Raw genomic sequence first — 115343 nt, 5'->3', positions numbered from 1 at the left:
AGCACGCTGCCGGACAGGCCATCGGCCGCGTCCACGCCTTCCAGGCTCACCTCGGGCTTGGGCGCCACGCGCTTGTAGACCAGCACCACCAGCGGGGTCAGCGCCATCGACAGCACGACCACGGCGGTGAAGTTGGCATTGATGTCCATGTTGATGACGCCGGCACTGGCGGCGGCGGAGAACAGCACGAAGGCGAATTCACCGCCCTGCGCCATCAGCACGCCACGGTCCATCGCCTGTGCGTGGTCGCTGCCCATCACGCGGGCCACGACGTAGATGCACAGCGCCTTGGCCGCCATCAGCGCCAGCACCAGACCGACGATCATCTGCCAGTTGCCGGCCACCACGCCCAGGTCCAGCGCCATGCCCACGCTGAGGAAGAACAGGCCGAGCAGGATGCCGCGGAACGGTTCGATGTCCGCTTCGATCTGGTGACGGAACGTGGATTCGCTCAGCAGCACGCCGGCCAGGAACGCGCCCATCGCCATCGACAGGCCAGACAGCTGCATCAGCAGCGCCGCACCCAGCACCACCAGCAGCGCGGCAGCGGTCATCACTTCGCGTGCTTTCGATTCGGCAAGCAGGCGGAACAGCGGATTGAGCAGGAAGCGGCCGACCAGCACCAGGCCGACAATGGCGCCCACGCCGATGGCCACCGACAGCCAGCGCGAGCCTTCGCCATCGGCGCTGCCGGCGCTCGGCGCCATCCAGGCCACCAGGGCCAGCAGCGGCACGATCAAGAGGTCTTCAAACAGCAGGATGGAGACGATCTTCTGCCCCGACGGCAGCGCGATGTCACCGCGCTCGGCCAGCAGCTGCATCACCACCGCGGTGGAGGTGAGCACGAAGCCAGTGGCGCCGATGAAAGCGACCTGCCACGGCAGGCCGAACAGTTTGGCGATGCTGGTGAGCACCAGTGCACAGGTGGCGATCTGCAGCGTACCCAGCCCAAAGATCTCTTTGCGCAGGCTCCACAGATGCGAGGGCCGCATTTCCAGGCCGATGACGAACAGGAACATCACCACGCCCAGTTCGGCCGTATGCAGGATGGCCTGTGGGTCGGAGAACCAGCCCAGCCCGAACGGTCCGATCGCCAGGCCCGCGGCGAAGTAGCCAAGTACCGAACCCAGGCCAAGCCTGCGGAACAGGGGCACCATCACCACTGCCGCGCCCAACAGGGCGACGACCTTGACCAGCTCGCTGGTCGCTGCTTCTACCGCCATGCGGTGTTTCCCCGAAAACCGAAATCGGCCTCAACGATAGAGCATGTTTTCTGACGGCAATAGCATCGACGTTGCGTTTACTTGTGCCGAAAATGGAACGATGACGGGATTGATACCCGTCAGCGTTCCGAAATCACCGAAGTTCGTCCACGCAGGGCGTGGATTGATCGGGGCTCGCCATGCCCGGCGCTGATGCCACTGCCACATGTTCAGCCCAAACTTGGATCGATGACGGGTAGCAACTCCAGGTCTGCGAGCGCCATTTCCACCTGGTTGGTCTGCTTCACGGCTGCGGCGTTTCCCAGGTCCAAGATCTGCGTGGAGAGGATGAGGGAGCCTTTGCCCTTCGCCTCCACGCGCGCAGCCTCCGGTACGTCTTCAAGCGTCAGCGGCCGATTGACGTAGCCCATCCATCCAAGGAACTCGCGATGCGGGAAGACGGCTCGATCCACGCTGTAAAGCAACAGCTGCCCGTCAATGAGCTGCTGGACGTTGGTTTGGACAAACGTCACGCGCTCGTCACCAGCAAGTGCGTTCAACAGTGCCCACGCCACACGGGCGGGCTGCGCGTAGACCTTTTCCACACGATGCAGCTGAAGGCGCCACTGCCCTTGATCGGGGAAATAGGTCAGCGCCACTGCACCGCGCTGCTTCCAGTCTTTGTCGTTGCCGGCGTTAGTCAGCAATGCGCCGCTGCTGCCAGACGACGACTGGTTGGGAAACTCTTCAGCCAACGCTTGCTCGTCTGCTAGCAGCCGCGCAAGAAAGGCCTGGCGATCCGCCAGTGGTACGTAAGCGTCTTTCGGCCCACGGGGGTTAGCCCACCACTGCGCAAACAGCGGGTCTACCTGGGACAATCGCGCCGTGACCCCTTTCAAGTCGTGCCAGACCTGTTCGGCAGTCCGGGGGGAGGAAGGCAGGCGGCATGCAAACGTGAGGTTCATGGAAAACGGCCAACGATGTAGGGGGTGAAGTGGGCAACAGTTGCGGGGATGCCAGCTTGGACTGCCACTCCATAAGCCACATTGTCCATGAAGTGCCACTCCAGTTTGCCCTGAGGCTTGGCTACTGAAACCACACCGGCTTGTTTGGTGTAGGTTTTGAACCAACCGGCCACCACTACAGGCGTGAACGGCTTTGCCGGCATCCCGTCTTCGTCAAAGAACGAACCGAAGTTCGCTTTGGTCTCCACCACCGTGCAGCGGCCGCGCCAGAACCCGTCAAACGCAATGCCTCCGAACAGCCATTCCAAGGTGACATATTTCCCACCGGTGCCGAAGAAATCTTTTACCGCCGATAGGTCGATGTTGACGATGGTGTTGCTATTGTCCCCGTAGCGCACGTAGCCGAACCGTTCTGGTGCCGCGAACATGTTGACAACCTGCAACTGGTAGTCGTAGTTGATTCGGTTTGTTTTCGCGATGTAGCGTGGCGTGGCCCCCTGCCCCACCATGCCATCGCCCAGCTTGCATTGGTTGCACTCGCTGGCTTGCGGCGTCTGCGAGCAATCGGCTTCGCGTGTATTCGTGTTGGGCAGATCTTTTGTCGCGCGTCGGGCAGCCTCTGCCGCGGCGGCGGCGGCTGCCGCACGTTCCGCCAGTTTTCCCAGCCCCCACCGTATCGGAATGGCTGCCATCAGTTGCCTCCCTTTGGCCAACGGCCCGTGGCGGCCAGCGCACTTAAGATATCTGCGGCTTTGAGGTTGGGGTTTTGGGCGTGGCGCATGGTCAGATCGATGTCCGCATTGCGGTGGAGCTCTCCCCCACTTCCCACGTCGGTTTTGGTCCACTGCACCAGCAGGGGCACGGAGGTGATGCCCAATTCATAGCTTGCGTATAAATAGCTGCGCTCGGTCGCTTCACGCAGCCGCTGCTCGCTTAAGCCTTGCACCCGCTCTGGCATGTCGCGTCGAATCTCTGCGGCCAGTTTGGGAACGAAGGCCAGCGGTTCGGGCAGGCGCAGCAAAGCTTCCTGGCGTTTGTCCAGCTCCAACATCACCGGAACTCCTCAATCATTGCGGGCTCCAATGCCCATGGCTGGCCGTTGATTTGCAGCGCCCACCGCGTCACCGGGCCCATCAACGCCCGCCGCTGCTCCAGCCGCAGCACGCTCTGGATACGCCAGAACACCCGGCCGTCCCAGAACCTGAACAGTGCAAGGCCCCCATCGGACAAGCGGATGTCCAAACACGTTTCCAGGTGCTCAAACAACGATTCAAACCCCACATCAGCGGTCAGCCAAGCCACGGCCCCCATTTCCATGTCCAAGGTTTGGAGCCACGCCTGGAGTCCCGAGTTGCCGTCCAACGCGACCAGCCACGGCCCGGCGTGGGCATGGTTGCGCTCTGGTTGCCGCGCGAACAAGGAACGCACCGTACTGGGGCAGCCCTGCGTATGCCACATCAACACCTGCTTGGCATCGGACCGCACGGCTGTGTCAATCAAGGCATAGTGCATCGTCAAAGCCCCAGAAATGCCGCGCCTGATTGGGCGGCGGCCAACAGACACTCCTCGCACACCGGCTCTCTGTCGGCGAGCGCCTGGAGGGGCGCAGCCACGATCGGCGAGATTGCCGGAGACGAGCCGGCTGCTTTGGGTGCTCGGCCCCCGCCTGTGTCTACGAACACATGGGACTGCTTCCCGGCAATCAGCGTGCAGGCACACGATAACCGATCCCCGTGACGCGCCACCGCGCGGCCTTCGAATACCAGAGTGTCGTCGCCGCTCATGATGGTGGCCACGCAATTGTGCTTGGAACAAGTGGCTTTGTCGCCCACTCGGGCAATAGCTTTGCCATCAATGTCGGTATCCGGTGACCCGGAGACCACTCTACCGCCCCCGGTGGTGGCATCACCCACCACAATCAACGTCCTTGCCACCGCGCAACCCTTCCTGGATCGGTGAAGGCCCGGGCTTAGCAAGGCCTCGGCTTAGGTGCATCCTTACGCCGCTTTTCTGTGTTCATGATAGGACCTCCGTTTTTCACCAAACATAGTGTGCAAGGGCCTGTTCAGGCTTCAACGACACGATCAGTTTGTGGCGGCCTGCCTCCTGAATTACCGGCAGCGACTCATCGGTCATGGCTGCAAAGCTTCAGAGGTCCGGCTCGTGGCCGCCTGGGTCGGACCAGTGGAACACCAGGCGCGCCACGAGCAAAAGGTTGCCATCGTCTGGCGTGGACTGGATGAACTCACTCTTCCCGTTCTCCCGCCCACGGTCTAGTAGAACTTCTTGACGACCATCAACCCACGGGCTCGCACGAACTACTGCTTCCCACACCCTTCGAGTCTGTCTCGCCGCGCGTTGCGGGTAATCGACTGCACCTACCCCAAGCGCACGATCAGTAGACCCACGCCATGCGTGAATGGGCAGCCCCAACCGGGATCACCCACCCCGACAAAACGCGGCGTAATCGATGTACCCCGGGAACGGCACACCCGGCGCACACACCGGGCAGGCCGGATCAGGCCCGATGCCGGTTTCGCGGAAGCGCATGCCCAGCGCATCGAAGCGCAGCAGCCGCCCCACCAGCGGCTCACCGATGCCCAGCAGCAGCTTCAGCACTTCGGTGGCCTGCAACACCCCGGCCAGGCCGGGCAGCACGCCCAGCACGCCGGCCTCGGCACAGTTCGGCGCGAACTCGGGCGGTGGCGGTTCGGGGAACAGGCAGCGGTAACAGGGCGCCACGCCACGCTGGCGGCCGGCGTCAAACACGCTTACCTGCCCGTCGAAGCGCTCGATGGCGGCATAGACCAGCGGCGTGGCGTGCTTGATGCAGGCATCGTTGAGCAGGTAGCGCAGCGGGAAGTTGTCCGAGCCATCCAGCACCACGTCCACGCCTTCCAGCAGGCGATCGACATTCTCCGAGGTCACTCGTTCGGGCACGGCCTCGATCTTGATGGAGGGGTTCAACGCCAGCAGCCGTTCGCGGGCCGAATCGACCTTCAACTGGCCGACGCTGGCTTCGGTATGCACGATCTGCCGGTGAAGGTTGCTGCGCTCCACCCGGTCATGGTCGGCAACACGCAGGTGCCCTACCCCGGCGGCAGCCAGATAGAACCCGGCCGGTGCGCCGAGGCCACCCGCGCCCAGCACCAGCACACGCGACTGCTGCAGGCGGCGCTGGCCAGCCTCGCCCACCTGCGGCAGCAGCAGGTGGCGCGAATAGCGATCAAAGAAATCGCGGTCGGCGGCAGCGAGCATCGGCTGCACCAGCGGCAGCGCCTGCTCGCGCCAGGCCACGGTGCCACCGGCCACCGAGGCGACGTTGGCATACCCGGCCAGCCGCAGTGCCTGCGCGGCATCGGCGGAGCGTTTGCCGCTCTGGCAGATCAGCAATGTTTCTTGGCCCTGTGCCGGCAGATGCGCGGCCGGGTCGGCCAGCAGATCGCCCTGGGCCACGCCCCGCGCGCCCTCGGCCATGCCACCGGCACGCTCGTGCGCCTGGCGCACATCGATCAGAACCGCACCGTGGGCCACACGGTCCCGCGCCTGCTGCGGGGAAAGCTCGGGAATGCTCATGGGCCCATTGTAGGGCGCACCCGCCGGGCATTGCCCGGCGCGGTAACGGCGCGCGGCGACAACGCGCGCGCGGTAGAGTCGACCGTTGGTCGACTGCAATTCGCGTAATGCCAGAATGCCGCGCTGCGCGCGGTAGTCGACTGACAGTCGACTCTACCCCGCCGGTCCATCCAGTCGGTTCCACCCCGTCGGTTCCACCCCGCCAGCCCGTCGCGGCACGCAAACGAAAAGGCGGCCCTGCGGCCGCCTTTCGTGGATTACTTGCCCTTGACGTGCTTCATCAAGCGCCGCTTGGCCTTGACCTGCCGCTCGGTGAGGACGTTCTTCTTGCCCTCGTACGGGTTGGTACCTTCGCGGAAGATGAAGCTCACCGGGGTGCCGATCAGCTTGAAGCGCTTGCGGAAGAAGTTTTCCAGGTAGCGCTTGTACGATTCCTGCAGTTCCTTCAGACGCGTGCCGTGCACGATGAAGGTCGGCGGGTTGGCGCCGGCCGGGTGCACGTAACGCAGCTTGGATACGTGGCCGCGAATGGTCGGCGGCGGGTTGGTCTCGTACGCCACTTCCAGCGCCTTGTTCACTTCGCTGGTGGTGAAGGTCTTGTTCGCCGATTCGTGCGCGCGGTGCACCGCACGGAACAGCTCGCGCAGGCCCGAACCATGCTTGGCGGAAATACGCACCGACTCGGCCCACGGCACGAAGCCCAGCTTCAGCGACAGCAGGGTTTCGGCCTGCTCGCGCTGGTACTCGGTCAGGCCATCCCACTTGTTGATGGCGATGACCAGCGCACGGCCGGCATCCAGTACCGCGCCCAGCACGGTGGCGTCCTGGTCGGTCACGCCTTCGGTGGCGTCCAGCATCAGCACGGCCACCTGGCACTGCTCGATGGATTGCATGGTCTTGACCACCGAGAACTTCTCGACGACTTCGTCCACGCGCGAGCGGCGGCGCAGGCCGGCGGTGTCGATGAGGCGGTATTCGCGGCCGTCACGTTCCAGGTCCACGGCGATGGAATCGCGGGTGGTGCCCGGCACGTCCGAGGCGATCATGCGCTCTTCGCCGAGGATGCGGTTGACCAGCGTCGACTTGCCCACGTTGGGGCGGCCGACGAAGGCGATGCGGATGCGGTTCGGATCGTTGTCCAGTTCTTCGCCACTGCCTTCTTCCGGCAGGCGCTGGATCACTTCGTCCAGCAGGTCGTCCAGACCCTGGCGATGGGCGGCCGACACGGTCAGCATTTCGCCGAAACCGTAACGGGCGAACTCCGAGCGGACGCTGTCCTCGTCGGTGCCGTCGATCTTGTTGATCAGCAGCAGCGTCGGGCGCGACAGCTTGCGCAGCCAGGCCAGGATCTCGTCGTCCATGGCCGAGGTGCCTTCGCGGGCATCGACAACGAACAGGATCAGATCGGCTTCGGCCGCTGCGGCGCGGGCCTGGCGCGTGGTGGCGCCTGCCAGGCCTTCTTCTTCCTCGGCAATACCGCCGGTGTCCACGACGAGGAAGTGATTGTCCTCGTCCAGACGGCAGACACCGTAGTTGCGGTCGCGGGTGACGCCGGGCTGGTCATGGACCAGGGCGTCACGCGTGCGGGTCAAAGCATTGAAGATGGTCGACTTGCCGACATTCGGCCGTCCAACCAGGGCGACCAAAGGCAGCATCGCGATTACTCCGTATTAATTTGCCAACCGGAATGCGGTCAGCTTGCCATCAACATTCTGCACCAGCAGCACCCCGTCGACGACGACTGGCTGGGCAAGCAGGGCGTCACCGCCGCTCTTGGCCCGCGCCGCCATCGCGCCGTCGGAGGCCTGCAGCCAATGCAGGTATCCCTTGTAGTCACCAACCACCACGTAATCACCCTGCAGCGCAGGGCCGGTCAGCGAACGACGCGCCAGGCCCGACTGCGACCACATGGCGGTGCCGCTGGCCTTGTCCAGGCCGAACACGCCGCCCTTGGGGTCGGTCACGAACACATTGCCCGAAGACACCGCCACGCCACCGGCACCGCCGTGGTCACGCGCCCACAGCGGGCGACCGGTCGGGCCTTCGATGGCCATGGTCTGGTTCTTGAAGCTGCTCACGTACAGCGTGTTGCCTTCCAGCACCGGGGCGCCGTCGACGTCGGCCATGCGTTCCAGCTCGGTACGGCCTTCCGGGCTGCCCACGGTCTGGTCCCACAGGGTGCGGCCGTCCTGCATGGCCAGGGCGGCGACAGCGCCGTCATCCTTGCCGATGAACAGCACGCCCGGACCGGTGACCACCGGCGCGTTGCCACGCACGGTCAGCGCCGGCAGCTCGCTGGGGTTGAACCACTTCTGGGTGCCGTTGGAGGCTTCAAACGCGGTGACGCGGCCATCATTGCTGCGCACGAACACCAGGCCCTGGGCAACGGCCGGGGCCGCGATCACTTCGCCCGGCACGCGGGCGCGCCACTTCTCGCTGCCATCGTTGATGTCCAGCGCGATGACCTGGCCATCGAGAGTGCCGATGACCACCAGGTTCTCGCCGACACCCGGGCCGCCGGACAGGCGCAGCTTGGCCTTCTTCTTTTCCTTCTGCGGTTCCCAGGTCCAGACCTTCTTGCCGGTCTGCAGGTCGATGGCGTGCACGCCACCGGTGATGGCCGCAGCGAACACGTGGCCGTTGGCCACGGCCGGGCCCTGGCGCACGCCGATGCGGCGCTCGCCCTTGCCCAGGTTGACCGACCAGGCCTTGTTGACCTTCACGGTCGGCTCGAACTTGACCAGTTCAGCCGGCTCCTGTGCCTTCTTGGCGGCGGCATCCTTACCGGCGAACCAGCCCTTCATGGTGCTGCAGCCGGTCAGTGCCATGCCCAGCAGCAGGACGGAGGCGACGCGCGTAATCATGACCTTCTGACTCATCAAACCGACTCCGCAGGGGCGGCGACGGTGCCGCCAGCGTCCATAACCTTGGTTTCCAGCACACGCCGCTGCGGTGCTGCCACATCCAGCGTCTTAAGCGCCTTCTCGTACTGTTCCCGGGCCGCATCACGCTTGCCCTGCGCCAGCAGCGCATCGCCCTGGATTTCCAGGCTGCTGCTGTCGGTGGCGCTGGCGAGCAGCTTGATCGCCTCCTCGCTCTTGCCGGTTGCCACCAGCAGGCGGGCCACGCGCTGGTCGACCACGCGCTGCAGGTCACCTTCGACCTTCACGCCGCGGAGGGTGGCCAGGGCGTCTTCATTCTTGCCGGCATCGACCTGGGCCTTGGCCAGCTGCAGGGCCGCCAGGTCGCCATAGACGCTGGACGGGCCAGCCTCCAGCGCCTTGACCGCCTTGGCCGCGTCGTCCAGCTTGTTGTCCTGCAGGCCAACCAGCGCCTTCTGGTACTCGACATTGGCCGAGGCCAGCTTGCCGCCCTGGTTGGTCTGGTACCACTGCCAACCGGCAATGGCGCCGATGGCGATCGCTACGCCACCGAGGATGCTGGCGCCATTCTTCCGCAGCCAGCTGCGGACACGTTCACTTTGTTCGTGCTCGTCGAGCAGATCGTCGATCGCCATGCGTACTCTCGCCCCGCCCATAGGGAGGGACCATTGGGATTATCGAAGGTGGTGAAACCGCGTCTCAGTGTGAAACCGGGACAACGGAGCCTTCAGAGGATACCTGAAAGCGGGCCACGTTGGCTCGCTGGTAGGGCGTCAGATCGACGATAGCGCCGTTCTGCTGAACCTGGACCTCCGAGGCATTGCCCAGGGTCACGCGGCTGACCTGGCCCGGGGTGAAGCTGCGGGTCTGGCCGGCCTTGATGAGCGCCTTTTCGACCGAGCCGCCATCCGGGCCGGCAATATCGACCCAGCTGTCGCCGTTGAACTGCATCTCCAGCGTGGCGCTGGCCGGAGCAGCCGGGGCCGGGCGCGGCACCGGGGCCAGCGAGGCCACGTACGGGGTGGCAGCCGGCTTGGCGGCAGCTGCCGCCGGTTCGGCACGCGCCGCCGGTTCGCTGCCCATCGTGGACGGGGCCACCGGCACCGCCGCGGGGATGGCGTCCAGCGACGCCGTGTTGGGCGTGGCCGGGGTGTTGTCGAAGTGGCCGCGGGTGGCGAACCACACCGGCACCGCCAGCACCGCCGTGATGCCGACATACAGCATGCGCCGGCCGAGATTCTCGGCGATGCGGCGGGCACGCGGGGTATGGGTATGGCTGACCAGGGTGGGCGGAACCACCGCACCGACCTGGGCCTGTTCCAGCAGCTGGCTGATATCCACGTTCAGCAGGCGCGCATAGCTGCGCAGCTGGCCGCGGACGAATACCGGGGCGCCGAGCTTCTGCCACTGTTCTTCTTCGAGCGACTTGACCACCTGGACCGGCATGCGCAGGCGCTGGCCGACGGTTTCAAGGGTCAGTCCGGCCGCCTCGCGGGCCTGGCGCAGGCGAGCGCCGCAGCCGGCCGCAGTATCGAGAGCGCTCACAGTCTGGTCATCAATCACAATGCATCAACCCTGGAGATTAGGAGCCCGCGTCCTGCGGAAATTCCTGTCGAATCCGCTGCAAATAACGATCGGATGCCGCCTGATCGCCCAGTCGCGCCTCGATTTCAGAGGCAAGTTGTAACACGGAACGCGTGGCCGGTGCAGCCGCAATCCTACGTTCGGCGAAGGCGCGCGCCTCGAAAAACCGGCCACGGCGGACGTTGAGCTGGGCCATCGCTTCGAGGGCAACCGGGTTGGCCGGCACCATCACCAGCGCGGCACGCAGGTCGCGCTCGGCGCGCTCCACCTGGCCGGCATCCAGCGCGCAGCTGCCGGCATTGGCCAGGGTGCCGCCCTGGGTGCCATTGCCCGGCGCCTGCAGCGCCCGGTCGAACCACACCAGCGATTCGGCGGCCTGCCCGTGCTGGCACAGCCAGGCGCCGTAATTGTTGAGCACGTCAGCCCGCTGCGGCGCCAGCTCGGCCGCGCGGCGGAAGCCCGTACCGGCCTGCTGCGTGCGGCCCCGACGGTCGTCGATACCGGCCATCAGCATGATGCCGTCCACGCCCTTGGGCTGCAGCTTCATGGCCTGGCGCACCTTGCGCTCGGCCTCGTCCAGGTTGCCCGTCTGCATGTCACGGGCGGCCAGCGCGAGCTGGTCCTGGTAGCGGAACTCTTCGCGTACACCCGGCGCATCGCGTACATGGCGTTCCGGGGCGATATCACCACCGCGGGTGTATTCCTCGGGAAGCTGGGACTTGACCGTCTTGCTGCAGCCACTGGCCGAAACGGCCAGCACCCCTGCAATCAGGACTGGCCAGAGACGGTCACGCGGCCGCATCGCTCCCCTTCCCTGCCTGCAACGTTTTGTTGAACTCGGCCTGGCGGCGGGTGCGGTCCATCACCTGGCCCTTGAGCTGGCCACAGGCCGCATCGATGTCATCGCCACGGGTGCGGCGGACCATCGTCAACACATTGCTGTCGAGCAGGATCTTCTGGAAGGCACGGATGTGCGCTTCTTCCGAACGCTCGTAGCGGGTGCCCGGGAACGGGTTGAACGGAATCAGGTTGACCTTGCCCGAATCCTTGGCCTGCACCGCGTTGTCGAACTGGCGCATCAGGCGGGCCAGCTCACGGGCATGCTCGGGCTTGTCGTTGATGCCCTTCATCAGGGTGTACTCGAAGGTGACCGACTCGCGGCGCTTGTTGGCGCGCAGGTAACGGGCACACGAGGCCATCAGTTCGGCGATCGGGTACTTCTTGTTCAGCGGGACCAGGGTCTCGCGCAGCGCATCGTTCGGCGCGTGCAGCGACACCGCCAGCGACACGTCGCTTTCGGTGGACAGGCGGTCGATCTGCGGCACCAGGCCGGAGGTCGACAGGGTCACGCGCTTGTTGGCCAGGCCGTAGCCCAGGTCGTCGCGCATCACGCTCATGGCGCGCACGACGTTGTCGAAATTCATCAGCGGCTCGCCCATGCCCATCATCACCACGTTGGTGAGGCGGCGCATCTGGTGCGGCACGTTGCCCAGGTGGCGTGCGGCAACCCACACCTGGCCGATGATCTCGGCGGTGGTCAGGTTGCGGTTGAAGCCCTGGGTGGCGGTGGAGCAGAACGTGCAGTTCAGGCCGCAACCGACCTGCGAGGACACGCACAGCGTGCCGCGGGTCTTGTCGGGGATGTACACGGTCTCGATGGCGTTCTTGCCATCCACGCCCATCGCCAGCAGCCACTTGTGGGTGCCGTCGGCGGAGGGCTTGTCGAACACGATGTTCGGAACCAGCACCTCGGCATGGGCCTGCAGCTTGGCGCGCAGGACCTTGCCGAGGTCGGTCATTTCATCGAAATCGGTGACGTAGCGATGGTGGATCCACTTCATCACCTGGTGGGCACGGAACTTCTTTTCGCCAAGAACCTCGACGAAAAACTTCTCCAGGCCCGCGCGATCGAGGTCGAGCAGGTTCTGCTTGCCAGCCGTGGGTGCCGACTTGGGCAGCGGCTGGATGGCGGGGGACTGTACGACCTCGTTCACGGCATTACTCTCAGCGCGAGACGACTTCGGTGGCGGCGAAGAAGTAGGCGATTTCAATCGCGGCATTCTCGACCGAGTCCGAGCCGTGGGCGGCATTGGCATCGATGGATTCGGCGAAGTCGGCGCGGATGGTGCCCGCAGCGGCTTCCTTCGGGTTGGTGGCGCCCAGCAGGTCGCGGTGGGCCAGGACGGCGTTCTCGCCTTCCAGGGCCTGGATCATCACCGGGCCGGAGATCATGAACTCGACCAGCGCGTTGAAGAACGGACGCTCGCGGTGCACGGCGTAGAAGCCTTCGGCTTCACGACGCGACAGCTGCTTGTACTTGGCGGCCACGACCTTCAGGCCGGCCTTTTCGAAGCGGGCGTAGATTTCGCCGATGACGTTCTTGGCAACGGCGTCCGGCTTGATGATCGAAAGGGTGCGCTCCAGCGCCATGGGATGTCTCCAATGGAATCGGGCCGCTGATGGCCCGAAGGGTAACATGAAAAAAACCCGCGTCGGGACGCGGGCTTAGCCTGATAAACGTAGGCGAATTGTAAGAGATCCCGCGTCGGGATGGTAGTGCCGGCCGCTGGCCGGCAGGCAAGGAACCCGGACCGCCGGGGTCAGATCCCCGCGGGGGCTTTGACCCCATGATCCGCCCGCCCGGCGAGGGGTCGGAGCCCCTGCGGGGATCCGACCCCGGTGCACGGGTGAATGCCCCGTAACCGCTCCGCCGGTTTTGCTGCACTGCAAAATGCCATACGCCCCCGTCTGGTCCTAGTATCAAACAATCGTTTGATTAAGGTCCGCCACCCCATGGCCAAGCCCGCCCACTTCTCGACCAAGGACCGGATCCTCGGCGCCGCCGAGGAGCTGTTCGCCCTGCATGGCTTCGCCGGCACCTCGCTGCGCCAGGTCACCAGCCAGGCCGACGTCAACATCGCGGCGGTCAACTACCACTTCGGCTCCAAGGAAAACCTGGTCAACGAGGTCTTCCGCCGCCGCATGGACGAGATGACCCGCGTGCGCCTGGCCCAGCTGGAACGCGCCCGCAGCGAGCACCACGGGCAGCTGCGCCCGGTGCTGGCCGCCTTCGTCGAACCCGCCTTGGCCATGGCCCAGGACCGGCAGAGTGGCGGTGCCTTCGTGCGGGTGATCGCCCGTGCCTACGCCGAGAAGAACGACAACCTGCGCAAGTTCCTGTCCGACCACTACGGCCACGTGCTGCGCGCGTTCGGCAAGGCCATCGCCGAATGCGTGCCCGGCCTGAGCAAGGAAGAGCTGTACTGGCGGCTGGATTTCCTGGCCGGTTCGCTGACCTACGCGATGGCCGATTTCGGCCTGATCAAGCGACCCGCAGGTGTCACCGAAGCAGCGCATCGTGCCCATGCCGCCCATGAACTGATCCATTTCGCCGAAGCCGGGTTCCGCGCCGCCGCACGCGACAGCGCCCTGCCCGCTTCCCCGTGATTCCACCGGGTGTGACCCACCCCGTAACTGCTGACCAACAAAGGCCCTACACCATGTCCAATTCCCTGCTAGTCCGCCGCGCCGCCGTGCTGGGTGCCGGCGTCATGGGTGCCCAGATCGCAGCCCACCTCACCAACGCTGGCGTCGACACCGTGCTGTTCGACCTGCCCGCCAAGGAAGGCCCGGCCGACGGCATCGTGCTGAAGGCGATCGCCAACCTGGGCAAGCTGAGCCCGGCACCGCTGGCCAGCAAGTCGCTGGCTGAAGCCATCACCCCGGGTAACTACGACTCCAGCCTGGAGCAGCTGAAGGACTGCGACCTGATCATCGAGGCCATCGCCGAGCGCATGGACTGGAAGCAGGACCTGTACAAGAAGATCGCCCCGTTCGTGGCCGACCACGCGGTGCTGGCGTCCAACACCTCCGGCCTGGGCATCAACAAGCTGGCCGACGTGCTGCCCGAACAGCTGCGCCACCGTTTCTGCGGTGTGCACTTCTTCAACCCGCCGCGCTACATGCACCTGGCCGAGCTGATTCCGGCCACCACCACCGACAAGGCGGTGCTGGAAGGCCTGGAAGCCTTCCTGGTGACCACCCTGGGCAAGGGCGTGGTGTACGCCAAGGACACCCCGAACTTCATCGGCAACCGCATCGGCGTGTTCTCGATCCTGTCCACCATCCACCACACCCAGCAGTTCGGCCTGGGCTTTGATGAAGTGGACGGCCTGACCGGCCCGCTGGTCGGCCGCCCGAAGTCGGCCACCTACCGCACCTCCGACGTGGTCGGCCTGGACACCATGGCCCACGTCATCAAGACCATGGGCGACACCCTGCCCAACGACCCGTGGCATGCGTTCTTCAAGTCGCCGAAGTGGCTTGAGGCGCTGATCGCCAAGGGTGCACTGGGCCAGAAGACCGGCGCTGGCATCTTCCGCAAGGTCGGCAAGGACATCCTGGTTGTCGACCTGGAAAAGCAGGACTACCGCCCGGCCGACCGCACCGCCGCACCGGAAGTGGTCGAGATCCTGAAGATCAGGAACCCGGCCGAGAAGTTCGCCAAGCTTCGTGAGAGCCAGCACCCGCAGGCGCAGTTCCTGTGGGCGACCTTCCGCGATCTGTTCCATTACAGCGCCTACCACCTGGCCGACATCGCCGAAACCGCGCGCGACGTCGACCTGGCCATCCGCTGGGGCTACGGCTGGTCGCTGGGCCCGTTCGAGACCTGGCAGGCCGCTGGCTGGAAGCAGGTGGCGCAGTGGATTGCCGATGACATCGTGGCCGGCAAGAGCATGAGCAGCGCCCCGCTGCCGGATTGGGTGTTCGATGGCCGCGACGGCGTGCACGCCGCCGAAGGCAGCTACAGCCCGTCGCGCAACGCCAAGCTGCCGCGCTCGTCGCTGCCGGTGTACCAGCGCCAGCGCTTCCCCGATCCGCTGCTGGGCGAGCAGTTCGCCCCGGGCGAGACCGTGTTCGAGAACGACGGCCTGCGCATGTGGCATGACGGCGATGGCATCGCCGTGGTCAGCTTCAAGACCAAGATGAACACCGTGTCCGACCAGGTGCTGGATGGCCTGCAGGAGTGCGTCAGCCGCGCCGAGAAGGACTTCCAGGGTCTGGTGATCTGGCAGCAGAAGGAACCCTTCTCCGCCGGTGCCGATCTGGCCGGTGCCCTCGGCCTGCTGCAGGACGGCAAGGTGGACCAGTTCGAGGAAATGGTCGCCAACTTCCAGCGCACCAGCCAGCGCATCAAGTACTCGCTGGTGCCGGTGGTGGCTGCCGTGCGCGGCCTGGCACTGGGTGGCGGCTGCGAATTCCAGATGCACAGCGCCAAGACCGTGGCGTTCCTGGAAAGCTACATCGGCCTGGTTGAAGCCGGCGTCGGCCTGCTGCCGGCCGGTGGCGGCCTGAAGGAACTGGCCGTGCGCGCCTCGCAGGCCGCTGGCCCGGGCGGTGACGTGTTCGCCGAACTGAAGAAGACCTTCGAGACCGTGGCGATGGCCAAGGTGTCCAACTCGGCGGTCAACGCCAAGGAACTGGGCCTGCTGCGCAGCACGGACAAGGTGGTGTTCAACAGCTACGAGGCGCTGTACATCGCCAAGGCCGAAGCACGTGCGCTGGCCGAAGCCGGTTACCGCCCGCCGCTGCCGGCGCGCCGTATCCAGGTGGCCGGTGACGTGGGCATCGCCACCTTCAAGATGATGCTGGTCAACATGCTGGAAGGCCGTTTCATCAGCCCGTACGACTACGAGATCGCCGAGCGCATCGCCACCGTGCTGTGCGGCGGCAAGGTCGACCGCGGCACCCTGGTGGACGAAGAGTGGCTGCTGACCCTGGAGCGCAAGCATTTCGTTGAACTGGCCCAGCAGGAAAAGACCCAGGCCCGCATCGCGCACATGCTGAAGACCGGCAAGCCGCTGCGTAACTGATTGATGGCGGGTGCCGGCTGCGGCCGGCACCACCTGCTGTGGCAGTCGAGCATGGCTCGACTCTACAAAACCCATTCGAGAGATCACTGCAATGACCAAGCAAATCCAGGACGCCTACATCGTCGCCGCCACCCGTACCCCGGTTGGCAAGGCGCCCAAGGGCATGTTCCGCAATACCCGCCCCGACGACATGCTTGCGCACGTGCTGCGCAGCGTCGTCGCCCAGGCGCCGGGCGTGGACGTCAACCGCATCGATGACGCGATCATCGGCTGCGCCATGCCGGAAGCCGAGCAGGGCATGAACGTGGCGCGCATCGGCGTGCTGCTGGCTGGCCTGCCCAACACCATCGCTGCGCAGACCGTGAACCGCTTCTGCTCCTCCGGCCTGCAGGCCGTGGCGCAGGCCGCTGATGCGATCCGCCTGGGCAACGCCGACCTGATGCTGGCCGGCGGCACCGAATCGATGTCGATGGTGCCGATGATGGGCAACAAGATCGCGATGGCGCCGAGCGTGTTCGACAACGACCACGTGGCCATTGCCTACGGCATGGGCATCACCGCCGAGAAGGTGGCTGAAGAGTGGAAGGTCTCGCGCGAAGAGCAGGACGCGTTTGCCCTGGCCTCGCACCAGAAGGCCATGGCGGCCATCCAGAACGGCGAGTTCAAGGATGAAATCAGCCCCTACGAGATCGTCTCGCACCTGCCGGACCTGGCCGACGGCCAGCGCATCATCACCCGCAACAAGGTTGCCGATACCGACGAAGGCCCGCGCCCGGACTCCTCGGCCGAAGGCCTGGCCAAGCTGCGCCCGGTGTTCCGCAACGGCCAGTTCGGCGGCACCGTCACCGCTGGCAACTCGTCGCAGATGAGCGACGGCGCCGGCGCGGTGCTGCTGGCGTCGGAGCAGGCGATCAAGGACTACGGCCTGACCCCGCTGGCACGTTTCGTCAGCTTCTCGGTGGCGGGCGTGCGTCCGGAAGTGATGGGCATCGGCCCGATCGCCGCGATCCCGAAGGCACTGAAGCAGGCCGGCCTGACCCAGGACCAGCTGGACTGGATCGAGCTCAACGAAGCGTTCGCCGCGCAGTCGCTGGCGGTGATCCGCGATTGCGGCCTGGACCCGAGCAAGGTCAACCCGCTGGGCGGCGCCATTGCCCTGGGCCACCCGCTGGGTGCGACCGGCGCGATCCGTACCGCGACCCTGCTGCACGGCCTGCGTCGCCGCCAGCAGAAGTACGGCATGGTGACGATGTGCATCGGCACCGGCATGGGCGCGGCGGGTATCTTCGAGGCACTGTAAGGTTCAAAGCGTTGCCGGCGGATGTGCTGGCTTGCTGTGGGGCCCGGGCGGGTGAGACTGCCCGGGACACGCCGTAAACCCGTCCTTGGGGGCTCGATGGCGCCATCCATGGCGCCAACGGTCCCGGTCAGCCTCACCCACCCGTGCCATCCGGCATTCCGCGCGGCGGAGGGGTGAGCAAGAGCAAGAGCTGGGGTCAGAGCCCTTTGCTGCGCAAAGGGATCTGACCCCAACAAGCAACCCCAAAAGAAAAAGGCAGCCATTGGCTGCCTTTTTTTGCTTTTGCTCTTGCCCTTGATTCCGCCCTTCCCGTCCGCGCCGCACGGAAACTGTCGAGAGGCGGAGGCGGGCCGATGCAGGACCGCAGGCGCCATGGGCCCGAGGCATGCCTCGGGCGGGTTGGGCAGGACGCCCAACCCCGGTCTTGCCGTGTGCGCAGGACAGCGCACACGAGCAAGGCGCCTACGAGCCCCCATGGACGGGTTTACGGCGTGTCCTGCAAAGGCCCACCCATCCCGCCCATCACGTATCAAACGAAGCGCTGCACGGAGCGCTCGAAAAACTCACTCTTCCGCCAGCATCTCCGTCAGCTTCGCGCGCGCCGGCTTGGCCAGCTTCTTGTTTTCCAGCGCGAAACGGATGGTCGCTTCGACCAGGCCCAGATGGGTGCCGCAGTCGAAACGGGTGCCCTCGAAGCGGTACGCATCCACTTCTTCGGTCGCCAGCAGCGATGCAATCGCATCGGTCAGCTGGATCTCGCCGCCGGCACCGGTGCCGGTGGATTCCAGCAGCTCGAAGATCTTCGGGCTCAGCACGTAACGGCCGACCACCGCCAGATCGCTCGGCGCGTCCTCCGGCTTGGGCTTTTCCACGATCTGCGAAATGCGGCCCTTGCGGCCATCGAAGGCTTCGGTCGCGACAATGCCGTAGCTGGCCGTGTTCTCGTGCGGCACATCTTCCACCGCGATGACGCTGGCGCCGCTGGCCTCGTTGAGGTCGGCCATCTGCTTCAGCGCGCCGTCGCCACGGTTCCAGATCAGATCGTCCGGCAGCAGCACCGCAAACGGCTCGTCACCGATTACCGACTTCGCGCACAGCACGGCATGGCCCAGGCCCAGCGCTTCGGCCTGGGTGACGAAGATCGCGCGCACGCCTTCCGGCAGCACGTGGCGGATCATCTCCAGCTGTTCGTGCTTGCCCGCACGTTCCAGCTTCTGTTCCAGCTCGTAGGCCTTGTCGAAGTAATCGGCAACGGCGTGCTTGTAGCGGTTGGTGATGAACACCAGGGTGTCACAACCGGCCTCGATGGCCTCGTCAACAGCGTACTGGATAAGCGGACGATCGATGATCGGCAGCATTTCCTTCGGAACCGTCTTGGTTGCCGGCAAAAAGCGCGTCCCGAGCCCTGCCACTGGAAAAACCGCCTTACGAATTCGCTTGCTCATTTAATACCTGTTGGCCTCGCGTGCCGGAAAGGGAACCACTTTAGCGGAGGAGATGTAAGCGTCCTGTTCAATCGGAGAGAACTCCGGCATCGTCGCGAACAGGACCTCCCGGATGGTATCAGTGTCGTATTCGGCAATCGCGTCACGCAGTCTCGGCACGTTGCCCAGCACGACGTCGCGCGAGAACGTGCGCACGCCGGCTTCCAGCACCTTCGGGTGCGAGGTCGGCCGGTAGTCCTCGTCCGAATAGAACAGAGTCTCGTGCAGCTTCTCGCCCGGGCGCAGGCCGGTGTAGATGATCGGAATGTCCTTGTACGGCTGCTTGCCGGCCAGGCGGATCATCTGTTCGGCCAACACGCGGATCGGCACCGGCTCGCCCATGTCCAGGGTGTAGATGGCACCGTGCGATGCCGACGCCGCGGCCTGCAGGATCAGCTGGCAGGCTTCCGGAATGGTCATGAAGTAGCGCGTCACTTCCGGGTCGGTCACCGTGATCGGGCCGCCGCGCAGGATCTGATCGCGGAACAGCGGCACCACGCTGCCGGCCGAATCGAGCACGTTGCCGAAGCGCACGGTAACGAAACGGGTGTGCGTCGATTTCTGGTCCAGGCTCTGACAGATCATCTCGGCATAGCGCTTGCTGGCGCCCAGCGCGTTGACGGGGTCCACGGCTTTGTCGGTGGAGATGAACACGAAATGCTCGACGCGCGCTTCCATGCACGCACGCGCCACGTTCTCGGTGGCCAGGATGTTGTTGCGCACCGCTTCGCGCAGCTGGCGCTCCAGCACGGGAACATGCTTGTAGGCGGCGGCGTGGAAGGCGGTATCGACCGGATGCAGCGACAGCGCGTGGCGCATCACGGCGGGGTCACCGCAATCGCCCAGCACGGCCTCGATCTGCACGTCGGGGAAGCTGCGGCGCAGCTCGGCCTCGATGGTCAGCAGCAGCAGCTCGCTCATTTCCAGCAGCACGATGCGGCCGGCACCATGGCGCGCGCACTGGCGGCACAGCTCCGAACCGATCGAGCCGCCAGCACCGGTGACCATGACCGTGCGGCCACCCAGCCAACCCCGGATCAGGTTCCAGTCGGGCATGATCGGCTTGCGCCCCAGCAGGTCCTCGATGGCCACTTCCTTCAGCTGGCCCGGCAGCGACTGGCCCTGCAGGATGTCACTCAGCTTGGGCACGGTGCGGAACGGCACCCCAGTGCTTTCGCAGATGGCCACCACGCGCTGCATGCCCACCGCATCCAGCGAGGGAATGGCGATGACCAGCAGCTTGGCCGCCGTTTCGCGGGCGACGGCCGGGGCGTCATCCAGGGTGCCCAGGATCGGCAGGCTCTGCAGCTTGGCGCCGCGCAGGTGCGGGGCGTCGTCCAGCAGGCCCACCGGCTCGAAGTTGCCGGAACGGCGCAGGTCGCGCACCAGGGTCTCGGCCGCCTGGCCTGCGCCCAGGATGAGCACGCGCCGCGCGGTCGAATCGGACTGCAGCGCCTGGTAGTCCTTCCATGCCCGGTACAGCAGGCGCGGCGCGCCCAGCAGCGCCGACAGCGCGAACGGATAGATGACCAGCACCGACAGCGGAACACCGTTGAAGCGCTTCCAGGCCAGCACCAGGACGATGGAGACCAGGCCGATGAAGCTGGCCTTGAAGATGTTCAGCAGGTCGCTGACGCTGGCAAACCGCCACAGGCCACGGTACAGGCCGACCCGCCAGAACACGACGCCCTGCAGCGCCAGCACCAGGGTGGTGTCGACGTTCCACAGGGGCAGCGACGGGGCATCGGGCAGGATGGAGTAACGGCCGGCATGAAGCAGCTGCCAACAGGCCCAGACCATGAACAGGTCATGGCAGACGATGGCCGTGCGAGGCAACAGGCCAAGGATTCTGTCCCGCCAGGGTGAAGACATATGTCGCGTAATTCCTTATCGGTGGCGCAATCCATTGCGCAGGAGGAGCCAAAGCAGGGACAGCGCGGAGATCCACGCCACCGCTACGACAGCCTCCCACCTCGGCTGCAATCTGGTGCAAACAAAGAACACTGTAATGCTGAACAGGCCTACAACAAAGTACATCCCTGTCACCCGGGCGTGGCTGGCTCCTGCCTGCACTGCGCGCTGGTAGACATGCTGGGTGTGGGGTTCCATCCAGCGCTGTCCTGAAAGGATGCGCGCCAACAGCGTGAAGCCCGCGTCCACAAGGAACGGGGAAATGGGCACCAGCAGCATCACCCAGCTGATTTCCGTGCGCAGCGCGGCCACGGCCAGGACCACCGACACCGCGTAGCCGAGCGCGCCACTACCGACATCGCCCATGAAAATGCGCGCCTTCGGGAAATTGAACGGCAGGAAACCCACGCAGGCCAGGCCCAGGGCGATTGCGACCAGGGAATACGGCCATGGCAGCACGGCGGCAAAGCCCAGCGCGGCGATCACCGCCTGGCTGCTGGCGATGCCGTTGATGCCATCCATGAAGTTCCAGATGTTGATGAGCGATGCGGTGAACACCAGCACCAGCAGGGCCAGCAGCCAGCTGCCGCCGTGCACCTTGACCAGTGCGGCGAGCAGGCCCGCGGCGATGAAGTGCACCAGCAGGCGGCGCAGGGCCGGCAGCGGCCGGTGGTCATCCCACCAGCCGATGCCCGCCACCAGCACCAGGCCCACGCTGGCCACCAGCAGGCTGGGGGTGGCCGCCGGCCAGGCCCACATGGCCACGCCGGCCGCCACCAGCAGGCTGATGACGATGGCGATGCCGCCTCCGCGGGGGGTCGCTACGCTGTGACTGCGGCGTTCACCGGGCTGGTCGAGCAGCTGCCGGTGCACGGCATAACCGCGTGCCGCCCAGGTCAGCGCCGCGCTGAGCAGCGCCAGCCCCAGCAGCGCGCCCATCACCCACCAGGCCATGGCTCAGAGCACCGCGTAGTTCAGCAGCGGCTTGACCGTTCCCCATTCCTTGCAGCTCGGGCACTGCCAGTGGTGGGTACGCGCACCGAAACCGCAGCGCGTGCAGCGGTAGGCGGGGTTGCGCACCAGCAGCTGGTCGGTGATGTGCTTGAGGTCGTGCAGGGTGGCGGTGGAATCGGCGCCTTCGGCCAGGGTCAGGTCGATCAGGGCGGATTCGCCGCGCACCGACGGGCGATCCTTCAGCTGGCGGCCGAGGTAGGCACGCGCCGGGGCCACGCCCTCCTGCTCTTCCATCAGGCGGGTGAGCGCCAGCACCGGGGCGATGCCGCGGTAGTGTTCGGTCATTTCCGACAGGAAGGCGCGCGCGCCGCCGAGGTCACCCACCTTGCGGTAGTTCTCCATCAGCGCCGGCAGCAGTTCGGGCAGGTATTCGGGATCGTTGCGAGCAGCGCGCTCGAAGGCACGCACGGCGGCCTCGGCGTTGCCCGCGTCGGTTTCCAGGCGGCCTTCGATGATGCCCGCACGTACCGACATGGCGTCGGCCTGGTAGGCACGGGCAATGGCCGCCCTCGCCTCTTCCAGCTTGCCGGCGCCACGGAAGCGCTCGGCCAGCTCGCACTCGAACTGCCCGATCAGCTTGCCCATCGGCTCGCCGGTGACATCCTCGAAGCGGGTGGCATTGTCGATGGCCTTTTCCCAGTCGCGCTCGGCCTGGTAGATGCCGATCAGGTGCTTCAGCGCCTGCGGTGCGCGCTGGTCCAGCTGCGCCAGCTCGGTGAACACGGTTTCGGCGCGGTCCAGCAGGCCGGACTTCATGTAGTCCTCACCCAGGGCCAGCAGCGCCTGCACGCGCTGCGCGTCGCTCAGGTCGTTGCGGTTGACCAGCCCCTGGTGCAGGCGGATCGCACGGTCGACTTCACCGCGACGACGGAACAGGTGGCCCAGCGCGACCTGGGTTTCGAAGGTTTCCTTGTCCAGCTCGGCGATGTGCAGGAACAGCTCGATGGCCTTGTCCGGCTGCTCGTTGAGCAGGTAGTTCAGGCCGCGGAAATAGGTGCTGGACAGGTGGCTGACCTGGTTGTCGCCATGGCGTTGCCCGCCGCGCCGCCCGATGACCCAGCCGGACAGCGCCGCCAGGGGAACGAACAGGAAGAACCAGAACCACTCGGTGACGAAATCCATCTTCGATCAGCGTCCATCAAAAGATTGGGAGGGGGAAACCGGCGCCACGGGCGTGGCAACCGACTTGTTGGCGCGGCGCAGCTGGGCGTAGAGCGGAATGACCACGCTCACCAGCACCAGGCCGGCACCGACGATGACGCCGATCAGCAGCGACGCGATGATCGCCACGCCGATCGAGGTCTTGAGTTGGGTGAACAGCAGGTTGATGGTCATCTCGTCCATGTTCATGGCACCGATGATCAACCCGAGAAGCAGAACCGCCAGCAGGACCAGCAGACGAAAAACCTTCATGCGACAGCTCCAGTGGCAGGAGGTCGTAGCTTATCCGACTCGCCGCGGTATTCGCACGCGGTGACGCGACGGGACACTCAGGCCGGATCGGCGTCCAGCGGCAGCACGCTGCTGACCCGCTCGCGCAGTTCCTTGCCCGGCTTGAAGTGGGGGACGTGCTTGCCCGGCAGGGCAACCGATTCGCCCGTCTTCGGGTTGCGGCCCAGACGCGGCGGACGGTAGTGCAGCGAGAAGCTGCCAAAGCCACGGATTTCGATGCGATCCCCAGCAGAGAGGGAACCGCCCATCATTTCCAGCAACGACTTCACCGCCAGATCGACATCATCGGCCTTCAGGTGCGCCTGGCGGCGCGCGAGGATTTCGATCAGTTCGGATTTGGTCATTGCCGGCTCACATCAGGGATCACTCACCCTGAAACGGCCCGGGCTATGAAGCCCGGGCCGTCCAGGAAACAACAGACAGCGTAAGACCGATTACTCGGACTTGTTACCGTTCAGCTGTGCACGCAGCAGCGCGCCCAGCTGGGTGGTGCCGCTGGAAGCCGAAGAGGACTGGTATTCCTCCAGCACTTCGCGCATTTCAGCGTCGTCCTTGGCCTTGATCGACAGCTGCAGGGTACGGCCCTTGCGGTCCATGCCCACGAACTTGGCTTCGACCTTGTCGCCGACCTTCAGGTGCTGGGTGGCGTCGTCAACGCGCTCGTTGGCGATGTCGCGCGCCGAGACGTAACCTTCGATGCCGTCAGCCAGCTCGATGATCGCGCCCTTGGCGTCGACTTCCTTCACCACGCCTTCAACCTTGGAGCCCTTCGGATTGGCAGCCATGTACTGGCCGAACGGATCCTGCTCCAGCTGCTTGACGCCCAGGGAGATGCGCTCGCGCTCCGGATCGACGGCCAGGACCACTGCGTCCAGGGTGTCGCCCTTCTTGAAGTTGCGAACGATGTCTTCGCCGGTGGTGGCCCAGCTGATGTCGGACAGGTGAACCAGGCCGTCGATGCCGCCGTCCAGGCCGATGAAGATGCCGAAGTCGGTGATCGACTTGATCTGGCCCGACACCTTGTCACCCTTCTTGTGGGTGGCAGCGAAGGTTTCCCACGGATTGGCGGCAACCTGCTTCATGCCCAGCGAGATGCGGCGACGCTCTTCGTCGACGTCCAGCACCATCACTTCGACTTCGTCACCAACCTGCACAACCTTGGACGGGTTGACGTTCTTGTTGGTCCAATCCATTTCGGAGACGTGCACCAGGCCTTCGACGCCCGGCTCGATCTCAACGAACGCGCCGTAATCGGTGACGTTGGAGACCTTGCCGAAGACGCGGCTGTTGGCCGGGTAACGACGGCCGATGTTGTCCCACGGATCCTCGCCCAGCTGCTTCAGGCCCAGCGAAACGCGGTTGCGCTCGCGGTCGAACTTCAGCACGCGCACGTCCAGCTCGTCGCCGACGTTCACGACTTCGGACGGATGGCGCACGCGCTTCCATGCCATGTCGGTGATGTGCAGCAGGCCGTCGATGCCGCCCAGGTCCACGAACGCGCCGTAGTCGGTCAGGTTCTTGACGACACCCTTCAGGATCGCGCCTTCCTGCAGCTTGTCCATCAGCTGCTCGCGCTCTTCCGAGTGCTCGCTTTCGACGACAGCGCGGCGCGAAACCACGACGTTGTTACGCTTGCGGTCCAGCTTGATGAGCTTGAACTCGAGTTCCTTGCCTTCCAGGTAGGCCGGATCGCGCACCGGGCGCACATCGACCAGGGAACCCGGCAGGAAGGCGCGGACATCCTTGATGTCCACGGTGAAACCGCCCTTGACCTTGCCGCTGATGCGGCCGGTGATGGTTTCGTTCTTTTCCAACGCTTCTTCCAGCTCGTCCCACACCATCGCGCGCTTGGCCTTCTCGCGCGACAGGACGGTTTCGCCGAAGCCGTTCTCGATGGAGTCGAGGGCGACCTTGACGATGTCGCCTTCGGCGACGTCGATTTCGCCAGCGTCGTTACGGAACTGTTCGATCGGAACGATGCCTTCGGACTTCAGGCCGGCGTTGATCACCACGACGTCGCCGCGGACTTCAACAACGGTACCGCTGACGATGGCGCCCGGCTTCAGCTTGGCCAGGTTGGCCTGGCTGGCTTCAAACAGTTCGGCAAATGATTCGGTCATTAGATTTACTCTGTTGGACACATGGGTCGGTGGCGTCCCTTCAGGGATTGGCGACCGCCCGCCTGTTGGTCGACCCCGGAAAAGCAGGTCGTGTGTAGTAGGAAAACCGCCACGCATCATTGCGCGACGGAGCTGGTACAGCACTGCTGTGCACGACCACCGCCGATGCTGCTGGCAGTGCTCCCGCGCGAACGGATCAGGCAGCCGGAACCGGAAGCAGATCCATCACTCGGGCAACGACATCATCGATGCCGATGCCTGTGGTGTCGATGAGGACGGCATCGTCTGCCGGCTTCAGGGGCGCCACGGTACGCTGGGCATCACGGGCGTCGCGGGCCATGATCTCGCGCAAGAGGTCATCAAAGTTAACAGAAACCCCCTTGTCTTTCAACTGCTTATGCCGGCGCTCGGCGCGCTCCTCGGCACTGGCGGTCAGGAAGACCTTGTAGGGGGCATCCTTGAAGATCACCGTGCCCATGTCGCGGCCGTCGGCGACCAGGCCGGGCAGTTCCCTGAATGCGCGCTGGCGCTCCTTCAGGGCGGCACGGACCTCCGGGATGGCGGCAATGGCCGAGGCCAGTGCACCGGTCGTCTCCAGGCGCAGCTCGTCGGTGGCATCGGTACCGTTGACCATCACCCGCATCGACTCACCCTGTTCAACAAACTGAACGTGGGTATCGAAGGTGCAGCGCACCAGTGCCGAGGCGTCGGAGGTGTCGATGTCGGCCCAGCTCGCAGCCACGCCCACCGCCCGGTACAGGGCGCCCGAATCCAGGTAATGCCAGCCCAGGCGGCGCGCGATGATGCGGCTGATGGTACCCTTGCCGGCCCCCGAAGGGCCGTCGATGGTCAGGACGGGAGCGAGTGGATTCATGGGGGTCCTAGCGCGTGTGAAGGGGCCATTCTAGCCCCTGCCCGAGGCCCCGCGCGGAGACTTTCGTGCAACCACTTGAAACAACGACAAAAAGCCCGGTAGAATGGCGGGCTTGAACGAGCGTCAACGCCGATTGTCTTTCGCATATCGCGGCCACGCTCCACCCGAACAACTACTGTTTACGCCGAGGTATGCCATGAAAGTCCTGTCCTCCCTGAAGTCGGCGAAGGCCCGTCACCGCGACTGCAAGGTCGTCCGTCGTCGTGGCAAGATCTTCGTCATCTGCAAGTCGAACCCGCGTTTCAAGGCGCGTCAGCGCTAAGCCTCACGGCCCTTGGGCCGCGGCGGGTCCCACGCGGGACCGACCCGATGCAAAAAACCGCCTTCGGGCGGTTTTTTGTTGCATGCAGCTTTTTTTTGCTGCCGTTTTTGCTGTAATCGCCGTTCTTGACCACTGGGGAGTAGATCGAGATGAAGCGTTACCTGAGCACCCTGGCCGTCCTGGCCACCCTGGCCGCCGCCGCCCCGGCGCTGGCCGATACCCTGCTGGTCGACCGCGCCCGCGAAAAGCCGGCCGGCGCCCTGCCCGTCCGTGGCCAGAGCATGCAGCAGGTGCAGTCGCAGTTCGGTGCGCCGAGCGAACAGCTGCAGCCGCGTGGCGGGCAGAAGCGCCAGTGGCCGACCATCAACCGCTGGGTCTACCCGCAGTTCACCGTCTACTTCGAGAAGCAGAAAGTGATCGACGTGGTGGCCAACAAGGCGGACCCGAACGAGATCGGCCCGAAGCCGCCGATCCGTTGAACCCCCTACCCGCCGCTGGCGGGCCTGTGTAGCGAGACCATGAACCAGACCCTTCGTTTTCCTGCCGAATGGGAAGCCCAGAGCGGCGTCCTGATTGCCTGGCCCACCGCCGATACCGACTGGGCCGACCGCCTGGGCCAGGTCGAGGAGACCTACATCGCCCTGGTCGCTGCCATCACCCGCTTCCAGCCGGTGCTGATCTGCGTGGCCGACGACGACGTGGAGACCTATGCCGAAATGCGGCTGCGCTCCAACCGCATCGACATGGACCGGGTCCGCTTCACCACGGCGGCCTATGACGATACCTGGCTGCGCGACTCCGGTCCGATCACCCTGCGCCGCGCCGACGGCAGCTTCCAGCTGCTGGACTTCCGCTTCACCGGCTGGGGCGGCAAGTTCGACGCCACCCTGGACGACCAGCTGGTGGGCGTGCTGGACCAGGCCGGCGTGTTCAACAACGCGCCGGTACGCAGCATCCCCTTCGCGCTGGAAGGCGGCGGCATCGAGACCGACGGGGAAGGCACCCTGCTGACCACCTGGAAATGCCTGCACGAGCGCCACCCGGACCGCGACCGCGCCAGCCTGAGCGCCGACCTGGCCGACTGGCTGCAGCAGGACCGCGTGCTGTGGCTGGACCATGGTTACCTGGAAGGCGACGATACCGACGCCCACATCGACACCCTGGCGCGCTTTGCTTCGCCTGACAGCATTGTCTACCAGGCCTGCGATGACGAAAGCGATTCGCACTATGCCGAGCTGCAGGCGATGGGCAGCGAACTGGCCGCGCTGCGCACGAAGGACGGCCAGCCGTACCGCCTGTTCCCGCTGCCGTGGGCGCAGCCGGTGATCGACGAAGGCCGCCGCCTGGCCGCGTCGTACGCCAACTACCTGATCGTCAACGGCGCGGTGCTGATGCCGGCCTACGGCGACCCGGCCGACGACCTGGCCCGCGACGTGCTGGCCCAGGCCCACCCGGGCCGCGAGATCGTGCAGGTACCCTGCCGCTCGCTGATCTGGCAGAACGGCAGCCTGCACTGCATCACCATGCAGCTGCCGGAAGGCCTGCTGAAGGCCTGATGGCATGGCGCCGGGCCCCGCCCGGCGCTCCTTGTGTAGAGTCGAGCTTGCTCGACTGGCTTTTGCCGTGATCCGCGCGAAGAGCCCGTCGAGCACGCTCGACGCTACGGCTTCCGCGTGCCCGTTGGCCGTTCGCGAATCGGCTGGAGCGGGCCCATTCAGCGCGCGACACGCCGCAGCTCGCCATCCGCGCTAACATGCAGGTTTTCCCCCGCAGGAACGCCCCGCATGAACTCGCGCAGCCCCCTTACCGTTGCCCTGATCCAGGAGCGCAACCACGGTGATGCCGCCGCCAACCTGGCGGTGATCGAAGCACGCGTGGCCGAGGCGGCTGCGCAGGGCGCGAAACTGGTGCTGCTGCAGGAACTGCACAACGGTCCGTACTTCTGCCAGCACGAATCGGTGGATGAGTTCGATCTGGCCGAGCCGATTCCCGGCCCGAGCACCGAGCGCCTGGGCGCGCTGGCAAAGAAGCACGGCGTGGTGCTGGTGGGTTCGCTGTTCGAGCGCCGCGCCGCCGGCCTGTACCACAACACCGCCGTGGTCTTCGAGAAGGACGGCACCCTGCTGGGCAAGTACCGCAAGATGCACATCCCGGACGATCCGGGCTTCTACGAAAAGTTCTACTTCACCCCGGGCGATATCGGCTTCACCCCGATCGACACGTCGGTGGGCCGCCTTGGCGTGCTGGTGTGCTGGGACCAGTGGTACCCGGAAGCGGCTCGCCTGATGGCACTGGCCGGTGCCGAGCTGCTGCTCTACCCCACCGCCATCGGCTGGGACCCGGACGACGTGCAGGACGAGAAGACCCGCCAGCGCGACGCCTGGGTGCTTAGCCACCGCGGCCACGCCGTGGCCAACGGCCTGCCGGTGCTGAGCTGCAACCGCGTGGGCCATGAAGCCTCGCCGCTGGGCGCGTCGGGCATCCAGTTCTGGGGCAACAGCCACGTGCTGGGCCCGCAGGGCGAATTCCTGGCCGAGGCCGGCACCGATGCCACCGTGCTGGTGTGCGACGTGGACCTGCAGCGCAGCGAACACGTGCGCCGCATCTGGCCGTTCCTGCGCGACCGTCGCATCGATGCGTACTGTGACCTGCTCAAGCGCTACATCGACTGAGCCGGAGACCTGCCATGGCCGTCCTCATCCGTGATGCCGGCCCGGCCGACATCGCTGCGATCACCGCGATCTACGCGGTGGAAGTGACCGATTTCGTCAACACCTACGAGTACGACGTTCCCGACCAGGACGAGATGCTGCGCCGCATGCGCGACATCATCGACCGTGGCTTCCCCTACCTGGTCGCCGAGATCGACGGCCAGGTGGCCGGCTATGCCTACGCCAACACCTACCGCACGCGGGTGGCCTACCAGTGGACCGTGGAAAATTCGGTCTACGTGGATGCTGCGTACCAGGGCAAGGGCGTGGGTACCGGACTGCTGCAGGCCCTGATCGACGCCTGCGTGGCACGCGGCTACCGGCAGATGGTGGCGGTGATCGGCGAGCCGACCAATACCGCGTCGATCAAGCTGCACGAACGCTTCGGCTTCCACCTGGTGGGCGTGTTCCAGGGCCTTGGCCGCAAGCACGGCCGCTGGCTGGACACCGTGCAGATGCAGCGCGCGCTCGGCGATGGCGCTGACACCGCACCTTCCAATGAATGAATCCATGACTGACACCCTTCCCGAAACCGGCGACGATCTGTTCGCCGGGCAGCCGGTGCGCGTTGTTGAACGCGACGGCGTGCGTTACACCCTGCTGGGCACCGCCCACGTTTCCCACGCCAGCGTCGAGGCCGTGGAAAAAGCCATCGACAGCGGCCGCTTCGATGCGGTGGCCGTGGAACTGGACCCGCAGCGCCTGCAGGCGCTGAGCGACCCGGACACGCTGGCCAAGCTGGACCTGGTGGAAGTGATCCGCAAGGGCCGCGTGGCGCTGTTCGCCGCCAACCTGGCCCTGTCGGCCTACCAGCGCCGCCTGGCCGAACAGCTGGGCATCGAGCCCGGCGCCGAGCTGAAGCGCGCGGTGGACCTGGCGCGCGAGCGCGGCCTGCCGGTGCAGCTGATCGACCGCGAAGTCGGCCTGACCTTCCGCCGCGCCTCGCAGCGGCTGGGCTTCTTCGGCAAACTGAAACTGGTGGCCGGCCTCGGCGCGGGCCTGTTCTCTTCCGAGGAAGTGGGCGAGAACGAGATCGAGAAGCTCAAGCAGGGCGACATGCTGGAATCGAGCTTTGGTGAGTTCGCCAGCGAAAGCCCTGCGCTGTACGAAACCATCATCGGCGAGCGTGACCGCTACATGGCCACGCGCCTGCGCGAGGAGCACAACCCGCAGCTGCGCGAAGTGCTGGCAGTGGTCGGCGCCGGCCACCTGGCCGGCCTAGCGCGCTACCTGGAAACCGACAACGACGCACCGGCAGCGCTGCGGGCCGAGCTGGAAGCGGTGCCGAAGAAGCGCAACATTCCGTGGTTCACCCTGGCCATCCTGGCCATCGTGGTGACCGGCATTGGCGTGGGCTTCTACCGCGGCGGGCTGGGCGTGGGCACCGAACTGCTGGCGACCTGGGCGATGTACACCGGCGGCCTGGCCGGCCTGGGCTGCCTGCTGGCCGGCAGCCACCCGCTGAGCATCCTGACCGCGATCGTGGTGGCACCGTTCAAGCCGTTCCGCCTGAGCATTCCCACCGGTGCGTTCTCGGCGCTGGTGGAAGCGCGCCTGCGCAAGCCGGCCTACGAGGATTTCCTGAAGCTGCGCGACGACGCGCAGAGCCTGAAGGGCTGGTACCGCAACCGGGTCACCCGGGTGGTGCTGACCTTCATGCTGACCAACCTGGGCAGCATGCTGGGCCTGTGGCTGACCGCCGGCCGGGTGTGGGGCAAGGTCGCGGGTTGATTGCAGCGACACGCCGGGCATGGCCCGGCGCTACCGGATTACACACACCGTAGCGCCCGAGCCCATGCTCGGGCGGCGCCGCAACGCGGCGAACGGCAGCCGAGCGTGGGCTCGGGGCTTCATGTTCATGCCAACGGTGGTTGAAAAAAACGGGGGAGACCGCCCCACTACGACCGGTCTCCCCCCACCACAAACACGATGTGTTGCGTGTTACAGCCGGGCAGCGCCCGGCTCTACCGTTTGGCAGCGGCAGGCGAACGGCAGCCGAGCATGGCTCGGCTCTACAGTGCCCCTCCCCCCCACTACAAACACGATGTGTTGCGTGTTACAGCCGGGCAGCGCCCGGCTCTACCATTTGGCAGCGGCAGGCGAACGGCAGCCGAGCATGGCTCGGCTCTACAGTGCCCCTCCCCCCCACCACAAACACGATGTGTTGCGTGTTACAGCCGGGCAGCGCCCGGCTCTACCGTTTGGCAGCGGCAGGCGAACGGCAGCCGAGCATGGCTCGGCTCTACAGTGTCCCTCCCCCACCACAAACACGATGTTGCGAGTTATAGCCGGGCAGCGCCCGGCTCTGCCAGTTCCAGGCCGCGTGCGCGCCGGATCAGGCGCGTGGCGGCGCTGCGCAGGTCATCCAGCACGGCGTAGATGGTCGGCAGGAACAGCAGGCTGACCACGGTGGAGAACGCCAGGCCGCCGGCAATCGCGCGTGCCATGGGTGCGTACTCGGGGCCATCGCCGAACATCTGCGTGCTGGTCAGCGAGATCGGCACCATGGCCAGGATCGCGGTGCCCATCGTCATCATGATCGGCCGCAGGCGCTCGCGTGAGCCTTCCACCAGCGCCTGGGTGCGGCCCATGCCGCCGCGCCGCAGGTTGTTGATGTGCTCGATCATCACGATGCCGTTGTTCACCACCACGCCCATCAGCACCAGGATACCGATGAAGGACATGATGCCGAACGAGGTGCCGGTGATCCAGAACAGCCAGAACACGCCGAAGATGGAGAACAGCACGCCGCTCATGATCGCTGCCGGGAACAGCAGCGACTCGAACACGGCCGCCATCACGACGTAGATCATCACCAGCGCGATGAGCAGGTTGAACACCATCTGCTGCATGGCCTCGTTGTCGTTGCCGTAGTCGCCGCCATCGAAGGTGAAGCCGTAGCCGGCCGGGAAGTTCATCGGCTTGAGCACGGCTTCCATCGCCTTGCGGCCATCCGGCGCGGTGACCTTCTCGGCCAGGTTCGCCTTGATGGTCAAGGTGGTCTGGCGGTTGGTGCGGCCGATCTGGGTGGCCGAGGAACCGACGTCCACGCTGACCAGGCTCAGCAGCGGCACGCTGCGGCCATCGCCGGTACGCACGCTGTAGCTGGCCAGGTCTTCCGGGCTGCTCTGTTCGGCGCCGGCAAAGCGCACCCACACCGGCACTTCGTTGTCGCCGCGGCGGAACTCGCGCATCGGTGCACCGCGCAGGGCCAGGCCGACAAAGCTGGCCACCTGTTCGGCATTGAAGCCGAACGCCGCCGCGCGCTCGCGGTCGACATGCACCTTCAGCTCACCGCCCTTCTCGCCATTGTCGATGCGCACGTCGCGCAGCTCGGTACGCTGGGCGAGCAGCGGCAGCACTTCCTCGCCGATCTCCTGCAGCATGCTGCTGGAATCACCCACCAACTGGACCTGCACGCCCTGGTTGCCGCTGCCGCCGTCACCGCCCTGGTTGCCGACGAAGTAATCGGTACGCGCCGACTTCGGCAGGCCCTTGCGGATCTCCTCCTGCAGCGCCTTGATGTCCTTGGCATGCTTCTCATCGATGGTCACGATGGTCGAACTGCCTTCCTGTTCGCTGTACCAGGAATAGACCTGCTGCACGTGCAGGCGTTCGCGGTTCTCCTCGACCCAGGCTTCGACGCGGGCCACTTCATCGGACATCTGCCGGTAGGTGTAGGCCCCCTTCCACATGTAGCCGATGAAGATGTCCTTGCCACCACCACCACCGAACATGTCCACCTTGGTCAGCTTCATCGGCACCAGGCTGACCAGCACCACCAGCACGATGCCCAGCAGGCTCCAGCCGCGGTGGCGCAGCGACCAGTCCAGCAGGCTGGCATAGCGGCGCTGCAGGCGGGCGATGACACCGGTCTGCGAATGCAGCAGCTTGGGCGTGGCCATGCGTGCAGACAGCATGGGGATCAGGCTGACCGCCACCAGCCACGAGGCCAGCAGCGAGACCGAGATGGTGATCGCGATCTGCGCCATGAAGATGCTGATGTTGTTGGTTTCACCGAACAGGTTGGGCACGAACACGATGCAGTGACACAGGGTGCCGGCACTGAGCGCGATGGCCACGTTGCGGGTGCCGATGATCGAGGCCAGCCGTGGCTGCCCCGGCATGCGTTCGCGTTCCTGGTAGATGCTTTCCACCACCACCACGGCGTTGTCCACCAGCATGCCCACGGCCAGCAGCAGGCCCATCATGGTCAGGATGTTCAGCGTTACCCCGGCGAAGTACATGAAGCCCAGGGTAATGGTGAAGCAGATCGGAATCGCCAGCGTCACCATCAGGGTGGACGGCCAGTGGCGCAGGAAGAAGAACAGCACGGTGACCGACAGGATCAGGCCGACCGCGCCCGCTTCGGCCAGTTCCAGCAGCGAGGACGTGACCGCCTTGCCCTGGTTGTCGATGACCTTGATCTGCACGTCGCGCATCGAGTCCTGCGCGCGGATCGCCTCGACTTCGGCCAGCGCAGCGCGGGAGACGTCCACCAGGTTGGCGCTGCGCTCCTTGAAGATGTCCAGGCCGATGGCCGGATTGCCGTCGAGGCGACGCCCGTAGTTCATCCGCGCCGGCTTCAGCCGCACCTCGGCGATGTCGCCCAGGCGCAGGCCCTTGGCGTTGATTACCAGGTCACGCATTTCCTGCAGATCGGTGATCTCACCCACCGGCTGCACGCGCACGCGCTGGCCGTTGTCGTTGATCTGCCCGGCCGAGATCGAGAAGTTCAGCGTGCGCAGGCGGTCGCTGAGTTCGTTGATGCTGAGGCCGTGCGCGTTGAGCCGGTCGGGATCGATGGCGATCTCGACTTCGTTCGGTGGCGCGCCGGTGATGTCCACGCGGGCCACACCGGGAATGCGCTCGATGCGCCGCTTGAACTCCCGGTCCAGCATGTCATACGCGGTGGTCAGGTCGGTGGCGCTGGCCAGGCGCACTTTCAGCACCGGCTGGTCGCTGCTGGACCACTTGAACACGTTGTAGCGCTGCAGGTCGTCGGGCAGTTCGCTGCGGATGGCATCGATGCGTTCGCGCGCGTCGGACGCGGCGATGGCGATGTCGCGGTCCCAGTCGCTGAACTCGATGAAGATCGAGGCCGCTTCCGAGGTGGCCTGCGAGCGCATGCGCTTGATGCCGGTCATCGTGGCCAGCGATTCCTCGACGGGGCGGATGATGGTCCGCTCCACTTCTTCCGGGGTCGAGCCGGTGTACGGAATCTGCACGAACAGGAACGGTGCGGAGATGTCCGGCAGCGCTTCCAGCGGCAGCCGGAACGAGGCGATCAGGCCGACCACCACCAGCGAGATGAAGCACATGATGGTGGTGACCGGACGACGGATGGAAAACTCGGCAACGCTCATGCCGGTTCCTCCGCACCCGCAGCATGGCCACCGGCCTTCCCGCCCTCGGCAACGTGCAGGCCTTCACCGGCATGCTTGCGGCCGCGCTCGCGGTAGTAGGCATCACCGCGGCGGTCCATCAGGTCGTACACCACCGGGATGACCAGCAGGGTGAGCAGGGTCGACACCAGCAGGCCACCGATGACGGTGATCGCCATCGGCGCACGCACTTCGGCGCCCTCGCCCATCGCCACCGCCAACGGCAGGAAGCCGAACAGGGTGCACAGCGTGGTCATGATGATCGGCCGCAGGCGCGAACGTGCGCCTTCCACCAGGGCTTCCTGCTTGGCCACACCCGCTTCGCGCAGCTGGTTCACCTTGTCGATGAGGATGATCGCGTTCTTGGTGACCAGGCCGACCAGAAGGATCAGGCCGATGAACACCACCACCGAAATGGGTTTTCCGGTCAGCATCAGCGCGAGGATCGCGCCGACCAGGGCCAGCGGAATGGTGAACAGGATGACGAACGGGTGCAGCAGCGACTCGAACTGCGAGGCCATCACCAGGTACACCAGGAAGATGGCCAGGCCGAAGGCGAAGATGAGCGACGTGGCGGCCTGGGCCAGCTCCTCGCCCTGGCCGCCGATGTGCAGTCCCACGCCTGCGCCCAGCGGCTGTTCGGCCACCATCTGCTGCACTTCGCGCATGGCCGCGCCCAGGTCGATGTCGCGCAGGTTGGCCGAGACCACCGCCACGCGGGTCTGGTCAGCGCGATGGATCTCGCTGGGGCCAGTGGTGGCCACCACGTCGGCCACTGCGTCCAGGGTGACCGGGCGAGTGCTGCCCGGATTGACGATCAGGCGGCGGATGCTGTCCACGCTGGCACGATCGCCTTCCTGGGCACGCACCAGCACGTCGATCTTGCGGTCGCGGAAGCTGTAGCGGGTGGCCACATCGCCACGCACCTTCTTCACCACCACGTCGGCGATCTGGCGGGTGGTCAGGCCCAGTGCACCGGCACGTTCCTGATCGAAGCGGATCTGGATTTCCGGGAAGCCCTCTTCCACCGTCGACTTCACGTCGGCGTAGTGCGCGTTGCCACGCAGCAGTGCGGCAAGGCGCTGGCCCGCCTGCTCCAGGGTGGCCATGTCCTGCCCGCGCAGCTCGATTTCCAGCGGCGTGGAGAAGCTGAACAACGCCGGCCGTGCGAAATCGACCTGCGCACCGGGGTGCTGCGCCATGGTGTCGCGCAGGCGCTCGGTGATGTCCGCTTCGGTGCGTGCATTGCCGCCGCCTTCCATCACCACGGTCAGCTTGCCGATGTTCTCGCCGCTCTCGGTCGGGCTGGCATCCAGCCGCGTGCCGCTGCCACTGACGCCGTACAGCGAGGCCACACCTTCGCCCTCGCCGTGCGCCAGCTGCAGCTCGCGCACCAGGGCATCGGTCTGCTTCAACGGGGTGCCGGCCGGCAGTTTGACCGTCATTTCAAAGCGGTCCTGGGCCAGCTGCGGAATCAGGTCGGCGCCGAGCATGGGCACCAGGGCCATGGTGCCGACGAAGGCCAGCGCGGCCATGCCCAGCACCTTGCCGGGGTGGGCCAGTGCGCTGGGCAGCAGGCGCAGGTAGCCGCGTTCGGCACCGGCATAGGGCTTCATCGCGATATCGCTGGCCTTGCGCATGACCGGCCCGACCACGGCGACCACGCCGCGCCACAGCCGCACCACCAGCCAGGCCAGGGCGAAGAAGCTCCAGCGCACGCTGGCCACGAAACCCCGGCGGCCCAGGGCGACCGGCTTCTGCCAGCGGCTCTGCGGGCGCCACGGTTCGGCGGCGGCTTCTTCCGGGAACGCCAGCGGCGGCCGTCCCTTCAGCGAGCTGAGCATCGGAATGAGGGTCATCGACACCAGCAGCGAGATAGCTATGGCGATGGCCACGGTCAGCGCCTGGTCGCGGAACAGCTGGCCGGCGATGCCATCAACGAACACCAGCGGCAGGAACACGGCGATGGTGGTCAGGGTGGAGGCCACCACGGCCATGCTCACTTCACGGGTACCGACGATGGCGGCCTGCAGGATGCCCAGGCCGCGTTCGCGGGCCTTGGCAATGCTTTCCAGCACCACGATCGAGTCGTCCACCACCAGGCCGGTGGCCAGCGCCAGGCCGCCCAGCGACATCACGTTCAAGCTCAGGCCCAGCTGGCCCATGAAGAAGAACGTGGCGATGATCGAGACCGGCAGCGACAGGCTGATCACAAAGGTGGACCAGCCATCGCGCAGGAACAGGAAGATGATGAGGATGGCCAGCAGGCCACCGATCACCGCGTCCTTCTTGACGTCACTGATGGCGTGTTCGATGAAGCGCGACTGGTCTTCGATGGTGGTCAGTTCGGCATCGCTGGGGAAGGTGGCCTTGATCTGTTCCAGACGCTTGCGCAGGGCTTCGGCGGTGGCCACGGTGTTGGCGTCACCTTCCTTGTAGATGGCCAGCTCCACCGATTCCTTGCCGCCCAGGCGGATGATCGCTTCGCGCTCCTTGTAGCCTTGGCGCACGGTGGCCACGTCCTTCAGGCGCACGGGCACGCCGTTGGCAACCACGCTGGAGCCACCCCCGGACGAGGCACTCTGCGCCGCCGATGCAGCCGCCACCGCCGCCGCCGAACCGGTGGAGGCCGCGATGTTGAACATCTGCTGCAGGGCCGAATCGGCCGCGCTGCCGTTGGACGACTGGGTGGTGACCAGCAGGTTGCGGATCTCTTCCAGATCGGCGAACTGGTTGACGGTGCGCACCAGGAAACGCTGCGAACCCTCCTCCAGGCGGCCGCCGGAGATGTTGATGTTTTCTTCCTTCAACCGCTTGATGACCGTGTCGATGGGCAGGTTGAGCTGGGCCAGCTTCTGCTGGTCGATGTCCACCTGGATCTCGTCTTCCAGGCCACCGCCTACCTTCACCGCAGCCACGCCGGTCACCGGCTCCAGCTTCTTCTTCAGGTCTTCGTCGGCGTAGCGGCGCAGGCCGGTCAGTTCGCGGATCGCGTCTTCATCGCTGACCGGGGTGGCCTTGGTCGACAGCACCAGGCGCATGATCGGCTCGGTGGACGGATTGAAGCGCAGCAGCACCGGGGCCTTGGCCTCCAGCGGCAGGTTCAGCGCTTCCATCTTGTCGCGCACCTCCAGGCTGGCCTGGTCCATGTTGGTGCCCCAGGCGAACTCGAGCACGACATCGCTCTGCCCGGTGCGCGAGACCGACTTCAGCTTGCGCAGGTTCTTGACCACGCCCACGGCTTCTTCCACCGGCTGGGTGATCAGGCTTTCGATTTCGGTCGGTGCCGCGCCGGTGTACTCGGTGCGCACGGTCAGCGTGGGATAGCTCAGGTCGGGCAGCAGGTTGACCTTGAGGTTGTTCAGCGCGATCAGGCCGAACAGCAGCAGCGTGACCGTGCACATGGCGATGGTGACGCGGCGGCGGGTGGCGAATTCCACCAGGCCACCGCGCATGCCGGCAGCGGCGCCGTCGCCGGCCGGCGAGGCACCGTGGTCGTGTCCCGGGCCGCTCATTGCTGGCTCCCGGCCTTGTCTGCGGATTTGCCGGCGGCCACCGTGGCCGGCTTGGCCTTGGGCGCCTTGGGATCGGCGATGACCTGCACCGCGGTGCCATCGCGCAGGGCGACCTTGCCGGCGGTGACGATCTGGTCGCCGGCCACCAGGCCATCACGGATCTCCACCCACGGGCCTTCGGCATAGCCCAGCTTGACCGGTACGCGGGCCACCTTGCCGGCGCGCACGCGGAACACGGCCGGCTCACCGTCGTCCAGCAGCGCCAGGCGCGGCACCACCAGGGCATCGGCGCGCTGGTCATAGTCGATGCGGATGCGGCCGAACATGCCCGGCTGCAACAGGCGCTCAGCACCGTTGAAGGCACTCACCACGCGGAAGGTACCGCTGCCGGAATCGACCACCGGAGCGATGCGGTCCACCGTGCCGGTGAAGCTCTGCCCCGGCAGCGCGTCGGCGGTGAGGGTGACCGGCTGGCCGGCGCGCAGCGTCGCCAGTTCGCGTTCGGGCACGTTGAGGGTGGCTTCCAGGCTGGAGTTGTCGACGATGCGGAAGATGGGCGTGTTGATCTGCACGAAGTTGCCGGTCTTGATCGAACGCGAGGCGATGACGCCGGAAATGGGCGCTACCACCGTGGTGTAGGACAGTTCGAGCGTCGCCAGGCGGTACTGCGCGCGGACGTTTTCCAGGTCGTAGCGCAGCTGGTCGACGCTGGCCGCACTGACCAGCTGCTGGCCGACCAGCTTCTGCGCACGCTGGTAGTCGTTTTCCAGCTTGCGCATCTGCGCTTCGCTCTGGGCGACGGCCAGGCGCGCGCGGTCGGGGTCCACCCGCACCAGCGGCTGGCCGGCGGTCACCCGCTGGCCCTCTTCGACCAGTACGGCCAGCGCCACGCCGGAGGTCTTTGCCACCACCTGCGATTCGGCGCGCGGTTCCAGCGCGGCGGTGCCGGTGTAGCTGGCCGCTACGGCGCGGTGACTGGCCACGGCCACTTCCACCGGCACCGTGTCGACCTTCTTCTCGTCCTTGGACTCAGCCGCCTTGGCTTCGGAATTGGGGCCAGCGGCGCAACCGCCCAGCAGCAGGGAGGTGGAAAGCAGCAGGGCAGCGGCACAGAGTCCAGAGCGGCGGCCGGGCAGGAAGGTTGGGTGCGACATCGTCAGATCCCTGGAGGATGCGTGGGCAGGTGTGGTAGCAAAGTAATTCACCACTTCACGGCCACACCATATCCCAAAGGTCATGGTGCCTTCACGCCCCTGGTCGGCGCGCCCCCATTTCAGCTAGATGAAACGTAGGGCTATACTCGGGTCGTTCCGTACCCCACGCCGGAACGACCAGACCCGAATCCCCGGATAACGACATCATGCGCCCGCAGCCGCTCGCCGCTTGTCTCGCTCTGGCCGTCCTCCTGCCCCTCGGGGCCGCCGCACAGCCCGCTCCTGCTCCTGCAGCACCCGCCCCGGCTCCGGCCCAGGCCACCCCGCCCGCTGCCGCCGCCCCGGCCGGCAATTACGACAATGGCCGGGTGCTTGCCTACACTTGCCAGGGCTGCCACGGCATCACCGGTTACAAGAACGCCTACCCGAGTTACCGGGTACCGAAGATCGGTGGCCAGACCCAGCAGTACCTGACCCAGGCCCTGACGGAGTACCGCCAGGGCAAGCGCCGGCATCCCACGATGCAGGCGCAGTCGATGAGTTTCAGCGAACAGGAGATCGCCGATCTCGCTGTTTACCTGTCCACCGTCAAGTAAGGCCCGCCCATGTCGAAAGCCGCGCACACGATGCGTCACGCCATCGCCCTGTCCGTTGCCCTGCTGCTGGCGGCCTGCTCGCAGTCGCAGGTGGAAAGCAGTGAGAAATCCGCCGGTGACCCCGGCCATGCCAGTGGCGAACACGGCTCATCCTCGTCCGCCGGGCTGCCTGCGGGCCGCGAAGCGGCCGGTGAAGCCCGGGCCAAGGTGAAGGGCAAGGCGACCAACCAGAGCTGCATTGATTGCCATGGCGCCGACGGCAATGCGCCGATCGACCCGACCTACCCCAAGCTGGGCGGCCAGTACGGCGATTATCTGGCCCATGCGCTGCAGGCCTACCGCGCAGGCGACCGCCAGCATGCATTGATGACGCCGCAGGCGAAGGACCTGAGCGATCAGGATATCGCCGACCTTGCGGCCTACTTTGGCAGCCGCCCCAGCCAGCTGCGGGATCTGCACGGGGTCAAGTGACCCCGGCAGTCCGGTGGGTGCGGTGGGTGCGGACCGTTGGTCCGCACGCTTCGGACATCCACGCATGGCGTGGATCTACCCGGCATAGGCATCGGTAGGTGCGGACCGTTGGTCCGCACGAATCCTCAACCTTCCAGCTCTTCCCAGCGGGCGTAGGCGGCATCCAGCTCGGCCTGCACCTTGGCCAGCTGCTGGGTGTGCGCGGTCACTTCGGCGCTGCTGCGGGTGTAGAACGACGGGTCGTTCATCGCCGCCGTCAGCCCTTCCACGTCACCTTCCAGTTTCTCGATGGTCTTGGGCAGCTGCTCCAGCTCGCGTGCTTCCTTGAAGCTCAGCTTGCGCTTGGCGGCGGCAGGCTCGGCGGCCTTCGGTGCCAGGGCTGCGGCAGGCGCCAGCTTTGCGGTCACCGGCACCACCGGGCTGCGGACGCTGGCCGCATAGCGCTGCCAGTCGGTGTAACCACCCACGTACTCGCCGATGACACCGTCGCCTTCCATCACCAGCGTGGACGTCACCACGTTGTCGATGAAATCACGGTCGTGGCTGACCAGCAGCAAGGTGCCGGTGTATTCGCCCAGCAGCTCTTCCAGCAGCTCGAGGGTTTCCACGTCGAGGTCGTTGGTCGGTTCGTCCATCACCAGCAGGTTGGACGGCTGCGCGAACAGCTTGGCCAGCAGCAGGCGGTTGCGCTCGCCGCCGGACAGGCGGGTGATCGGCGCGCGCGCACGCTCGGGGGTGAACATGAAATCCTGCAGGTAGGCATGCACGTGCTTGCGCTTGCCGTTGAACTCGAGGAAATCGCGGCCTTCGGCCACGTTTTCGATCGCGCTCCAGTCTTCGCGCAGCACCGCACGGTACTGGTCGAAATAGGCAATCTGCAGGTTGGTGCCCGCGTTGACTTCGCCCTTGGCCGGCTGCAGTTCGCCCAGCAGCAGCTTCAGCAGGGTGGTCTTGCCGCTGCCGTTGGGGCCGATCAGGCCGATGCGGTCGCCACGCAGGATGGTGGTGGTGAAATCGCGGACCATGGTGCGCTCGCCGAAGGCGAACGAGATGTCCTTGACGTCGATGACCTTCTTGCCGGAGCTGACGCCCTGCGCGGCTTCCATCTTGACGTTGCCGCTGAGGTCGCGGCGCTGCGAGCGCTCGGTGCGCATCGCCTTCAGGCGGCGCACGCGGCCTTCGTCTCGGGTACGGCGTGCCTTGATGCCCTGGCGGATCCACACTTCTTCCTGCGCCAGCAGCTTGTCGAAGCGGGCGTTTTCCTGCGCCTGCGCATTCAGGCGTTCCTCGCGGCGGCGCTCGTAGTTGGCCCAGTCGCCCGGCCAGCTGGTGACCTGGCCGCGGTCGATCTCGACGATGCGTGTAGCCAGCGCGCGCAGGAAGCGGCGGTCATGGGTGACGAACACCACGCTGCCGCTCCAGCCCTTGAGGAAGGCTTCCAGCCAGTCGATGGCTTCAATGTCGAGATGGTTGGTCGGTTCGTCCAGCAGCAGCACATCGGGGCTGGACACCAGCGCACGGGCCAGCAGCACGCGGCGCTTCATGCCGCCGGACAAGCGGCCGAACTCGGCATCGCCATCCAGGTCGAGCTTGGTCAGGGTTTCGCTGACACGCTGGTCCAGGCCCCAGCCATTGGCGGCGTCGATCTTGGCCTGCACGTTGCCCAGCGCTTCACCGTCGAACACCTCGGCATGGCTGAGGTGGTGGAATTCGGCCAGCCATTGGCCCAGTTCGCCCAGGCCATCGGCCACGACGTCGAACACCGAACCGGCGGCACCGTGCGGCACCTCCTGCTCCAGGCGCGTCACGCGGACGCCCTGCTGCACGCGCACTTCGCCGTCATCGGGCTTGTGGTCGCCGGACAGCAGCTTGAGCAGGGTGGATTTGCCGGCGCCGTTGCGGCCGATCAGGGCGATGCGTTCGCCCGGCTCGATCGACAGTTCGGCCTTTTCCAGCAACAACGGGCCGCCGACGCTGAAGTCGACGTTCTGCAGAGTAATCAGAGGCATCCGGCCATTGTACCGGTTGCCGGGCGTCAGCCGGAATCTCGGCGGTAAAGCCGACCGTTGGCAACGTCGGCGGTAGAGTCGACCGCTGGTCGACTGCACCGTTGGTCGACCGCGCCGGTAAAGCCGACCGTTGGCCAACCCCCTCGGTAGAGTCGACCGTTGGTCGACTGCACCGGTAGTCGACTGCACCGGTAGTCGACTGCGCCGTTGGTCGACTGCACCGGTAGTCCACGCTACCCCAGCAGCGCCTGCAAACCCGGCAGCCACTGCTTGCCGGGGTGCCGCACCAGCCACAACGTGCGGTTCAGGGCCGGCAGCGGGGTCTGCAGGATGCGCAGGCGACCCAGCGCCAGCGGCTCCTCCACCGCGTGGCGCGACAGACAGGCGACGCCCAGCCCTGCGACCGCAGCCTGCTTGATGGCCTCGGTGTTGCCCAGCTGCAGGGTCTGCGCAAAGCCGTGCAGGTGCGGCAGCAACACCTGTTCCACCGCTTCACGCGTGCCGGAGCCAGGCTCGCGCAGCAGCCAGCGGGCGCGGCGCAGCTCCTCAAGCGACCAGCGCGCGGGCGCATCGGCGGCAGCAACCATCACCAGCGGGTCCTGCTGCCAGGGGGTCACCTGCAGGCCGCGTTCATGGCACGGCCCTTCGATCAGGCCCGCATCCACATCCAGGCGCTGCACGGCGGCCACCACACCTGCGCTGTTGTCGATGCGCAGGTCGACTTCGGCCCGCGGCGCCTGCCGCAGCAGTTCGGCGATGCGCGGCGGCAGCAGGTAGTTGCCGATGGTGGTGCTGGCAGCCACCACCAGCCGCAGCGGTGCCCCCTGGCGGGCATCGCCGCCAGCGGCCAGTTGCCGTTCCAGATCGGCGGCGTTGACCAGCAGCGCACGTGCAGGCTCCAGCAGCGCGCGGCCATGCCCGTTCAGCACCAGGCGACGGCCGATGCGGTCGAACAGCGGCGTACCGAAGTGGGCTTCCAGCTCCTGCAGGGCGGCGCTGCTGGCGGACTGTGAGAGTGCGACGGCCTGCCCGGCAGCGGTGGTGCTGCCATGGTCGGCGATGGCTACGAAGACCTGCAGCTGGCGCAGCGTCAGGCGCATGAAGTTTACCTGCTTTATAGGTAGATGTGACCGATATTATTCGTTTTACGGGTCAAATGGACGGGCGCAACCTGTGCGCACCCCTTCAACGTCTGACCTGCCATGAACGCCTCCCCCCTGCCCCTGTGGTCCCTGCCCGCCCTGCGCCAGCGCTGGCAACCGCGCCTGCCCGGCCTGGTGCTGGTGGGCGTGGTGGCGGCGGCATCGCTGTACCTGGCCGAGCTGCCCTGGTTGCAGGCGCACGGCCTGAGCGCGCTGACCGTGGCCATCGTGACCGGCATCGTGGTCGGCAATACGGCCTATCCGCGGTTGGCGCCACGCAGCGCGGCCGGTGTCGGCTTTTCCAAGCACTGGCTGCTGCGCGCCGGCATCGTGCTGTATGGCCTGCGCCTGACCTTCCAGGACATCGGCCATGTGGGCGTGGCGGGGGTGCTGATGGACGCACTGGTGGTGGCCAGTACCTTCGGCCTGGCCTGCTGGCTGGGCGTGCGGGTCTTCAGGATGGACCGCGAGGCGGCGATGCTGATCGGCGCCGGCAGCGCGATCTGCGGCGCGGCGGCAGTGATGGCCGCCGAACCGGTGGTGCGCGGGCGGGCCGCCCAGGTGACCGTGGCCGTCTCGACCGTGGTGGTGTTCGGCACGCTGGCGATGTTCCTGTATCCGGCGCTGTATGCGCTGGTGCAGTCGCACGGCTGGTTGGCGATGGACGCACGCCAGTACGGACTGTTCACCGGCGCGACCGTGCACGAAGTAGCGCAGGTGGTCGCCGCTGGCCGTGCGGTGAGCGAAGCGGCCGCCGATACCGCGGTGATCACCAAGATGGTGCGGGTGATGCTGCTGGCCCCGTTCCTGGTGGTGCTGTCGCTGTGGCTGGCGCGCGGCAGGCAGGCGACCACTGAAGGCGACGCGCCGCGCATCGTGGTGCCGTGGTTCGCGTTCGGGTTCGTGGCGGTGGCAGGTTTCAATTCGTTGCATCTGCTGCCGCCGGGCCTGCAGGCCGGGCTGGTGCAGCTGGACACCGTGCTGCTGGCGATGGCGATGGCCGCGCTGGGCCTGACCACGCATGTGTCGGCGCTGCGCCAGGCCGGCCTGAAGCCGCTGTTGCTGGCACTGGTTCTGTTCGCGTGGTTGCTGCTGGGTGGGCTGGCCATCCACCAGGGCGTGCTGGCGCTGCTGGGCTGAGTGCCGGGACACCGCCATCCACGCGTGGCGTGGATCTACTGAATCAACGCGCGGTACACCCGGCAGTAGATCCACGCGATGCGTGGATGCCCCCCGGTAGATCCACGCCATGCGTGGATGACGACTCCGATGGGGTCAGAGCCCATTCCTGCGGAATGGGATCCGACCCCATCCCATCAAGCGGGCCCTGCCGCGCAGACAGGTACAATGTGCCATGACTGACTTTTCGACCCTGCCGCTGAGCCCGGCCCTGCAGCCCGGCCTCGAGGCCCTTGGCTATACCACTCTCACGCCGATCCAGGCGCAGAGCCTGCCGGCCATCCTCGATCGCCGCGATGTGATCGCACAGGCGCCTACCGGCAGCGGCAAGACCGCCGCCTTCGGCCTGGGCCTGCTGCAGGCCATCGACCCGAGCCTGATCCGCGTGCAGGCGCTGGTGCTGTGCCCGACCCGCGAGCTGGCCGACCAGGTGGCCAAGCAGATCCGCAAGCTGGCCACCGGCATCCCCAACCTGAAGCTGCTGCTGCTGGTCGGCGGTGTGCCGCTGGGTCCGCAGCTGGCCTCGCTGGAAGGCCACGATCCGCACGTGGTGGTCGGCACCCCCGGCCGCGTGCAGGAACTGGCCCGCAAGCGCGCCCTGAACCTGGGCGCGGTGCGCACGCTGGTACTGGATGAAGCCGACCGCATGTTGGACATGGGCTTTGAAGAGCCCATCCGCGAGATTGCCGGCCGCACCCACAAGGACCGGCAGAGCCTGCTGTTCTCGGCCACCTTCCCTGACAGCATCCGCCAGATCGCCCGCGATCTGCTGCGCGATGCGGTGGAAGTCACCGTGGAAGGCGCCGACCAGGCCCCGGCCATCCGCCATCTGTTCTGCGAAGTGGAACCGGCGCACCGGCAGAAAGCGCTGGCCGGCCTGCTGCTGAAGTACACGCCGGAATCGGCGGTGGTGTTCTGCAACACCCGGAAGGACGTGGATGAGGTCGCCAATTCGCTGCAGCAGTTCGGCTTCTCGGCGCTGGCCCTGCACGGCGACATGGAGCAGCGTGACCGCGAGGAAGTACTGCTCCGCCTGGCCAACCGCAGCTGCAACGTGCTGGTGGCCAGCGACGTGGCCGCGCGTGGGCTGGACGTGGAAGAGCTGGCGGCGGTGATCAACTACGAGCTGCCGACCGACGTGGAGAGCTACCAGCACCGCGTGGGCCGTACCGGCCGTGCCGGTGCCAGCGGTCTGGCGATCAGCCTGGTGGCCGGCCGCGAGAAGACCCGTGCCGAGGCGATCGAAGCACAGATGGGCCAGCCGCTGGATTGGCAGAAGACCCCGCTGGCGACCTCGCGCCCGGCCGAGCTGCCGCAGGCCGCCATGCGCACGCTGCGCATTGATGGTGGCAAGACCGACAAGCTGCGCCCGGGCGACATCCTCGGCGCGCTGACCGGCGATGCCGGCCTGTCAGGCAAGCACATCGGCAAGATCGCGATCTTCCCTACCCGCTCCTACGTGGCCATCGCCCGCGGGCAGGCGCAGAAGGCCGTGGCGAAGCTGGAAGCCGGCAAGATCAAGGGCCGTCGCTTCCGCGTGCGGATGATGTGATTGCGGGCAACGTGATCTGGTAGCGGCCAACCTTGGTTGGCCTTCCAAGCGGCGCCAACCAAGGTTGGCGACTACCGGATTGCCGTAAACCAAGGTTGGCCATGGCCGGGCGGTACGCCCGGTCAGAACACCAGTTCGGTGTGCAGCGGCAGATCCGCTTCCCAACGGGCGCGACCGCCGAGGCCGTCCAGCTCGACCAGCACGCCGGCACCCACCACTTCAACGCCCAGGCGGCGCACCAGCGACAGCGCAGCACCCAGGGTGCCGCCCGTGGCCAGCACGTCATCGATGATGGCCACGCGGGCACCGGCCTGCAGCGCATCGGCATGCACTTCGATGCAGTCGCTGCGGTATTCCAGCGTGTACTCCTCACGCAGCACCTTGCCCGGCAGCTTGCCCGGCTTGCGTACCGGCACGAAGCCCACCCCCAGTTCCAGCGCCATGGCGGCGCCCAGGATGAAACCGCGCGATTCAATGCCGACGATGGCGTCCAGCTGCTGCCCGCGCCAGCGGTCGGCCATGGCCGTGATCGCGCCGCGGAAGTCTTCGCCGTGGGCGAGCAGCGGCATGATGTCCTTGAACAGGATGCCGGGCTTCGGGAAATCGGCGATATCGCGCAAGCGCGAGGCCCAGGCGGGGACGGCCACGGTGGCGTCGGTCATTGCAGCTACCAGCTTGTATGGCGGCATAGGGTAACCGGTTCGCTCCGGCCCTGCCCGTTCCCGGCACCACCGCGCCGCTGCGTTCCACCCGTGACGGCGTCGCGTCACGCCAATATCGCACAACCGTGCGATAATCGCCCTAACCGGTCATTCACCCAGCCTGCGTCATAAGCAGGCCGACGCCTGCCCGCCTTCGCGGCCCGCAGCCGCCCGGAATACCGTCGGCCCCCGCCACGCCTGGCGCGCGCGGGGCTTCCCCGCCTCCGCGCGGGTTTTTCGCAATGAGGTTCATGCAACGTGGACGAGACGACGAAGGTTCCGGCCCTGTGCCGTGTTCTGGTGGTCCTGCTCGGCATCCTGGTGACCCTGTTCGGCCTGGCTCTGCTGGTCGGCGGTGTTCGCCTGGTACAGCTGGGGGGCAGTTGGTATTTCCTGCTGATGGGCGCGGTGACGGCGGTTGCCGGTGTACTGCTGGTGATGCGCCGGCCGAACGGTGCGCTGTTGTACGGTGCGGCCTTCGTGGCAACGCTGCTGTGGGCACTGGTGGATGCGGGCTGGAATTTCTGGCCGCTGGTTTCGCGCCTGGTGATGCCGGCGGTGCTGGCGCTGCTGGTGGCCCTGGCCTGGCCGGTGCTGCGCCGCAGTCGCGGCCAGCTGGCAGGTCGCGGCGCTTACGGCGTGGCTGCGCTGCTGCTGGTCGGCCTGCTGGGTACCGCGGTGTCGGCGTTCCAGCCGCGCCCGGTGCAGACCGCGCAGGGCACGACGCCGCCGGTGGTGCCGGTGGCCAAGGGCGCTGAACAGCGCGACTGGATGCACTGGGGCAACACGACTGCAGGCACCCGCTTTGCCGCGCTGGACCAGATCACCCCGGCCAACGTCAAGGAACTGCAGGTTGCCTGGACCGCGCACACCGGTGATGTGCCGGAAAGCAACGGCTTCGGTGCCGAGGACCAGAACACGCCGCTGCAGATCGGTGACACCCTGTACCTGTGCACCCCGCACAACCAGGTGATCGCGCTCGATGCCGATTCCGGCAAGCAGCGCTGGGCCTTCGATCCCAAGGCCACCGCGCCGAACTGGCAGCGTTGCCGCGGCCTGGGCTACTTCGATGCAGCCACCGCAGCGCCTGCCGCGACTGCGGCCCCGGCGCCCGCGCCGCTGCCGGCTGCCGCAACGACCAGCACCGCCCCGGCGCTGTGCGAAAAGCGCATCCTGATGACCTCCATCGACGCGCGACTGTTCGCGCTGGATGCCAGCACCGGCGCCCTGTGCCCGGACTTCGGCAGCAACGGCGTGGTCGACCTGAAGGTGGGCATGGGCGAGATCAAGCCCGGCTTCTACACCCTCACCGCCGCGCCGCTGGTGGCGGGCGATCTGATCGTGGTCGGCGGCCGCGTGGCCGACAACATCGAAGTGGGTGAACCGTCCGGCGTGGTGCGTGCGTACAACGTGCGTACCGGTGCACTGGCCTGGGTCTGGGACCTGTCCAAGGAAACCCCGGACGTGCCGCTGGATCCGTCGATCCACTACACGCGCGCCACCCCGAACGTTTGGACCTCGATGGCCTACGACCCGCAGCTGGGCCTGGTCTACCTGCCCACCGGCAACACCACGCCGGACCAGTGGGCCGGCGAGCGCACCCCGCAGGATGACAAGTACAGCTCGGCCGTGGTCGCGCTGGACGTTGCCACCGGCAAGGAGCGCTGGGTCTACCAGACGGTACGTCACGATCTGTGGGACTACGACCTGCCCGCACAGCCGACCCTGACCGATGTGCCCGACGGCAAGGGCGGCACGCTGCCGGCCCTGCTGCAGATCACCAAGGCCGGGCAGATCTTCATGCTCAACCGCCAGACCGGCGTGCCGATCAGCGAAGTACGCGATATCCCCGCGCCGCAGGGCAATGCGCAGGGCGAACGCTATGCCGCCACCCAGCCGCTGTCGGTCGGCCTGCCGCAGATCGGCGCTGAAACGCTGACCGAATCGGACATGTGGGGCGCCACGCCGATCGATCAGATGCTGTGCCGCATCCAGTTCAAGCAGTTCCGCTACGACGGCATGTACACGCCGCCGGGTGAAGACCTGGCGCTGCAGTGGCCCGGCTCGCTGGGCGGCATGAACTGGGGCAGCGCCTCGGTCGACCCCACCACCGGCTACCTGTTCGTCAATGACATGCGCCTGGGCCTGTGGACCAAGCTGATCCCGCGCGCGCAGATGACCAGCGGCGCCGGTGGCGTGGAAATGGGCGCGGCCTCGCAGACCGGTACGCCGTACGGCTCGCTGCGCGACCGCTTCCTGTCCAAGCTGGGCATTCCCTGCCAGAAGCCGCCGTTCGGCACGATGTCGGCCATCAACCTGGCCACCCGCCAGCTGGTCTGGCAGGTCCCGGTGGGCACGGTGAAGGACACCGGCCCGATGGGCATCAAGATGGGCCTGTCGATTCCGATCGGCATGCCGACCCTGGGCGGTTCGCTGGCCACGCAGTCGGGCCTGCTGTTCTTCGCAGGCACGCAGGATTACTACCTGCGCGCCTACGACAGCCGCACCGGCGAAGAAGTGTGGAAGGCCCGCATGCCGGTCGGCAGCCAGGGCACGCCGATGACCTACGTCTCGCCGACCACCGGCCGCCAGTACGTGGTGATCTCTGCTGGTGGCGCACGCCAGTCACCGGACCGTGGCGACTATGTGATCGCCTACGCGCTGCCCGAGCGCAGGTAACCACTGCCACGCGGCGCAGCCACACCGGCTGCGCCGCACGGGTACCGGTTGCTGGTTCGAGCGCTTACCATGCAAGGTCGAACCCGATGAAAGCTGCTGCCATGCCTGCCGTTCCTCCCAGCCGTCGCCCCAAGCGCCCGCCTGCGCCGCCGCAGGATCGCGGCCTGGCCCATGAGCTGATGCAGCAGATCCAGGACAACCAGGGCGATCCGGATTTCATGACCTCGCTTGGTCGCGGCCTGGCCGTGCTGAGCGTGTTTTCGCAGCACCCGCGCGAAGTGACGATGTCGCAGATCAGCACCGACACTGGGATTTCCCGCGCGGCTGTAAGACGTGTGCTGTACACGCTGGAAAAGCTTGGCTATGTAGGCGAACAGGGCCGCGGCTACGTGCTCCTGCCGCGCGTGCTGGGCATGGGGGGCGCCTATGTCGCCTCCTCGTCGATGACCGCGGCTGCGCAGCCGGTGCTGGATGCCCTGCGCGACGACGTGCACGAATCGTGCTCGCTGGGCGTGCTCGATGGCGATGACATCCTGTATGTGGCGCGTGCGGAGACCGTACGCATCATGTCGATCGGCCTGCGCGCGGGCAGCCGCCTGCCGGCCTACTGCACCTCGATGGGGCGCGTACTGCTGGCGGCCTTGCCGCGCGACACGCTGGAAGGTTATCTGGAACGCACGCCGCTGCGACCGCGCACCGAGCGTACCGTCACCCGCATGGAGGATTTCCTCGACCTGCTGGACAAGGTGCGTCGCGATGGAGTGTCACTGGTCGACCAGGAGCTGGAGATCGGCCTGCGCTCGATTGCCGTGCCGGTGCGCTCGCGCAGCGGCGAGGTGGTGGCGGCGTTGAACATCGGCACGCAGGCCGGACGCATCGGCCTGGGCGTGATGCAGACCCAGCTGCTGCCGCGCCTGCGCGAAGCAGCGCAGCGGCTGGGCACGTTGTTGAATTGAGGCATGCGCCGGGGTCGTATCCCTTGGCAACACCAAGGGCTCTGACCCCATTCAACGGCGCAACGCACCTGGTAGTGCCGGCCGCTGGCCGGCATCGCCGTTGTGCACGAGGTTGCCAGCCAGCGGCCGGCACTACCGGAAGGCGGGGTCAGAGCCCTTTCCTGCGGAAAGGGATCCGACCCCGGCTTCAGGCAGCCTGCTCTTCCAGGATCGGCTTGGCCAGTGCGAAGGCGTGGTTCGCCGCCGGCACGCCGCAATAGATGGCCGCCTGCAGCAGTACTTCCTTGATCTCTTCCGGTGTCACACCGTTGTTGCGGGCAGCGCGGATGTGCAGCTTGAATTCCTCGTCGTGGCCCAGCGCCACCATCATCACGATGGTCAACAGCGAGCGGGTGTGCCGTGGCAGGCCCTCGCGCGTCCACACCGTGCCCCACGCCGTGCGGGTGATGAACTCCTGGAATTCGGTGGTGAAATCCGTGCGTGCCTGCAACGAGCGTTCGACATGTGCCTCGCCCAGTACCTGGCGGCGCACGGCAAGGCCGGCTTCGTAGCGTTGCTGTTCGTCCATCGTGGTCTACCTGTAGTGCGGGGTCAGTGCTGCGCCGAAAGATGCGCGGCCAGGGCAGACGTAAACGCCTGCGGCGATTCGAGGTTGCAGATGTGGCGGCCCGGTACGGCGGCGTAGTGGCCGCGGGCCACGCCATCGGCGATGGCCTGCAGCTCGGCCGGCACACAGACCGGGTCGTCATCACCGGCAATGGCCAGCAACGGCACGTCGATGCGGCCCAGTGCATCACGGAAATCGGCCGTGCCCACCGCATTGCAGCAACCGGCATAGCCGGCAACGCTGGTGGCAAGGAAGCGCTGCAGGATGTCCTCCACCTGGCTGGCATGGGCCTGCGCGAATGCTGCGGTGAACCAGCGCTCGCGGGTGCCATCGACCAGCGGCAGCAGGCCGTCATGCTGGACCTGGGCGATACGCGCCTGCCACCCCTCCAGCGTGCCGATCTTCGCCGCCGTGGCGGCCACGGTCAGCGTGCGCAGGCGGTTGCCGGCATGCACGCCGAGCCACTGCCCGGTCAGGCCGCCGATAGACAGCCCGCAGAAGTGGCTGCGCTCGATGCCCAGGTGGTCCCACAGCGCAAGCACGTCGGCACCCAGTTCGGCCACGCTGTACAGCCCCGGCGGCGCACTGGACTGGCCGTGGCCGCGACGGTCGTAGCGCAGGATGCGGTACTGCGAGGCAAGCGCTTCCACCTGCGGCTGCCACATGCCGAGGTCGGTACCCAGCGAATTGCAGAAGGTCAGCCACGGCCCTTCGGCGCGGCCTTCGGTCTGGTAATGCAGGCGATGCTGCGGAAGGTCGAGAAAGGGCATGCGTGCTCCAGCGTTGAACGTAGGGATCAGCCGCGCGCGAGCACGCGGTCGATCCAGGTATCGGCCATGCCACGCCAGCTGTCGGCGGCGAACAGGGCATCCAGTTGCGCGGCGGAAAGCTGCGCGGTGACCTCCGGGGTCTGCCCCAGTATCACGCGCAGGTGCTGCGATTGGGCCAGCGCCTGCTTGGCCGCCTGTTCCACCAGCGCGTGTGCGGCCGCCTTGCCGATGCGTTCGCCCAAGGTAACGGCCACGGCTTCGGCATAAAGCAGGCCGCCATGGCTGTCCAGGTGCTGGCGCATGCGCTCGCGGTCCAGCTGCAGGCCCTGCACCACCGCGCTCACCTGGGCCAGGCTGCCGGCACACAGGCGTACGATCTCCGGCACCGTGTCCCATTCGGCGTGCCATTGCCCCGCCGCGCGTTCGTGCGGCTGCGGCATGGCGCTGAACAGCGTGGAGAGCAGGCCCGGCACGCGGGTGGCTGCAGCGATGGCAGCCACGCAGCCCACCGGGTTGCGCTTGTGCGGCATCGCCGAGGAACCGCCCTTGCCCTCGCCCGCCGGCTCGAAGGCCTCGGCCACCTCGGACTGCATCAGCAGCACGATGTCGGTGGCGATCTTGCCGAGACTGCCGGTGAGCAGCGCGAACACGCTGCCGAACTCGGCGATGCGGTCACGCGCGGTATGCCAGGGCAGCGCCGGCAGCGGCAACTGCAGCTCGGCCGCCAGAGCTTCGGCCACATCCAAGCCGCGCGCCTGCAACGAGGCCAGGGTGCCGGCGGCACCGCCGAACTGCAGCGCAAGGGTGTCTTCTGCCAGGGCAGCCAGACGACGCTGGCTGCGCTGCAGCGCATCGAGCCATCCGGCCGCCTTCAATCCGAACGTCACCGGCACCGCCTGCTGCAGCAGCGTGCGCCCGGGCAGGCCGGTGCCACGCTCGGCCTCTGCCAGCCGCGCCAGTGCAACGCACAGTACCCGCAGCTGCGCCTGCACATGACTGACCGCGGCGCGCAGCTGCAGCACCGCACCGGTATCGATGATGTCCTGGCTGGTGGCGCCCCAGTGCACCCAGCGCGCGGCATCGGCGTCGTTCGCCCTGACCTGCGAGGTGAGCGCCTTGACCAGCGGAATGGCCGGGTTGCCGGCCAGTGCGGTGGCAGCCGACAGCGCCGGCACCGCGTACAGCGCGGCGTTGCAGGCCGCTTCGATCGGGCCAAGCGCAGCGGCGGGGATCACCGCGCACTGCGCCTGTGCGCGCGCCAGGGCGCGTTCGACATCCAGCATCGCCTGCAGGCGTGCTTCATCACTGAACACGGCGTCGACGACGGGGTCGCCGAACAGACCGCCCAGCAGCGTTGGGGAAAGGCTCATCGGTGCAGTCCATCCTGGGTGGCCACAGCTTACCCGCGCCCGCTGCACGCGGGCGTGGAGTGGCCGGAAGGCGCGCGGGGCGCGCCGTGATCAGTACGCGAAGAAGACCGTCTCGTCCGGGCCCTGCATGTGCACGTCCCAGTGATACAGGCCCTTCCCCTGCGCCTGCGCGACCAGGGTGTGGCGGCGTTCGGCCGGCACCAGGGCAAGAATGCCGTCCTCGGGGTTGCTGGCCTCGTCACTGAAATAGATGCGCCCACGGGTGGCCTGCAGCAGGCCACGCATGAACACCAGGACCACCAGATGCGGTGCCTGTGGTTCGCCACGCAGGCCAGGCACGCGGCCCGGCTTCACCGTGGTGAACGCGAAGCGGCCCTGGTCGTCGGTGGGCACGCGGCCCCAGCCGTCGAAGGTCGGATCGTGGTCGTCACGGCGCGGGTCTTCGCTGTGGGCATAGATACCCTGGGCGTCGGCCTGCCAGATTTCCAGCACGGCGTCGGACACCGGCACGCCATTGCCATCGAACACCTGGCCCTGCACTTCCACGCGCTCACCCTGCGCGGTGGCCGGGGCGATTTCGGTGCGGTACAGCGGTTCCAGGCCCAGGCGGTAGTACGGGCCCACGGTCTGCCACGGAGTGGATTGGAAACTCATGGTCTTACTCCCAGACGGTCATCTTGCGACCGCGCAGCACGATGTCGAAGCGGTAGCCGAGCGCGAATTCGTTGGCGGTGTTTTCCCAATCGAACGAGGACACCATGCGCTCGCGCGCCTTGGCGTCGTCCACGCAGTTGTAGATGGGGTCGAACGCCAACAGCGGGTCGTTGGGGAAGTACATCTGCGTGACCAGGCGCTGGCCGATGCCATCGCCGTGCAGCGAGAAGTGGATGTGCGCGGGGCGCCAGGCGTTGTAGTGGTTGCGCCACGGGTACGCGCCCGGCTTGATGGTGGTGAAGCGGTAGCGGCCTTCGCTGTCGGTCAGCACCTGGCCGGTGCCCTTGAAATTCGGGTCCAGCGGCGCGTCATGCTGGTCACCCTTGTGCAGGTAACGACCGGCGGCGTTGCACTGCCATACCTCCACCACGGTGTTGCGCACCGGGCGGCCGTTTTCATCCAGCACGCGGCCGCTGACGATGATGCGCTCGCCCTGCGGCTGGCCGGGGAAACCAGCAGTCAGGTCGGCGGCATGTTCACCCAGGGTGATGCGGTTGATGCTCGGGCCGGTCACTTCCGAGAGCGTCACCGGGATGGCGATCGGGTCGGTGCCCGGGCCACGCAGCGCGGTGGACGCGTACGGCAGATGGATGCGCGGCGGCTGGCTGCCGGGGTACGGCTTGCGGTAACCGCGCAGTTCGGTGGGATCGCTCATGGCGTACTCCTGTTGGCGAGCGGCCCGCAGGCCGCAGCTGTCTTGCAGATCATGGATCCGGGGAAAGGCTTACACGCGTTCGATGGCCAGGGCCACGCCCTGCCCGACGCCGATGCACATCGTGGCCAGGCCACGGCGGCCGCCACCGGCCTCCAGCTGGCGCAGCAGGGTCAGCGCCAGCCGCGCACCGCTCATGCCCAGCGGGTGGCCCAGGGCGATGGCGCCGCCGTTGGGGTTCACGTGTGCAGCATCATCGGCCAGGCCGAGCTGGCGCATGCACGCCAGCCCCTGCGAGGCGAAGGCCTCGTTCAGTTCGATGGCATCGAAATCGGTGATCGACAGCCCCAGTCGTGCCATCAGCTTCTGGCTGGCCGGTACCGGCCCCATGCCCATGATGGCCGGCTCCACACCGGCGCTGGCAAAGCCGAGGATGCGCGCACGCGGGGCAAGGCCCAGCGCCTTCACCTGCGCACCCGAAGCAAGCAGCAGTGCGGCAGCGCCATCATTGATGCCCGACGCATTGCCGGCAGTGACGGTGCCCGGCTGGCGGAACAGCGGCTTCAGCCTGGCCAGCGCCTCGGCAGTGGTATCGCCGCGCGGGTGCTCATCGCGGTCGATGGTCACCGTCTCGCCGCGCTTGCGGCCCGGCACGTCCACCGCCACGATTTCGCCATCGAAGAAGCCACGCGCCTGCGCTGCGGCCGTGCGCTGCTGGCTGCGCAGGGCGAACGCATCCTGGTCCTCGCGGCTGATGGCGTAGCGCTCGGCCACGTTCTCGGCGGTCTGGCCCATCGTCTCCACGCCATGCAGTTCACGAAGGCGCGGGTTGATGAAGCGCCAACCCATCGTGGTGTCTTCCATCTGCTGGTCGCGGACGAACGGCGAGGTTGCCTTGCCCATCACGAACGGCGCGCGCGACATCGATTCGACGCCGCCAGCGATGGCCAGGCCAAGCTCGCCTGCGGCGATGCCGCGGGCCACGGTGCCAATGGCATCCAGGCCCGAGCCGCACAGGCGGTTGATCGTGCTGCCCGGCACCGTTACCGGCAGGCCGGCCAGCAGCAGGCTCATGCGGGCGACGTTGCGGTTGTCTTCGCCGGCCTGGTTGGCGCAGCCCAGGTAGACATCCTCGATCAGCGCCGGGTCCAGCTGCGGGTGCCGCGCCAGCAGTGCTTTCAGCGGGATCGCGCCGAGGTCGTCGGCGCGCACGCCGGACAGTGCACCGCCGTAGCGGCCGATCGGGGTGCGGATGCCATCGACGATGTAGGTTTCGTGCAGGCCCATCTCAGACTCCTTCGGCCAGTGCCAGCGGCAGGCCGGTCAGTTCACGCAGTTGCTCGATATCCATGCCGTCGACCATCTCCAGTACGGTGGCGCCGTCGGCACCGAGGTCGAACACCGCCACATCGGTGTATACGCGCGACACGCAGCGCAGGCCGGTCAGCGGGTAGCTGCATTCGGCCACCAGCTTGCTTTCGCCCTTCTTGGTGAACAGGTCCATCATGACGAAGACCTGCTTGGCACCGATGGCCAGGTCCATCGCACCACCCACGGCAGGAATGGCGTCGGGTGCACCGGTGCTCCAGTTGGCCAGATCGCCGTGCGCGGAAACCTGGAAGGCGCCCAGCACGCAGATGTCGAGGTGCCCGCCACGCATCATCGCGAACGAATCGGCATGGTGGAAATAGCACCCGCCCGTCAGCAGGGTCACCGGCTGCTTGCCGGCATTGATCAGATCAGGATCCTCCTGCCCGGGGGCCGGCGCCGGGCCCATGCCCAGCAGGCCGTTTTCCGACTGCAGGAAGATCTCCTTGTCGGCCGGCAGGAAGTTGGCGACCGTGGTCGGCAGGCCGATGCCCAGATTGACGTAGGCACCTTCGGGAATATCGCGGGCCACGCGCGCGGCCATCTGTTCGCGGCTGAGCTTGTTCATGCCTGTACTCCTTCTGCGGCCACCGGCACCACGCGCTGCACGAAAATGCCGGGGGTCACCACCGCTTCCGGGTCCAGTTCGCCCAGCGCCACCACCTCCCGCACCTGCACGATGGCACAGCGTGCGGCCATCGCCATCAGCGGGCCGAAATTGCGGGCTGTCTTGCGATACACCAGGTTGCCCCAGCGATCACCACGGTCTGCCTTGATCAGCGCGAAGTCGGCATGCAGCGGGTACTCAAGCACGTAGTGGCGGCCGTCGATCTCGCGCGTTTCCTTGCCCTGCGCAAGCTCGGTGCCGTAGCCGGTGGGGGTGAAGATCGCGCCCAGGCCCGAACCCGCCGCATGGATGCGCGCGGCAAGGTTGCCCTGCGGCACCAGTTCCAGTTCGATCTCGCCAGCGCGGTAGGCTGCATCGAAGTGCTGCGAATCGGCCTGCCGCGGGAACGAGCAGACGATGCGGCGCACGCGCTTGTGCTTGATCAGCGCGGCCAGCCCGGTATCGCCGTTGCCAGCGTTGTTGTTGATGATGGTCAGTTCGCGCGCGCCCTGCGCGATGAGCGCATCGATCAGCTCGTCGGGCATGCCGGCGGTGCCAAAGCCGCCGATCATCACGGTGGCGCCATCATGGATATCGGCCACCGCTGCTTCCGCACTGGCCACGGTCTTGTCGATCACTGCATTGCTCCTTGCCCTGCCTGCCGGCGGTCATCGCCGCCACGCTGCAGGGCCACTGCGAAGGGAAAACGCGACCCGGACATGGTCGCCATGGCACCCCTTCCGGTCAATCCGATATCCGGCCATGCGATTCGATAATCGCACATTGAGTGCGGTTGCCTGGCCATGCGTTCAACGCCGGTTCTGGCCCACGCCGACGCGCAGGCCCAGGCACGCCCACGCCGCCAGCAGCAGCGGCAACGCGCACAGCACGTACAGCGAAGACGGCTGCCACCCTCCATCGACCAGCACGCCCACGGTGAGCGGCGAAAGGATCGCGCCGACGCGGCCGATGCCGATGGCCCAGCCCAGGCCGGTGGTGCGCACTTCGGCGGCGAACACCACCGGTGCCGCTGCGTACAGACCGGCCATCGCCGCGAACAACGCTGCGCCGATCACGAAGGCCAGCGGGAAGGCCACACCCAGCTGCGTGTTGAACGCTGCAAAACCCAGCATCGACACCATCGCCAGCAGCAAGGCGCCGGCCGTCAGCTTCGACAGCGACCAGCGCGAGGCCAGCCAGCCGAACAGGCTGCCACCCACGATGCCACCCAGGTTCAACAACACGCCACCGGTAATGCCCTGCTGTGCCGACACACCGGCCGAGACCAGCAGCTTCGGTGTCCAGCTGAGGACGAAGTAGAACGCGAACATGTGCAGGAAGAAGGCCAGCGCGATCAGCAGCGCGACGCGGCGCAGGTCGCCCACGAACAGCGCAGCGTAGCCCTGGCGCTGTCCGTTGCGGACCGGTGCCGGCGGCAGCGCCTGCAGCTCGGGCATGCGCATGCGCGAAAGCAGCGCGTTCAGACGCGGCAGCGCATCGGCCGGGCGACGTGCGACCAGGAAATCCAGCGATTCGGGCAGGCACTTGAGCACCAGCGGAATGCACAGCAGCGACGCCACGGCGCCGATCAGGAACACGCTGTGCCAGGACCAGTGCTCCAGCATCCACGCCGCGAGCAGGCCGCCCGCGGTGGCGCCGATCGGATAGCCGGTCGCCTGCAGTGCGACGGCCGTGCTGCGCCATTTGGCGTTGGCATACTCGGCCGTGATCACGCCGACACCGGCCAGCATGCCGCCGATGCCGATACCGGTATACACGCGCAGTGCGCCCAGCTGCCAGGCGTTGGCCGCCAGCGCCGACAGCGCCATGCCGCTGGTGAGGATCAGCAGGCAGCAGACGATCATCGGCCGCCGCCCCCAGCGATCGGCAAGCGGCGCCAGCAGGAACGAACCCAGCGCCATGCCGACCAGGCCGGCGCTGAGCATCAGGCCCAGCACTTTGCCCGACAGCGCCCAGTCTGCCGACACGTGCGGCGCGGTGAAGGCCATGACCATCACATCGAAACCATCGAGCATGTTCAACAGCACGCAGATGGCGATGGCGGTCCACTGGAAGGGACTCATCCGTTCAAGGACAAGCGGCGGTGCAGCGGCGGAGGCGTGGCTCATGGTGCGGATTCCTGCAACAGCGTGATGCGATGGAACGTCCGGCGGGGAAGGTCTCAGTGACCGGCCTGGCTGGATGCGTGGATGACCTGCAGGACGTCCTGCAGGCGATCGACCTCGACCTGGCCCGGCGCCGACGGCGTGCCGATCATGCCGAAGGTCAGGGCCTGGCCAAAGGTTTCACCGGCCAGGCGGGAGACCACGCCGGTACCGCCCATGGACATGGTCAGCAGCGGCTTGTCGCTCTGCTGGCGCACCTGCCAGGTGGCGTCCAGCAGGGCCAGCACATCGCCGGCATCGCGCGGCATCACTGCGATCTTCAGCACGTCCGCACCCAGCGCCTGCTGCGTCAGCAGTCGGGCGACGATCTCTTCGCGCGGCGGCGTGGCGTGGAAGTCGTGGTTGGACATCACCACCTTCACTCCGGCCTTGTGGGCCTGCGCCACCAGCGCCTGCACCACCTTCGGGTCGCGGAACATCTCGACATCGATCAGCTGGGCGACCCCACCGCGCAGCAGCGTGGCGTACAGCGCACCGTAGTCGGCGTCGCTGATCGGCTTGGCGCCACCTTCAGCCTTGGTGCGGAAGGTGACGATGACCGGCTTGCCACCCAGCGTGGCCTGGATGCGCTTGCCGAGTGCGACCAGTGCCTTGCCGTCGGTGGCGATGTCCAGGTAGTCGATGCGCCATTCGGCGATGTCGGTGGCCTTGCTGGCGGCGATGGCGGCGGCCTGCTGCAGGGCGACCTCGGCCGTGGCCCCGGTGATCGGCACGATGGTGCGGGGGCTGCCCTCGCCGATGCGCAGCTGGCCGACCTGCAGCACCGCCGGCGGCGGTGCGGCCATCGCCAGAAGGGGGGAGGCGCTGAGCGCACCGGCGAGGACAACGGAAGCGAACGGGAATTTCATGGCAGTCACCAGAGCATGAAGGGAACGCGCGGCCATCAGAAGGTCACCTTGGCCTGGACACCGACGGCCCAGGCGTTGTCCGTCCCGCTGTAATTGAACGTGCCCGGGTTGACGATGTACTGCACGTCGGGGCGGATCATCAGCCACGGGTTCACCTGGAAGCTGTAGGACAGCTCGAACAGTTCCTCGGCCTGGCTGAGGTTGTACAGCGGTGAATCGGTGGGTACGCCACCGCTCATCAGCGTGGCCCGGCGTGCGTCGACCAGGCGGTCGTTGATGTCGGCACCCACGTAGCCCAGCGCGATGCTGTCCTGCGCGCGGGAGCCGATGCCCTGGTAGACCCCGCCGAGCGCATACCAGCGCTTGATCTGCGCGGTGTCGGTGTCGGACACCATGTACTGCGCGAAGGCGGTCAGGCCGCGGCTCGGGTCGGCCGATTCCTGGGTGAGCCGCTGCTCGGCCAGCACGTAAGCGCCATGGCGGCCGGTGGTCGGCGAGGTATCCAGGCCCCGCTTGTCCACGCGCGAGGTGTCGTAGTAACCGCCGAACTTGTAGACGCCGGCATAGCGGCTGCCCTTGGCGGGCGTCCAGGTCACTTCCACCGGGAACAACGAGCCGGTGGTGCCCGAAACAAACGGACGGAAGGCGTTGCGTTCGATATTGCCGCCCAGGTTCGGGTTGACCTGGAACCAACCGGTGCGCACGTTCACTGCGGGGCTGATCTGCTGGGCGAACTCACCGCCCCAGCGTGCCATCGGGTAGTTGTACCAACCGCTGTTGCCGGACATCGCCAGCGGGTGTGCGCAGAAGGCCGCATTGACGAAGTGGGTCAGCAGGCTGTGCAGGCCGAACTGGTTGCCCATCGCGTAGTAGCCCAGCTTGTAGTACGACTGGCCCGCGTTGAAGGTCTGGTCGTAGCTCAGTTCGGTCAACCGCGTGTACTGGCCGCCGTACGCTTCCTGGATCGGGAAGCGGTTGCCGACGAAGTCCACCGACGTGCTGCGGCCGCGACGGTCGTTGAGGGTGAAGTGGAACGCACCGCCATCCCAGCCGGCCAGCTTGCCCATGTCCAGATCCATGCCCACGCGCACCTGCTGCGCGTAGCGCGCGCCGGTCTCACCGTAGCCACCATCGACCACGCCCATCGCCTCGCCGACATAGTCACCGCGGAAGGCGATGCCGCGCTCGAACAGATCGGTGCGGGTGCCACCCCAGTCGCCGGTAAGCGTCTTGCCTTCATAACGGTTGCTGGACTGCGCGCTGGCCAGGGCCGGCAGCAATGCACTGGCCAGAAGGCCGAGGGAGATGCTCAGTGAAGCGGGTTTCGCGAAATTCATGATGGCGGTCTCGAGGAGGTGATCAGCGCAGCGACAGCGGCGCGCTCAAGGGGGAGGTGGCGCCCTGCGCCGAGGTGACCGTGGCGGTCAGGCTGTTGGCAGCGGCAGCATCGGCACCGGTACCGAGCGGGAAGGTGAAGCTGCCCTGCCCCTGCGCATCGGTGCGTGCCTCCACGCTGCCCAGCACCAGCTCGGCCTCAGTGCCAGTGGCGGCGCGATTGCCGAACACTTCCACCTGGTAACGGGTATCGGGCACGCCCTGGAAATGGCCGACCAGCTGTCGCTGGGCGCCCTTGCCCTGCACGGCGGTCAGCTGCGGTGCCGCCTGGCCGAGGTTCGGCAGCGGCTGGCAGTCCGCCTGGCCGGCCGCGGTGCAGATGCGTGCGCGCTTGGACGGATCGTTGTCGACGCCACGGCCGCGCGAACCCACGAAGCTGGCGTGCTCCAGGCCCGGTACGCCGAACACGATGGCACCGCGCGGCTGGCCCTTCACGCAGGCGCCGCCGGCTTCACAGCGCTCGATCGGCAGGCCATTGCCGTAGATGCGGTTGGCGGTGAAGCGGTTCGGCGCACTGACCGGCTGCGGGCGCACGCCGATGCCGATGCCATTGCCGGTGATGGTGTTGCCATCGACCACGTTGCCACTGCCGGTGATGCTAAGGCCCAGCGAATTGCCGGTGAACGTGTTGGCCGCGATGTAGTTGCGGTTGCCCCAGTTGATCTGCAGGCCATCGGAGTAATCGACAAAGCGGTTGTGGACCACGCTGTTGTCGTTGCCCCACAGGATTTCGATGCCCTGCGAGGGCTCCGGGTTGGCCCGCGTGGACTGGAAGAGGTTGTCGGCCACCAGGTTCCAGGCCGCACCACGGGTCAGTTCCAGACCATCACCGTTGTCGAGGAATTCGTTGCGCACGATGCGATTGTGCACGGTGGTGGTGGCGGTGGACTGGCCCTTGCCATCGTCGCCGGTGAGCATGATGCCGGCGCCGCCCTTGTTGGCGACGATGCGGTTGTCATGGATCTCGTTGTGGCTGGCACGGTTGACCAGCACGCCGATGCAGAAGTTGCGGATCTCCAGGCCGGCCAACTCCACGCCCTGGGTATCGCGCAGGACCAGGCCCGGCAGCGTCGTGGTGCGTACGTTGGTGCCCGACTGGCCGGGCTCGGCACCCGGGCAGGCATCGGTGCCGGTACCGGTGACGTAGCCCGAACCGTCGATGGCGACGTACTGGCCATCGCGCGCCCAGGGCGTGCCGACGATCTGCACCGGACCCTTGATCTCCGGCAGCGGCGACGCCGGCTTGATGACGTAGGGCGCGGTGCCGACGGCGTCGATCTCGATGCGGTAGCGGCCCGGCGCAGCATTGGCGGTGGTGATGGCCCAGCGCAGCGAGCCGGCGTTGGCATCGTCGGCGTAGCGGTCCACGCGCAGCACCTGCAGGGCCTCGCGCGGCGGTTCGGCCTGGTAGGCCAGTGCCAGCGACGGCAGCACGGCAAGCAGGGACAGGGAAACAACGGACAGACGACGGCGCATGCGATCACTCCGCACAGGTGAAGGGAAATCCTGCGGTCTTCCCCTGCACCTGGCTTCAGCACCGGACCGGCTGCTGCCCTCGCCCCGCCAGGGGTGGATCGCTTGGACTGCTATGAAACTGCGGAAGTGAAATTAGGTTTATCGCACCGCACCATTCAAGTGCGGTAATCGACTACGCGTGCGAATATCGCACTGAATGGGTAATACCATGGTTGTAGGCCGTTCGTTGCAGCCAGCAGATCCACGCCATGCGAGGATGAATCCCATGGGTGGATGAAATCTGTCGGATACCGAAATGAATCGGGGTCAGAGACCGTTGCGCAGCAACGGGATCCGACCCCTTGCCGGCCAGCGGCCGGCACTACCGCAGGTGCAGGGCTGCAAGCCCTGCAAAACACCCCTTACGAACTGCAGGACAGCATCGAGCAGCCCGCGCGGTGGTCCGCCCACGCCGGCCGCTTGCCGGCATAGTGCTCCAGCCCCGGGCGCTCGATGTACGGATCACGCAGCACCTCCTGCAACGCCTGCACACCGCCCATATCGCCCTGCCCGGCACGGTCGATCGCTTCCTGTGCCAGCCAGTTGCGCAGCACGTAGATCGGGTTGGCCGCGGCCATCTTCGCCAACCGTTGCTCCACCGTCAGCGGGTCGGCACGCAGTCGCACGGCGTAGTCCTGCAGCCACTGCTGCAGCGGCGCCTGCACCGCCTGCTGGCGTTCGGGGTCGTAGTACACCGCATCCAGCACGCGCACGTCCGGTGCCGCCGTATCCACGCGCATCAGCGCCCGCCAGGCGAGGGTCATGTCCATGCTTCCGTCCTGCAGCAGCTGCTGCCAGCGCAGGTAGAGCTGCAGGTCGTCATCGTCGGCGGCCGCCAGGCCCAGCTTGGCAGCGGCATCGCGGCGCGTACAGGCAACGAACGTGCTCTGGAATGCCGCCAGCCCCGCCTGCAGCGGCTGCACGTCCGCGAACAGCGGTGACAGTGCCTGCGCAAGCCGGTTGAGATTCCAGTACGCCACCTGCGGCTGCGTGCCGAAACGGTAACGACGGCCCTGCGCATCCGTGGTGTTGGGCGTCCAGTCCGGGTCGTAATCCTCCACCCAGCCGTAGGGACCGTAATCAATGGTCAGGCCAAACACCGACAGGTTGTCGGTATTCATCACCCCGTGCACGAAACCAACGCGCATCCAGTGCGCCATGAGCTCGGCGGTGCGCACCGCGATCTGCGCGAACCAGTCGCCATACAACGCTTCGCCCTCACCCTGCAGCTCAGGGAAGTCGCGGGCGATGCAGGCGTCGGCGAGCTGCTTCAGCAGCGCGGTCTCACCGCGCGACGCCGGCAGCTCGAAGGTGCCGAAGCGGATGAATGAGGGGGCGACGCGGCAGACAATGGCGCCCGGCTCGGCGCGCGGGTGACCGTCGTAGAACATGTCGCGCACGACGTCCTCACCCGTTCCGACCAGCGACAACGCGCGCGTGGTCGGCACGCCGAGATGATGCATCGCTTCGCTGCACAGGAACTCGCGGATGGACGACCGCAGCACAGCGCGGCCATCGGCGCCACGCGAATATGGGGTCGGGCCGGCGCCCTTCAGCTGCAGCTCCCAGTGACGTCCGTCAGCTGCCACCAGCTCACCCAGCGAAATGGCACGGCCATCGCCCAGCTGCCCGGCCCAGTGGCCGAACTGGTGGCCACCGTAGTTGGCTGCCCACGGCTGCATGCCCGCGTACAGCGCGTTGCCACCGAACACCTGCGCGAAGTCCTCGCCGGTCACATCAGCGGCATCGAAGCCGAGCAGCGCGGCAACCTCGGGCGACCAGGCCAGCAGGGTCGGCGCGGCCACCGGGGTCGGCATCACCGATGACCACGCGGCACCACGGACGTCGCGGCGGCGCGGCCCGCTCTCGGGGTCGCCCGGCAGGGCGGTCAGCAATCGGTTGTCGAAACGGGGGGCGGTCGTATCCATGCCTGCAGGATGGGGGCGACGGCGCCGCTCCTCAATCGCCGCGCAGCGCCTGCAGGGCGCCGCCCTGCGCCTCGGCGCGCTGGTAGGCCGGGCGCTGGGCGATGCGCGCGAGGAAGCCACGCAGGGCCGGCTTGTCGTCCAGGCCGCCGCCGCGCGCGGCCGCCGCCTGGATCGGGAAGCTCATCTGGATATCGGCCGCGCTGAAACGATCACCTGCGAACCAGGGGCTTTCGGCCAAGCGCCGTTCCATCCAGTCCAGGTGCAGGCGGCGCTGCGGGCCGATGAAACCGCGCTCAGCCTTGTCGGCGATGCTGCGGGCGATGGGCCGGGCGAAGAAGGGCATGGGCGCGCTGCGGATACGGCCGATCACCAGGGTCAACAGCAACGGCGGCATCGCCGAACCTTCGGCGTAGTGCAGCCAGTAGCGATAGTCGATGCGCTCGGCGGTCTCGGCCGGCAGTGGCGGCGGCGAGAGCTGACGATCGGTGTCGTAGCGGTCGGCCAGGTAGTCGAGGATGGCCCCGGACTCGGCCAGTACCAGATCCCCATCCTGCAGCACCGGCGACTTGCCGAGCGGATGGACCTGGCGCAGTTCGGCGGGTGCCAGCAGCGTCTTTGGATCACGCGGGTAGCGGCGCAGTTGGTAGTCCAGTCCCAGTTCTTCCAGCATCCACAACACGCGCAGTGAACGGGAGTTTTCCAGGTGGTGGACGATGCGCATGGGCGGGCTCCTGAGGGAAGCGCGCATGGTACCGCGAGCCGATGTATGGCTTTTGTAGAGTCGAGCTTGCTCGACTGCTTCTGCGGCAGTCGAGCAAGCTCGACTCTACGGAAGCAAAAAAAAACGCCGGAAGCTTTCGCTTCCGGCGTTCTGGCTACCCAAAGGCAGCAGACGGATTAGACCGCCTGCACCTGGTCAGCCTGCATACCCTTCTGGCCCTGGACGGCGATGAAGGTGACCTTCTGGCCTTCCTGCAGGGTCTTGAAGCCGGTGCCCTGGATCGCACGGAAGTGCACGAACAGGTCCGGGCCGCTTTCCGGGGTGATGAAGCCGAAGCCCTTGGCGTCGTTGAACCACTTGACGGTGCCGGTCTGACGATCAGACATTTGACTAACTCCTGAAACACATGTTGAAAAAATCGCAGCCACCGGGAATCGGGGCCGAGACTGAGTTGCAGGCGTTGGTAAAGCGGATCGATGAGCGGATCGTGAGATCAACTGCACCAGGCCACGATTCACGGTGACCCTAGCAAACACAGTGGGTCGAACGATACGCGTGTTTTCAGGAAAAAGCGATAGCCCCGACATTCAGCGGCATCCCCTGCCCGCCTAGGCGTGACAAGGGCTGGCAGCCGATCGAGGCTAAACCCGAGCCCCCATTCAGGTTTTTCCTACCCTACACTGGGCGGATGACTGAAGCTGAAACCCAAGCTGAACAGGGCCGCCCGCGTATTTGGGTCGATGCCGATGCCTGCCCCGTGGTGATTCGCGACATCCTGTTCCGTGCGGCCGAGCGGGTCGGCCTGGAGCTGACCCTGGTCGCCAACCAGTGGATCCGCACCCCGCCCTCGCGCTGGCTGCGGGCCATCCAGGTGCCGCAGGGCCTGGATGTGGCCGACAGTGCCATCGTCGAACGGGTGGCCGCGGGCGATCTGGTCGTCACCCAGGACATCCCGCTGGCTGCCCTGGTACTGGAAAAGAAGGCCGTCGCGCTCAACCCGCGCGGGCAGCTGTACACCGCCAACAACATGGCCGAGCGGCTGTCGATGCGCAATTTCATGGAAGAACTGCGCGGCGCCGGGGTCCAGACAGGCGGGCCGCCGCCGCTGGGCCCGCGCGACCGGCAGCTGTTCGCCGCCGAGCTGGACCGCTGGCTGGCGCGCATCAGGTCGCGCTGATCAGCGCCCGTCGGTCGGGGCATCCGGCCAGTGCAGTGAACGCTCGCTGCTGAACACCCGTCGTTCCCCGCTCAACGGGTCCTGGAACGCCAGGGCCCGCGCCAGCAACTGCAGGGGCGGCGCCCGCAGCGGCTCGGCCGGCGGCTGCAGCAGTTCGGGATACAGGTCGTCGCCCAGGATCGGAGCCCCCAGAGCGGCCATGTGCACGCGCAACTGGTGCTTGCGCCCGGTTTCCGGCCGCAGGCGGTAGTGCCAGATCGCCCCGTCGGCCGCGATCACCTCCATCCGGGTGCGCGCATTCGGCTCGCCCGGCACCTCCGCCATGCGGAAGAACGGTTCGCCGGCCACGATGCGGCTCTGCCGTTCCATCGGGAACCGCAGGCCCGGCAGGCCCGGCGCCAGCGCTTCATAGGTCTTGTCGATGCGACGCTCGCGGAACAGCCGCTGGTAGGCGTCTCGCGAATCGGGCCGCTGCGAGAACAGCACCAGCCCGGCGGTAAGCCGGTCGAGCCGGTGCAGGGGCACCAGGCCGGTGTTCCCGGTCTGGGCGACCAGGCGCGCCAGCAGGGTCTGGCGGACATAGCCGCCCGCGGGGGTCACCGGCAGGTGGTGCGGCTTGTCGGCCACCAGCAGATGGTCGTCCTGGTACAGGATGCGCTCGCTGAAGGGGATGTGCGGCTCGTCGCTGACCTCGCGGAAATAGACGATTTCCAGCCCGACCTGCCAGGGCTGGTCCGGTGCGAGCGCCCTGCCCTGCGCGTCCTGCACGCGGCCACGGGCGAACCGGTCCTGCCATTGGCCACGGTCGATGCGCGGAAAACGCGCGCACAGCCCATCCAGCAGGCACGCCCAATCGCCGGGGGGCAGCTGCAGGCGGCTGGGCAGGGTCATCGCATCCACTCCGGCGGCGGCAAAGAGAAAAAGAGAACCAGCGTGCCATCGTTGACGCCCGGCAGACACCCCGGCCACGGACACCCTTCCGGCAAACCTCTATCATTGTCCTCTTTAGTGCACGGATTCCCCATGGCCCTCACCGCCACCATCCGCAAGGCCGAGCTGCAGATCAGCGACATGGATCGCGGCTACTACGCGACCCACAACCTGACCCTGGCCCAGCATCCGTCGGAAACCGACGAGCGCCTGATGGTGCGCCTGCTCGCCTTCGCCCTCAACGCGGACGACCGCCTGGAGTTCGGCCGCGGCCTGAGCACCGACGACGAGCCTGACCTGTGGAACCACGATTACACCGGCGACATCCTGCAGTGGATCGACCTGGGCCACCCCGATGAATCGCGCATCCGCAAGGCCTGCAACCGCAGCCGCCAGGTGCAGGTGGTGAACTATGGCGGCAATGCCTCCGAGATCTGGTGGACCAAGCAGGGCAAGGGCCTGGGCCGCTTCGACAACCTGTCGGTGGTCGACCTCGATGGCGCCTTTGTAGAACAGTGGAGCCAGCAGATCCAGCGCGCCATGCGTTTCAGCGTGCTGATCCAGGATGGCGAAGTGCAGCTTCTCAACGATCAGATCCAGCTCGACATCATTCCGAACTGGCGCAAGCGCGCCAAGGCATGAGCACCCTCCGCTGCGACGTACTGGTCATCGGCGCCGGCGCGGCCGGGCTGATGACCGCGATCACCGCCGGCCAGCGCGGCCGCCATGTGCAGGTGATCGACCACGCCAACAAGGTCGGCAAGAAGATCCTGATGTCCGGTGGTGGCCGCTGCAACTTCACCAATACCGGGACGACTCCGGCCAACTTCGTGTCGGCCAACCCGCATTTCTGCAAGTCGGCATTGGCACGCTACACGCCATGGCACTTCATCGAGCTGGTGGAAAAGCACCGCATCGCGTATCACGAAAAGGAACTGGGGCAGCTGTTCTGCGATGTCTCCTCCAAACTGATCGTGAAGATGCTGGTGGACGAATGCCAGGCAGCGGGCGCGCAGATCCGCACGGACTGCAGCGTGCAGCGCATCGAACAGGGCAGCGATGGTTTCCGCGTGCACACCACGCAGGGACTGTTCCACTGTGCCTCGCTGGTGGTTGCGACCGGTGGACTGTCCATTCCCAGCATGGGCGCCACCGGCTTCGGCTATGAAGTGGCCCGCCAGTTCGGCCACCAGGTACTGCCGACCCGTGCCGGCCTGGTGCCGCTGACGCTCAGCGGGACGCACCAGGAACGCCTGGCCGACCTCAGTGGCGTCGCCCTGCCGATCGAGGCACGCTGCAATGGAAGGAGCTTCCAGAATTTCATGCTGCTGACCCACCGCGGCGTCAGCGGACCGGCCATCCTGCAGATCTCCTCGTTCTGGCAGCCCGGCAATGCGCTGGAACTGGACCTGCTGCCGGGCCAGGACGCGACCGAGTGGCTGCGGCAGATGAAGCGCGACCGGCCCGCCGCAGAGCTGCGCACCGTGCTGGCCGAGGTGCTGCCCAAGCGCCTGGCCCAGCGCCTGTGCGAACACTGGTTGCCGGACCGGCCGGTGCGGCAGCTGGACGAACCGGTGCTGCGCCAGGCCGGGCAGCTGCTGAATGCGTTCCCGCTGGTGGCCAGCGGCACCGAGGGCTACCGCACCGCCGAAGTCACCCTGGGCGGCGTGGATACCGCTGAAGTGTCCTCGGCCACGATGGAATCCAAGCGCGCGCCCGGCCTGCACTTCGTCGGCGAAGTGCTGGATGTGACCGGTTGGCTGGGGGGCTACAACTTCCAGTGGGCCTGGGCCAGCGGCCATGCCGCCGGCAGCGTGGTGTGAACCCCATCGCCGTTCCAGCCTCGCAAGGGGTGCGCGCATGGACGGGCCGTCGCGCATCGTGTATCTAGATTTGCAGATTGGGGAGCAGTGCATGCAGAACGCGAACGACATCACCATCCGGCTGCTGATCGTCGATGACAGCGGCGAGAACGCCGAAGCCATCGTCAGCACCCTGCGCAACAGCGGCATTGCCGTGCGCCCCTGGCGCCCGCAGGATTCGGCCGAGCTGTCGCAGGTGCTGGCAAGCCAGGCCATCGACCTGGTACTGGCCTCGCCCTCGCAGGGCATCCCGCTGCCGCTGGTGGCCCAGCACATTGCCGCCAGCGGGAAGGACATCCCGCTGGTGCTGCTGGCCGACCGCATCGACGAGGACGAACTGGTACAGGCCAGCAGCAACGGCGTTCGCGCCCTGGCCCTGCGCCAGCGCAACGAGCACCTGCTGGCGGTGGTACGCGACCAGTGGGTCGATCTGCAGGCGCGCCGCGGCCTGCGCCGCATCGAGGCGCAGATGCGCGAAACCGAGCGCCGCTGCGATGCGCTGATCGCCTCCTCGCGCGACCCCATCGCCTATGTCCACGAAGGCATGCACATCCGTGCCAATGATGCCTACCTGGAAATGTTCGGCTATGAGGACTTCGACGATATCGAAGGCATCTCGCTGCTGGACATGGTGGCTGCCCAGCACGTGGACAGCTTCAAGCAGTTGTTGAAGTCGCTCAGCCGCGGTGAAGCGCCGCCGCCGCAGTACCAGCTGGACGCACGCCACCAGGATGGCAGCGCGTTCCCGGCCACCATGGAATTCACGGCCGCCACCTACGAAGGCGAAGCCTGCCTGCAGGTGGTGTTCCGCCGCCGGCTGGAACTGGACACGGAGCTGGCGCGCGAAGTCGAGGATCTGCGCCAGCGCGACCAGGTCACCGGCCTGCTCAACCGCCCCACGTTCATGCTGCAGGTGGAAGACGCGGTGGCCCAGGCCGGCCGCAGCGAGGGCCAGTTCGGCCTGCTGCTGGTCGAACCGGACCACTACGCGCGCCTGATTCCCGATATCGGACTGGCCTCGGCCGACACCCTCATCGGCGCCATGGCCGCGCTGCTGGCCGAGGTGGTGGGAGAAGACGCACAGATGGCCCGCTTCGGCGAACACAGCTTCGCCCTGCTGCAGGCAGGCGCCTACGCACAGACGGTTGCCTTGGCCGAACGCATCCGCGAAGCGTTCGCTGCGCACGTGTTCACCATCGGCGCGCGCTCGGCCACGGTCACCGTCAGCCTGGGTGGCGTGCAGGTGGGCGAAAAGATCGCCAGCATCGGCCAGGTTCTTGCGCGCGCCAGCGAGTGCGCGCAGGCGGCGGCCGCGTTGGGCAACACCTCCCGCATCTTCGACCCGGCCGCCGTCGACCGCATCGAGGAAGAGCGCGTGCAGCGCTGGGTGGCGCGTATCCGCGAGGCACTGGCGGGCGATGGCTTCCAGCTGCACTACCAGCCGGTGCTGAACCTGCAGGGCGAACCGCTGGAGCTGTACGAAGCGTACCTGCGCCTGGAACACAATGGCGAGCTGCTCAGCCCGACCGCGTTCCTTGGCATCGCCGAGGAACATGGCCTGCTCGGCGACATCAACCGCTGGGTGGTTTCGCAGGCCATCAGCGTGCTGGGCGCACGTTCGCGCATCGGCCATGACACCCAGATCCTGGTCAAGGTCACCCCCGAATCCTTCGACGACCCGAAGATGATCGCCACCCTGCGCCAGCAGCTGCAGGCACAGGGCGTGCCTGGTGAACGGCTGTGGCTGCATGCACCGGAGGCCAAGGTGTTCACCCACCTGCGCGCGGCCCAGCAGTTCCTCGCCGACGTGGCCCCGCTGGGCTGCCGGATCGGCCTGGAGCAGTTTGGTTCCGGGCTGGATTCGTTCCAGCTGCTGGCCCACTTCGAGCCGCAGTTCCTCAAGCTCGATCGCGGCTTCACCAGCGATCTGGGCGCCACGCGCGAGAACATCGACCGCATCAGCCAGATCACCGCAAGGGCACAGGAAGCCGGCATCCGCACCATGGCCGAGTTCGTCAGCGATGCCAACTCGATGACCCTGCTGTTCAGTGCCGGCGTGGACTATGTCCAGGGCGATTTCGTCGGCCCGGCGCTGCCATCGATGAACTTCGATTTCGGCTGAACCCCGCACTGCCAGCCAGCGGCCGGCACTACCGTGGGGCTGGCCTGGTAGTGCCGGCCGCTGGCCGGCAACCCCGCATCCCGGTAGTGCCGGCCGCTGGCCGGCACCACCGCTGGGCTATCAGGTCAGATCGACCAGATTGTCGATCTTCACGTCCGGGTTGACGTCGGCCTCATAGTCCACGCCATCCACTCCGAAACCGAACAGGCGCAGGAAGTCGGCCTTGTAACCAGCCAGGTCGCTGATCTCGTACAGGTTCTCGTTGGTCACCTGCGGCCACAGCTCGAGCACCTTGCCCTGCACCTCCGGGGCCATTTCCTTGTAATCCGCGCGCAGGCGGCCTTCCTCATCCACCAGCGCGACGGTACGCCCCTGGCCATCGACCAGCTCATGGCGCAGGCGGTCCACAGCCACGCCTTCGGCCTTGCCGCCGTAGAGGATGTCGTACAGCACGTCGAGCTGTTCGATGCAGCCTTCGTGGGTGCCCTGCGCCTTCATCACCTTGAACAGCAGCGACAGGTACAGCGGCATGGTCGGGATGGCCGAGCTGGCCTGGGTGACCACGGCCTTCAGCACCGACACGCGTGCGTCGCCGCCGATCTTCGCCAGCGACGCGCGCAGGCCCAGCACCTTGTCGTCGAGATCCTTCTTGGCCGCGCCAATCGAACCGTTCCAGTAGATGGCCTGGGTGATCTCTTCGCCCACGTAGGTGAAGGCGGTGGTGGTGCAGCCATTGGCCAGCACGCCGGCCTCGGACAGCGCATCGATCCACATCTGCCAGTCCTCACCGCCCATCACCGCCACGGTGCCGGCGATCTCTTCGGCCGTGGCCGGCTGCAGGTGCGTCTCGGTCAGCACTTCCTTGTCGGTATCCAGGCCACGCAGCGTGATCGGTTCGCCGATCGGCTTCAGCGTGGAGCTGATGATCTCGCCGGTCTTGGGGTGCTTGCGGCGCGGCGCGGCCAGGCTGTAGACCACTTGGTCGACCTGGCCGAGGTCGGCCTTGATCATCTCGATGGCCCTGGCCTTCACTTCGTCGGAGAAGGCATCGCCGTTGATGCTCTTGGCATACAGGCCCGCTTCGTCGGCGTACTTGTGGAAGGCGGCGGAGTTGTACCAGCCCGCGGTGCCCGGCTTGGTCTCGCTGCCCGGGCGCTCGAAGAAGATGCCCAAGGTGGCGGCACCGCTGCCGAAGGCGGCGGTGATGCGCGCCGCCAGGCCGTAGCCGGTGGAGGCGCCGATGACCAGTACACGCTTGGGGCCGTTCTGGATGGGCGGGCGCGCGCGGATGTAGTCGATCTGCTGCTTGACCGCGGCTTCGCAGCCGGTCGGGTGGGTGGTGACGCAGATGAAGCCGCGGACGCGCGGTTTGATGACCATGGAAACCTCAGGTTGGCAGATGCGGCGCGCGGGGCGCTCAGCAGGAATACGGGCGGGCGCGTACGCGCGCGAACCGCAGGATCGTAGTGCGCGGGGGAAGATTGCACAACCGACGCTGGCGTAGGGTGGGGGTTTCTTTTTGCAGGGCTTGCAGCCCTGCACCTGCTGGAAGCCAGGGCAACGTCAACGTGAAATGCGGGCATTCCGGGGGATGGCGGGGTGGGTCCGGTTGAGGGGGACGCCGTGAACCCGTCCATGGGGGCTTGGTCGCGCCATCCATGGCGCTCACACCCCCTCAACCGGACCCACCCCGCCTTCGACAGTTCTCCGCGATCTGTCGGAACGGCGTTCTGCTCTGGTGGGTGCCGACCGTTGGTCGGCACTGGATCGGATATCGATATCTGACGGATGTGCCGACCAACGGTCGGCACCTACCAACAGCCGCGCGACACAGTAGATCCACGCCATGCGTGGATGAATTCATTCGATATCTGACGGATGTGCCGACCAACGGTCGGCACCTACCAACAGCCGCGCGGAACCGGTCTGGGGCAAAGCCCCCTGAGTCAGGGGGCGGCCGCGAAGCGGCGGGGGTCTGGGAGCTGGTAAGTGGGGCCCACGGTTCGCGCAGCGAAGCGTGGGAGCGACAGCGCGCATGCGATGACGCGCACCAGGGCTGCAAGCCCTGCAAACAAAAAACCCCGCTTGCGCGGGGTTCTCTGTGTGCTGGGTGCAGCGCTCGCTTACGGGCGACGGGCCAAGGCCTCGACGTCCTTTGCCTTGGGCAGCAGATCCTGCTTGCTTACCCGCAGCGCGCCGATGGTCAGCATCGGGACGGCCACCAGGATCGAGGACAGCACCACGATCACCGCACCTATCATGTGCGTTTCGGCCAGGCCTTCCATCGAGCTGCCGCCGTACAGGTACAGCGCCAGCGCCGACAGGAAGAACATCACCGCGGTGATCACCGTACGCGACAGCGTCTGGTTGATCGAACGGTTCAGCACTTCCATCGGCTCGGCACGCAGGCTGCGGAAGTTCTCACGCACGCGGTCGAACACCACGATGATGTCGTTGATCGCAAAGCCCATCACCGACAGCAGGCCGGCCAGTACGTTCAGATCGAACTCGCGGCCCAGCAGGGACACGTAGGCCACCGTCACCAGCAGGTCGAACAGCGCCACGATGCTGGCGGTGACCGCGAACTTCCACTCGAAGCGCACCGCGATGTAGATCAGGAAGCCAGCCAGCATGAAGATGGTGGCGTACAGGCCGTTCTTGGCCAGGTCCTTGCCGATCTGCGGGCCGACGAACTCGTTGCGCAGGATGGTGACCGGGTTGTCGGTGCTGTTGATAGCCTTGACCACCGCTGCGGCGGTGGCCTTGTCCTCGGCAGCGGCATCGCCGGTACCGGGGGCATGCTCGCCGTGCGGCGACAGGCGGATCAGCAGATCGGTGTTGCCACCGTAGCTCTGCACCTGGGCGCCCTCGAAGCCATTGCTCTCCAGCTTCTCGCGGACCTGCTCGACGTCCACCTGGCGGTCGAAGCGGGCTTCGATCAGGGTGCCGCCGGTGAAATCCAGCGCGAAGGTGAAGCCCTTCACACCGATGATGGCCACCGAAGCGATGAACACCGCGATCGTGACTGCCATGGCGACATGGCGCCAACGCATGAAGTCGATCTTGGTGTCGTTCGGGAGGATATGCAGCGGAAACAGTTTCATTGTGCGTGTCGTCCCGTCAGATGGCCACGTTCTGGAGCTTCTTGCGACGGCCGTAGATCAGCGTCGCCAGAGCGCGCGACACGGTGATCGCGGTGAACATGGAAGCGAAAATACCGATGATCATGGTCAGGGCGAAGCCCTTCAGCGGGCCCGTGCCGAAGGCAAACAGTGCCACGCCGACGATCAGGCCGGTCAGGTTGGCGTCGAGGATGGTGCCCGAAGCGCGGTCGTAACCGGTCACGATGGCGGTCTTGCCCGGCACGCCGGCACGCAGCTCTTCGCGGATACGCTCGTTGATCAGCACGTTGGCGTCCACCGACAGGCCGACCGACAACGCCAGGCCGGCGAAGCCCGGCAGGGTCATGGTGGCACCGAACAGCGACATCACCGACACCACGATCAGCAGGTTGAACAGCATGGCGATCGAGGTGATCACACCGAACATGCGGTAGTAGATACTGAAGAACACCAGGGTGAACAGGAACGCGTAGACCACGGCGGTGATACCGTTCTTGACGTTCTCCGCACCCAGGCTCGGGCCGACCACGCGCTCTTCCACGAAGTCCATCGGCGCGGCCAGCGAGCCCGACTTCAGCAGCTTGGCCAGATCCTCGGCTTCGGTCTTCTGCAGACCGGTGGTCTGGAAGTTCTTGCCGAACGCACTGTTGATGTTGGCCACCGAGATCACTTCCTCGTTGACCTTGAAGCCACGCACTTCCTGGCCGTCGACCACGGTCACGGTCGGCACGCGCTCGGTGTACACCACGGCCATCGGCTTGTTCACGTTGGCGCTGGTGAAGTCGAACATGCGCTGGCCGCCGACATTGTTAAGCGTCACGCTGACCGCCGGGGAACCGCTGTTGGCATCGGTCACCGCCTGCGCGCCGACCATCTGGTCGCCGGTGACGATCACACGCTTGTTCAGCAGGATCGGACCGCGGCCATCACGCTGCTGGTAGACCTTGGCTTCCGGCGGAATGCGGCCGGAGGCGATCGCGTCCTGCGCATTGCCTTCCACCACCGCACGGTATTCCAGGGTGGCGGTGGCGCCGATCATGCGCTTGGCTTCGGCGGTGTCCTGCACGCCCGGCAGCTGCACGACCACGCGGTCGGCACCCTGGCGCTGGATGATCGGCTCGGCCACGCCGAGCTGGTTCACGCGGTTGCGCAGGGTGTTGATGTTCTGCTCGATGGCGCCGTTGGCGATCTCCGAAATCTCGGTGTCCGGAATGGTCACCGTGATGCGGCTGCCATTGACGTCATAACCCAGCGTCGGCTGCGACTTGACCAGCGCCGCGCGGGCGGTGGCGGCGGCACCCTCACCGGCCGACGGGCTCAGGTTGGCCACGATGGTGTTGTCGGCACGACGTTCGACCGACTGGTACGCGATGCGCGCGTCACGCAGGGTGCTGCGCACGTCTTCGGTATAGGCGTCCAGGCGCTTGTCCAGCGCGGCCTTCTGGTCGACCTGCAGCACGAAGTGCACGCCGCCCTGCAGATCCAGGCCCAGCACCATCGGGCGACCGCCCAGCTTGGCCAGCCAGTCCGGCACGGTCGAAGCCAGGTTCAGGGCCACCGTGTAGTTCTCACCGACCGTGTCACGCAGCGCATCGCTGGCCGCGGACTGGGCCTTCAGGTCCGGCAGGCGGACGATCAGGCTCTCCCCTTCCTTCTCGGCGCCGATCGGGCTGATGCCGGCCTTCTTCAGGTCAGCCAGCACACGGTCACGCAGCGCGTCGTCGACCGTTCCGCCTCGGTTGGCGGTGATCTGGACGGCCGGGTCCTTCTGGTAGATGTTGGGCAGCGCGTACAGGGTACTGAGCGCCAGTACGATCAGGATGACGACGTACTTCCAGCGTGGAAATTCGAGCATTGCTTGGGTCCCGCGCGGCGCCATCCCCGGCGCCGCGGTTGTGCATCGGAAAGGGAGTGGCTTACTGGGCCGACTTCAGGGTACCGGCCGGCAGCACGTTGCCGACAGCGCCCTTCTGCACGCGGATGCGCACGTTGTCAGCCACTTCGATGGTGATGAAGTTGTCGCCGATGTCGGTGACCACGCCGGCGATGCCGCCGTTGGTCAGCATTTCGTCGCCACGCTTGATCTTCTCCAGCATGGCCTTGTGTTCCTTCTGCCGCTTCATCTGCGGGCGGATCATCAGGAAGTACATGATGGCGATCAGGATGATCGGGAACAGCAGCGTGGTCAGGCCCATGCCCTGCGGTTGGCCGCCGGCGGCCTGGGCGTGGGCGGCGGGAATCAGGAAGGCAAGCAGGTTCATCGTTGGTCCTTTGGTTGGGCGGCGCTCCCGCTCGTAACGGGCGGGGGTGTCGACCGCGGATCTGGGTCAGCCTTGAAGTATGCCACGGCCCCGGACGTTCGTCCTTGGGCCGTTCGGCAGGGGTGCTGCAGGAATTACAGGGGCGGCGCAACCGCCCCGCGTGCCGCGTAGAAAGACTCGCGGAAGGCCAGGAAGGTTCCCGCCTCGATGGCCGCGCGGATGTCGGCCATCAGTTTTTCGTAATAGAAGAGGTTGTGCAGGGTGCCCAGCATGGGCGCCAGCATCTCGTTGCAGCGGTCCAGGTGGCGCAGGTAGGAGCGGGTGTAGCCCCCGGTGCAGGCCACGCAGCCGCAGCCCGGCTCGATCGGGTCCATATCGCGCGCATACTGCGAGTTACGGATGCGTACGGTACCGAACGAGGTGAAATAGTGGCCGTTGCGGGCATTGCGGGTAGGCATCACGCAATCGAACATGTCCACGCCACGGGCGACACCCTCGACCAGGTCCTCCGGCCGACCCACGCCCATCAGGTAGCGGGGGCGGTCGCCCGGCAGCTCCGGGTCCAGGTGGTCGAGCATGGCGTTGCGCTCGTGCTCCGGCTCGCCCACGGCCAGGCCGCCGATGGCATAGCCATCGAAGCCGATGGCCTGCAGGGCCTCGGCCGAACGGCTGCGCAGGTCGGTGTGAACGCCGCCCTGGACGATGCCGAACAGCGCGGCGTCATTGCCCAGCTCGTCATGCGCGTTGCGGCTGCGCTGCGCCCAGCGCAGGCTCAGCTCCATCGAACGACGGGCGACCTCTTCAGTGGCCGGGTACGGGGTGCACTCGTCGAAGATCATCACCACGTCCGAATCGAGCACCTTCTGGATGTTCATGCTCTCCTCCGGGCCCAGGAAGACGCGGGCGCCATCGGTGGGCGAGGCGAAGGTCACACCCTGCTCGGTGATCTTGCGGCGATGGGCCAGCGAGAAGACCTGGAAACCGCCGGAATCGGTGAGGATCGGGCCGTCCCACTGGCAGAAGCCATGCAGGCCGCCATGGTCGGCGATGATGTCCAGGCCCGGCCGCAGGTACAGATGGAAGGTGTTGCCGAGGATGATCTCGGCGCCCAGCGCACGCACCTGGTCCGGCAGGATGCCCTTGACCGAGCCATAGGTCCCCACCGGCATGAAGGCCGGCGTTTCCACCGTGCCACGCGGGAAGGTCAGGCGGCCACGACGGGCACGGCCGTCGCGGGTCTGGAGCTGGAACTGCAATCGGGACATGGAGCGGTCGTTCAGGCAAATAGTCGCCTATTGTCTCCCAAAACCGTCCTTCCTGCTCCGGCGTGCGCACCAACGGTGCGCACCCACCACCCGCAGGCAGAGGTCAGACCGCCTGCGGGAACAGCAGCATCGCGTCGCCGTAGCTGAAGAAGCGGTAGCGCTGCTCGATGGCGTGCTGGTAGGCCTGGAACACGCGATCCTTGCCGGCAAAGGCCGAAATCATCATCAGCAGCGTGCTTTCCGGCAGGTGGAAGTTGGTCACCATCGCGTCCACGCTGCGGATGCGGTAACCGGGGGTGATGAAGATCTGCGTCTCGCCGGCAAACGGCAGCAGCTCGCCATCGCGCATCGCGCTTTCCAGCGCGCGCACCACGGTCGTGCCCACGCCGATCACACGGCCGCCGGCTTCACGGGTACGCCGTACCTGCTGGACCAGCTCGGCACCCACGTTCAGCCACTCGCGGTGCATCACGTGGTCCTTCAGGTCATCGGCGCGCACCGGCTGGAAGGTGCCCGCACCGACGTGCAGGGTGACGTGGCCGAACTCCACGCCCTTGGCCTTCAGCGCCGCCAGCAGCGGTTCGTCGAAGTGCAGGCCGGCCGTCGGCGCGGCCACCGCGCCCACTTCACGGGCGAACACGGTCTGGTAGCGCTCGCGATCGTCCAGGCCCGGCTCGCGCTGGATGTACGGCGGCAGCGGCAGGCGGCCGGCGTGCAGCAGCCACTGCTCCAGCGATTCGGGCACGTGGAACTGCAGTACATAGAACTCGCCATCGCGGCCCAGCACTTCAGCCTCGCCGCCGGCATCCAGGGCGATGCGGCTGCCGGCCTTGGGCGACTTGCTGGCACCCACCTGGGCACGCGCCTGCTGGCCGCCCAGCAGCCGCTCGATCAGGATTTCCACGCGGCCGCCGCTGGCCTTCTGCCCGAACAGGCGCGCCGGGATCACCCGGGTGTCGTTGAACACCATCAAGTCGCCCGGCTGCAGCAGCGATGGCAGGTCGCGCACCTGCACGTCGGTGAAGGCGGCCGGTGCCGGCGGCACCAGCATCAGACGGCTGGCCGAACGCTTGGCCAGGGGGGCCTGGGCAATCAGTTCGGCCGGCAGGTCGTAGTGGAAATCGGACTTCTTCAAGGCAGTGATCGGCAACAGGTCGACATTGGCGCGCATTGTACGTCCAGCGCCTGCGAGCCGGCGCGCTTCGTGGCTAACGTCGGGCATTATGCTGCTATGCAGCAGGTTTCTGCGGGGTTATCGCGCAAAAAAACAAGTGCTAGCATCGGGAAGGAAGTCCGCAGCACGAGTCCGCCCCAAGCGCGCGTGATGACGCGCGTTTTGCTTTTGAAGGCCCGTGCGACCCATCGTTTCAGGAGATCTGCAATGAGCTTCATCGAACGCCTCGCCCCCCTCCGCGCCCAGCCCGGCAGCCGCCTGACCACGGGCCTGGATGACAGCACCCTCACCGCCCTGTCCGCCCGGCACCCGCAGCTGGTCGCCGCCGTGGAGGCCGCCGCCGACGAATTCGCGCGCGTGCAGCAGGAGCTGGGGCCGCTGTTGGCGCAGGACGAGCAGGCGCAGATCGATGCGATGCAGGAAGGTTTCGTCAACTTCTACGCCGACGATGCGGTAACCCCGTACGTGGCGCTGGCCGCGCGCGGCCCGTGGGTGGTCACACTGAAGGGCGCGGTGCTGTACGACGCAGGTGGTTACGGCATGCTCGGCTTCGGACACACGCCCGATGCCGTGCTGGAAGCGATGGCGCGGCCGCAGGTGATGGCCAACATCATGACCCCCAGCCTGTCCCAGCAGCGCTTCATTACCGCCCTGCGCGCGGAGATCGGCCACCGCCGCGGCGGCTGCCCGTTCGCCCGTTTCATGTGCCTGAATTCCGGCTCGGAGGCGGTCGGCCTGGCCGCACGCATCGCCGACGTCAACGCCAAGCTGCAGACCGACCCGGGCGCACGCCATGCCGGCGCCGCCATCAAGCGCGTGGTGGTCAAGGGCAGCTTCCACGGCCGCACCGATCGCCCGGCGCTGTATTCCGATTCCAGCCGCAAGAGCTACCAGCAGCATCTGGCCAGCTACCGCGGAGAGGATTCGGTCATTACCGTCGCCCCGTACGACGAGGCCGGCCTGCGCAGGGTGTTCGACGATGCCGCGCGCAACCAGTGGTTCATCGAAGCGGTGTTCCTGGAGCCGGTGATGGGCGAAGGTGACCCCGGCCGCTCGGTGCCGCCGGCGTTCTATGCCGTCGCCCGCGAACTGACCCGCGCCCACGGCAGCCTGCTGCTGCTGGATTCGATCCAGGCCGGCCTGCGCGCCCATGGCGTGCTGTCGGTGGTGGATTACCCGGGGTTTGAAGGCCTCGACCCGCCGGACATGGAAACGTACTCCAAGGCCCTCAACGCCGCGCAGTACCCGCTGTCGGTGCTGGCAGTGACCGAGCATGCCGCGCAGCTGTACCGGAAGGGCATCTATGGCAACACCATGACCAGCAACCCTCGTGCGCTGGACGTGGCCTGTGCCACCCTGGCCCAGCTCACCCCGGAAGTGCGCGCCAACATCGCCGAACGTGGCGCCGAAGCCGTACGCAAGCTGGAGCAGCTGAAGAGCGAGCTGGGCGGACTGATCACCAAGGTGCAGGGCACCGGCCTGCTGTTCTCCTGCGAGCTGGCGCCGCAATTCAAGTGCTACGGCGCCGGTTCCACCGAGGAATGGCTGCGCCGCCACGGCATCAACGTGATCCACGGCGGTGAGAACTCGCTGCGCTTCACCCCGCACTTCGGCATGGACAGTGAAGAGCTGGACCTGCTGGTCGGCCTGGTCGGTCGTGCCCTGCGCGAAGGCCCGCGCCGCGAGCAGGCCGCAGCCGCATAACGCAACGCCCCCGCCTTGGTAGAGTCGAGCTTGCTCGACCGGGCCGTTGCCGGGACATGGACGAAGAGCAGCCGAGCATGGCTCGGCTCTACAATAGGCCCCCCATGATCCATCTACACCCTGCCCTGCCCCGCACCGTTCCGGCTGCGGCGCGGGGCGTTTTCGTTTCCGCACCAAGAGACAGGAATCCCCATGAAGTCCCTCTGCGTCTACTGTGGCTCCAACGCTGGCAGCAAGCCGGCCTACACCGAACGCGCCATGGCGCTGGGCGACCGCATCGCCCGTGACGGCATGCGGCTGGTGTACGGCGGTGGCAACGTCGGCCTGATGGGCACGGTCGCCAATGCGGTGCTCGCCGCCGGCGGTGAAGTGACCGGCGTCATCCCGCGCCAGCTGGCCGACTGGGAAGTCGCCCACCGTGGCCTGACCGAACTGGAAATCGTCGGTTCGATGCATGAGCGCAAGTCGCGCATGTTCGATCTGTCCGATGGTTTCGTCGCCCTGCCCGGCGGCTTCGGCACCATGGAAGAGATCTTCGAGATGCTCACCTGGCGCCAGCTCGGCATTGGCAACAAGCCCTGCGCGTTCCTGGACGTGGACGGGTTCTATGCCCCGCTGATCGGCATGATCGACCGCATGGTGGAAGAGCGCTTCCTGCATCCGGAACAGCGCCAGGACCTGTGGTACGGCTCGGACATCGACGAAATGCTGGCCTGGATGCAGGCCTATGAGCCGGCCCAGGCCTCCAAGTGGATCGACGAGAAGCGCCGCGCCGCGCTGCGCTGAAGCGGCCCGGATCGAGCGGCATCCGCACGGTGGCTCAGGCCACCGCGCGTGTCCACGGCGCCGGCCGCCCGAGCAGGTAGCCCTGGCCGTAATCGCAGCCAAGCTCGAACAGGCTCTGCCGCTGCGGCTCGGTTTCGATGCCTTCGCCGATGGTTTCAATGCCGAGGGTGCGCGCCAGCGACAGCACCCCCTCCACCAACGCGCGCGTGCTCTGCGCCTCGGGCCCGTGCAGGCCGGCGATGAAGCTCTGGTCGATCTTCAACGTGCTGATCGGGAACCGGTGCAGGTAGGACAGCGCCGAGAAGCCGGTACCGAAATCATCCAGCTGCACCTGGATGCCCCGCTCGCGCAGCCCCTTGAGGATGCGCAACGTGTGCGGGCCATCGTCCAGCAGCGCGACCTCGGTGATCTCCAGGCGCAGCCGCTGCGGATCGGCATCGTTGGCCTCCAGCAGCCCGAACAGGCGCGCACTGAAATCGGCCGAACGGAAGTGCCGCGGTGACACGTTCACCGACACGTAGCCACGCCCACCGTCAGCCAGGCCGGCGATGACCTGCTCGTAGATCAGCCAGTCGACCTGCTCGATCAGGCCGCTCTCTTCGCCCAGTTCAAGGAAGGCACCGGGCAGCAGCAGGCCACGCCGCTCGTGCTGCCAGCGCAGCAGCGCTTCGTGGCCCACCACCTCGCCATCGGACAGGCGCACGATGGGCTGGTAGAACGGCACGAAATCACGGTTGTTGATCGCCCGCCGCAGATCGGCCTCCAGGTCGAGGCTGCGCATGGCCTGCTCGCGCATGTCCTCATCGAAGATCGCGCAGCGGTCATGACCCTGGGCCTTGGCCCGGTACATGGCCGCGTCGGCGTCGCGCAGCAGTTCTTCACCGGTGCGGTAATGCGGATTCCACAAGGCGATGCCCAGGCTGCCGGAAGGGAACAGTTCGCGCCCGGCGATCCACATCGATTCCTGCAGGGCCAGCAACAGGCGCTGGCCGAAATCCAGCGCCTGCGCCAGGCCTTGCGGGCACTGCAGCAGTACAGCGAATTCATCGCCACCCAGCCGCGCCACCACATCGCCATCGGCGGCCATCGACACGATGCGCTTGGCCACTTCCACCAGCATGCGGTCGCCGGCGGCGTGGCCGATGCTGTCGTTGACCAGTTTGAAGCGGTCAAGGTCGAGGAACAGCACCGCAAACACCGGGCCACCTTCGCGGCGGGCCAGGGCCAGCGCATCCTGCAGGCGGTCCAGCAGGTGCAGGCGGTTGGGCAGGCCGGTCAGCGCATCGTGCATGGCCTGGTGGGTGAGCCGCTGTTCGGCGCGCAGGCGCTCGGCAATCTGGCCCAGCAGCTTGTCGTTGACCTCGGCCAGTTCGCGGGTGCGCTCTTCCACGCGCTTCTCCAGCTCGGCGTGGGCCGAACGCAGCCGCTGCTGGTCGCGCTGGCGGGCCAGGCCTGTGCCGATGTTCTGTGCCACGAAGGTCAGCAGGCGCTGGTCGTGCACGCTGAAGGCGATCTGGTCGGTATAGCTCTGCACCACGATCGCGCCGACCACCTCGTCGTCGCGCAGCAGCGGTACGCCCAGCCAGCAATGCGAACGCGCGCCGGATTCCCGCACCTCGCCCGTGGCCAGCAGTGCGTCGATCTGCGCGCGCGACGCCAGCAACGGGCGCCGGTGACGCACAACGTATTCGGTCAGGCCGCGGCTGAAGGCGCGCGGTGCACGTGAGCTGTTGTGCTCATCCACCGAGTAGACGAAATCCAGGCCGTCGCCGCGCGCGTTGACCAGGGCGATGTAGAAATTGCGCGCATCCAGCAACCGGCCCACCACCCCGTGCACCTGGCCATAGAACTGGGCAAGACTGTCAGCCGACATCGCCATCTCGGCGATGTTGTAGAGGGCCGTCTGCAGCTGTTCGCCGCGGCGGCGCTCGGCCACTTCATCCTGCAGGCTGCGGTTGGCGCGCTGCAGTTCCAGCGTACGGCGCTCCACCTGCCGCTCCAGCCGCACCTGTGCCTGGCGCCGGTCCATCGCGGTCTGCACATGCTGGGCCACAAAGCCCAGCAGCGCGCGCTCGGCCTCGCCATACAGCGCGGCCTGCTCGTAACTCTGCACCACGATGGCCCCGCACACGCGCCCGTCGCGCAGCATCGGCACGCCCAGCCAGTCCAGGCTTTCCGGGCCGCGCTCGGGATCGTGCTCTTCCTCCGCATCGGACAGCAGTTCGCGCGACGGCCCACTGAGCGGCTTGCCATGGCGCAGCAGCGCCACCGTCAGGCTGCGCGGCATCTGCCCCGCGTCGTAGCTGACCGAGGGGTCGGCCACGAACTCGTCCACCTGGTCTGCGAAATACAGGAAACGCATCTGGTCGCGCACATCGTCGTACTCGACGATGTAGCAGTTTTCTGCGTACATCAGCGAGCCGAGCACACCGTGCACGTGGCGCAGCATCTCGCCCATCTCGAGGTCGGCACCGGCCAGATCGGCAATCTGGAACAACGCCTGCTGAAGACGTTCAGCCTGCTCCAGGGCACGGATCTGCCCGGCCTGGCGGCCGCGCTGCAGGGCCAGTTCCATGGCCTGGCGCGATACGCCCCACCAGGCCTCCGACGGCGACCCGCCGCGCACCCGCAGCGACAGCTGTGCACCGTCATGCTCCCAGGTGGCGTGCTCCCAGACCGTCTGCTCCCAGTCAAGCTCAACCGCGCCATCGCTGTGCGGCCAGCCGTCCTGGCCACGGCCCAGCTGCGGATCGTTCCAGCCCACCCGGACAACCGCGGTTTCCGGCAGCAGCGCATGCAGCGCGCGCACCAGCGCCGTGCTCAGCACGGCCTCGTGAGGTGACAGCGATGACACACGGTCGGCTTGCGTGGACAAAATGACGTTCTCTTGGCGCCGCTACAGCGTCGCCTCCCCTGAGTAAGCGAGCATAACGCGGCACCGGGGGGGCAATGGAAGCCCGCCAACCCCGTTTCACACAACGGGACGTTGTTCCTGTCGACCGCGTTCCGGTCGACACCCCCGCGTACCGCCGTGAACTGCGCCCTGCCCCGCCCCGCCAGCGTCTATGCGCCACCGCCTGCAGGCCTTACCCTGTGTGCCGTGGAAGCGACCGCCCTGCCAACCGATGAAGCGCTGATGCTGGCCTGGGCCGGTGGCGACCTGCAGGCGTTCGAGAGCCTGTACACGCGCCATCGCAAGCGCCTGTTCGGCTTCCTGCTGCGGCAACTGCGCGACAACGCGCTGGCCGAGGAGATCTTCCAGGACGTCTGGCAGCGGGTGATCAGCGCCCGTGCGGGGTGGCAGCCCGAGGCCGCATTCAGCACGTGGCTGTTCCGCATCGCGCACAACCGCCTGAACGACCACTGGCGCGCTGCCCGCCACCGCCCCGCCGCGCCGGCCGATGCCGATCTGCGCCTGGCCGCGCTGGAGGACGGACAGACCCCGGAAGCGGAACTGTCTGAATTCGAGCAGCGCCGGCGCATCCAGCTGGCGATGGACGACCTGCCGCCCGAGCAGCGCGAAGTGCTGCAGCTGCGGCTGGAACAGGAACTGAGCCTGGAGGAGATCGGCCAGATCACCGGCGTAGGCCGGGAAACGGTGAAATCGCGGCTGCGCTATGCGATGGACAAGCTGCGTGCGGGACTGAAGGCATGAATCGAGACGATCCCCTGTCGCCTGAAGAACGTGCACTGGCCGGCCTGATCGGCCGTCGCCACGACCAGGCACCGCCTGCTGCGCTGGACGCGGCCATCCTCGCGGCTGCGCGTGCGTCCGTCGCCACGCCCGCCGCAGCCACGCCCGCTGCGGCCGACACCGGCACGCCGTCGGCCGCGCGCGCGCGCCGCCCGCAGCGGCGCTGGCCAGCCGTGTTCGGCATCGCCGCATCGATGGTGTTTGCCGTCGGCATTGCCTGGCAGATGCGGCCGGAACCGCCGTCACTGCCCGCCCAGGCAACGCAGCATGCCGCCGCGCCATCCACCGATGAAGCGGCGGCGGCCGATACCCAGGCGCCGCAGCCCATGTCCGCTGCGGCAGACAGTGCACCCCCGCCACCGCCTGCGCCCGTGCCTTCACCGAAGGCCGCACCCGCCGCGCCCACGCAGGCCGCCAGGTCCGCCGTGGCCCACGCGCCGGAGGTACGGGCGGCCCCAGCGGCTGCGGAACCGGCGCCCCCGGTCGAACTGCGCAGCCTGCCCGCAGAACCCGCCGCCGAGGCCGCATTCGCACCCGCACCGCCTGCACCGCCCGCCCCCATCGCGCCCACCCGTGCACCGGTGGCCTCTCCGGCACCGGCTGCGCCTGCGGCTGAGCTGGATGCGATCCAGGGCGCAGCGGCAGCCAGCGACGAGGCCGCCCGCAGCCAACGCCGCGCGCCACCTGCTGCCTTCAAGGCCAACGCTGCCGCGCCCACCAGCGCGCCGGGCGTGATGCTGCGCCGCTCCAACGAGGCCGCACTCAGCGCCGATGCCGTGCATTCGGAAGTGGCGGCCGATGCCAGACTGCCGCGCCGGCAATGGCTGCAGAAAATCCGCGAGCGCCGCGACAGCGGCCAGCGCGATCTGGCCCGTGCCAGCCTCGAACGCTACCTGCAGCTGTACCCCGAATCGCGCCTGCCGAGGGACCTGCGCCCGCTGCTGGACGACTGAGGCAGACCCGCCCCGACCCCGTAGAATGGTGGGAATGCCCGATACCCTCGCCTTGCCCGTCAGCCACACGCTGGACATCAAGCACAGCCGATTCACCGCGCACGCTGCGCCCATCGACAGCGGCCCGGGTGCTCTGGCGTTCCTGCAGCAGGTGGCCGTGGCCGATGCCACCCATAACTGCTGGGCCTACCGGCATGGCCAGGACTACCGCTCCAGCGACGACGGCGAACCGGCCGGCACCGCCGGGCGCCCCATCCTGGCCGCCATCGATGGCCAGGGGTTTGACCGCGTGGTGGTGGTGGTGACCCGCTGGTATGGCGGCATCAAACTGGGCGCCGGTGGCCTGGTGCGCGCCTACGGTGGCACGGCCGCTGAGTGCCTGCGCACCGCGCCGCGCCTGCCACTGGTGGCCATGGCACGCCTGCAGCTGCAGGCCGGCTTCGAGGATCTGGGCGCCCTGCACGCCGCCCTGCCCGGTTTTGCTGCGGAAAAGCGCGATGAACAGTTCGACGCCAACGGTGTGCGCCTGCGGGTGGAATTGCCCGCCGACCAGGTGGATGCATTGAAAATCCGCCTGCGCGACGCCACCCGTGACCGTATCCGCATACAAGATGACGACCAGGATGACTGACAAGGACGATGCGTCCGCTTCCACCCCGCCGCTGCGCCGCCTGGGCAGCCTGCGTACGCTGTGGCCGTTCGTGCGCCGCCACAGCGGGCTGTTCACCGCGTGGCTGTTGGCCCTGGCGGTCTCCTCGGCGGCCACGCTGAGCCTGCCACCGGCGGTCAAGCAGATGATCGACCATGGCTTCAGCAGCGGCGGCCAGATCAACCGTGCATTCGCCCTGCTGATGCTGGTGGCGGTGGTGATGGCGCTGGGCACCGCCGCGCGCTTCTACTTTGTTTCGCTGCTGGGCGAAAAGGTCGTCGCCGATCTGCGCAGCCAGCTGTATGCCCACCTTATCCAGCTCGGCGCCGGCTTCCATGACCGCAGCCGCAGTGGTGAACTGGTTTCGCGCCTGACCGCCGATACCGAACTGCTTCGCAGCGTGGTCGGCTCGACCATGTCGGTGGCCCTGCGCAGCACCGTGACCGTGGTCGGCAGCCTGGCCATGCTGTTCGTCACCAGCCCGCGGCTGGCGGCATGGTCGCTGCTGGGCATTCCGCTGGCGGTGCTGCCCATCATCATCGGTGCGCGCAAACTGCGCACGGTGGCGCGCAACAGCCAGGACCGCATCGCCGATGCCAACAGCTTGGCCAGCGAGACCCTGGGCGCGGTGCGCACCGTGCAGGCGCATGCCCGCGAGCCCTATGAACGCGGCCGCTTCGACCATGCGCTGGGCGATGCCATCCAGGCCGCACGCCGTCGCATCGGCGCGCAGTCGCTGGTGACCGCCAGCGCCATCCTGCTGGTGTTCGGCGCCATCGTCGGCGTGCTCTGGCTGGGGGCGCACGATGTCATCGAGGGCCGCCTGAGCGCCGGTACGTTGGGCCAGTTCGTGCTGTACGCGTTGATCGGTGGCGGCTCGGTGGGCGCGCTGGCCGAAGTCTGGAACGAACTGCAGCGCGCGGCCGGCGGCATGGGCCGCATCGGCGAGCTGCTGCAGGAAGACATCGAGATCCGCGCACCGGCACAGCCGCATGCGCTGCCGCAGCCGCTGCAGGGGCAGATCCAGTTCGAGGACGTGGTGTTCCATTACCCGCAGCGGCCCGACCAGCCGGCGCTGGACCACTTCACCCTGAACGTGCGCCCCGGCGAGACCGTGGCCCTGGTCGGCCCGTCCGGTGCGGGCAAGAGCACGGTGCTGTCGCTGCTGCTGCGGTTCCACGATCCGGCAAGCGGCCGCATCTGCGTGGACGGCCACGACGTGCGCCAGGTCGATCCTGCCGATCTGCGCGCGCAACTCGCGCTGGTGCCGCAGCAGCCGACCCTGTTCGCCGCCAGCGCGCGCGACAACATCCGCTATGGCCGCCTGCAGGCCACCGATGCCGAGGTGGAAGCGGCGGCACTTGCGGCCGAGGCCGACACCTTCCTGCGCGCACTGCCGCAGGGCTACGACAGCGAGCTGGGCGAGCGCGGTGCGCGCCTGTCCGGCGGGCAGCAGCAGCGCGTGGCCATCGCCCGCGCCCTGCTGAAGGATTCGCCCATCCTGCTGCTGGACGAGGCCACCAGTGCCCTGGATGCACAGAGCGAGCACAGCGTGCAGCAGGCCCTGGAGCGGCTGATGGCCGGGCGCACCACGGTGGTGATCGCGCACCGGTTGGCGACCGTACTGAAGGCCGACCGCATCGTGGTGATGGACCAGGGCTGCATCGTCGCCGAAGGCACCCATGCCGAGCTTCTGGCTGAAGGTGGACTGTATGCGGAGCTGGCGCGCCTGCAGTTCGTCGATTGATTGACGGCCGGCTAACACCGGCCGGCCCAAGCTGGCAGCGAAACCGAAGCATCCGCTGAAGGAGGTGGACGATGTCGTTCCGTCAGTTCCCAGCAGTCGACAGCCAGGGCGAAAGCCACATCATCATCGAGTTCAAGCCCGATGCCGCCGCTGGCGGCCAGGACCGGAAGGCCGCGCCCCGCTATGAACTGGATGACGGCCGTCATCTGGTCCGCAACGGCCGCGAGTTCACCACCAGTGGCGGCGAGCTGCGGCTGACGATCTGAGCTACGCCGGGCATGGCCCGGCGCAACCGGATGTCGCGCGATCCCGCTTTGGTAGGTGTCGACCTTGGTCGACACGCCTTTGATCCAGGCGCAGTCGAGCATGGCTCGACTCTACAAAAGCCGGTGCCCCCGCTCTGGTAGGTATCGACCTTGGTCGACACGCTTTTGATCCAGGCGCAGTCGAGCGTGGCTCGACTCTACATAGATGTCGACCTTGGTCGACACGCCTTTGATCCAGGCGCAGTCGAGCATGGCTCGACTCTACAGAAAAGGTGTGGCCAATTTTTCACCAACCATCTTGACAGCCTTGTCCGCCAAGGGCTGCGCGCGGTTATCCACATGTTTGCTCAGAAATCATCCACACCGCCTGTGGATGACTACGCCTGCCCCAGCACCCGGCCAATGCCACTGGCATCGACTTCCACTGCCGCGCGCGCGATGGCGCCCAGATCGCTGTCCGCCACGAAACCGATACGGAAATGCACCTCACCGGTAGGCGTACGCGAGGAGTGGATCGACGCCAGGCTGATGCGGTGCTGCTCGAACACGTTCAACAGCGCGCGCAGCGAACCGGGCCGATCCTCCGGCAGGTGCACCGACAGTGCATTGCGCTCGGTCAGGTCCGCCAGCAGATAGCCAACGCGTTCAAAGGTGTAGTTGCCCGCCGCCAGTGCGGGCGCGCCGAAGGCCTCGTGGTTGGCCGCCAGCACCTGTTCGCGGAACCAGCCGCGTGCCGCGTCGTCACCCTGGCCGACCTGCGCCTGCAGTGCCTGCAGCTGGCCCACCAGGCGGTCGAGCATGGGTGCGACGTAGGGGTTGCCGAACTGGATGTCTTCGTAGATCGCCGGGTTCAACGACAGGATGCGCGAGATGATCGCCGTATCCAGCTCGAACGACGCCGAGCGGTAGGGCATCATCGCCGCCAGGTCCCCCAGCTGCGGCTGGTACTCGCGCAGCACACCGGCCTGGGCCAGATGCGTGGCGTGCACCATCGCCTGCACCAGCGCCATCATCTGGTCGTGGTGCTGCGGCGTCGCCCGCACACATTCGGCCTGCAGCGCGGCGCACAGACGGTCCACCCACGGCTGCCACTGCTGCAGCCGCGCCTCGCAGACCACCATCACCCGACCCTTCAGCGTCGGCGCTTTCGGTGGTGCGGTCATCGGGTGCAGCCCGACCACTTCCGCCTGCGACGCCAGCATCGCCTGTACCGGCGCGTCCTTCACCGACGTCACATCCAGCCACAGGCGCCCCTGTTCACGGCCGGCCGATTGCCGCACATACTCCGCGATCAGCGCCGGGGTATGCCGGATGGGGGCCGAGAACACCAGTACATCGGCCTCAGCCAGCAGTTGCTCGGGCGGGTGCGAGGCAGGATCGGCAGGATCATGGCCGATCACCTGCAGCTGCATGTGTGTCTGGAAGAACCGGGCAAGCCAGCGCCCGTAGGCGCCGGCACTGCCCACGATGCCGACCGTGCGCGGCGTGCGCGTCTGCAGATCGCTCATGCCACGCGTTCGGCGTGGAAGCGCGTGGCGTCTGCCAGCGCGGCAGGCGCGGCAGCAATCACGTCGAACTCCTCGAAGCCGTTGGCGAGGGTGGCTTCCAGTGCGGCATGGGTGCCGGCAATGGCGCGCGAAATGGCCTGCTGCATCGACTCACCCCGCAACAGGAAGGAGACCACCAGCGACATCAACACATCGCCGGTACCGGCCACATCGACGGGCAGCAGCGGCGATGTCCATCGCCAGGTTTCCTCGCGGCCCACGGCCAGGGTCACCAGTTCGCCCGGGTTGCCGCCCACACTGTGCGCGATCACCCACTGTGGGCCGCGTGCGAGAAGCGTGCGCGCCGCTGCGATGGCGTCGGCCTCGGCCAGGGCCGGCAGGCCGGTGAGGCGATTGAGCTCGAATGCATTGGGCGTCACCAGCCAGGCATGCGGCAGCAGGCGTTCGGCGAAGATCGCTTCCAGCCCGGGCTCCACGTAAGGGCCGGTGTGGGTGTCACCGATCACTGGGTCCAGGCAGTAGCGCAGGTGTGGGCAGGCCGGCAGGGTCGCGTCCAGCCAGTCGGCGAAGGCGGCACCATTGGCGGCACTGCCGAAGTAGCCTGAGACCAGCATCTTTGCGCGCTGCGGCAGGCCGCGTTCGTGGGTACCGAGGAGCAGGTCGGCGAACCAGTCGGCGGGAAGCACGCGGCCGCGGGTGGTGTCGTAGAACGGCGCGTTGCTGAGCAGGACGGTGGGGATTTCCGCCACCCGCACGCCGAGCGCGCGCATCGGGGGCACGGCGGCGCTGTTGCCGGCGTGGCCGTAGACGAGCTGCGACTGGACGGAGATGACATCGATCGGCGAGGGCCCGTCGGGACGCTGGCGGCGGCCGTGGAGCAGGTGGTTGTCGGGGGATTCGCTCATGCCCGCATTCTACGCCCAAGGGGGTTTTCAGCAGGGCTTGCAGCCCTGCACCTGCTGCAACCGCAACCGCAACCGCAACGGCAAAAGCCAGAGCGGCATTCCGTGGGATGGCGGGGCGGTGTGGGTGGGCAGGACACGCCGTAAACCCATCCATGGGGGCTCGATGGCGCCATCCATGGCGCCAACGGTCCTGCCCACCCACACCACCCCGCCTCTGACAGATTCCGTGCGCTGATGGTGGGTGCCGACCGTTGGTCGACACATCTGTCAGATGTCATTTTTCCAAATGGGGTCAGAGCCCGTTGCAAAGCAACGGGATCCGACCCCGCCTTCGACAGTTGGCCGGTGGCCAGTAGATCCACGCCATGCGTGGATGAAATCTGTCAGATATCGAATGAATTCATTCGTGTCGACCAAGGTCGACACCCACCAGAGCAGAATGCCGTTCCGACAGATCGCGAAAAACCGTCGAAGGCGGGGTGGGTCCGGTTGAGGGGGCGTGAGCGCCATGGATGGCGCGACCGAGCTTACATGGACGTACTTGCAGCGTCCCCCTCAACCGGACCCACCCCGCCAACCCTCAGCAAACCCGCTTTTGACGTTGACGTTGACGTTGACGTTGACGTCAGCAGGTGCAGGGCTGCAAGCCCTGCAACCCCACCCCCTCAGTGCGCAGGGCGCGAGGGCGGCAGCCAGGCGGCGATGATGCCCAGCAGCGGCAGGAACGCGGTCAGCTGGTACACGTACTCGATGCTCGTCCTGTCGGCCAGCAGACCCAGCACCGCCGCACCCAGCCCACCCATGCCGAAGGCGAAGCCGAAGAACAGCCCCGACACCATGCCGATGCGGTGCGGCATCATCTCCTGCGCATACACCACGATGGCCGAAAACGCCGACGACAGCACGAAGCCGATCAGCACCGCCAGCACCGTCGTCCAGAACAGATCCGCATGCGGCAGCGCCAGCGCGAACGGCGCCACGCCAAGGATCGAGGTCCAGATGATCGGCTTGCGGCCAATGCGATCGCCCAGCGGGCCGCCGAGGAAACCACCGGCCGCCGACGCCACCAGGAACGCGAACAGGTGCAGCTGCGCCTGCGCCACCGGAATGCCGAAGTGGTGGATCAGGTAGAACGTGAAGTAACTGCCGATGCTGGCCATGTAGAAGTACTTGCTGAAGATCAGCACCAGCAGGATCGCCATCACCCGCGCCACGGTGCGGGTCGGGTGACGCGGGGCGACCGTGCCCTGCCCGGCCGGACGCGGCGTGCCTAGATGCAGCGCGTACCAACGGCTGACATACGTCAGCAGGGCGATGCCGATCAGCGCCGCGCCGGCAAACCACGACGCGGCATGCTGGCCGTACGGCACGATCACCGCAGCGGCGATCAGCGGGCCCAACGCGGTACCGAAATTGCCGCCGACCTGGAACACCGACTGGGCGAAACCGTGGCGCCCGCCGGACGCCAGCCGCGCGATGCGCGAGGCTTCCGGATGGAAAATGGCCGAACCGATGCCGACCATGGCCGCCGCCAGCAGTACCATCGCATAGTTCGGCGCGAAGCCGAGCAGCAGCATGCCGCACAGGGTCGACGCCATGCCGATGGGCAGTGAGTACGGTGCTGGCCTGCGGTCGGTGGCCAGGCCCACCAGCGGCTGGAAGATCGACGCGGTCAGCTGGTAGGTCAGCGTGATCAGGCCGATCTGGGTGAAGCTGAGGTTGAAGCCGCCCTTGATGACCGGATAGATGGCCAGGATCAGCGACTGCATCATGTCGTTGACCACATGGGAGGTGGAAATGGCCGCCAGCACCCCGCGGGATGTGCTGCGGGTGGTGGGGGCGGGTGTGGCCAGGCTGGACATGGTGCGCAGTCAGGATGGGGGCGAGCCGTGCATGCTACGGTGCCCTCCCCCTCCCTTCCGCCGCGTTCTGGTCATGCCATATCGCAAAAAGGACACGCCCTGCGCGATCAGGGAGTCCGCGCCCTGGAACGAAGTGCCCGGCCACCGGCCGGTAACCTGCCGGGTGAAGGACTATCCCGCCGGCACCCGGGTATCGCCGCACCGGCACCGCCGCCACCAGCTGGTCTATGCGATGTCCGGCCTGATGGTGGTGCGCTCGGAAGTCGGCCGCTGGGTGGTGCCATCCACCCGCGCCATCTGGATGCCGGCCGGCATGGCCCACGCGGTGGACTGCATCGCCGATGTGCACATGCGCAGCCTGTACATCGATCCGGCGTTCGCCCCGCAGCTGGCTACCGAAGCGTTCGCGGTGCAGGTGGCGCCTTTGCTGCGCGAACTGCTGCATGCCGCCAGCCAGATCGAAGGCGAACACCACGACGACAGCCGCGATGGCCGCGTGGTCCGCCTGCTGCTGGACGAACTGCACCGCATGGACGTGCTGCCGCTGCACCTGCCTACGCCCAACGATCCGCGGCTGCAGCGCATCTGCCAGCACATCCAGAAGCATCCCGGTGACGAAGCCACCCTGCAGGACTGGTCCGAAGCGCTGTCGGTGGACGTGAAAACGATCCAGCGCCATTTCGCCAGCGAACTGGGCATGACCTTCGGCCAGTGGCGGCAGCAGGCGCGGCTGCTGGCCGCGATGGAGCGCCTGGCCGTGGGCGAGAAGGTGATCGATGTGGCGCTGGCGATGGGCTACGACAGCCCCAGTGCGTTCACCAGCATGTTCAAGCGTCAGCTGGGGCAGACACCGGCGGCGTTTTTCCGCTGATCGCATACGAAAACGCCGGGCAGTGCCCGGCGTCGTCGTTCAACACGTACCTGAAGGATCAGGACGTCATGCGGTCCCAGAAGCCCTTGACGCCATCCATGAAGGTGGCCGACTTCGGCGAATGCTTGCGCGCTTCCTCGCCGACGAAAGTGGCCTCGAACTGTTCCAGCAGCTTGCGCTGATCGTTGGTCAGGTTCACCGGGGTTTCCACCACCACGCGGCAGTACAGGTCGCCTTCGCTGCGGCTGCGTACCGAACGCACGCCCTTGCCGCGCAGGCGGAACAGCTTGCCGGTCTGGGTCTCGGCCGGGATGCGGATCTCCGCTTCGCCGCCAAGGGTGGCCACGCGCACGGTGTCGCCCAGCGCGGCCTGCGAGATGCGGATCGGCACTTCGCAGTGCAGGTCGTCGCCATCACGCTGGAAGATGTGGTGCTCGCGCACGCGCACTTCCACGTAGAGGTCACCGGGCGGCGTACCGGCCGGGCCGGCCTCGCCTTCACCCTGCAGGCGGATGCGGTCACCGGTATCGACGCCGGCCGGCACCTTCACCGACAGCACCTTGTCTTCCTCGATGCGGCCGTTGCCGTGGCAGGTCTTGCACGGCTTGGCGATGATCTGGCCGCGGCCGTTGCAGTTGTGGCAGGCCTGCTGCATGGCGAAGATGCCGCGCTGGATGCGCACCTGGCCGCGGCCATGGCACACGTTGCAGGTCTCGACCTTGCCGTCTTCCGAGCCGCTGCCATCGCAGTCGCCACATTCGGCCAGGGTCGGGATCTCGATCCGGCGCTCGACACCGCGCACGGCCTCTTCCAGATCCAGTTCCATCACATAGCCGATGTCGGCACCGCGACGGGCCTGGCGCTGGCCACCACCGCCGCCACCAAAGATGTTGCCGAAGATATCGCCGAAGATATCGTTCATGTCCGGGCCGCCCGGACCACCGCCGCCGCCCATGCCGTGCTCGAACGCGGCGTGGCCGTGGGCATCGTACATGCGGCGCTTGTTGCCGTCGGACAGCGTTTCGTAGGCTTCCTTGCACTCCTTGAAGGAGGCTTCGGCGGCCGCATCACCCGGGTTGCGGTCCGGGTGGAACTTCATCGCGCAGCGACGGTAGGCCTTCTTCAGCTCTTCGTCGGTGGCGGTGCGGGCAACGCCCAGCACTTCGTAGTAATCGCGCTTGCTCATATCGTGGATCGCATTCCGGAAAGTCGGGATTCGTCAAAGCGGAAGAGCGGAACCAGGTCCGCTCTTGCGTCGGGCGCCCCGACACGCCGGCAGGCGGTCAGGACCCTGGTACGACAACGGGACGCTGGTGGCCAGCGTCCCGCGTCGGTCCGGATCAGGACTTCTTGTCGTCCTTGACTTCGGTGAACTCGGCGTCCACCACGTCATCCTGCGCCTTGCCTGCGTTGCCGGCGTCGGCACCCGGGGCACCGCCCTGGTCGGCCGAAGCAGCGGCGAACAGCGCCTGGCCGGCTTCTTCCAGCACCTTCGACTTGGCTTCGATCTGTGCCTTGTCGTCACCCTTCATCGCGGTTTCCAGGTCGGCCAGCGCCGCCTCGACCTTGCCGATGACATCGCCGCCCACCTTGCTGCCGTGCTCGGTGATGGCGCTGCGGGTGCCGTGGATCAGGGCGTCGGCCTGGTTGCGGGCCTGCACCAGTTCCTGGAACTTCTTGTCTTCTTCGCGGTTGGCTTCCGCGTCGGCGACCATGCGTGCGATCTCTTCCTCGGACAGACCCGAACCGGCCTTGATCTCGACCTTCTGTTCCTTGTTGGTCTTCTTGTCCTTGGCCGACACGTGCAGGATGCCGTTGGCGTCGATGTCGAAGGACACTTCCACCTGCGGCAGGCCACGCGGGGCCGGCTCGATGCCGGACAGGTCGAACTTGGCCAGCGACTTGTTGAAGCGGGCCTGTTCGCGCTCACCCTGCAGCACGTGCACGGTCACGGCCGACTGGTTGTCCTCGGCGGTGGAGAACACCTGCGAGGCCTTGGTCGGGATGGTGGTGTTCTTCTCGATGATCTTGGTGAACACGCCGCCCATGGTCTCGATGCCCAGCGACAGCGGGGTCACGTCCAGCAGCAGCACGTCCTTGACGTCGCCGCCCAGCACGCCGCCCTGGATCGCCGCACCCAGTGCCACGGCTTCGTCCGGGTTGACGTCCTTGCGCGGTTCCTTGCCGAAGAACTCGGTCACCGCCTGCTGCACCTTCGGCATGCGGGTCTGGCCACCGACCAGGATCACTTCGCTGATGTCGCTCGAGCGCAGGCCGGCATCGTTCAGGGCGACGCGGCACGGCTCGATCGACTTCTTGATCAGCTCGTCCACCAGCGATTCCAGCTTGGCGCGGGTCAGCTTGATGTTCAGGTGCTTCGGACCCGAGGCATCGGCGGTGACGTACGGCAGGTTCACTTCGGTCTGCTGGGCGCTGGACAGCTCGATCTTGGCGCGCTCGGCGGCGTCCTTCAGGCGCTGCAGGGCCAGCGGATCCTTGCGCAGGTCGATGCCCTGGTCCTTGTTGAACTCTTCGACCAGGTACTCGATGACGCGGTTGTCGAAATCTTCGCCGCCCAGGAAGGTGTCGCCGTTGGTGGCCAGCACTTCAAACTGCTTCTCACCGTCGACGTTGGCGATCTCGATCACCGAGACGTCGAAGGTGCCGCCGCCCAGGTCGTACACCACGATCTTGCGATCCTTGTTGTCGCCCTTGTCCAGGCCATAGGCCAGCGCGGCCGCGGTCGGCTCGTTGATGATGCGCTTGACGTCCAGACCGGCGATGCGGCCGGCGTCCTTGGTCGCCTGGCGCTGGCTGTCGTTGAAGTAGGCCGGCACGGTGATGACCGCTTCGGTGACCTTTTCACCGAGGAAGTCCTCGGCGGTCTTCTTCATCTTTTCCAGCACCTTGGCCGAGATTTCCTGCGGCGCCATGCGCTTGGCATCGCTGGTGGACACCCAGGCGTCGCCATTGTCGTGGGCCAGGATGCTGTACGGGACGTGGGCGATGTCCTTCTGCACTTCAGCGTCGGTGAACTTGCGGCCGATCAGGCGCTTCACCGCGTAGAAGGTGTTCTTGGGGTTGGTGACGGCCTGGCGCTTGGCCGAGGCGCCGACCAGGACTTCGCCGTCCTTGGTGTAGGCGACGATCGACGGGGTGGTGCGATCGCCTTCCGAATTCTCGATGACGCGGGCCTTGCCGCCGTCCATGATCGCCACGCACGAGTTGGTGGTGCCGAGGTCGATACCAATGATCTTGCCCATGGGGGAGACTCCTGAAGAATGCTTGTGGGTGTCAGTCCGGCCGGTCGGCCGGTGGATGAATGGGATGTGGGGGAGGCTCGTGGAACATTCAAGCCATCACCCGAACGCTGTGTTCAACCGTTCAAGGTTCGCCGGGCATGGCCCGGCGCGACCGATCCCGGGCGGCTTTGCGCCCGGGGCGCCGGGTCAGTCGGCGGCCACCACCACCAGCGCCGGCCGCAGCAGGCGCTCGTTGAGCAGGTAGCCCTTCTGGAACACGGTCACCACGCTGCCGGGGGCGGCACCGGGGGCCGGCACCTGGCTGATGGCCTGGTGGTGTTCCGGGTTGAACGGCTGGCCGGTCGGGTCCAGCAGGACCAGGCCGTTGTCGGCGGCGACCTTCAGCAGCTGCTTGTAGGTCATTTCCAGCCCCTCTCGCAGCGGGTTGGCGTCGTCGCCGGCGGCCTTCAGGCCGGCATCCAGGCTGTCAAACACCGGCAGCAGTTCGCCCAGCAGCTTTTCGTTGGCGAACTTGCGGGCCTGGTCGATGTCGCGGGCCACGCGCTTGCGCTGGTTTTCAAGGTCGGCGCGCTCACGCAGCGCATCGGCCTTGACCTGCTCGACCTCGGCGCGCAGGCGCTCCAGTTCGTCATGGGTGCCTGCGGCGGCGGCCGCATCAGCGGCGCTCTGCTGGGATTCGATATCTGGATGTTCTTGGTTCATGTCTGGGTCCCTGGCGGTCACTCTCCGCCTCCACCCACCCTAGTGTGGGCGGGATGCTGCGTTTCAAGCGTCGGCCGGCCCTGGACCGCGTCGCGGGGGCGAAAAGGCCGCCCCGAGTACGTCCGCGGTGGCCTGGACCAGGGGAATCACCCGGTCGTACGCCATCCGCTTCGGCCCGATCACCCCCAGCACGCCCAGCACCTGGCCATTGGCCGTATAGGGCGCGGTGACCAGCGAAACCCCCTGCAGCGGCATCATCCCGGTCTCTTCGCCGATGAAGATGCGCACGCCCGGGGCCTGGATCGTCCGCTCCAGCAGCTGCAGGATCTCGCGCTTGCTGGAAAACAGCTCGAACAGCTCGCGCAGCCGTTCCAGGTCGGACAGGTCCTGCACCCCCATCAGCCGGGTCTGGCCGGCCACCAGCATGTCGTCGGCTGGCGGTTGCAGGGCCTGCTCGGCCAGTTCGATGCTGTGGGCCAGCAGCTGTTCCAGCTCGGAACGGGCATCACGCAGCTCCAGCAGCAGGCGGGTGCGGATCTCGGCCAGCGGCAGGCCGGCGAAATGGGCATTGAGGTAGTTGGCCACCTGTTCCAGCTGGCCGGGCTCGAAGTCCTGGCGGGTCTCGATGACCCGGTTCTGCACTTCGTTGTCGGCAAACACCAGGATCGCCAGCACCCGGCGCCCATCCAGCGCCACGAAATCGATCTGGCGGAAGGCGAACTGCTCGCGGCGCGGCGCACTGACCACCCCGACGAAATGGCTCATTGCCGACAGCAGCTCCGACGCACTGCCGAGCAGGGCCTGGGTGCTGCCGCCACCGGCCAGCTCATGGCGCAGCCGGGCCAGTTCCCCCTCGCCCGGCGGCTGCATCTGCAGCAGGCTGTCGACAAAGACCCGGTAGCCGTGCGCGGTCGGGATCCGCCCGGCCGAGGTATGCGGCGAGGCCAGCAGGCCCAGATCCTCCAGATCGCCCAGGATGTTGCGGATGGTGGCCGGGCTGACCTCCAGCCCGGCCACGCGCGCCAGCGTCTGCGAGCCGACCGGCTCACCGTCCTGGATGTAGCGCGCTATCAGCGTGCGCAGCAGATGGCGCGCACGCGGGGCAAGCTGGTCAGCGGAACCGTGCATGGAATCAACCTGTGAGACACGGACATTAGATAATGGCGGTGCGTCGCCTTGGCAAGTCATTGGACCACCCCGTCGCGCGTGCTAGCGTTGCGCGGCTCAGACACCCCTGTACCCATGCTCAGACATCTTTCGATCAAGGATTTCGCCGTCGTCCGCGCCACCGAGCTCGAGTTCGGGCCCGGCATGACCGTCGTTTCAGGCGAGACCGGCGCCGGCAAGTCGCTGATGGTCGACGCGCTGGGCTTCCTCTCCGGCCTGCGCGCTGACAGCGGCGTGGTCCGCCATGGTGCTGCCCGCGCCGAACTGTCGGCCGAATTCGCCCTGGACCAGCTGCAGGCCGCACGCCAGTGGCTGGCCGACAACGAACTGGACGACGAGGACCAGTGCCAGCTGCGCCGGGTCATCCGTGCCGATGGCGGCTCGCGCTCGTGGATCAACGGGCGCCCGGTCACCCTGGCGCAGCTGGCCGAACTGGCCGGGCGGCTGGTGGAAATCCACGGCCAGCATGAGCAGCAGGCCCTGCTGACCCGCCCGTCGCAGCTGGCCCTGCTGGATGCCTATGCCCGCAACGAGGACGAGCGCCGGCAGGTCCGCCGCGCCGCCGCCGCGTGGCAGACGCTGGTGGATGAATCCCTGGCCCTGTCGCAACAGGGCGACGTTTCCGACCGCATCGGCTTCCTCGAACACCAGCTGCGTGAGCTGGACCGCGAGGATCTGGAACCCGAATCGATTGCTGCGCTAGGCGCCAGCCATCGCCGCCAGGCGCATGCCAGCGCCCTGCTGAGTGCCTGCCAGGCGGCCAGCAACCAGCTCAACGGCGATGACGGCAGCTCGGCGCTGGACCTGCTGCAGCAGGTGCGCCACGAACTGTCGCGCCTGCTCGAGCACGACCCGCGCCTGGGCGAGGTGGACGGCCTGATCGAAAACGCCTCGATCCAGCTGCACGAAGCCCTGTCGCTGCTGGACCGCGTGCATGACGACCTTGATGCCGACCCGGAGCAGTTCGAGGAGAACGAGCGCCGCCTCGGCCGTCTGCACGACCTGGCCCGCAAGCATCGCGTGCCGATGGATGAACTGGGCGCGCAGCGCGAACGCATGCATGCCGAAGTGGAGCAGCTGCGTGGCGCCGACGAGCGCCTGCAGCGCCTGGCCGGTGAGATCGACAAGGCTGCGGCCGCCTGGCGCGTGCAGGCCGAAGTGCTCAGTGCCAGCCGCCGCACCGCCGCGGCCGAGCTGTCGGCCACCACCACCAGCATCATTGCCGAACTGGGCATGGGCGGCGGCCAGTTCCTGATCGAGCTGGAACCGCAGGACGGCGGCAAGCCGGACCCGCAGGGTGCCGAGCGCGTGGAGTTCCTGGTGGCGGCCAACGCCGGCCAGCCGCCGCGTGCGCTGCGCAAGGTCGCCTCCGGCGGTGAACTCTCGCGCATCTCACTGGCCATCGAAGTGGCGGCACTGGACCTGGATGCGGTGCCGACCATGGTGTTCGACGAAGTCGATTCGGGCATCGGCGGCGCGGTGGCCGACATCGTCGGCCAGAAGCTGCGCGCCCTGGGCGAGAAGCGGCAGGTGCTGTGCGTGACCCACCTGCCGCAGGTCGCGTCCAAGGGCCATGCCCATTACCGGGTCAGCAAGGCCCCGGTGGAAGGCATGACCCAGAGCGCCGTGGAAAAGCTGGACACCAAGGCACGCGAAGAAGAGCTGGCACGCATGCTGGGTGGCGTGGAAGTGAGCAAGGAAGCGCGCGCCGCCGCCCGCAAGCTGCTGGTAGCGTCGAACTCGCCGGATTGACCGCGTTCATCCACGCATGGCGTGGATCTACGGGTAGTGCCGGCCGCTGGCCGGCAATATGGTTGCCGGGCGGCGCGGTGCGGGTCACCCCAGCGGCCGCGCCAGATCCACGTTCTCCACCAGGAAATCCAGCAACACGCGCACCCGCAGCGGCAGGTAACCGCCCTGCCCCAGGAACACCGCGTGGACCTCTTCCAGATCACCGGGATTGGCCGCTTCAAGCACCGGCACCAGGCGCCCCGCCGCCACATCCGCCTGCACCTGGAACGCGGCCAGCCGCGCCATGCCCAGGCCGCCCAGCACCAGCTGGCGCAGCGCGTCACCATTGCTGGCGCGGGCATTGCCGCTGGGCAGCACCCGCAGTTCGCGGCCGTCGTGCAGCACCGGCCAGCCCTGCATCGCGCGGGCGTGGCCGATATCCAACCGGTTGTGCGCCTGCAGTTCCTCGGCCGTGCCCGGCAGACCGTGCAGGCGCGCATACGCAGGCGCTGCCACGATCATCATCCGGGTCGACCCCAATCGCCGCGCCACCAGGCTGGAACTCTTCAGCGGCCCCGCCCGCACGGCCACGTCGGTGCGCTGCTCCAGCAGGTCGATCACCTCGTCATTCAAGGTCAGGTCCACGCCCACCTGCGGGTTCTGCTGCAGGAACCGTGGCAGCAGCGGCAACAGGAAGTGCTGGCCGAAGGGCACGTTGGAATTGACCCGCAGCCGTCCGCGCGGCTCGGCATGGGCACTGGCACAGCGCTCGGCCTCTTCCAGGTCGGCCAGCACGCGCAGGCCGCGCTCATAGAACGCGCAGCCCTCCGGGGTCAGCTGCAGCTGGCGGGTGGAACGCTGCAGCAGGCGCGTGCCCAGCCGCTGCTCCAGCCGCGCCACCAGTTTGCTCACCGCCGAGGGCGTCATGTCCAGCGAACGGGCCGCCGCAGAAAAGCCACCGGTCTCGATCACCCGCACGAACACTTCCAGTTCGCCGGATCGGTTGATGTCGGGTCGCGCCATGTCAGTGAATCCAGTTCACAGATGATTATCCGCGCGCAGTCTAGTTCACAGATGGCGCGGGAATCACCATGGCAGTCCCTTGTTCCGGGAATGCCCGATGAAACGCCTCAGCCCGATGGCCAGCGCCAGCCTGCTCGCCTCCGCCCTTGCCAGTAGTGCCGCTGCCGCCGCGGCCCCGCCCAGCCACTGGGTGGCCAGCTGGCAGGCCAGCCCGCAACCGGTGTGGGGGCCCGATTTCCTGTTCCCCACCCTGCTGCCCGCGCGCCTGGACAACCAGACCTTCCGCCAGACCGCCCGTCTCAGTCTGGGCGGGCCGCGGATGCGGGTGCGACTGAGCAACGCCCATGGCACGCAGCCCCTGCAGATCGGCGCGGCCAGCGTGGCCGTGCAGGACGGTTCACCGCCGCTGCCCCTGCATTTCGATGGCCAGCGCGGCGTGCGCATCGCGCCGGGCCAGCAGCGCCTGAGCGACCCGCTGCCGCTGCCCACCCATGACCTGCAGCAGGTGCAGGTCAGCACCTACCTGCCGGGACCGACCCCGCTGCAGACCTTCCACTGGGAAGGCCGGCAGACCAGTTGGTTCGCACCGGGCGACCAGAGCCGCTCTATGGCGCTGCAGGACGCCAACCCGACCACCGCCCGCGTGCTGCTGGCCGGAATCGATGTCGAAGCACCCGCCAGCGCGCGCAGCGTCGTGGTCATCGGCGATTCGATCACCGATGGCGCCACCGCCAGCCTGGACCAGGACCAGCGCTGGACCGACCACCTGGCCGCCCGCCTGGCCCCACGCGGCATCGCCGTGGTCAACGCCGGCATCTCGGGCGGCCGCCTGCTGCGCGATGGCATGGGCGAAGCCGCCCTCGCCCGCTTCCCACGGGACGCGCTCGACCAACCCGGCGTGGCCAGCGTGATCGTCCTGCTCGGCATCAACGACATCAGCTGGCCCGGCACGGCCTTCGCCCGCAACGAGACCCGCCCCACGCTGGAGGAACTGCAGGCGGGCTATCGGGCGCTGGCGCAGCAGGCGCGGGCGCGTGGCGTGCGGATTCTTGGCGCGACGCTGCCGCCCTTCGCTGGCGCCCTGCCCGATACGCCACTGGATGACTACTACGCGGCCGACAAGGACGCGCTGCGCCGGCAGCTGAATGACTGGCTGCGAAGCGAGAGCCCCTTCGACGCGCTGATCGATCTGGATGCCGCCCTGCGCGACCCGGCCGAACCGTCGCGGATGGCGCCCGCCTTTGATTCCGGCGACCACCTGCATCCGGGCGATGCGGGCAACCGAGCGATGGCCGAGGCGGTGGATCTGGATGCTTTGCTGGGCAGTGAGGGGTCAGAGCCCTTTCCCGGCGGGAAAGGGATCTGACCCCATGCGGTCGGCCGGGGTCGGATCCCTTTGCGCCAGCAAAGGGCTCTGACCCCCGCACCAGGCCGCAGCAACAAAAAACCCCGGGGCAGGCCCGGGGTCTTCGCACATCAGCATCTGGCTGCAGCGTCTTACTTGCGCTTCTTGCGCACGTACAGCACCAGCGAGTGCTCTTCCAGTTCGTAGCCGTGATCGGCGGCGATCTTGCGCTGAAGCTCCTCGATCTCGTGGCTTTCAAACTCGATGATCTTGCCGCTGTCCACATCGACCATGTGGTCGTGGTGACCACCGCGGTCCAGCTCGTAGACGGCCTGGCCGCCTTCAAAGTTGTGCTTCAGCACCAGGCCGGCGGCCTCGAACTGGGTCAGCACCCGGTACACCGTGGCCAGGCCGATTTCATCGCCGTGCTCCAGCAGCTGGCGGTAGATGTCTTCGGCGGTCATGTGGTGCTGGGCATTGCGCTGCTCGAGCAGCGCCAGGATCCGCATCCGCGGATGGGTCACCTTCAGGCCGACTTTACGCAGGTCGTGGGTTTCCATAGGTCTCCGTTCATTGGCGATTTAGCGCCAGCTGCCTCGGATTGGGTCGCGGTGGCACGCCGGGAGTGTATCATCGGTTTGATTTCCCCAACCGCCAGTACCGATGCGCAATCTTCTGTTGGTCGCCGCCGTCGCCCTGTCCACCACCGGGTGCGGCATCATCTACAAGCAGCCCATCTATCAGGGCAACCTGATCCGGGAAGATGCCGTGGCCAAGCTGCAGGTCGGGCAAAGCAAGCAGCAGGTGAATGCGCTGCTGGGCACCCCGTCCGTGCCGGACCCCTTCCACGCCCAGCGTTGGGACTACACCGCCAGCCAGCGCGTGAACCGTCTCGGCCGCAGCGAAGTGAAGAACTTCACCGTGTACTTCGAGAACGATGTCGTCACCCGTTGGGAAGGCGACTACTTCCCGGCCAACGACAAGGCCCTGGCCCAGCAGACGGTCCGCCAGTTCGGCCGCAACCTGGCCAAGGACAAGAAGAAGGGCCGCTGACCGCCCCGCCCGCCCTTCGGGGCGGGCCTCTGGAATCAATCGCCGCGCGCGCGACGCCGGCGGTTGTCCTTGGGGTCGGCCTGCAGTGGCCGCAGCAGTTCCACCCGATCACCGTCCAGCAATGCCTGCTGTGGGCGTGCCAGCACGCCATGCACGGCAACGGCCGGGCACCCGGCGCTGCCGTCGAGGTCGGCCGCGGCAATGGCATCGGCCACGGTCGCGCCTTCCGGCAGCTGCAGCCGGCGTGACTGCACCTGTTGCGGCCAGGCCAGCACCACCTCGACCTCGATCATGGCTCAGCCCTCGTCGGCAACGCGGACGAAGTCGTTGACCATGCGATCGGCCAGCCCCTGGAAACCGATCGCCAGCGCCGGCCCCAGCAGGCGCGATTTCGGCTCGAATTCCAGGGTCAGGGTCACCTTGCAGGCATCCTCGGCCAGCGCATGGAATTCCCAGCGGCCGTGCAGCTGCTTGAACGGGCCGTCGCGCAGCTGCATATCGATGCTGTGCGGGCGCTGCAGGGTGTTTTCGGTCTGGAACCAGGTGCTGAACGAACCCAGGCCCAGATCCAGGCGGGCGACCAGGCGGTCCTCACCCTGTTCCAGGATGCGGGCGTCCGAGCACCAGCGGAAGCGGCGCGGGTAGGCCTGGACATCGTTGACCAGGTCGAACATACGCGCGGCCGGATGTTCGACCAGGGCGCTGCGGCGGATAGTAGGCATAAAGACGGCGCGTTTCGGCAATCGACCGGGCGGGCCCGAATCGGAGACAATACGGAAATGAGCAAGAACAGCGGCAAGGATAAAGCAAAGAACGCGACGGCCAACAAAACCATCGCGTTGAACAAGCGTGCCCGCCACGAGTACCACATCGAGGAGCGCTTCGAGGCGGGCCTTGCGCTGCAGGGCTGGGAGGTCAAGTCGATCCGCGCCGGGCGCGGCAACATCATCGACGCCTATGCCTATGTGAAGCAGGGCGAAATCTTCCTGATCGGCGCACAGATCACCCCGTTGATCCAGGCCTCCACCCACGTGGTGGCCAACGACCGGCGCGAGCGCAAGCTGCTGCTGCACCGGAACGAGATCGACAAGCTGGTGGGCAAGGTCGAGCGTGATGGCTACACCATCGTGCCCACGGCCATGTACTGGAGCAAGAACAAGATCAAGCTGGAAGTGGCGCTGGCCAAGGGCAAGCAGACCCACGACAAGCGCGATGCCGCCAAAGACCGCGACTGGGCGATCGAGAAGCAGCGCGTGATGCGTCGCGGAAACCGCGACGCGTAACCGCCGTTTGTAGAGCCGAGCCATGCTCGGCTTGGTTTTTGGGGCAGCCGAGCATGGGCTCGGCTCTACCGTTCGCGGGCCAGCCGAGCATGCCTCGGCCCCACAGAAAGGCGGGCGATCAGCCCGCCAGCATGCCCTGCCCGCGCATCCGCGGCGCCAGGGCCGCCTGCATCACCGCCAGATGCATCACCACCGCCAGTTCCGGCGCATGGCGATCATCGCCGGCCCGCCACTGCCGGGCCAGCCGCGCTGCGTCATCCGGCAACAACGCCAGCAGCTGCTGGTCATCCAGCGCATCGGCCCGGTGCTGCAGCTGCTGCGACAACGCCCAGCTGCGACGGACATGGGTCAGCATGCTCAATGAGGCCAGCGTCAGCAGCGCCACCGCCGCGCCATGCTCGAACCACTGCGCGATGACGTCCGGTCCCCAGACCATCACCGCCAGCACAGCCAGGGCCAGCATGCGCCAGCCCGGCACCAGCGCCTGATCGCGCCGCGGCCAGTACACCACCACGGCGCTGGCCACCAGGAACACCGCCGCCGTCGCTTGCAGCGCGGTCAGGCACGCCGCCACCAGAATCGCCGCCAGCGCACCCCAGACCCAGCCCGGCGGCAACGCGCGTCGGCGGTAATCGGCGCCTACCGGCCCGACCAGCTGTCGCAGGCTGCGTTGTTGCATGGCGTCGGTCACTTCGGGTCTCCGTGTCGGTCCTGGCTCGGATGTTCGACACCAGTGTGTCGCAAAATCGTGCCCATGACGTTAGCAATCCGCTATGACGGGCACGCTGCAGTCAACACACTTCACTTGCACACCGACGCCGCCGCCTGCAGCAAGGGGCCTGGCGCCAATGCCGGCGCGGCCCGATCTGCCGGAAATGCCGCCGCGATCGCCTTGGCAGCCCGGTCGGCATGCGGCTGCATGTACCAGGACGACTCACCGGACAACACCTGACCGCGAACATCGTGTTCAAAGCGGTACTGGCCCCAGTAGATGGCCAGGGGCTCTTCCAGCGCATTCAACGGATTGGGCAGGGCCAGCGCACTGGGGCAGGCCTCCGCGAAAGCCGTTGCCAACAGCGCCCTGCGCCCCCCTGGCTGCCCAGCGGACAGGAAATGTGCGTACTCATGCAACACGATCGGAGCCCAGTCGTCCTGCACGCCCTGCGCCGAGAACAGCAGGATGAAGCCGCCGCGAAGCTTGGCCTGCGTGCGGTTGGTGTACGGCCACCACACGAAACGGACCTGGAACGTCGGGACGGCCTCGACACCATAGAACGAACGCATGCGGGTGACGAACGCCGCCGCCTCCGGTGCCGCCAGTTCCTTGGCCAGCACCTCCTGCTGTTGCGTGAAGCGGCCCGTGCCGGCCAGCAGCGCGCGCGCCCGTGGCATGAAGCGCGCGTAGTAAGCGCGCAACAGGTCCCGGTCGGCGGACGCCTGCGCGGCAATCGCATCGTCGGCGACCGCCCCGAAGGAGGCCGCGTTCTGGAAGTAGCTCGTGTACGGATCGCCAGTGCGGGTATCGCTGCCGGCAAACAGGCGGTCGCCCAGCGCGCCGCTACCCTGGTCGTTGCGGGCCATGGGGGACGTGCGCTGGCGGAACCGCGCGTAACCCTCGATGGCGGCACGATCCTCCGCGTCCAGTCCGAACCGGCGCTCCCAGTCCTGCTGGTAGATCGCACTGGTATAGCCGGGCAGCCAATCGGGCAGATTGTCGAGCAGGTTGAACAGATCAAACGTCTCGTCGTAGCCCACCGTCACCAGGGGCGCCGCCTGTCGCGAAGGGCCTTCTGGTTCAGCGCGTGCCCACGGGGCAAGCAGCAACAGCACAACGAGGCACGCGACGTGCCCTGCCCGCGACCTGACTGACATCCGGCATCCCCCCCTGGAAGACTGAATGGATTGATTCGAGCACGGCCAGCCATGGGCCCACAACGTGCCCATCGGCAGGGGGGCGCCGGGCCCGCGCGTCGCTGGGCGTGACTGTTCAGGAAGATTGCCGTACCATTCGCATCGTTAGGCGGGTCTCTGGGCAACCAGGCACCTGAAAGCCTCGCAGAACTTGAAGAAACCGGGGGTGCATTGGTTTCGACGGGGGTTGTGAAGTCGCCTGGCGCATGCCGAGGGGGTAGCTGTCCTCGTAAATCCAGCTGCAAAACTCTAGTTGCCAACGACGACAACTACGCTCCGGTCGCTCTCGCAGCCTAAAAACTGCGGTGCGTGACCTTCTGCCGACTTAGGCGGAGCCTCGAAACTGCTTGTGTCCATGCTCGCAGCGTAGAGTCATTATCATGGAATCGCGCTGGGCGGCTGCCTGTCAGTCCGGCACTAGAACACAACAGGCTGGTCCCCGGGTGCGCTTTGCACACCGTGCTGCTCGGGGGCGAGATCCAACGGTGAGCTAAGCATGTAGTGCTGGGGATGGAGTGCCTTCGGACGGCGGTTCAATTCCGCCCACCTCCACCATCTGTATCGCCCCTCGGGGCGCGAAAAGCCGGACGCTCCCGTCGATTGGGGTCCGGCTTTTTTGTTGCCCGCGGCACAGCGCAGCGGCCTGCCACAGCACACCCGCCCCACCCTACCCCCAGCGCCGTACCCTGCGCCGGAAATCCGCGTAGTCCACGCCGAACCGGGCAGACAGCACCTGCTCCTCCGGCACGATCTGGAAACGGGTGATCCAGCCGACGAACATCGGCACCACCAGCAGTGCCGCAGCGCTGCCCAGCCACAGCATGGCCCCCAGCAGCACCAGCCCCTGCCCGAGGTACATCGGGTTGCGGGTGTGGCGATAGATGCCTTCGGTAACCAGCGCGGTAGCCGCGGCCGGGCGCAGAGGATTGACCGTGGTGCGCGCGCGGCGGAAGGCCAGCTTCGGCAGCAGGTTCAGGGCCAGCCCTGCCAGCATCACCAGCACCGCGATCCAACCCGGCACCGGCAACACAGGCCACGGCCAGACTCGGGCCAGCAGGTACCCCATCGCCCCGCACAGCAGCATCAGCAGCGGCGGCGGAATCCGCGTTTCCAGCAGGTGCATCGTCTGTCCTTGAAAAGCACGCTGCGCGATGGTGCCACAGCCCGGCCAACGGCCGTTCATCCACATGCTTCCGCGTTGACACCCCGGCCGCTAGAGTGGCGCCACCGCGCTGGAGGATCGCATGGCAACCACGGGCATCGGCGTCATCCGCCACACGACCCTCATCATCACCGCGCTGCTCCTGCTGAGCGGCTGCGCCACGCTGCGCCAATTCGGGCCCTCGGTACAGGTGGCCTCGGTCACGCCGGGCCAGTACATCGCGCTCAAGCGCGGCGACATCCTCACCAGCGGCCGGCTGAGTGCGGCCACGATGGAAACGCTGCGCGTAGCGGGCCTGGACGAGACCACCTGCGCCAAGCCCGGCCTGCCGTGCATCGAGGCGATGGAAGCGAGCATCGTGGTGCGCGAGGAGGACAAGCGCTCCACCCTGGCCGAGTTGTGGCTGCAGCAGGCAATGGCCCTGCCAACTCCCAAGGCCAAGCGCGGCACCACGCCGGCCATGATCGTGGCCGATGCCGGCTTCCAGCCGCGGCTGGATGCGTGGATGCAGGTGGCGCGGCAGTCGTATGCCTATCTGTTCTTCACCGAACGCACCGCCAACCAGCGCGGTTTCGAGGATCGCCAGACCCAGGTGCGCGATTACTACAACCTGGCCGCGCAGGAAGCGGCGGTGATGCTGTTCGATGCCTATTCCAGCCGACAGGTGCGCAACGAGGATGGCCGCCTGCAGCTCGGCCGCTGGACGTTCGTGCTGGCGCCGGCGGACACGGGCGTGGTGCAGGACACCCGCGAACCCATTGAACTGGTGCCGGCAGCCTCGCTGTCCTTCACCGGCACGCTGCGCCGGGTGCAGCGGCGCGATGGCTTTGGGGCCGAACTGGTCGCGGTGATGGCGGACCCGGCCAGTGGCGGCCTGGCAGCGCCCCACGAGCCCGGTAAAACGGCGGATGCCAAGCCGGCGCAGGGCCCAAGCTGGAGCGGCATGCCCTCGCCGTCGATCACGGTGCTGCTGCGCTTTTCCGGCGCCAACCTGTGGGAAGTGCTGCACGACGAAACGCCGACCGTGGAGATCCATGATCCCTACCAGATCGCGGCCGTTGAACTGCACGGGCAGAAGGTGCCGCTGGCCGCCAACTTCACCGCCGGCTACGCGCTGTGGCTGGCGCGCGCCAACTTCAGCCGGCAGTCGCTGCGCAGCCTGTTCGGCAGCAAGGGCGGCATTGATCGGCCGCACCTGTTCATGCTGCAACCGTACGATCCCAACCGTCGGGTGCTGCTGATGATCCATGGCCTGGCCAGCAGCCCGGAGGCCTGGGTGAACGTGGCAAACGAGCTGATGCGCGACGATGAGATCCGCCGCGAGTTCCAGGTGTGGCAGTTCTACTACCCCACCAACATGCCCATCGCGCTCAGCCACGATGCCATCCGGCACACGCTGGACGACGTGATGCAGCACTACGATCCGACCGGAGAAGCGCAGGCGTCGCATGACATGGTGGTGGTGGCCCACAGCATGGGCGGGGTGATCTCGCGCCTGCTGGTGTCTTCGTCCGGCGACCATCTGGTGGACACATTGCTGGCAACGGCCAAACTGAGCCCTCGGCAACGCGAACTGCTGCGCACGCGTGGCGCGCCGGTACTGACGTTCCAGCCCGAACCGGAAATCTCGCGGGTGGTATTCATCGCCACCCCGCACCGGGGCACCGATGTTGCCGGCACCCGCCTGGGGCGCTGGATCGGCCGGCTGGTGCGCCTGCCGTTGACCGTTCTTGAGGATGTGGCCGGTGTGGATGATGGCGGCAGCTTCGACGTCAAGGACGCCAAGCAGGGCTACCAGATGAACAGCATCCAGAACCTGGACAAGGACGATCCCTTCGTGAAAGCGGTGGCCGACCTGCCGATGTCACCGCAGGTGCGCTATCACTCGATCATCGCGCGTGCCAGCGCCGATGGCCCGCTGGAAAAGACCGATGACGGGCTGGTGCCGTATTGGAGCTCGCACCTGCCCAATGCGGTATCGGAGAAGGTGATCGTGTCCGGGCACAGCGTGCAGGAGGCCACCCCGGCCATTGTCGAACTGCGCCGCATCCTGCATGAAGACATGCAGGCGCACGACGCGGGCGGCAAGAGGCCTTGATTGAACCGGGCGGCAGGTCGCGCTAACGTCGGCCAGGCCCATCTGGGCAGACAACGGAGATTTGTCATGAAGAGGATGTTCAAGCTGTCTGTCGCGATCTGTACCCTCGCCCTGGCCTTCGGCATGAGCCTGGCCACTGCAGCCGCGGATACGCCGTGTGACGAGTGCTACCGCGCCTACGAACGTTGCATGAAGGAAAGCAACCAGCTCCTGTGCTACGGCGCACTGTCCCGGTGCCTGAAGAACTCGACCGGCTGCCAGCCGCCAAACTGAGTTCGACCGGGTTCGCCGGTAAACCGTTGGCAGCCATCGGCCGCCAACGGTTTCCAGACGAGCCACTTCACAGCAGGCGCCTCCGCTCTGCGCGGTCCACGATCAACGCGGCTCGTTTCCTGCGGTGTCCGCCTCAGAAGTCCAGGCTGTAACCCACGGTCACCGTCCGCCCTCGCCCAGCGAAATACCGCGCTGGTTCAATCAGCGCGCTCTGCGAGTAGTACGTGATGTACTGGCGGTCGAGCAGGTTGGCGATGCCCAGGTTCACCTTGCCCCTGGCAAGCCGGTAGTCCACGCCGAGATCGAACAGCGCGTAGCCGCTGAATTCCTTGGCGGCTTCGTCGAAGTTGCGGCTGAAGGCGTACTGCCCCTGCAGGAAGCTCGACAGTTCCGGCGTCCACTGCGCCGACCATGTGGCGATGACACGGTTCGGTGCGATGTTCAGGCCATCCAGGCGCGCGTCCAGCCGGCCATCGGCATTGCTGTCGTAGCGGCCGCGGGTCCAGGCGTAGGACAGTCCCAGCCGGTGGGCATCATTGAGCCGGTAGCGCACGCTCGCGTCGAGGCCTTCGATGGCGGTCTTTTCGCGGGCAAGCTGGAACGCACCATCGACGGCGATGACGCGGGTGCCGTACTCCGAGCGCGACTGGAATGCGCTGGCTTCGGCCTCCCACGACGGAGAACGGTAGCGCACGCCGATCTCGCTGTTGCGCGTCAGCAGCGGCTGCAGTGAGCGCAACGATTCGACATCGGTACCCGGGGTATTGATCGAACGCAGCACGCGGCCGACATCGGGCATGCCGAACCCTTCGGAGTAACTGGCGAAGGTGTTGAAGCGTTCGGTCGGCGCGTACACCAGGCCGATGTTGCGCAGGTTCTGCTGGAACTTCAGCTTTCCACCCTGCACGGCCACGCGGTTGTAGCGGTACAGCGTGGTGTAGCTGTCGATGCGCAGGTCGGCTTCTTCGCGGCGCCAGCCACCCTGCACGGTCAGCTGCGGCAGCAGCTTGTAGTCCGCCTGCACGAAACCGGCCACGCTGCTGTAGCGCGAATCGGGCACGTAGGTGCGACCGGTGCCGTACAGGTCCTGCTTGCCACTGTCGCGCAGGGTGTCCACGCCGGCAGTGATCTTCAGGTCGCCACCGAGCAGGTCATCGCGGCCCAGGCTGGTCTTGGAACCCCACTTGGAGGCGGTCGAGCGCGATTGGTCGTACAGGGTACCGACCGGTGCGATCAACGGGTCCTGGAAGGTGGAGGAATTGTCCGCACCAAACAGGCCTTCAAATTCCTGGTTGAACACCATCGCCTTCAGTTCCATGCCCGCCAGGTCGTGATGGGTGTAACTGAGGCCGGTGGTCCACGCGTCGTTCCAGGCCGGCGTACCCGGCGGCGTGCCGCGTATCGAGGTGGTGGGAATGCCGAGGTTGCGGTTGCCGGCAACCGGCAGGTAATCGGCCTTGGACTTGATGCGGTAGCGGTTGCTGCTGAACTGCAGCTCCTGGTTGTCGTCGATCCAGTAACCCAGCTTGGCGTGCAGATCGTAGGCGCGGGTGGACATCAGGTCGCCCTGGGTAACGTCCACGCCGATCGGCGTGCCCTCGCCGTCCACCCACAGCCCCTGGTCTTCATAGCCTGCACCCAGCAGATAGTCCCACTTTCCCTTGCTGCCGCTGATGCGGTAATCGGCGCGGTAGCCGGCCGTTTCACCGCGCACTTCAGACGTGGGCAGCGTGGTCTGCACGCCCACGTGCTGGTTGACCGCACCCGGTTCCGGGCGCCGGGTGATGAGGTTGATGGTGCCGCCAGTCGCGCCGAGGCCGTTCATGGCGTTGGCGCCCTGGATCACCTCGATGCGCTCGACCAGCGCATAGTCGATCGTGTGCGCTTCGCGGCCGGTCGGTCGCAGCGGGTTCGATTGCGGAATGCCGTCCACCAGGATCAGCGGCGTGCGCCCGCGCAGGGTTTCGCCGCTGCCGTTCATCTTGCCGCGGCTGGGCGTGTACGACGGCAGCAGGCTGGACAGCACATCGGAAGAATTGCTGCTGAGGCGCAGCTGCTGCTCGATCTGCCCCTTGTCGATGACCACCACCGTCTGCGGCGCGGTGGCCGCATCCTGGCCGGTGCGCGATGCAGTCACGATGACCTTGTCCAGCGTCTGTGGCACCGATGGCGCCTGCTCGGCGTGGGCCTGGGCGCCGACCAGCAACGAAATGGCGACCGTCAGCCGCGAATATCTCAGCACGTGAACTCCTCTTGGGGGAGGGCGTGGCGATATGGCTGGCCCGGGAAAGGGCCGTATCTTTCCCCACGTGTCGAAACGCGTCAAATCCATGCTGCCCTGCGACACCCCATCCCGCTCACTTCGTGCTACATGTCAGGTGCGCATGTGCGCGATTGCAGAAAGCAAGGATGATGCTTATGAAACTGCAACTGGCTTCGCTGGCCGCCCTGATGTTGGCCGCAGCAGCCCTTTCACCGTCAGCGGTTTCCGCCGCCGGCCTGCCGGGTACGTCGACCACCCAGTGCGTGCCGGTCAGGATGGGATGGAACGTGGTGCATCAGCACTGCACGGTGACCCACACCTGGCCCGACGGCACGGTGACCACCTCGGAGTACTGGATCGACCAGAACGGTACCTGGTACATCCCGGCCGACTGAGGCCATGCGTCACGCCGGGTGGCCGCTTCGGCTGCCCGGCCGATACCCAGCCGCCCATCCCGGCACACCTCCCCCGCCCGTTCCATGGCATGCTCCGTGAAACCGTTTTCATGGAATGGAGGGATTCCACGATGTTCTCGCGTCTTCGCCGGCCCGCACTCTGCGCGCTGCTGGCCCTTGCTCTGCCCGCTGCTGCCTGGGCAGCCCAACCCCCCGCTTCGTTGAAGGTGATGTCCTTCAACGTGCGCACCCCGGCCGATACCGAACCCGGCAAGCGCTGGGACGATCGTCGCGACGCGATGGTCAAGGTCATCCTGGATGCGCACCCGGCCGTGATCGGCACGCAGGAGATGGTGCAGGAACAGGCGACCTATCTGGCCGCCCATCTGCCCGGCTACCGCTGGTTCGGCGAGGGCCGTCGCGGTGGCGAGGGCGATGAGCACATGGGCGTGTTCTACGACACCAAGGTGCTGGCCATCGAGGACTCCGGCAACTTCTGGCTGTCCGACACCCCGGACGTGCCGGGCAGCATCACCTGGGGCAACCTGTACCCGCGCATGGTCACCTGGGCGTTGTTCCGCCGCCTGGACGATGGCCGCCGCTTCTACTTCATGGACACCCACCTGCCCTACCGCGATGAAGACGAGCCGCGCCGGATCAAGGGCGCCGAACTCATCGCCAAGCGCCTGGACGCATTGCCCGCCGACCTGCCGGTGGTGCTGACCGGCGACTTCAATACCGAACCGGGCAGCGAGACCTACAAAGCCTTTACCCGCGTACTGCAGGACACCCGTACCCAGGTGAAGACGCCGAAGGGCCCGCGCGAAACGTTCCACGATTTCACCGGCAAGGCCACCGTGCAGCTGGACTGGGTACTGGTGCGCGGTTTCAAGGCCCGCAGCTTCACCACCGATGACCGCCGGATCGGCGGCGTGCTGCCCTCCGATCACTTCCCGCTGGTGGTCGAGCTGGACTGGCCCAGACCCTGATCCACTGACGCAGGGATCCAGCGCGGCCATTGCTACGGCGGTGGCCGCCTCCGCAGCAGGCGGTACAGCGCCTGATGCTGGTCGCGCGCCTGGAAGATGCGGGCGACGATGGCCAGGAACAGACCCAGGCCGACCAGGCCTGGCCCGAGCATGGAATCGGGCAGGCGCAGAAAGCCGATGGCCACGGCCAGGGCGGCCAGCACCAGCAGCGCCACCACGGCAACGGACAGGCCGGCGCCCGGCAGGCCGGGATCGCCGAACAGCACCCGCTGCGTCGATTGCTTGTCGTCATTCATTGTCGCCGCTCCTTCTAGCCTGCCCCACTAGTTACTACGGCGGGCAGGCGTCATGTCAGAGTCAGAAGCGTCATACACGCGACGGCCGCCACATCTGAAGGTGCAGTGATGCCCTGAGCCGTCATTTGCAGGCCCGCAAAACGCCGAGACTGTGGGTCCACAATTGCCACGCGGGTGGGAGCCTCCAACGTGATCACAGCGCTGGCTCCGATGCTGTCCGATTTCCTGACCAGTCCCACCGC

Annotated in this window: 101 protein-coding genes, 1 other RNA gene and 1 pseudogene (1 of these 103 cut by a window edge); 36 read left to right on the top strand and 67 right to left on the bottom strand. The window is 66.9% G+C overall.

The annotated features are described in order from the left end of the window. The 14 genes from C1924_RS08570 to ndk all read right to left on the bottom strand — a co-directional run. On the bottom strand, nt 1-1223 hold the 5' portion of the coding sequence (locus C1924_RS08570) for a monovalent cation:proton antiporter-2 (CPA2) family protein (protein WP_108764906.1). It extends 613 nt beyond the left edge of the window; 1223 of the gene's 1836 nt are visible here — the first part of the coding sequence; the start codon lies at nt 1221-1223; its stop codon lies beyond the left edge, outside the window. A 209-nt stretch (nt 1224-1432) separates the two neighbouring features. Next, nucleotides 1433-2167 (bottom strand): Imm52 family immunity protein, encoded by a 735-nt coding sequence (locus tag C1924_RS08565; protein WP_108764905.1) that lies wholly within the window; start codon nt 2165-2167, stop codon nt 1433-1435. Then, nucleotides 2164-2859, bottom strand: a complete 696-nt coding sequence (locus tag C1924_RS08560; RefSeq protein ID WP_108764904.1) for a Tox-REase-5 domain-containing protein — start codon at nt 2857-2859, stop codon at nt 2164-2166. Before C1924_RS08560 ends, C1924_RS08565 begins: the two co-directional genes overlap by 4 nt. Further along, nucleotides 2859-3218: a hypothetical protein gene (locus C1924_RS08555; protein ID WP_108764903.1), complete on the bottom strand. Its 360-nt coding sequence runs from the start codon at nt 3216-3218 to the stop codon at nt 2859-2861. Before C1924_RS08555 ends, C1924_RS08560 begins: the two co-directional genes overlap by 1 nt. After that, nucleotides 3218-3679 carry a DUF4123 domain-containing protein gene (locus C1924_RS08550; RefSeq protein WP_108764902.1) on the bottom strand — a complete coding sequence of 154 codons (462 nt, stop codon included), beginning with the start codon at nt 3677-3679 and terminating at the stop codon, nt 3218-3220. Before C1924_RS08550 ends, C1924_RS08555 begins: the two co-directional genes overlap by 1 nt. A gap of 2 nt (nt 3680-3681) precedes the next feature. Next, the gene (locus C1924_RS08545) at nt 3682-4080 is read right to left on the bottom strand and encodes a PAAR domain-containing protein (protein WP_301554016.1); all 399 of its coding nucleotides are present in this window, start codon (nt 4078-4080) and stop codon (nt 3682-3684) included. Between the two features lie 526 nt (nt 4081-4606). Next, on the bottom strand, nt 4607-5743 hold the full coding sequence (moeB, locus tag C1924_RS08540) for a molybdopterin-synthase adenylyltransferase MoeB (protein WP_108764900.1): 1137 nt from the start codon (nt 5741-5743) through the stop codon (nt 4607-4609). Between the two features lie 257 nt (nt 5744-6000). Further along, nucleotides 6001-7398: a ribosome biogenesis GTPase Der gene (der, locus tag C1924_RS08535; RefSeq protein ID WP_008264979.1), complete on the bottom strand. Its 1398-nt coding sequence runs from the start codon at nt 7396-7398 to the stop codon at nt 6001-6003. 15 nt (nt 7399-7413) lie between these two features. Then, nucleotides 7414-8622 carry an outer membrane protein assembly factor BamB gene (gene bamB / locus C1924_RS08530; protein WP_108764899.1) on the bottom strand — a complete coding sequence of 403 codons (1209 nt, stop codon included), beginning with the start codon at nt 8620-8622 and terminating at the stop codon, nt 7414-7416. Further along, nucleotides 8622-9260: a tetratricopeptide repeat protein gene (locus tag C1924_RS08525; RefSeq protein ID WP_108764898.1), complete on the bottom strand. Its 639-nt coding sequence runs from the start codon at nt 9258-9260 to the stop codon at nt 8622-8624. The genes bamB and C1924_RS08525 overlap by 1 nt, the downstream gene beginning before the upstream one ends. Before the next feature lie 64 nt (nt 9261-9324). Next, complete coding sequence (locus C1924_RS08520; RefSeq protein ID WP_108764897.1) at nt 9325-10188, bottom strand: RodZ domain-containing protein; 864 nt, start codon at nt 10186-10188, stop codon at nt 9325-9327. Between the two features lie 19 nt (nt 10189-10207). Further along, a complete protein-coding gene (locus C1924_RS08515) occupies nt 10208-11011 on the bottom strand; it encodes a type IV pilus biogenesis/stability protein PilW (RefSeq protein WP_108764896.1) in 804 nt (267 codons plus the stop codon). Then, entirely contained in the window at nt 10998-12203 is a 1206-nt protein-coding gene (gene rlmN, locus C1924_RS08510; RefSeq protein ID WP_079221620.1) for a 23S rRNA (adenine(2503)-C(2))-methyltransferase RlmN, read from the bottom strand. Before rlmN ends, C1924_RS08515 begins: the two co-directional genes overlap by 14 nt. A gap of 10 nt (nt 12204-12213) precedes the next feature. Further along, nucleotides 12214-12639, bottom strand: a complete 426-nt coding sequence (gene ndk, locus C1924_RS08505) for a nucleoside-diphosphate kinase (protein ID WP_008265389.1) — start codon at nt 12637-12639, stop codon at nt 12214-12216. A 363-nt stretch (nt 12640-13002) separates the two neighbouring features. Between ndk and C1924_RS08500 the strand changes: the two genes are divergently transcribed. The 3 genes from C1924_RS08500 to C1924_RS08490 all read left to right on the top strand — a co-directional run bounded on the left by C1924_RS08500 (nt 13003) and on the right by C1924_RS08490 (nt 17382). Further along, complete coding sequence (locus tag C1924_RS08500) at nt 13003-13656, top strand: TetR family transcriptional regulator (protein ID WP_108764895.1); 654 nt, start codon at nt 13003-13005, stop codon at nt 13654-13656. A 53-nt stretch (nt 13657-13709) separates the two neighbouring features. Continuing rightward, nucleotides 13710-16082, top strand: coding sequence for a 3-hydroxyacyl-CoA dehydrogenase/enoyl-CoA hydratase family protein (locus tag C1924_RS08495; RefSeq protein WP_108764894.1), 2373 nt, complete (start codon nt 13710-13712; stop codon nt 16080-16082). Nucleotides 16083-16173: 91 nt separating this feature from the next. Next, nucleotides 16174-17382, top strand: coding sequence for an acetyl-CoA C-acyltransferase (locus C1924_RS08490; RefSeq protein ID WP_108749393.1), 1209 nt, complete (start codon nt 16174-16176; stop codon nt 17380-17382). A 563-nt stretch (nt 17383-17945) separates the two neighbouring features. On the opposite strand, the gene galU is transcribed toward C1924_RS08490, so the two are convergent. From galU to cmk, 8 genes are all read right to left on the bottom strand, one after another. Beyond that, the gene (gene galU / locus C1924_RS08485; protein ID WP_108764893.1) at nt 17946-18827 is read right to left on the bottom strand and encodes a UTP--glucose-1-phosphate uridylyltransferase GalU; all 882 of its coding nucleotides are present in this window, start codon (nt 18825-18827) and stop codon (nt 17946-17948) included. Then, nucleotides 18828-20738: a nucleoside-diphosphate sugar epimerase/dehydratase gene (locus tag C1924_RS08480; protein ID WP_174208953.1), complete on the bottom strand. Its 1911-nt coding sequence runs from the start codon at nt 20736-20738 to the stop codon at nt 18828-18830. 15 nt (nt 20739-20753) lie between these two features. Then, a complete protein-coding gene (locus C1924_RS08475) occupies nt 20754-21731 on the bottom strand; it encodes a glycosyltransferase family 4 protein (protein ID WP_108764891.1) in 978 nt (325 codons plus the stop codon). A gap of 3 nt (nt 21732-21734) precedes the next feature. Next, entirely contained in the window at nt 21735-22913 is a 1179-nt protein-coding gene (gene lapB, locus C1924_RS08470; protein ID WP_108764890.1) for a lipopolysaccharide assembly protein LapB, read from the bottom strand. Between the two features lie 6 nt (nt 22914-22919). Continuing rightward, nucleotides 22920-23204: a LapA family protein gene (locus C1924_RS08465; protein WP_108764889.1), complete on the bottom strand. Its 285-nt coding sequence runs from the start codon at nt 23202-23204 to the stop codon at nt 22920-22922. Nucleotides 23205-23281: 77 nt separating this feature from the next. Beyond that, a complete protein-coding gene (locus tag C1924_RS08460; protein WP_005409286.1) occupies nt 23282-23587 on the bottom strand; it encodes an integration host factor subunit beta in 306 nt (101 codons plus the stop codon). A 90-nt stretch (nt 23588-23677) separates the two neighbouring features. Then, nucleotides 23678-25363 carry a 30S ribosomal protein S1 gene (gene rpsA, locus C1924_RS08455; protein ID WP_108764888.1) on the bottom strand — a complete coding sequence of 562 codons (1686 nt, stop codon included), beginning with the start codon at nt 25361-25363 and terminating at the stop codon, nt 23678-23680. A gap of 196 nt (nt 25364-25559) precedes the next feature. Continuing rightward, nucleotides 25560-26237 carry a (d)CMP kinase gene (cmk, locus tag C1924_RS08450; protein ID WP_108764887.1) on the bottom strand — a complete coding sequence of 226 codons (678 nt, stop codon included), beginning with the start codon at nt 26235-26237 and terminating at the stop codon, nt 25560-25562. 196 nt (nt 26238-26433) lie between these two features. Here cmk and ykgO point away from each other — a divergent pair, with 196 nt between their 5' ends. The 6 genes from ykgO to C1924_RS08420 all read left to right on the top strand — a co-directional run bounded on the left by ykgO (nt 26434) and on the right by C1924_RS08420 (nt 31001). Continuing rightward, nucleotides 26434-26559 (top strand): type B 50S ribosomal protein L36, encoded by a 126-nt coding sequence (ykgO, locus tag C1924_RS08445; protein ID WP_005409283.1) that lies wholly within the window; start codon nt 26434-26436, stop codon nt 26557-26559. 149 nt (nt 26560-26708) lie between these two features. After that, a complete protein-coding gene (locus tag C1924_RS08440) occupies nt 26709-27038 on the top strand; it encodes a hypothetical protein (RefSeq protein WP_108764886.1) in 330 nt (109 codons plus the stop codon). Nucleotides 27039-27077: 39 nt separating this feature from the next. After that, nucleotides 27078-28115: an agmatine deiminase family protein gene (locus tag C1924_RS08435; protein ID WP_108764885.1), complete on the top strand. Its 1038-nt coding sequence runs from the start codon at nt 27078-27080 to the stop codon at nt 28113-28115. 228 nt (nt 28116-28343) lie between these two features. Next, nucleotides 28344-29231, top strand: a complete 888-nt coding sequence (locus C1924_RS08430) for a carbon-nitrogen hydrolase (protein WP_108764884.1) — start codon at nt 28344-28346, stop codon at nt 29229-29231. Between the two features lie 14 nt (nt 29232-29245). Further along, on the top strand, nt 29246-29776 hold the full coding sequence (locus C1924_RS08425) for a GNAT family N-acetyltransferase (protein ID WP_108764883.1): 531 nt from the start codon (nt 29246-29248) through the stop codon (nt 29774-29776). Continuing rightward, a complete protein-coding gene (locus C1924_RS08420; protein WP_174208952.1) occupies nt 29769-31001 on the top strand; it encodes a TraB/GumN family protein in 1233 nt (410 codons plus the stop codon). The genes C1924_RS08425 and C1924_RS08420 overlap by 8 nt, the downstream gene beginning before the upstream one ends. 551 nt (nt 31002-31552) lie before the next feature. Here C1924_RS08420 and C1924_RS08415 read toward each other — a convergent pair. The 3 genes and pseudogenes from C1924_RS08415 to C1924_RS08405 all read right to left on the bottom strand — a co-directional run bounded on the left by C1924_RS08415 (nt 31553) and on the right by C1924_RS08405 (nt 39323). After that, nucleotides 31553-34636: an efflux RND transporter permease subunit gene (locus C1924_RS08415; RefSeq protein ID WP_108764881.1), complete on the bottom strand. Its 3084-nt coding sequence runs from the start codon at nt 34634-34636 to the stop codon at nt 31553-31555. Continuing rightward, nucleotides 34633-38103: pseudogene (locus C1924_RS08410) on the bottom strand (efflux RND transporter permease subunit); the annotation flags it as partial. The pseudogene C1924_RS08410 and the gene C1924_RS08415, both read right to left, overlap by 4 nt. 62 nt (nt 38104-38165) lie before the next feature. Then, nucleotides 38166-39323, bottom strand: a complete 1158-nt coding sequence (locus C1924_RS08405; protein WP_108764879.1) for an efflux RND transporter periplasmic adaptor subunit — start codon at nt 39321-39323, stop codon at nt 38166-38168. 206 nt (nt 39324-39529) lie between these two features. Here C1924_RS08405 and C1924_RS08400 point away from each other — a divergent pair, with 206 nt between their 5' ends. Beyond that, entirely contained in the window at nt 39530-39919 is a 390-nt protein-coding gene (locus C1924_RS08400) for a c-type cytochrome (RefSeq protein WP_108764878.1), read from the top strand. A gap of 9 nt (nt 39920-39928) precedes the next feature. Beyond that, nucleotides 39929-40390: a cytochrome c gene (locus C1924_RS08395; protein ID WP_108764877.1), complete on the top strand. Its 462-nt coding sequence runs from the start codon at nt 39929-39931 to the stop codon at nt 40388-40390. 125 nt (nt 40391-40515) lie between these two features. Here the strand turns inward: C1924_RS08395 and C1924_RS08390 are convergent, their stop codons facing one another. Both C1924_RS08390 and C1924_RS08385 read right to left on the bottom strand, forming a co-directional pair. Then, entirely contained in the window at nt 40516-42399 is a 1884-nt protein-coding gene (locus C1924_RS08390) for an ATP-binding cassette domain-containing protein (RefSeq protein WP_108764876.1), read from the bottom strand. Between the two features lie 233 nt (nt 42400-42632). Then, entirely contained in the window at nt 42633-43499 is an 867-nt protein-coding gene (locus C1924_RS08385) for a LysR family transcriptional regulator (RefSeq protein WP_108764875.1), read from the bottom strand. Between the two features lie 102 nt (nt 43500-43601). On the opposite strand from C1924_RS08385, the gene C1924_RS08380 reads away from it, so the two are divergent. After that, entirely contained in the window at nt 43602-44681 is a 1080-nt protein-coding gene (locus tag C1924_RS08380; RefSeq protein ID WP_108764874.1) for a YeiH family protein, read from the top strand. Between the two features lie 214 nt (nt 44682-44895). Continuing rightward, nucleotides 44896-46272, top strand: a complete 1377-nt coding sequence (gene dbpA / locus C1924_RS08375; RefSeq protein ID WP_108764873.1) for an ATP-dependent RNA helicase DbpA — start codon at nt 44896-44898, stop codon at nt 46270-46272. A 122-nt stretch (nt 46273-46394) separates the two neighbouring features. Here dbpA and C1924_RS08370 read toward each other — a convergent pair whose 3' ends face one another. Beyond that, nucleotides 46395-46934: an adenine phosphoribosyltransferase gene (locus C1924_RS08370; protein WP_108764872.1), complete on the bottom strand. Its 540-nt coding sequence runs from the start codon at nt 46932-46934 to the stop codon at nt 46395-46397. Between the two features lie 297 nt (nt 46935-47231). Between C1924_RS08370 and C1924_RS08365 the strand changes: the two genes are divergently transcribed. Both C1924_RS08365 and C1924_RS08360 read left to right on the top strand, forming a co-directional pair. Further along, nucleotides 47232-49652, top strand: coding sequence for a membrane-bound PQQ-dependent dehydrogenase, glucose/quinate/shikimate family (locus tag C1924_RS08365; RefSeq protein ID WP_108764871.1), 2421 nt, complete (start codon nt 47232-47234; stop codon nt 49650-49652). A 101-nt stretch (nt 49653-49753) separates the two neighbouring features. Continuing rightward, a complete protein-coding gene (locus C1924_RS08360; protein WP_108767005.1) occupies nt 49754-50608 on the top strand; it encodes an IclR family transcriptional regulator C-terminal domain-containing protein in 855 nt (284 codons plus the stop codon). 187 nt (nt 50609-50795) lie between these two features. Here C1924_RS08360 and pcaC read toward each other — a convergent pair whose 3' ends face one another. The 15 genes from pcaC to C1924_RS08285 all read right to left on the bottom strand — a co-directional run bounded on the left by pcaC (nt 50796) and on the right by C1924_RS08285 (nt 65675). After that, nucleotides 50796-51176, bottom strand: coding sequence for a 4-carboxymuconolactone decarboxylase (gene pcaC, locus C1924_RS08355; protein ID WP_108764870.1), 381 nt, complete (start codon nt 51174-51176; stop codon nt 50796-50798). A gap of 23 nt (nt 51177-51199) precedes the next feature. Then, nucleotides 51200-51985: a 3-oxoadipate enol-lactonase gene (gene pcaD, locus C1924_RS08350; RefSeq protein ID WP_108764869.1), complete on the bottom strand. Its 786-nt coding sequence runs from the start codon at nt 51983-51985 to the stop codon at nt 51200-51202. Nucleotides 51986-52011: 26 nt separating this feature from the next. Next, the gene (locus C1924_RS08345) at nt 52012-53355 is read right to left on the bottom strand and encodes a 3-carboxy-cis,cis-muconate cycloisomerase (RefSeq protein WP_108764868.1); all 1344 of its coding nucleotides are present in this window, start codon (nt 53353-53355) and stop codon (nt 52012-52014) included. A gap of 90 nt (nt 53356-53445) precedes the next feature. After that, a complete protein-coding gene (gene pcaG, locus C1924_RS08340) occupies nt 53446-54009 on the bottom strand; it encodes a protocatechuate 3,4-dioxygenase subunit alpha (RefSeq protein WP_108764867.1) in 564 nt (187 codons plus the stop codon). A 4-nt stretch (nt 54010-54013) separates the two neighbouring features. Continuing rightward, nucleotides 54014-54724: a protocatechuate 3,4-dioxygenase subunit beta gene (gene pcaH / locus C1924_RS08335; RefSeq protein WP_079221590.1), complete on the bottom strand. Its 711-nt coding sequence runs from the start codon at nt 54722-54724 to the stop codon at nt 54014-54016. Between the two features lie 69 nt (nt 54725-54793). After that, on the bottom strand, nt 54794-56002 hold the full coding sequence (gene pcaF / locus C1924_RS08330; RefSeq protein ID WP_108767004.1) for a 3-oxoadipyl-CoA thiolase: 1209 nt from the start codon (nt 56000-56002) through the stop codon (nt 54794-54796). 7 nt (nt 56003-56009) lie between these two features. Then, a complete protein-coding gene (locus C1924_RS08325) occupies nt 56010-56657 on the bottom strand; it encodes a 3-oxoacid CoA-transferase subunit B (RefSeq protein ID WP_108764866.1) in 648 nt (215 codons plus the stop codon). After that, on the bottom strand, nt 56654-57334 hold the full coding sequence (locus C1924_RS08320) for a 3-oxoacid CoA-transferase subunit A (RefSeq protein ID WP_108764865.1): 681 nt from the start codon (nt 57332-57334) through the stop codon (nt 56654-56656). The genes C1924_RS08325 and C1924_RS08320 overlap by 4 nt, the downstream gene beginning before the upstream one ends. A gap of 171 nt (nt 57335-57505) precedes the next feature. Further along, the gene (locus tag C1924_RS08315) at nt 57506-58825 is read right to left on the bottom strand and encodes an MFS transporter (RefSeq protein WP_174208951.1); all 1320 of its coding nucleotides are present in this window, start codon (nt 58823-58825) and stop codon (nt 57506-57508) included. A gap of 53 nt (nt 58826-58878) precedes the next feature. After that, nucleotides 58879-59730: a type I 3-dehydroquinate dehydratase gene (gene aroD, locus C1924_RS08310; RefSeq protein ID WP_254051235.1), complete on the bottom strand. Its 852-nt coding sequence runs from the start codon at nt 59728-59730 to the stop codon at nt 58879-58881. Nucleotides 59731-59765: 35 nt separating this feature from the next. Then, nucleotides 59766-61067, bottom strand: coding sequence for a carbohydrate porin (locus C1924_RS08305; RefSeq protein ID WP_108764862.1), 1302 nt, complete (start codon nt 61065-61067; stop codon nt 59766-59768). 22 nt (nt 61068-61089) lie between these two features. Further along, complete coding sequence (locus tag C1924_RS08300; RefSeq protein ID WP_108764861.1) at nt 61090-62601, bottom strand: NosD domain-containing protein; 1512 nt, start codon at nt 62599-62601, stop codon at nt 61090-61092. A gap of 401 nt (nt 62602-63002) precedes the next feature. Further along, nucleotides 63003-64568: a YdiU family protein gene (locus C1924_RS08295; protein ID WP_108764860.1), complete on the bottom strand. Its 1566-nt coding sequence runs from the start codon at nt 64566-64568 to the stop codon at nt 63003-63005. Nucleotides 64569-64599: 31 nt separating this feature from the next. Continuing rightward, on the bottom strand, nt 64600-65289 hold the full coding sequence (locus C1924_RS08290; protein ID WP_108764859.1) for a glutathione S-transferase: 690 nt from the start codon (nt 65287-65289) through the stop codon (nt 64600-64602). Nucleotides 65290-65465: 176 nt separating this feature from the next. After that, the gene (locus C1924_RS08285) at nt 65466-65675 is read right to left on the bottom strand and encodes a cold-shock protein (protein ID WP_004153307.1); all 210 of its coding nucleotides are present in this window, start codon (nt 65673-65675) and stop codon (nt 65466-65468) included. Between the two features lie 302 nt (nt 65676-65977). On the opposite strand from C1924_RS08285, the gene C1924_RS08280 reads away from it, so the two are divergent. Next, nucleotides 65978-66466 (top strand): YaiI/YqxD family protein, encoded by a 489-nt coding sequence (locus C1924_RS08280; protein WP_108764858.1) that lies wholly within the window; start codon nt 65978-65980, stop codon nt 66464-66466. On the opposite strand, the gene C1924_RS08275 is transcribed toward C1924_RS08280, so the two are convergent. Next, nucleotides 66467-67357 carry a pseudouridine synthase gene (locus C1924_RS08275; RefSeq protein WP_108764857.1) on the bottom strand — a complete coding sequence of 297 codons (891 nt, stop codon included), beginning with the start codon at nt 67355-67357 and terminating at the stop codon, nt 66467-66469. A gap of 132 nt (nt 67358-67489) precedes the next feature. Between C1924_RS08275 and C1924_RS08270 the strand changes: the two genes are divergently transcribed. From C1924_RS08270 to C1924_RS08260, 3 genes are all read left to right on the top strand, one after another. Further along, the gene (locus tag C1924_RS08270) at nt 67490-68038 is read left to right on the top strand and encodes a YaeQ family protein (RefSeq protein ID WP_108764856.1); all 549 of its coding nucleotides are present in this window, start codon (nt 67490-67492) and stop codon (nt 68036-68038) included. Next, entirely contained in the window at nt 68035-69219 is a 1185-nt protein-coding gene (locus C1924_RS08265; protein WP_108764855.1) for an NAD(P)/FAD-dependent oxidoreductase, read from the top strand. The genes C1924_RS08270 and C1924_RS08265 overlap by 4 nt, the downstream gene beginning before the upstream one ends. Nucleotides 69220-69310: 91 nt before the next feature. Continuing rightward, complete coding sequence (locus C1924_RS08260; RefSeq protein WP_108764854.1) at nt 69311-71380, top strand: EAL domain-containing protein; 2070 nt, start codon at nt 69311-69313, stop codon at nt 71378-71380. 120 nt (nt 71381-71500) lie between these two features. On the opposite strand, the gene fabV is transcribed toward C1924_RS08260, so the two are convergent. From fabV to queA, 6 genes are all read right to left on the bottom strand, one after another. Continuing rightward, a complete protein-coding gene (fabV, locus tag C1924_RS08255) occupies nt 71501-72760 on the bottom strand; it encodes an enoyl-ACP reductase FabV (RefSeq protein WP_108764853.1) in 1260 nt (419 codons plus the stop codon). Between the two features lie 743 nt (nt 72761-73503). Further along, nucleotides 73504-74484 (bottom strand): protein translocase subunit SecF, encoded by a 981-nt coding sequence (secF, locus tag C1924_RS08250; RefSeq protein WP_108764852.1) that lies wholly within the window; start codon nt 74482-74484, stop codon nt 73504-73506. Between the two features lie 16 nt (nt 74485-74500). Continuing rightward, complete coding sequence (gene secD, locus C1924_RS08245; protein ID WP_174208950.1) at nt 74501-76357, bottom strand: protein translocase subunit SecD; 1857 nt, start codon at nt 76355-76357, stop codon at nt 74501-74503. Between the two features lie 61 nt (nt 76358-76418). Beyond that, on the bottom strand, nt 76419-76763 hold the full coding sequence (yajC, locus tag C1924_RS08240; RefSeq protein WP_108764850.1) for a preprotein translocase subunit YajC: 345 nt from the start codon (nt 76761-76763) through the stop codon (nt 76419-76421). 134 nt (nt 76764-76897) lie between these two features. After that, nucleotides 76898-78028 (bottom strand): tRNA guanosine(34) transglycosylase Tgt, encoded by a 1131-nt coding sequence (tgt, locus tag C1924_RS08235; protein WP_108764849.1) that lies wholly within the window; start codon nt 78026-78028, stop codon nt 76898-76900. Nucleotides 78029-78131: 103 nt separating this feature from the next. Further along, on the bottom strand, nt 78132-79163 hold the full coding sequence (queA, locus tag C1924_RS08230) for a tRNA preQ1(34) S-adenosylmethionine ribosyltransferase-isomerase QueA (protein ID WP_108767003.1): 1032 nt from the start codon (nt 79161-79163) through the stop codon (nt 78132-78134). 246 nt (nt 79164-79409) lie between these two features. Here queA and C1924_RS08225 point away from each other — a divergent pair, with 246 nt between their 5' ends. Together C1924_RS08225 and C1924_RS08220 are read left to right on the top strand one after the other, a co-directional pair. After that, nucleotides 79410-80906, top strand: coding sequence for an aminotransferase class III-fold pyridoxal phosphate-dependent enzyme (locus C1924_RS08225; RefSeq protein WP_108764848.1), 1497 nt, complete (start codon nt 79410-79412; stop codon nt 80904-80906). 192 nt (nt 80907-81098) lie between these two features. After that, nucleotides 81099-81692: a TIGR00730 family Rossman fold protein gene (locus C1924_RS08220; protein ID WP_108764847.1), complete on the top strand. Its 594-nt coding sequence runs from the start codon at nt 81099-81101 to the stop codon at nt 81690-81692. A gap of 34 nt (nt 81693-81726) precedes the next feature. Here C1924_RS08220 and C1924_RS08215 read toward each other — a convergent pair whose 3' ends face one another. Further along, nucleotides 81727-84519 carry an EAL domain-containing protein gene (locus C1924_RS08215; protein WP_108764846.1) on the bottom strand — a complete coding sequence of 931 codons (2793 nt, stop codon included), beginning with the start codon at nt 84517-84519 and terminating at the stop codon, nt 81727-81729. 273 nt (nt 84520-84792) lie between these two features. Between C1924_RS08215 and C1924_RS08210 the strand changes: the two genes are divergently transcribed. The 5 genes from C1924_RS08210 (at nt 84793) to C1924_RS08190 (ending at nt 89001) form a co-directional block, all read left to right on the top strand. Continuing rightward, nucleotides 84793-85347: an RNA polymerase sigma factor gene (locus tag C1924_RS08210; RefSeq protein ID WP_301554021.1), complete on the top strand. Its 555-nt coding sequence runs from the start codon at nt 84793-84795 to the stop codon at nt 85345-85347. Then, the gene (locus tag C1924_RS08205; protein ID WP_108764845.1) at nt 85344-86339 is read left to right on the top strand and encodes a hypothetical protein; all 996 of its coding nucleotides are present in this window, start codon (nt 85344-85346) and stop codon (nt 86337-86339) included. The genes C1924_RS08210 and C1924_RS08205 overlap by 4 nt, the downstream gene beginning before the upstream one ends. Nucleotides 86340-86373: 34 nt before the next feature. After that, nucleotides 86374-86970, top strand: a complete 597-nt coding sequence (locus C1924_RS08200; protein WP_108764844.1) for a YigZ family protein — start codon at nt 86374-86376, stop codon at nt 86968-86970. Continuing rightward, nucleotides 86963-88735 carry an ABC transporter transmembrane domain-containing protein gene (locus C1924_RS08195; RefSeq protein ID WP_108764843.1) on the top strand — a complete coding sequence of 591 codons (1773 nt, stop codon included), beginning with the start codon at nt 86963-86965 and terminating at the stop codon, nt 88733-88735. The genes C1924_RS08200 and C1924_RS08195 overlap by 8 nt, the downstream gene beginning before the upstream one ends. A 71-nt stretch (nt 88736-88806) precedes the next feature. Further along, nucleotides 88807-89001 (top strand): hypothetical protein, encoded by a 195-nt coding sequence (locus C1924_RS08190; RefSeq protein ID WP_108764842.1) that lies wholly within the window; start codon nt 88807-88809, stop codon nt 88999-89001. Between the two features lie 377 nt (nt 89002-89378). On the opposite strand, the gene C1924_RS08185 is transcribed toward C1924_RS08190, so the two are convergent. From C1924_RS08185 to C1924_RS08175, 3 genes are all read right to left on the bottom strand, one after another. Then, nucleotides 89379-90509 carry a prephenate dehydrogenase gene (locus C1924_RS08185; RefSeq protein ID WP_108764841.1) on the bottom strand — a complete coding sequence of 377 codons (1131 nt, stop codon included), beginning with the start codon at nt 90507-90509 and terminating at the stop codon, nt 89379-89381. Next, nucleotides 90506-91414 carry a pyridoxal kinase gene (gene pdxY / locus C1924_RS08180; protein ID WP_108764840.1) on the bottom strand — a complete coding sequence of 303 codons (909 nt, stop codon included), beginning with the start codon at nt 91412-91414 and terminating at the stop codon, nt 90506-90508. The genes C1924_RS08185 and pdxY overlap by 4 nt, the downstream gene beginning before the upstream one ends. 665 nt (nt 91415-92079) lie before the next feature. Then, a complete protein-coding gene (locus tag C1924_RS08175; protein ID WP_108764839.1) occupies nt 92080-93276 on the bottom strand; it encodes an MFS transporter in 1197 nt (398 codons plus the stop codon). 73 nt (nt 93277-93349) lie between these two features. Between C1924_RS08175 and C1924_RS08170 the strand changes: the two genes are divergently transcribed. Further along, complete coding sequence (locus C1924_RS08170) at nt 93350-94147, top strand: helix-turn-helix transcriptional regulator (protein ID WP_108764838.1); 798 nt, start codon at nt 93350-93352, stop codon at nt 94145-94147. A 58-nt stretch (nt 94148-94205) separates the two neighbouring features. Here the strand turns inward: C1924_RS08170 and dnaJ are convergent, their stop codons facing one another. The 4 genes from dnaJ to hrcA form a co-directional block, all read right to left on the bottom strand. Beyond that, a complete protein-coding gene (gene dnaJ, locus C1924_RS08165) occupies nt 94206-95333 on the bottom strand; it encodes a molecular chaperone DnaJ (RefSeq protein WP_108764837.1) in 1128 nt (375 codons plus the stop codon). 154 nt (nt 95334-95487) lie between these two features. After that, entirely contained in the window at nt 95488-97410 is a 1923-nt protein-coding gene (gene dnaK / locus C1924_RS08160; protein ID WP_108764836.1) for a molecular chaperone DnaK, read from the bottom strand. Nucleotides 97411-97596: 186 nt separating this feature from the next. Next, nucleotides 97597-98112: a nucleotide exchange factor GrpE gene (grpE, locus tag C1924_RS08155; RefSeq protein WP_108764835.1), complete on the bottom strand. Its 516-nt coding sequence runs from the start codon at nt 98110-98112 to the stop codon at nt 97597-97599. 63 nt (nt 98113-98175) lie between these two features. Next, nucleotides 98176-99240, bottom strand: coding sequence for a heat-inducible transcriptional repressor HrcA (gene hrcA / locus C1924_RS08150; protein WP_108764834.1), 1065 nt, complete (start codon nt 99238-99240; stop codon nt 98176-98178). 114 nt (nt 99241-99354) lie between these two features. On the opposite strand from hrcA, the gene recN reads away from it, so the two are divergent. After that, the gene (gene recN / locus C1924_RS08145; protein ID WP_108764833.1) at nt 99355-101031 is read left to right on the top strand and encodes a DNA repair protein RecN; all 1677 of its coding nucleotides are present in this window, start codon (nt 99355-99357) and stop codon (nt 101029-101031) included. 84 nt (nt 101032-101115) lie between these two features. Here the strand turns inward: recN and C1924_RS08140 are convergent, their stop codons facing one another. Continuing rightward, the gene (locus C1924_RS08140; RefSeq protein WP_108764832.1) at nt 101116-102033 is read right to left on the bottom strand and encodes a LysR family transcriptional regulator; all 918 of its coding nucleotides are present in this window, start codon (nt 102031-102033) and stop codon (nt 101116-101118) included. Between the two features lie 97 nt (nt 102034-102130). Between C1924_RS08140 and C1924_RS08135 the strand changes: the two genes are divergently transcribed. Next, entirely contained in the window at nt 102131-103399 is a 1269-nt protein-coding gene (locus C1924_RS08135; protein WP_108764831.1) for an SGNH/GDSL hydrolase family protein, read from the top strand. Nucleotides 103400-103530: 131 nt separating this feature from the next. Here C1924_RS08135 and fur read toward each other — a convergent pair whose 3' ends face one another. After that, nucleotides 103531-103938 (bottom strand): ferric iron uptake transcriptional regulator, encoded by a 408-nt coding sequence (gene fur / locus C1924_RS08130; protein WP_005409235.1) that lies wholly within the window; start codon nt 103936-103938, stop codon nt 103531-103533. A gap of 103 nt (nt 103939-104041) precedes the next feature. Here fur and bamE point away from each other — a divergent pair, with 103 nt between their 5' ends. Continuing rightward, a complete protein-coding gene (gene bamE / locus C1924_RS08125) occupies nt 104042-104431 on the top strand; it encodes an outer membrane protein assembly factor BamE (protein WP_108764830.1) in 390 nt (129 codons plus the stop codon). A gap of 35 nt (nt 104432-104466) precedes the next feature. Here the strand turns inward: bamE and C1924_RS08120 are convergent, their stop codons facing one another. Together C1924_RS08120 and C1924_RS08115 are read right to left on the bottom strand one after the other, a co-directional pair. Beyond that, nucleotides 104467-104724: an RnfH family protein gene (locus C1924_RS08120; protein WP_108764829.1), complete on the bottom strand. Its 258-nt coding sequence runs from the start codon at nt 104722-104724 to the stop codon at nt 104467-104469. 3 nt (nt 104725-104727) lie between these two features. Then, on the bottom strand, nt 104728-105153 hold the full coding sequence (locus C1924_RS08115; RefSeq protein ID WP_108764828.1) for a type II toxin-antitoxin system RatA family toxin: 426 nt from the start codon (nt 105151-105153) through the stop codon (nt 104728-104730). A 57-nt stretch (nt 105154-105210) separates the two neighbouring features. On the opposite strand from C1924_RS08115, the gene smpB reads away from it, so the two are divergent. Beyond that, entirely contained in the window at nt 105211-105714 is a 504-nt protein-coding gene (gene smpB, locus C1924_RS08110) for an SsrA-binding protein SmpB (protein ID WP_079221548.1), read from the top strand. A gap of 118 nt (nt 105715-105832) precedes the next feature. On the opposite strand, the gene C1924_RS08105 is transcribed toward smpB, so the two are convergent. Further along, nucleotides 105833-106405: a hypothetical protein gene (locus C1924_RS08105; protein ID WP_108764827.1), complete on the bottom strand. Its 573-nt coding sequence runs from the start codon at nt 106403-106405 to the stop codon at nt 105833-105835. A gap of 110 nt (nt 106406-106515) precedes the next feature. Continuing rightward, nucleotides 106516-107475: a hypothetical protein gene (locus C1924_RS08100; RefSeq protein ID WP_108764826.1), complete on the bottom strand. Its 960-nt coding sequence runs from the start codon at nt 107473-107475 to the stop codon at nt 106516-106518. 312 nt (nt 107476-107787) lie between these two features. On the opposite strand from C1924_RS08100, the gene ssrA reads away from it, so the two are divergent. Continuing rightward, nucleotides 107788-108180, top strand: a transfer-messenger RNA (tmRNA) gene (ssrA, locus tag C1924_RS08095). A 112-nt stretch (nt 108181-108292) separates the two neighbouring features. Here the strand turns inward: ssrA and C1924_RS08090 are convergent. Continuing rightward, a complete protein-coding gene (locus C1924_RS08090) occupies nt 108293-108748 on the bottom strand; it encodes an isoprenylcysteine carboxylmethyltransferase family protein (RefSeq protein ID WP_108764825.1) in 456 nt (151 codons plus the stop codon). 121 nt (nt 108749-108869) lie between these two features. Here C1924_RS08090 and C1924_RS08085 point away from each other — a divergent pair, with 121 nt between their 5' ends. Together C1924_RS08085 and C1924_RS08080 are read left to right on the top strand one after the other, a co-directional pair. Continuing rightward, entirely contained in the window at nt 108870-110885 is a 2016-nt protein-coding gene (locus tag C1924_RS08085; RefSeq protein WP_108764824.1) for a hypothetical protein, read from the top strand. 66 nt (nt 110886-110951) lie between these two features. Further along, a complete protein-coding gene (locus C1924_RS08080) occupies nt 110952-111158 on the top strand; it encodes a hypothetical protein (RefSeq protein ID WP_159094769.1) in 207 nt (68 codons plus the stop codon). A 133-nt stretch (nt 111159-111291) separates the two neighbouring features. Here the strand turns inward: C1924_RS08080 and C1924_RS08075 are convergent, their stop codons facing one another. Then, complete coding sequence (locus tag C1924_RS08075; protein WP_254051234.1) at nt 111292-113400, bottom strand: TonB-dependent receptor; 2109 nt, start codon at nt 113398-113400, stop codon at nt 111292-111294. Nucleotides 113401-113576: 176 nt separating this feature from the next. On the opposite strand from C1924_RS08075, the gene C1924_RS08070 reads away from it, so the two are divergent. Together C1924_RS08070 and C1924_RS08065 are read left to right on the top strand one after the other, a co-directional pair. After that, nucleotides 113577-113816, top strand: a complete 240-nt coding sequence (locus tag C1924_RS08070; RefSeq protein WP_108764822.1) for a hypothetical protein — start codon at nt 113577-113579, stop codon at nt 113814-113816. Between the two features lie 131 nt (nt 113817-113947). After that, on the top strand, nt 113948-114805 hold the full coding sequence (locus tag C1924_RS08065) for an endonuclease/exonuclease/phosphatase family protein (RefSeq protein ID WP_108764821.1): 858 nt from the start codon (nt 113948-113950) through the stop codon (nt 114803-114805). Between the two features lie 32 nt (nt 114806-114837). Here the strand turns inward: C1924_RS08065 and C1924_RS08060 are convergent, their stop codons facing one another. Next, the gene (locus C1924_RS08060; protein WP_108764820.1) at nt 114838-115101 is read right to left on the bottom strand and encodes a hypothetical protein; all 264 of its coding nucleotides are present in this window, start codon (nt 115099-115101) and stop codon (nt 114838-114840) included. Nucleotides 115102-115343: the final 242 nt, after the last annotated feature.

The sequence above is a fragment of the Stenotrophomonas sp. ESTM1D_MKCIP4_1 genome, assembly GCF_003086895.1.
Classification (GTDB): domain Bacteria; phylum Pseudomonadota; class Gammaproteobacteria; order Xanthomonadales; family Xanthomonadaceae; genus Stenotrophomonas.
Note: the sequence above shows the minus strand (reverse complement) of the source record. Positions and strands in the feature narration are given on the sequence as shown.

Bases quoted from the DNA above. Each gene is read 5' to 3' on its own strand.
- galU (WP_108764893.1), bottom strand. From the start codon at position 18,827: ATGAGCAAGCGAATTCGTAAGGCGGTTTTTCCAGTGGCAGGGCTCGGG.
- ndk (WP_008265389.1), bottom strand. From the start codon at position 12,639: ATGGCGCTGGAGCGCACCCTTTCGATCATCAAGCCGGACGCCGTTGCC.
- fabV (WP_108764853.1), bottom strand. From the start codon at position 72,760: ATGGTCATCAAACCGCGCGTCCGCGGCTTCATCTGCGTCACCACCCAC.
- pdxY (WP_108764840.1), bottom strand. From the start codon at position 91,414: ATGAGCGAATCCCCCGACAACCACCTGCTCCACGGCCGCCGCCAGCGT.
- C1924_RS08290 (WP_108764859.1), bottom strand. From the start codon at position 65,289: ATGCGCATCGTCCACCACCTGGAAAACTCCCGTTCACTGCGCGTGTTG.
- aroD (WP_254051235.1), bottom strand. From the start codon at position 59,730: ATGAAATTCCCGTTCGCTTCCGTTGTCCTCGCCGGTGCGCTCAGCGCC.
- secD (WP_174208950.1), bottom strand. From the start codon at position 76,357: ATGCTCGAATTTCCACGCTGGAAGTACGTCGTCATCCTGATCGTACTG.
- C1924_RS08315 (WP_174208951.1), bottom strand. From the start codon at position 58,825: ATGAGCCACGCCTCCGCCGCTGCACCGCCGCTTGTCCTTGAACGGATG.
- C1924_RS08115 (WP_108764828.1), bottom strand. From the start codon at position 105,153: ATGCCTACTATCCGCCGCAGCGCCCTGGTCGAACATCCGGCCGCGCGT.
- C1924_RS08345 (WP_108764868.1), bottom strand. From the start codon at position 53,355: ATGAGCCTTTCCCCAACGCTGCTGGGCGGTCTGTTCGGCGACCCCGTC.
- lapB (WP_108764890.1), bottom strand. From the start codon at position 22,913: ATGGATTTCGTCACCGAGTGGTTCTGGTTCTTCCTGTTCGTTCCCCTG.
- C1924_RS08480 (WP_174208953.1), bottom strand. From the start codon at position 20,738: ATGTCTTCACCCTGGCGGGACAGAATCCTTGGCCTGTTGCCTCGCACG.
- C1924_RS08070 (WP_108764822.1), top strand. From the start codon at position 113,577: ATGAAACTGCAACTGGCTTCGCTGGCCGCCCTGATGTTGGCCGCAGCA.
- C1924_RS08490 (WP_108749393.1), top strand. From the start codon at position 16,174: ATGACCAAGCAAATCCAGGACGCCTACATCGTCGCCGCCACCCGTACC.
- pcaH (WP_079221590.1), bottom strand. From the start codon at position 54,724: ATGAGCGATCCCACCGAACTGCGCGGTTACCGCAAGCCGTACCCCGGC.
- C1924_RS08515 (WP_108764896.1), bottom strand. From the start codon at position 11,011: ATGCGGCCGCGTGACCGTCTCTGGCCAGTCCTGATTGCAGGGGTGCTG.
- C1924_RS08305 (WP_108764862.1), bottom strand. From the start codon at position 61,067: ATGAATTTCGCGAAACCCGCTTCACTGAGCATCTCCCTCGGCCTTCTG.
- C1924_RS08140 (WP_108764832.1), bottom strand. From the start codon at position 102,033: ATGGCGCGACCCGACATCAACCGATCCGGCGAACTGGAAGTGTTCGTG.
- dnaJ (WP_108764837.1), bottom strand. From the start codon at position 95,333: ATGAGCAAGCGCGATTACTACGAAGTGCTGGGCGTTGCCCGCACCGCC.
- C1924_RS08120 (WP_108764829.1), bottom strand. From the start codon at position 104,724: ATGATCGAGGTCGAGGTGGTGCTGGCCTGGCCGCAACAGGTGCAGTCA.
- C1924_RS08435 (WP_108764885.1), top strand. From the start codon at position 27,078: ATGAACCAGACCCTTCGTTTTCCTGCCGAATGGGAAGCCCAGAGCGGC.
- hrcA (WP_108764834.1), bottom strand. From the start codon at position 99,240: ATGCACGGTTCCGCTGACCAGCTTGCCCCGCGTGCGCGCCATCTGCTG.
- pcaG (WP_108764867.1), bottom strand. From the start codon at position 54,009: ATGAGTTTCCAATCCACTCCGTGGCAGACCGTGGGCCCGTACTACCGC.
- C1924_RS08400 (WP_108764878.1), top strand. From the start codon at position 39,530: ATGCGCCCGCAGCCGCTCGCCGCTTGTCTCGCTCTGGCCGTCCTCCTG.
- bamE (WP_108764830.1), top strand. From the start codon at position 104,042: ATGCGCAATCTTCTGTTGGTCGCCGCCGTCGCCCTGTCCACCACCGGG.
- dnaK (WP_108764836.1), bottom strand. From the start codon at position 97,410: ATGGGCAAGATCATTGGTATCGACCTCGGCACCACCAACTCGTGCGTG.
- C1924_RS08560 (WP_108764904.1), bottom strand. From the start codon at position 2,859: ATGGCAGCCATTCCGATACGGTGGGGGCTGGGAAAACTGGCGGAACGT.
- der (WP_008264979.1), bottom strand. From the start codon at position 7,398: ATGCTGCCTTTGGTCGCCCTGGTTGGACGGCCGAATGTCGGCAAGTCG.
- C1924_RS08060 (WP_108764820.1), bottom strand. From the start codon at position 115,101: ATGAATGACGACAAGCAATCGACGCAGCGGGTGCTGTTCGGCGATCCC.
- moeB (WP_108764900.1), bottom strand. From the start codon at position 5,743: ATGAGCATTCCCGAGCTTTCCCCGCAGCAGGCGCGGGACCGTGTGGCC.
- C1924_RS08360 (WP_108767005.1), top strand. From the start codon at position 49,754: ATGCCTGCCGTTCCTCCCAGCCGTCGCCCCAAGCGCCCGCCTGCGCCG.
- C1924_RS08325 (WP_108764866.1), bottom strand. From the start codon at position 56,657: ATGAACAAGCTCAGCCGCGAACAGATGGCCGCGCGCGTGGCCCGCGAT.
- C1924_RS08270 (WP_108764856.1), top strand. From the start codon at position 67,490: ATGGCCCTCACCGCCACCATCCGCAAGGCCGAGCTGCAGATCAGCGAC.
- C1924_RS08430 (WP_108764884.1), top strand. From the start codon at position 28,344: ATGAACTCGCGCAGCCCCCTTACCGTTGCCCTGATCCAGGAGCGCAAC.
- C1924_RS08220 (WP_108764847.1), top strand. From the start codon at position 81,099: ATGAAGTCCCTCTGCGTCTACTGTGGCTCCAACGCTGGCAGCAAGCCG.
- C1924_RS08500 (WP_108764895.1), top strand. From the start codon at position 13,003: ATGGCCAAGCCCGCCCACTTCTCGACCAAGGACCGGATCCTCGGCGCC.
- C1924_RS08295 (WP_108764860.1), bottom strand. From the start codon at position 64,568: ATGGATACGACCGCCCCCCGTTTCGACAACCGATTGCTGACCGCCCTG.
- C1924_RS08425 (WP_108764883.1), top strand. From the start codon at position 29,246: ATGGCCGTCCTCATCCGTGATGCCGGCCCGGCCGACATCGCTGCGATC.
- C1924_RS08415 (WP_108764881.1), bottom strand. From the start codon at position 34,636: ATGAGCGTTGCCGAGTTTTCCATCCGTCGTCCGGTCACCACCATCATG.
- C1924_RS08385 (WP_108764875.1), bottom strand. From the start codon at position 43,499: ATGCGCCTGACGCTGCGCCAGCTGCAGGTCTTCGTAGCCATCGCCGAC.
- C1924_RS08440 (WP_108764886.1), top strand. From the start codon at position 26,709: ATGAAGCGTTACCTGAGCACCCTGGCCGTCCTGGCCACCCTGGCCGCC.
- pcaD (WP_108764869.1), bottom strand. From the start codon at position 51,985: ATGCCCTTTCTCGACCTTCCGCAGCATCGCCTGCATTACCAGACCGAA.
- tgt (WP_108764849.1), bottom strand. From the start codon at position 78,028: ATGTCCCGATTGCAGTTCCAGCTCCAGACCCGCGACGGCCGTGCCCGT.
- C1924_RS08170 (WP_108764838.1), top strand. From the start codon at position 93,350: ATGCCATATCGCAAAAAGGACACGCCCTGCGCGATCAGGGAGTCCGCG.
- secF (WP_108764852.1), bottom strand. From the start codon at position 74,484: ATGAAACTGTTTCCGCTGCATATCCTCCCGAACGACACCAAGATCGAC.
- fur (WP_005409235.1), bottom strand. From the start codon at position 103,938: ATGGAAACCCACGACCTGCGTAAAGTCGGCCTGAAGGTGACCCATCCG.
- C1924_RS08080 (WP_159094769.1), top strand. From the start codon at position 110,952: ATGAAGAGGATGTTCAAGCTGTCTGTCGCGATCTGTACCCTCGCCCTG.
- C1924_RS08225 (WP_108764848.1), top strand. From the start codon at position 79,410: ATGAGCTTCATCGAACGCCTCGCCCCCCTCCGCGCCCAGCCCGGCAGC.
- pcaC (WP_108764870.1), bottom strand. From the start codon at position 51,176: ATGGACGAACAGCAACGCTACGAAGCCGGCCTTGCCGTGCGCCGCCAG.
- C1924_RS08190 (WP_108764842.1), top strand. From the start codon at position 88,807: ATGTCGTTCCGTCAGTTCCCAGCAGTCGACAGCCAGGGCGAAAGCCAC.
- C1924_RS08370 (WP_108764872.1), bottom strand. From the start codon at position 46,934: ATGACCGACGCCACCGTGGCCGTCCCCGCCTGGGCCTCGCGCTTGCGC.
- cmk (WP_108764887.1), bottom strand. From the start codon at position 26,237: ATGAATCCACTCGCTCCCGTCCTGACCATCGACGGCCCTTCGGGGGCC.
- C1924_RS08555 (WP_108764903.1), bottom strand. From the start codon at position 3,218: ATGTTGGAGCTGGACAAACGCCAGGAAGCTTTGCTGCGCCTGCCCGAA.
- C1924_RS08380 (WP_108764874.1), top strand. From the start codon at position 43,602: ATGAACGCCTCCCCCCTGCCCCTGTGGTCCCTGCCCGCCCTGCGCCAG.
- C1924_RS08185 (WP_108764841.1), bottom strand. From the start codon at position 90,509: ATGAGCGATCTGCAGACGCGCACGCCGCGCACGGTCGGCATCGTGGGC.
- smpB (WP_079221548.1), top strand. From the start codon at position 105,211: ATGAGCAAGAACAGCGGCAAGGATAAAGCAAAGAACGCGACGGCCAAC.
- C1924_RS08495 (WP_108764894.1), top strand. From the start codon at position 13,710: ATGTCCAATTCCCTGCTAGTCCGCCGCGCCGCCGTGCTGGGTGCCGGC.
- C1924_RS08395 (WP_108764877.1), top strand. From the start codon at position 39,929: ATGTCGAAAGCCGCGCACACGATGCGTCACGCCATCGCCCTGTCCGTT.
- C1924_RS08420 (WP_174208952.1), top strand. From the start codon at position 29,769: ATGAATGAATCCATGACTGACACCCTTCCCGAAACCGGCGACGATCTG.
- C1924_RS08260 (WP_108764854.1), top strand. From the start codon at position 69,311: ATGCAGAACGCGAACGACATCACCATCCGGCTGCTGATCGTCGATGAC.
- C1924_RS08460 (WP_005409286.1), bottom strand. From the start codon at position 23,587: ATGACCAAATCCGAACTGATCGAAATCCTCGCGCGCCGCCAGGCGCAC.
- C1924_RS08525 (WP_108764898.1), bottom strand. From the start codon at position 9,260: ATGGCGATCGACGATCTGCTCGACGAGCACGAACAAAGTGAACGTGTC.
- dbpA (WP_108764873.1), top strand. From the start codon at position 44,896: ATGACTGACTTTTCGACCCTGCCGCTGAGCCCGGCCCTGCAGCCCGGC.
- C1924_RS08285 (WP_004153307.1), bottom strand. From the start codon at position 65,675: ATGTCTGATCGTCAGACCGGCACCGTCAAGTGGTTCAACGACGCCAAG.
- C1924_RS08300 (WP_108764861.1), bottom strand. From the start codon at position 62,601: ATGCGCCGTCGTCTGTCCGTTGTTTCCCTGTCCCTGCTTGCCGTGCTG.
- C1924_RS08205 (WP_108764845.1), top strand. From the start codon at position 85,344: ATGAATCGAGACGATCCCCTGTCGCCTGAAGAACGTGCACTGGCCGGC.
- grpE (WP_108764835.1), bottom strand. From the start codon at position 98,112: ATGAACCAAGAACATCCAGATATCGAATCCCAGCAGAGCGCCGCTGAT.
- C1924_RS08465 (WP_108764889.1), bottom strand. From the start codon at position 23,204: ATGAAGGTTTTTCGTCTGCTGGTCCTGCTGGCGGTTCTGCTTCTCGGG.
- C1924_RS08085 (WP_108764824.1), top strand. From the start codon at position 108,870: ATGGCAACCACGGGCATCGGCGTCATCCGCCACACGACCCTCATCATC.
- rpsA (WP_108764888.1), bottom strand. From the start codon at position 25,363: ATGACCGAATCATTTGCCGAACTGTTTGAAGCCAGCCAGGCCAACCTG.
- C1924_RS08090 (WP_108764825.1), bottom strand. From the start codon at position 108,748: ATGCACCTGCTGGAAACGCGGATTCCGCCGCCGCTGCTGATGCTGCTG.
- ykgO (WP_005409283.1), top strand. From the start codon at position 26,434: ATGAAAGTCCTGTCCTCCCTGAAGTCGGCGAAGGCCCGTCACCGCGAC.
- C1924_RS08200 (WP_108764844.1), top strand. From the start codon at position 86,374: ATGCCCGATACCCTCGCCTTGCCCGTCAGCCACACGCTGGACATCAAG.
- C1924_RS08175 (WP_108764839.1), bottom strand. From the start codon at position 93,276: ATGTCCAGCCTGGCCACACCCGCCCCCACCACCCGCAGCACATCCCGC.
- bamB (WP_108764899.1), bottom strand. From the start codon at position 8,622: ATGAGTCAGAAGGTCATGATTACGCGCGTCGCCTCCGTCCTGCTGCTG.
- yajC (WP_108764850.1), bottom strand. From the start codon at position 76,763: ATGAACCTGCTTGCCTTCCTGATTCCCGCCGCCCACGCCCAGGCCGCC.
- C1924_RS08390 (WP_108764876.1), bottom strand. From the start codon at position 42,399: ATGCCTCTGATTACTCTGCAGAACGTCGACTTCAGCGTCGGCGGCCCG.
- C1924_RS08280 (WP_108764858.1), top strand. From the start codon at position 65,978: ATGACTGAAGCTGAAACCCAAGCTGAACAGGGCCGCCCGCGTATTTGG.
- C1924_RS08195 (WP_108764843.1), top strand. From the start codon at position 86,963: ATGACTGACAAGGACGATGCGTCCGCTTCCACCCCGCCGCTGCGCCGC.
- C1924_RS08565 (WP_108764905.1), bottom strand. From the start codon at position 2,167: ATGAACCTCACGTTTGCATGCCGCCTGCCTTCCTCCCCCCGGACTGCC.
- C1924_RS08550 (WP_108764902.1), bottom strand. From the start codon at position 3,679: ATGCACTATGCCTTGATTGACACAGCCGTGCGGTCCGATGCCAAGCAG.
- C1924_RS08275 (WP_108764857.1), bottom strand. From the start codon at position 67,357: ATGACCCTGCCCAGCCGCCTGCAGCTGCCCCCCGGCGATTGGGCGTGC.
- recN (WP_108764833.1), top strand. From the start codon at position 99,355: ATGCTCAGACATCTTTCGATCAAGGATTTCGCCGTCGTCCGCGCCACC.
- C1924_RS08405 (WP_108764879.1), bottom strand. From the start codon at position 39,323: ATGTCGCACCCAACCTTCCTGCCCGGCCGCCGCTCTGGACTCTGTGCC.
- C1924_RS08265 (WP_108764855.1), top strand. From the start codon at position 68,035: ATGAGCACCCTCCGCTGCGACGTACTGGTCATCGGCGCCGGCGCGGCC.
- C1924_RS08135 (WP_108764831.1), top strand. From the start codon at position 102,131: ATGAAACGCCTCAGCCCGATGGCCAGCGCCAGCCTGCTCGCCTCCGCC.
- C1924_RS08475 (WP_108764891.1), bottom strand. From the start codon at position 21,731: ATGGCCTGGTGGGTGATGGGCGCGCTGCTGGGGCTGGCGCTGCTCAGC.
- C1924_RS08065 (WP_108764821.1), top strand. From the start codon at position 113,948: ATGTTCTCGCGTCTTCGCCGGCCCGCACTCTGCGCGCTGCTGGCCCTT.